Annotated in this window: 103 protein-coding genes (1 of these 103 running past the window's edge); 56 read left to right on the forward strand and 47 right to left on the reverse strand. The window is 57.6% G+C overall.

Annotated elements, in window-relative coordinates; translation table 11 throughout:
* Positions 1-741: 741 nt before the first annotated feature.
* The 3 genes from B5D52_RS10075 (at position 742) to B5D52_RS10085 (ending at position 4187) form a co-directional block, all read left to right on the forward strand.
* Positions 742-1530, forward strand: a complete 789-nt coding sequence (locus tag B5D52_RS10075; protein ID WP_016148700.1) for an alpha/beta fold hydrolase — start codon at positions 742-744, stop codon at positions 1528-1530.
* Between the two features lie 531 nt (positions 1531-2061).
* Entirely contained in the window at positions 2062-2871 is an 810-nt protein-coding gene (locus B5D52_RS10080; protein WP_016148698.1) for a tRNA 2-thiocytidine(32) synthetase TtcA, read from the forward strand.
* A 155-nt stretch (positions 2872-3026) separates the two neighbouring features.
* Positions 3027-4187, forward strand: a complete 1161-nt coding sequence (locus B5D52_RS10085) for a peptidylprolyl isomerase (protein WP_016148697.1) — start codon at positions 3027-3029, stop codon at positions 4185-4187.
* Positions 4188-4473: 286 nt separating this feature from the next.
* Here B5D52_RS10085 and B5D52_RS10090 read toward each other — a convergent pair whose 3' ends face one another.
* The 7 genes from B5D52_RS10090 to B5D52_RS10120 form a co-directional block, all read right to left on the reverse strand.
* Positions 4474-4821 (reverse strand): arsenate reductase family protein, encoded by a 348-nt coding sequence (locus B5D52_RS10090; RefSeq protein WP_016148696.1) that lies wholly within the window; start codon positions 4819-4821, stop codon positions 4474-4476.
* Between the two features lie 313 nt (positions 4822-5134).
* Positions 5135-8599, reverse strand: a complete 3465-nt coding sequence (gene mfd, locus B5D52_RS10095; RefSeq protein ID WP_016148695.1) for a transcription-repair coupling factor — start codon at positions 8597-8599, stop codon at positions 5135-5137.
* A gap of 272 nt (positions 8600-8871) precedes the next feature.
* On the reverse strand, positions 8872-9306 hold the full coding sequence (gene nifU / locus B5D52_RS10100; protein WP_016148694.1) for a Fe-S cluster assembly scaffold protein NifU: 435 nt from the start codon (positions 9304-9306) through the stop codon (positions 8872-8874).
* Between the two features lie 44 nt (positions 9307-9350).
* Positions 9351-10580 (reverse strand): cysteine desulfurase NifS, encoded by a 1230-nt coding sequence (gene nifS, locus B5D52_RS10105; RefSeq protein WP_016148693.1) that lies wholly within the window; start codon positions 10578-10580, stop codon positions 9351-9353.
* Between the two features lie 290 nt (positions 10581-10870).
* Complete coding sequence (locus B5D52_RS10110; RefSeq protein ID WP_016148692.1) at positions 10871-12175, reverse strand: copper amine oxidase N-terminal domain-containing protein; 1305 nt, start codon at positions 12173-12175, stop codon at positions 10871-10873.
* A gap of 27 nt (positions 12176-12202) precedes the next feature.
* On the reverse strand, positions 12203-13390 hold the full coding sequence (locus B5D52_RS10115) for an iron-containing alcohol dehydrogenase (protein WP_016148691.1): 1188 nt from the start codon (positions 13388-13390) through the stop codon (positions 12203-12205).
* Positions 13391-13745: 355 nt separating this feature from the next.
* Entirely contained in the window at positions 13746-14657 is a 912-nt protein-coding gene (locus B5D52_RS10120) for a hypothetical protein (RefSeq protein WP_016148690.1), read from the reverse strand.
* A gap of 288 nt (positions 14658-14945) precedes the next feature.
* Between B5D52_RS10120 and B5D52_RS10125 the strand changes: the two genes are divergently transcribed.
* Positions 14946-15809 (forward strand): putative ABC transporter permease, encoded by an 864-nt coding sequence (locus B5D52_RS10125; protein WP_016148689.1) that lies wholly within the window; start codon positions 14946-14948, stop codon positions 15807-15809.
* A 232-nt stretch (positions 15810-16041) separates the two neighbouring features.
* Here B5D52_RS10125 and B5D52_RS10130 read toward each other — a convergent pair whose 3' ends face one another.
* The 3 genes from B5D52_RS10130 to B5D52_RS10145 form a co-directional block, all read right to left on the reverse strand.
* Entirely contained in the window at positions 16042-16557 is a 516-nt protein-coding gene (locus tag B5D52_RS10130; RefSeq protein WP_016148688.1) for a hypothetical protein, read from the reverse strand.
* A 4-nt stretch (positions 16558-16561) separates the two neighbouring features.
* Entirely contained in the window at positions 16562-17956 is a 1395-nt protein-coding gene (locus tag B5D52_RS10135) for a D-alanyl-D-alanine carboxypeptidase family protein (RefSeq protein WP_016148687.1), read from the reverse strand.
* Positions 17957-18237: 281 nt separating this feature from the next.
* On the reverse strand, positions 18238-19335 hold the full coding sequence (locus tag B5D52_RS10145; RefSeq protein WP_016148686.1) for a nucleoside recognition domain-containing protein: 1098 nt from the start codon (positions 19333-19335) through the stop codon (positions 18238-18240).
* 78 nt (positions 19336-19413) lie between these two features.
* Between B5D52_RS10145 and B5D52_RS10150 the strand changes: the two genes are divergently transcribed.
* From B5D52_RS10150 to B5D52_RS10265, 24 genes are all read left to right on the forward strand, one after another.
* Positions 19414-19704: a YabP/YqfC family sporulation protein gene (locus tag B5D52_RS10150; protein ID WP_143149427.1), complete on the forward strand. Its 291-nt coding sequence runs from the start codon at positions 19414-19416 to the stop codon at positions 19702-19704.
* A 6-nt stretch (positions 19705-19710) separates the two neighbouring features.
* Entirely contained in the window at positions 19711-20934 is a 1224-nt protein-coding gene (locus B5D52_RS10155) for a sporulation protein YqfD (protein ID WP_016148684.1), read from the forward strand.
* A gap of 49 nt (positions 20935-20983) precedes the next feature.
* Positions 20984-22045, forward strand: a complete 1062-nt coding sequence (locus B5D52_RS10160; RefSeq protein WP_016148683.1) for a PhoH family protein — start codon at positions 20984-20986, stop codon at positions 22043-22045.
* Positions 22042-22533, forward strand: a complete 492-nt coding sequence (ybeY, locus tag B5D52_RS10165; protein ID WP_016148682.1) for an rRNA maturation RNase YbeY — start codon at positions 22042-22044, stop codon at positions 22531-22533. The genes B5D52_RS10160 and ybeY overlap by 4 nt, the downstream gene beginning before the upstream one ends.
* The gene (locus B5D52_RS10170) at positions 22530-22994 is read left to right on the forward strand and encodes a diacylglycerol kinase (RefSeq protein WP_016148681.1); all 465 of its coding nucleotides are present in this window, start codon (positions 22530-22532) and stop codon (positions 22992-22994) included. Before ybeY ends, B5D52_RS10170 begins: the two co-directional genes overlap by 4 nt.
* Positions 22995-23888, forward strand: a complete 894-nt coding sequence (gene era / locus B5D52_RS10175) for a GTPase Era (RefSeq protein WP_016148680.1) — start codon at positions 22995-22997, stop codon at positions 23886-23888.
* Positions 23889-24231: 343 nt separating this feature from the next.
* Positions 24232-25023: a DNA repair protein RecO gene (recO, locus tag B5D52_RS10180; protein ID WP_016148679.1), complete on the forward strand. Its 792-nt coding sequence runs from the start codon at positions 24232-24234 to the stop codon at positions 25021-25023.
* Positions 25020-27416 (forward strand): endonuclease MutS2, encoded by a 2397-nt coding sequence (locus B5D52_RS10185; RefSeq protein WP_016148678.1) that lies wholly within the window; start codon positions 25020-25022, stop codon positions 27414-27416. Before recO ends, B5D52_RS10185 begins: the two co-directional genes overlap by 4 nt.
* A gap of 242 nt (positions 27417-27658) precedes the next feature.
* A complete protein-coding gene (locus B5D52_RS10190) occupies positions 27659-27922 on the forward strand; it encodes an HPr family phosphocarrier protein (protein ID WP_016148677.1) in 264 nt (87 codons plus the stop codon).
* Between the two features lie 87 nt (positions 27923-28009).
* Positions 28010-29854: an excinuclease ABC subunit UvrC gene (gene uvrC, locus B5D52_RS10195; RefSeq protein WP_016148676.1), complete on the forward strand. Its 1845-nt coding sequence runs from the start codon at positions 28010-28012 to the stop codon at positions 29852-29854.
* Positions 29855-29870: 16 nt separating this feature from the next.
* A complete protein-coding gene (gene rsmD, locus B5D52_RS10200; RefSeq protein WP_016148675.1) occupies positions 29871-30428 on the forward strand; it encodes a 16S rRNA (guanine(966)-N(2))-methyltransferase RsmD in 558 nt (185 codons plus the stop codon).
* A complete protein-coding gene (coaD, locus tag B5D52_RS10205; RefSeq protein ID WP_016148674.1) occupies positions 30425-30910 on the forward strand; it encodes a pantetheine-phosphate adenylyltransferase in 486 nt (161 codons plus the stop codon). The genes rsmD and coaD overlap by 4 nt, the downstream gene beginning before the upstream one ends.
* A gap of 4 nt (positions 30911-30914) precedes the next feature.
* Positions 30915-31379, forward strand: a complete 465-nt coding sequence (locus B5D52_RS10210; RefSeq protein WP_016148673.1) for a hypothetical protein — start codon at positions 30915-30917, stop codon at positions 31377-31379.
* Between the two features lie 308 nt (positions 31380-31687).
* Positions 31688-32626 carry a 16S rRNA (cytosine(1402)-N(4))-methyltransferase RsmH gene (gene rsmH / locus B5D52_RS10215; protein WP_016148672.1) on the forward strand — a complete coding sequence of 313 codons (939 nt, stop codon included), beginning with the start codon at positions 31688-31690 and terminating at the stop codon, positions 32624-32626.
* A gap of 32 nt (positions 32627-32658) precedes the next feature.
* Entirely contained in the window at positions 32659-33243 is a 585-nt protein-coding gene (locus B5D52_RS10220; RefSeq protein WP_016148671.1) for a hypothetical protein, read from the forward strand.
* Between the two features lie 91 nt (positions 33244-33334).
* Positions 33335-35833, forward strand: a complete 2499-nt coding sequence (locus B5D52_RS10225) for a penicillin-binding transpeptidase domain-containing protein (protein WP_016148670.1) — start codon at positions 33335-33337, stop codon at positions 35831-35833.
* A gap of 21 nt (positions 35834-35854) precedes the next feature.
* Complete coding sequence (locus B5D52_RS10230; RefSeq protein ID WP_016148669.1) at positions 35855-37300, forward strand: UDP-N-acetylmuramoyl-L-alanyl-D-glutamate--2,6-diaminopimelate ligase; 1446 nt, start codon at positions 35855-35857, stop codon at positions 37298-37300.
* Positions 37301-37344: 44 nt separating this feature from the next.
* Positions 37345-38718, forward strand: coding sequence for a UDP-N-acetylmuramoyl-tripeptide--D-alanyl-D-alanine ligase (locus B5D52_RS10235; protein WP_016148668.1), 1374 nt, complete (start codon positions 37345-37347; stop codon positions 38716-38718).
* Positions 38715-39722, forward strand: a complete 1008-nt coding sequence (gene mraY, locus B5D52_RS10240) for a phospho-N-acetylmuramoyl-pentapeptide-transferase (RefSeq protein WP_016148667.1) — start codon at positions 38715-38717, stop codon at positions 39720-39722. Before B5D52_RS10235 ends, mraY begins: the two co-directional genes overlap by 4 nt.
* 27 nt (positions 39723-39749) lie before the next feature.
* A complete protein-coding gene (locus tag B5D52_RS10245) occupies positions 39750-40943 on the forward strand; it encodes an FtsW/RodA/SpoVE family cell cycle protein (protein WP_016148666.1) in 1194 nt (397 codons plus the stop codon).
* 16 nt (positions 40944-40959) lie between these two features.
* Positions 40960-42081: an undecaprenyldiphospho-muramoylpentapeptide beta-N-acetylglucosaminyltransferase gene (gene murG / locus B5D52_RS10250; RefSeq protein ID WP_016148665.1), complete on the forward strand. Its 1122-nt coding sequence runs from the start codon at positions 40960-40962 to the stop codon at positions 42079-42081.
* Between the two features lie 31 nt (positions 42082-42112).
* Positions 42113-43372: a cell division protein FtsQ/DivIB gene (locus B5D52_RS10255; protein WP_016148664.1), complete on the forward strand. Its 1260-nt coding sequence runs from the start codon at positions 42113-42115 to the stop codon at positions 43370-43372.
* A 184-nt stretch (positions 43373-43556) separates the two neighbouring features.
* Positions 43557-44729 (forward strand): cell division protein FtsZ, encoded by a 1173-nt coding sequence (gene ftsZ / locus B5D52_RS10260; RefSeq protein ID WP_016148663.1) that lies wholly within the window; start codon positions 43557-43559, stop codon positions 44727-44729.
* A 195-nt stretch (positions 44730-44924) separates the two neighbouring features.
* Positions 44925-45869 (forward strand): magnesium transporter CorA family protein, encoded by a 945-nt coding sequence (locus B5D52_RS10265; RefSeq protein ID WP_016148662.1) that lies wholly within the window; start codon positions 44925-44927, stop codon positions 45867-45869.
* 257 nt (positions 45870-46126) lie between these two features.
* On the opposite strand, the gene B5D52_RS10270 is transcribed toward B5D52_RS10265, so the two are convergent.
* From B5D52_RS10270 to B5D52_RS10285, 4 genes are all read right to left on the reverse strand, one after another.
* Positions 46127-47269 (reverse strand): DUF4179 domain-containing protein, encoded by a 1143-nt coding sequence (locus tag B5D52_RS10270; protein WP_016148661.1) that lies wholly within the window; start codon positions 47267-47269, stop codon positions 46127-46129.
* The gene (locus tag B5D52_RS10275; protein WP_016148660.1) at positions 47253-47753 is read right to left on the reverse strand and encodes an RNA polymerase sigma factor; all 501 of its coding nucleotides are present in this window, start codon (positions 47751-47753) and stop codon (positions 47253-47255) included. The genes B5D52_RS10270 and B5D52_RS10275 overlap by 17 nt, the downstream gene beginning before the upstream one ends.
* Positions 47754-48189: 436 nt before the next feature.
* Positions 48190-48984 carry an HAD-IIA family hydrolase gene (locus B5D52_RS10280; RefSeq protein WP_016148659.1) on the reverse strand — a complete coding sequence of 265 codons (795 nt, stop codon included), beginning with the start codon at positions 48982-48984 and terminating at the stop codon, positions 48190-48192.
* Between the two features lie 116 nt (positions 48985-49100).
* Entirely contained in the window at positions 49101-50363 is a 1263-nt protein-coding gene (locus tag B5D52_RS10285; RefSeq protein WP_016148658.1) for an MFS transporter, read from the reverse strand.
* 337 nt (positions 50364-50700) lie between these two features.
* Between B5D52_RS10285 and B5D52_RS10290 the strand changes: the two genes are divergently transcribed.
* From B5D52_RS10290 to B5D52_RS10325, 8 genes are all read left to right on the forward strand, one after another.
* Positions 50701-51435 carry a YaaA family protein gene (locus B5D52_RS10290; RefSeq protein WP_016148657.1) on the forward strand — a complete coding sequence of 245 codons (735 nt, stop codon included), beginning with the start codon at positions 50701-50703 and terminating at the stop codon, positions 51433-51435.
* Between the two features lie 18 nt (positions 51436-51453).
* Entirely contained in the window at positions 51454-51915 is a 462-nt protein-coding gene (locus B5D52_RS10295) for a peroxiredoxin (RefSeq protein WP_016148656.1), read from the forward strand.
* A gap of 85 nt (positions 51916-52000) precedes the next feature.
* A complete protein-coding gene (locus B5D52_RS10300; protein WP_016148655.1) occupies positions 52001-52432 on the forward strand; it encodes a MarR family winged helix-turn-helix transcriptional regulator in 432 nt (143 codons plus the stop codon).
* 99 nt (positions 52433-52531) lie between these two features.
* Positions 52532-53215 (forward strand): DUF554 domain-containing protein, encoded by a 684-nt coding sequence (locus B5D52_RS10305; protein WP_016148654.1) that lies wholly within the window; start codon positions 52532-52534, stop codon positions 53213-53215.
* Positions 53216-53581: 366 nt separating this feature from the next.
* Positions 53582-54259: a polyphosphate polymerase domain-containing protein gene (locus B5D52_RS10310; RefSeq protein ID WP_016148653.1), complete on the forward strand. Its 678-nt coding sequence runs from the start codon at positions 53582-53584 to the stop codon at positions 54257-54259.
* 27 nt (positions 54260-54286) lie between these two features.
* Positions 54287-54955 carry a DUF4956 domain-containing protein gene (locus B5D52_RS10315; protein WP_016148652.1) on the forward strand — a complete coding sequence of 223 codons (669 nt, stop codon included), beginning with the start codon at positions 54287-54289 and terminating at the stop codon, positions 54953-54955.
* Between the two features lie 15 nt (positions 54956-54970).
* On the forward strand, positions 54971-56959 hold the full coding sequence (locus B5D52_RS10320; protein WP_016148651.1) for a CotH kinase family protein: 1989 nt from the start codon (positions 54971-54973) through the stop codon (positions 56957-56959).
* 248 nt (positions 56960-57207) lie between these two features.
* A complete protein-coding gene (locus B5D52_RS10325) occupies positions 57208-57858 on the forward strand; it encodes a potassium channel family protein (protein ID WP_073993776.1) in 651 nt (216 codons plus the stop codon).
* 370 nt (positions 57859-58228) lie between these two features.
* Here the strand turns inward: B5D52_RS10325 and B5D52_RS10330 are convergent, their stop codons facing one another.
* The 5 genes from B5D52_RS10330 to B5D52_RS10350 form a co-directional block, all read right to left on the reverse strand.
* Positions 58229-59179, reverse strand: a complete 951-nt coding sequence (locus B5D52_RS10330) for a TIGR03943 family putative permease subunit (protein ID WP_016148649.1) — start codon at positions 59177-59179, stop codon at positions 58229-58231.
* A 3-nt stretch (positions 59180-59182) separates the two neighbouring features.
* A complete protein-coding gene (locus B5D52_RS10335) occupies positions 59183-60370 on the reverse strand; it encodes a CobW family GTP-binding protein (protein ID WP_016148648.1) in 1188 nt (395 codons plus the stop codon).
* Positions 60371-60536: 166 nt separating this feature from the next.
* Positions 60537-61898 (reverse strand): penicillin-binding transpeptidase domain-containing protein, encoded by a 1362-nt coding sequence (locus tag B5D52_RS10340; RefSeq protein WP_016148647.1) that lies wholly within the window; start codon positions 61896-61898, stop codon positions 60537-60539.
* Positions 61885-63681, reverse strand: a complete 1797-nt coding sequence (locus tag B5D52_RS10345; protein ID WP_016148646.1) for an FtsW/RodA/SpoVE family cell cycle protein — start codon at positions 63679-63681, stop codon at positions 61885-61887. Before B5D52_RS10345 ends, B5D52_RS10340 begins: the two co-directional genes overlap by 14 nt.
* Positions 63682-63811: 130 nt before the next feature.
* Positions 63812-64720 carry an AraC family transcriptional regulator gene (locus tag B5D52_RS10350; protein ID WP_016148645.1) on the reverse strand — a complete coding sequence of 303 codons (909 nt, stop codon included), beginning with the start codon at positions 64718-64720 and terminating at the stop codon, positions 63812-63814.
* A 168-nt stretch (positions 64721-64888) separates the two neighbouring features.
* On the opposite strand from B5D52_RS10350, the gene B5D52_RS10355 reads away from it, so the two are divergent.
* On the forward strand, positions 64889-66250 hold the full coding sequence (locus tag B5D52_RS10355) for an MATE family efflux transporter (RefSeq protein WP_016148644.1): 1362 nt from the start codon (positions 64889-64891) through the stop codon (positions 66248-66250).
* A gap of 415 nt (positions 66251-66665) precedes the next feature.
* Here B5D52_RS10355 and B5D52_RS10360 read toward each other — a convergent pair whose 3' ends face one another.
* On the reverse strand, positions 66666-67475 hold the full coding sequence (locus B5D52_RS10360; protein WP_016148643.1) for a nitrilase-related carbon-nitrogen hydrolase: 810 nt from the start codon (positions 67473-67475) through the stop codon (positions 66666-66668).
* A gap of 88 nt (positions 67476-67563) precedes the next feature.
* Here B5D52_RS10360 and B5D52_RS10365 point away from each other — a divergent pair, with 88 nt between their 5' ends.
* On the forward strand, positions 67564-68427 hold the full coding sequence (locus B5D52_RS10365) for an MBL fold metallo-hydrolase (RefSeq protein WP_016148642.1): 864 nt from the start codon (positions 67564-67566) through the stop codon (positions 68425-68427).
* Here B5D52_RS10365 and pfkB read toward each other — a convergent pair.
* Both pfkB and B5D52_RS10375 read right to left on the reverse strand, forming a co-directional pair.
* Positions 68417-69331, reverse strand: coding sequence for a 1-phosphofructokinase (gene pfkB / locus B5D52_RS10370; RefSeq protein WP_016148641.1), 915 nt, complete (start codon positions 69329-69331; stop codon positions 68417-68419). The two genes, B5D52_RS10365 and pfkB, sit on opposite strands and share 11 nt — an antisense overlap.
* Positions 69332-69521: 190 nt before the next feature.
* Positions 69522-70550: a YeiH family protein gene (locus tag B5D52_RS10375; protein ID WP_016148640.1), complete on the reverse strand. Its 1029-nt coding sequence runs from the start codon at positions 70548-70550 to the stop codon at positions 69522-69524.
* Between the two features lie 136 nt (positions 70551-70686).
* Here B5D52_RS10375 and B5D52_RS10380 point away from each other — a divergent pair, with 136 nt between their 5' ends.
* Both B5D52_RS10380 and B5D52_RS10385 read left to right on the forward strand, forming a co-directional pair.
* The gene (locus tag B5D52_RS10380) at positions 70687-71553 is read left to right on the forward strand and encodes a LysR family transcriptional regulator (RefSeq protein WP_016148639.1); all 867 of its coding nucleotides are present in this window, start codon (positions 70687-70689) and stop codon (positions 71551-71553) included.
* Positions 71554-71695: 142 nt separating this feature from the next.
* Complete coding sequence (locus B5D52_RS10385) at positions 71696-73642, forward strand: LTA synthase family protein (RefSeq protein WP_016148638.1); 1947 nt, start codon at positions 71696-71698, stop codon at positions 73640-73642.
* 447 nt (positions 73643-74089) lie between these two features.
* Here B5D52_RS10385 and B5D52_RS10390 read toward each other — a convergent pair whose 3' ends face one another.
* The 9 genes from B5D52_RS10390 to B5D52_RS10430 form a co-directional block, all read right to left on the reverse strand.
* On the reverse strand, positions 74090-75268 hold the full coding sequence (locus tag B5D52_RS10390; protein WP_016148637.1) for an LL-diaminopimelate aminotransferase: 1179 nt from the start codon (positions 75266-75268) through the stop codon (positions 74090-74092).
* Complete coding sequence (locus B5D52_RS10395; protein WP_016148636.1) at positions 75258-76871, reverse strand: CTP synthase; 1614 nt, start codon at positions 76869-76871, stop codon at positions 75258-75260. Before B5D52_RS10395 ends, B5D52_RS10390 begins: the two co-directional genes overlap by 11 nt.
* Before the next feature lie 20 nt (positions 76872-76891).
* Positions 76892-77464, reverse strand: coding sequence for an ANTAR domain-containing response regulator (locus B5D52_RS10400; RefSeq protein WP_016148635.1), 573 nt, complete (start codon positions 77462-77464; stop codon positions 76892-76894).
* Positions 77465-77495: 31 nt separating this feature from the next.
* The gene (locus B5D52_RS10405) at positions 77496-78818 is read right to left on the reverse strand and encodes a glutamine synthetase family protein (protein WP_016148634.1); all 1323 of its coding nucleotides are present in this window, start codon (positions 78816-78818) and stop codon (positions 77496-77498) included.
* Between the two features lie 317 nt (positions 78819-79135).
* Complete coding sequence (phoU, locus tag B5D52_RS10410) at positions 79136-79780, reverse strand: phosphate signaling complex protein PhoU (protein ID WP_016148633.1); 645 nt, start codon at positions 79778-79780, stop codon at positions 79136-79138.
* Positions 79781-79803: 23 nt separating this feature from the next.
* Entirely contained in the window at positions 79804-80577 is a 774-nt protein-coding gene (gene pstB, locus B5D52_RS10415; RefSeq protein ID WP_016148632.1) for a phosphate ABC transporter ATP-binding protein PstB, read from the reverse strand.
* Positions 80578-80615: 38 nt separating this feature from the next.
* Entirely contained in the window at positions 80616-81533 is a 918-nt protein-coding gene (gene pstA, locus B5D52_RS10420; protein ID WP_016148631.1) for a phosphate ABC transporter permease PstA, read from the reverse strand.
* Positions 81530-82405, reverse strand: a complete 876-nt coding sequence (gene pstC, locus B5D52_RS10425) for a phosphate ABC transporter permease subunit PstC (protein WP_016148630.1) — start codon at positions 82403-82405, stop codon at positions 81530-81532. The genes pstA and pstC overlap by 4 nt, the downstream gene beginning before the upstream one ends.
* A 126-nt stretch (positions 82406-82531) precedes the next feature.
* Positions 82532-83392, reverse strand: a complete 861-nt coding sequence (locus B5D52_RS10430; RefSeq protein WP_016148629.1) for a phosphate ABC transporter substrate-binding protein — start codon at positions 83390-83392, stop codon at positions 82532-82534.
* Positions 83393-83730: 338 nt separating this feature from the next.
* On the opposite strand from B5D52_RS10430, the gene B5D52_RS10435 reads away from it, so the two are divergent.
* From B5D52_RS10435 to B5D52_RS10485, 11 genes are all read left to right on the forward strand, one after another.
* On the forward strand, positions 83731-83964 hold the full coding sequence (locus B5D52_RS10435; RefSeq protein WP_016148628.1) for a helix-turn-helix transcriptional regulator: 234 nt from the start codon (positions 83731-83733) through the stop codon (positions 83962-83964).
* On the forward strand, positions 83948-84352 hold the full coding sequence (locus B5D52_RS10440; protein WP_016148627.1) for a DUF2178 domain-containing protein: 405 nt from the start codon (positions 83948-83950) through the stop codon (positions 84350-84352). The genes B5D52_RS10435 and B5D52_RS10440 overlap by 17 nt, the downstream gene beginning before the upstream one ends.
* Positions 84353-84366: 14 nt before the next feature.
* Positions 84367-84681 carry a DUF6442 family protein gene (locus B5D52_RS10445; protein ID WP_016148626.1) on the forward strand — a complete coding sequence of 105 codons (315 nt, stop codon included), beginning with the start codon at positions 84367-84369 and terminating at the stop codon, positions 84679-84681.
* Between the two features lie 19 nt (positions 84682-84700).
* A complete protein-coding gene (locus B5D52_RS10450; protein ID WP_016148625.1) occupies positions 84701-85630 on the forward strand; it encodes a helix-turn-helix transcriptional regulator in 930 nt (309 codons plus the stop codon).
* 75 nt (positions 85631-85705) lie between these two features.
* The gene (locus tag B5D52_RS16745) at positions 85706-86407 is read left to right on the forward strand and encodes a zinc ribbon domain-containing protein (protein WP_016148624.1); all 702 of its coding nucleotides are present in this window, start codon (positions 85706-85708) and stop codon (positions 86405-86407) included.
* Between the two features lie 136 nt (positions 86408-86543).
* Entirely contained in the window at positions 86544-88697 is a 2154-nt protein-coding gene (locus B5D52_RS10460; RefSeq protein ID WP_016148623.1) for an ATP-dependent helicase, read from the forward strand.
* Positions 88698-88957: 260 nt separating this feature from the next.
* Positions 88958-89959 carry an ABC transporter substrate-binding protein gene (locus B5D52_RS10465; RefSeq protein WP_016148622.1) on the forward strand — a complete coding sequence of 334 codons (1002 nt, stop codon included), beginning with the start codon at positions 88958-88960 and terminating at the stop codon, positions 89957-89959.
* Positions 89960-90061: 102 nt separating this feature from the next.
* Entirely contained in the window at positions 90062-90991 is a 930-nt protein-coding gene (locus B5D52_RS10470) for an ABC transporter permease (protein WP_016148621.1), read from the forward strand.
* Positions 90984-91763 (forward strand): ABC transporter ATP-binding protein, encoded by a 780-nt coding sequence (locus B5D52_RS10475; protein WP_016148620.1) that lies wholly within the window; start codon positions 90984-90986, stop codon positions 91761-91763. Before B5D52_RS10470 ends, B5D52_RS10475 begins: the two co-directional genes overlap by 8 nt.
* A 157-nt stretch (positions 91764-91920) precedes the next feature.
* A complete protein-coding gene (locus B5D52_RS10480; protein WP_016148619.1) occupies positions 91921-92424 on the forward strand; it encodes a sigma-70 family RNA polymerase sigma factor in 504 nt (167 codons plus the stop codon).
* Positions 92421-93281: a DUF4179 domain-containing protein gene (locus B5D52_RS10485; protein WP_016148618.1), complete on the forward strand. Its 861-nt coding sequence runs from the start codon at positions 92421-92423 to the stop codon at positions 93279-93281. Before B5D52_RS10480 ends, B5D52_RS10485 begins: the two co-directional genes overlap by 4 nt.
* Before the next feature lie 189 nt (positions 93282-93470).
* Here B5D52_RS10485 and B5D52_RS10490 read toward each other — a convergent pair whose 3' ends face one another.
* Together B5D52_RS10490 and B5D52_RS10495 are read right to left on the reverse strand one after the other, a co-directional pair.
* Positions 93471-95354, reverse strand: coding sequence for a heavy metal translocating P-type ATPase (locus B5D52_RS10490; RefSeq protein WP_016148617.1), 1884 nt, complete (start codon positions 95352-95354; stop codon positions 93471-93473).
* Between the two features lie 124 nt (positions 95355-95478).
* Complete coding sequence (locus B5D52_RS10495; RefSeq protein ID WP_016148616.1) at positions 95479-95697, reverse strand: cation transporter; 219 nt, start codon at positions 95695-95697, stop codon at positions 95479-95481.
* Between the two features lie 193 nt (positions 95698-95890).
* Here B5D52_RS10495 and B5D52_RS10500 point away from each other — a divergent pair, with 193 nt between their 5' ends.
* Positions 95891-96268, forward strand: a complete 378-nt coding sequence (locus B5D52_RS10500) for an ArsR/SmtB family transcription factor (RefSeq protein ID WP_016148615.1) — start codon at positions 95891-95893, stop codon at positions 96266-96268.
* 379 nt (positions 96269-96647) lie between these two features.
* Here the strand turns inward: B5D52_RS10500 and B5D52_RS10505 are convergent, their stop codons facing one another.
* The 6 genes from B5D52_RS10505 to spoVAC all read right to left on the reverse strand — a co-directional run bounded on the left by B5D52_RS10505 (position 96648) and on the right by spoVAC (position 102197).
* Positions 96648-97010, reverse strand: a complete 363-nt coding sequence (locus B5D52_RS10505; RefSeq protein WP_016148614.1) for a hypothetical protein — start codon at positions 97008-97010, stop codon at positions 96648-96650.
* The gene (locus tag B5D52_RS10510; protein WP_016148613.1) at positions 97007-97363 is read right to left on the reverse strand and encodes a PqqD family protein; all 357 of its coding nucleotides are present in this window, start codon (positions 97361-97363) and stop codon (positions 97007-97009) included. Before B5D52_RS10510 ends, B5D52_RS10505 begins: the two co-directional genes overlap by 4 nt.
* Before the next feature lie 94 nt (positions 97364-97457).
* Entirely contained in the window at positions 97458-99350 is a 1893-nt protein-coding gene (locus B5D52_RS10515; RefSeq protein ID WP_016148612.1) for an OPT family oligopeptide transporter, read from the reverse strand.
* Between the two features lie 188 nt (positions 99351-99538).
* Positions 99539-100993 (reverse strand): aminoacyl-histidine dipeptidase, encoded by a 1455-nt coding sequence (locus tag B5D52_RS10520; protein ID WP_016148611.1) that lies wholly within the window; start codon positions 100991-100993, stop codon positions 99539-99541.
* Positions 100994-101327: 334 nt separating this feature from the next.
* On the reverse strand, positions 101328-101651 hold the full coding sequence (locus tag B5D52_RS10525; RefSeq protein WP_016148610.1) for a rhodanese-like domain-containing protein: 324 nt from the start codon (positions 101649-101651) through the stop codon (positions 101328-101330).
* 108 nt (positions 101652-101759) lie between these two features.
* Positions 101760-102197, reverse strand: coding sequence for a stage V sporulation protein AC (gene spoVAC / locus B5D52_RS10530; RefSeq protein ID WP_016148609.1), 438 nt, complete (start codon positions 102195-102197; stop codon positions 101760-101762).
* A 176-nt stretch (positions 102198-102373) separates the two neighbouring features.
* On the opposite strand from spoVAC, the gene B5D52_RS10535 reads away from it, so the two are divergent.
* The gene (locus B5D52_RS10535) at positions 102374-102961 is read left to right on the forward strand and encodes an ECF transporter S component (RefSeq protein WP_016148608.1); all 588 of its coding nucleotides are present in this window, start codon (positions 102374-102376) and stop codon (positions 102959-102961) included.
* A gap of 359 nt (positions 102962-103320) precedes the next feature.
* Here B5D52_RS10535 and B5D52_RS10540 read toward each other — a convergent pair whose 3' ends face one another.
* Entirely contained in the window at positions 103321-104520 is a 1200-nt protein-coding gene (locus B5D52_RS10540; protein ID WP_016148607.1) for a coenzyme F420-0:L-glutamate ligase, read from the reverse strand.
* A gap of 264 nt (positions 104521-104784) precedes the next feature.
* Between B5D52_RS10540 and B5D52_RS10545 the strand changes: the two genes are divergently transcribed.
* Positions 104785-105897 carry a DUF362 domain-containing protein gene (locus tag B5D52_RS10545; RefSeq protein WP_016148606.1) on the forward strand — a complete coding sequence of 371 codons (1113 nt, stop codon included), beginning with the start codon at positions 104785-104787 and terminating at the stop codon, positions 105895-105897.
* A gap of 372 nt (positions 105898-106269) precedes the next feature.
* On the opposite strand, the gene B5D52_RS10550 is transcribed toward B5D52_RS10545, so the two are convergent.
* The 7 genes from B5D52_RS10550 to B5D52_RS10580 form a co-directional block, all read right to left on the reverse strand.
* Positions 106270-107619, reverse strand: a complete 1350-nt coding sequence (locus tag B5D52_RS10550; protein WP_016148605.1) for a DUF1576 domain-containing protein — start codon at positions 107617-107619, stop codon at positions 106270-106272.
* 132 nt (positions 107620-107751) lie between these two features.
* On the reverse strand, positions 107752-109905 hold the full coding sequence (locus B5D52_RS10555) for a stage V sporulation T C-terminal domain-containing protein (protein ID WP_016148604.1): 2154 nt from the start codon (positions 109903-109905) through the stop codon (positions 107752-107754).
* Complete coding sequence (locus B5D52_RS10560; RefSeq protein ID WP_016148603.1) at positions 109902-110927, reverse strand: virulence RhuM family protein; 1026 nt, start codon at positions 110925-110927, stop codon at positions 109902-109904. The genes B5D52_RS10555 and B5D52_RS10560 overlap by 4 nt, the downstream gene beginning before the upstream one ends.
* Positions 110928-111057: 130 nt before the next feature.
* Entirely contained in the window at positions 111058-111396 is a 339-nt protein-coding gene (locus tag B5D52_RS10565) for a hypothetical protein (protein ID WP_143149428.1), read from the reverse strand.
* 38 nt (positions 111397-111434) lie between these two features.
* Positions 111435-113102, reverse strand: a complete 1668-nt coding sequence (locus B5D52_RS10570; protein ID WP_016148601.1) for a hypothetical protein — start codon at positions 113100-113102, stop codon at positions 111435-111437.
* Positions 113095-113343 carry a hypothetical protein gene (locus tag B5D52_RS10575; RefSeq protein WP_016148600.1) on the reverse strand — a complete coding sequence of 83 codons (249 nt, stop codon included), beginning with the start codon at positions 113341-113343 and terminating at the stop codon, positions 113095-113097. The genes B5D52_RS10570 and B5D52_RS10575 overlap by 8 nt, the downstream gene beginning before the upstream one ends.
* A gap of 370 nt (positions 113344-113713) precedes the next feature.
* Positions 113714-114148: a substrate-binding domain-containing protein gene (locus tag B5D52_RS10580; protein ID WP_078689200.1), complete on the reverse strand. Its 435-nt coding sequence runs from the start codon at positions 114146-114148 to the stop codon at positions 113714-113716.
* On the opposite strand from B5D52_RS10580, the gene B5D52_RS10585 reads away from it, so the two are divergent.
* Positions 114056-114565: an ABC transporter permease gene (locus B5D52_RS10585; protein WP_016148598.1), complete on the forward strand. Its 510-nt coding sequence runs from the start codon at positions 114056-114058 to the stop codon at positions 114563-114565. The genes B5D52_RS10580 and B5D52_RS10585 overlap by 93 nt on opposite strands.
* Before the next feature lie 129 nt (positions 114566-114694).
* A protein-coding gene (locus B5D52_RS10590) for a hypothetical protein (RefSeq protein WP_016148597.1) crosses the window boundary here: on the forward strand, positions 114695-115343 show its 5' portion. 1334 nt of this gene lie beyond the right edge of the window; 649 of the gene's 1983 nt are visible here — the first part of the coding sequence; its start codon is at positions 114695-114697; its stop codon lies off the right edge, out of view.

Raw genomic sequence — 115343 nt, forward strand, 5'->3', positions numbered from 1 at the left:
ACTGCCGCGCTGAGCGCCCTGACTGCACAAAACCTTTACTTGGTTCGCAGTCGTCCCATAAAGTTCGCATTCACAACGTAGTACCAGCACAAACGGGAGCGCCGGACAGCACGCTCCCGCCGTGCGGAGTTCGTACATTCCCACCCTGTCGGCGGCTGAAATGTACATCTGACGGAAAGGGAAAACGGGGTCACAAAGGGACGAGAGCGCGCCTTAAAATACGCCGTAGGCGTGCGTGCTCGAGGTGAGCGGCGGTACGCGATTTTCGAGCGTACCGTAAAAAATATTCCGGTGGAATATTTTTTAGCGATGGAGGCAAACCGTAGGTTGTCCATCCCTTGCTTTCCGTTCCCCTTTTAAGGGGAACCTCCAGTCCTCCCGCCTGATTGGGAAATGAAACAACGAGAGGTGCGGCGCCAGTCGCAAAATTGAAAACCAATCCGCAGGTTGGTTTTCATGAGCGGCCAATGGCCGCAGGGAATTGCGCGTCTGCGGACGCGCTGAAAACGAGAGTTCAGTTGATTTTCCCTTGCGGGGGACGGGAAAATCAAAAGAGGATTTCGGACTCTGCGGAGTCCGACTCAGGGCTCTGCCCTAAGAACCCGCAGCCTTTCGAGAAAGGCTGGCGAAAGCTTTAGTTCGCCTGCGGGCGGGCCACCCGAAAACCTATTTGCTATTTTCTGCGAAACGGTGTACAATAGAACCCAAATGGTTCTGTTTTTACGGTGAGGAGATTTAAAAATGCAGAATTCGATCCAATTCGACACACATTACATAGATTGCGGTGACGCATGCATCGCATATTACACCTTTGGCGAGGGTGAACCGCTTGTTTTGCTGCATGGCAATGGCGAGGGCAGTGAATATTTCGCGAAGTGCATTCCCTACCTGTCCCGTTTTTATCGTGTGATCGCGGTAGACAGCCGTGGACACGGCAAATCCGAGCGCGGCGAAGGCAAATTAAACTTTGACCGCATGGCGGAAGACCTGCGCATGGTATTTGACGGTCTGGGACTGGAAAAAGCGCATGTGCTGGGCTTTAGTGACGGCGGAAATCTGGCGATCAAGTTTACGCTGCTTTATCCACAGCGTGTGGATAAGTTGATTCTGAACGGTGCGAATGTATCCATGCTGCGCGGCGTGGTACCGTGGGTGCAGCTGCCGGTCTATCCGGCGGTCGGACTGCTCTCGGCTTTGTCGCCGCTCGGTCAGGAATGGAAGAACAAGCGCGATGTGCTGGCGCTGATGGCGCATGGATACGGCGTCCGCCTGCGTGATTTACAGCTGATCGACCAGCAGACGCTGGTGATCGTAGGCGATCACGACATGATTTTGGAGTCGCACACACATGCGATGGTACGCCAGCTGCCGCGTGCGCAAATGGCAGTCTTGCAGGGCAGTCATTTCATTGCGGCCGAGTCTCCTGCACGATTCAGCCTCAACTGCCTGCGTTTTCTGCGCGGCGAGCCGATGCCGGATGAGGTTGCGGCAGAGTGGTTCGTGGAGGATGAAAAAGCAAATCATCGATAAGAAAAAAGAGGGCGAACAGCCCTCTTTTATGTTGCGGTATATTTTTTTGACATAAGAAAAACACACCCGAAGGTGTGCTTTTCTTTGAAAAAGAGAAAGAGAAGGTAGAGAAAAGGGATAATAGCTATTTTAGGATGCTTCTCTGAGGGAAGCATCGTCCGCCGCGCGGGCGGTAGGAAAACGGCCCATGAGGCCGGGAAAGAATTACTTGGTACGCGGACGATAACGGTCGTAGATCGACACGCCAGGTGCGTAGCAAGTCAGCTGAGCCTGTGCAAGGCTGTTCAAAAATCTTGCAAATTTCATGATTTACGCATCCTTTCAATTGGTTTTCTTACTGTCCAATATGATACACCCAATGTCGAAAAAATGCAACGAGTGACTTATACCAAATACATAAAAACAATAGCAAAATTTTATGCACATTTTACAAAGACCTAATTTGCGCAAAAAGACAGCAAAAGAGAGAAAAAGGTTTTGACAAACTCTTTACAATCGTGCATGATAGGAGAGAAAAGGAGGAAGGCGAAGATGGAACGAGAGCAGATTGAGACGCTGCTGCATACGCAGTTTGCCAAGAAGATACGAAATCCATTCCGCAAAGCGGTGGAAGAGTACCGCATGATTGCACCGGGCGACCGCATTGCGGTTTGCATTTCGGGTGGCAAGGATTCTGCATTATTGGCGGTTTTGCTGCGGGATTATCAGAAGTACGGGAATGTGCCGTTTGAGCTGATTTGCCTTGCGATGGACCCGGGGTATGAACCGGAGAACCGACGGCAGATCGAAGAGAATATGGACCGGCTGGGACTGCCGCTCGAGGTGTTTGAGACCAACGTCTTGCGTGTAGCAGGCAACCACGCGGCGGAAAACCCCTGTTTTCTGTGTGCCAAGATGCGGCGCGGATACCTGTATGCCGAGGCCAAGGCGCGCGGATGCAATAAGATTGCGCTGGGACATCACTACGACGACGCGATCGAGACCGTGCTGATGGGCTTGATCTACGGCGGACAGGTGCAGGCCATGCTGCCGCGGCTGAAGAGTGCCAATTACGAGGGCATGGAGCTCATCCGGCCGCTGTACCGCGTGCGTGAGCGCGACGTGAGCGCATGGGTGGAAGCCGCAGGGCTCACCTTCTTGCCTTGTGCGTGCCCGGCGCACGTCAAGGAAGGCGATACCAAGCGGGGCGAGATCAAAAAGCTCATCGCGTCGCTGGCAGCCGACAATCCGCAGATTGAAGCCAATATCTTAAACGCGGTCAAGAACGTCAACACAGCCAAGGTACTGGGCTGGCGGGATGCGAACGGTGCGCATAGCTTTCTCGATCGCCTGGATTCGTAGCGTTTTGTGACGATTTTGTGTACGCCGTTGTTTTTTACGGTTAGAAATGGTATAATAAAAAACAGCCGACCGCGGCGGGAAGATTCCGCACGGCGATCAAAAACAGGCCGGTCTGCGTCTGGTACAAACCGGCAGTACAAGGGAGTTTACAAGGAATGATCAAGACATTTGGCAAACGAATTCTGGCCATGGTCGTAGCCTCGGCAGTCGTTGCAGGCGTTACCATGACTTACGGAATTCCGAACATCAAGTACAAAGAGATCAAGTCGTCCGAGCCGGTCGTTATGACGGTCAACGGCGATCCGGTACACGCGGACGAGCTGCGTGCATACCTCAAGTATAATAAGATGTCGATGGAAAACATGCTCAGTTATTACGGCATGGACGATTCCATCTGGTCGGACCCGTCCATGGGCTCGATGATGGTTCAGCAGCTGTTTCAGGCAGCCAGCCAGCAGGCAATCGAGGTGCGCGTGGTAGACCAGGAGTTTAAGAACCTGGGCCTCAAGCTGACCCGTGCCGAGAGCGAGGAAGCAGAGCAGCGCAAGGAAGACGATGTTGCACTGCTTGGCGATCCGGAAGCGTTCCAGTCTTGGCTGGACAGCATCGGCTACACCAAGGACATTTATAACAACACCATTGCAATTTCGGCGTATGCGAGCGCAATTCAGGACGCATACTACGGCGATAACGGCACCAAGACCAATACCCAGGCGATCATGGATCAGTTCAATGAGACTTATCTGTGCGCAAAGCACATTCTGGTCAAGTCCATTGACGATTCGTACAATCCGCTGACCGGTGATACCCTGACCGCAGCGCAGAACAAGGCGAATGAGGCTCTGGAGAAGGCTAACGCGGGTGAAGATTTTGATACGCTGATCGCACAGTATAACGAAGACCCGGGCATGGAGATGTACCCCGAAGGCTACGTATTTACCGAGGGCGACATGGTTGACGAGTTCTATCAGGGCGCAAAGGCACTGGAACCCGGCCAGACCTCGACTTCTCTGGTTGAGAGCAGCTACGGCTGGCATATCATCCAGCGCGAGCCGCTGACCGAAGATCAGCTGACCGATGACATCAAGGAAGTCCTGATTCAGCAGATCACCGGTAAGACCTTCATGGATGAGATCACCGAGCTGATGGACGCAGCTGATGTTGAGTACACCGAGGATTACGGTGAGGCAACGTATGATAACCTTATGAAGCTGCTGGGCGAGGAGACCACTGAGTCGACCGAGACCACCACGACCGAAGATGGCGCGGCAGCACAGGAGACAGCTCCGACTGAGGAACAGACCATCGCGGAATAAGGAAATAAGAGAGAGGCTTGCAAACGCAGGCCTCTTTTTTGCGGCAAAAAACCACCGCCCCCCTTACTGAAAGTTTCGCCAGCCTTTTCAAAGGCTGCGGGTTCTCAGGGCAGAGCCCTGAGTCGCCCGTCGCAACGGGCGAAACCCTCTTTTTGATTTTCGCATCTGCGAAAATCAACTAAAAAATAACAAAAAAAGCGCCGTCCGCAGACGGCGCAATTTCCCCGCGGCCAAAGGCCGCTCATAAGACCCGACCAACCGGATCGGGTCTTTTTTTATGACGTACTTATAGCTTTTCCGCCCAGTCAGCTTCCTTAAAGCCAACCAGAACGGTGTCACCGTCCACAACGATCGGACGCTTGACCAGCATACCGTCGCTTGCCAGCAGTGCGAACTGCTCGTCCTCGCTCATCTCGGGCAGACGGTCTTTGAGGTGCAGTTCCTTGTACAGGTTGCCGCTGGTGTTGAAGAACTTCTTGAGCGGCAGGCCGCTTTTGCTGTGCCACAGGCGCAGCTCGTCCTCAGTGGGGTTTTCCAGCTTGATATCGCGGACGGTTACGTCCTTGTTCTGCGCGTCCAGCCATTTTTTTGCCTTCTGGCAGGTGGAGCACTTGGGGTAACATACGAAGAGCATGGGAAAGGTCTCCTTTTTGTTGATTTTGGGGTGGGATTTTAAGGAAAAACGCTGATAAGCGTTTTTCATGAACGCGCTGAGCGCGCAGGGGAATTGCGCGTCTGCGGACGCGCTTTCATTTTTGTTTTGGTTGATTTTCGCACGGCGAAAATCAAAAAGGGGATTCCGGACTCTAGCACTCATTTTATCCGCGCACAGCGCGGGAATAAGGATAGTGGCCTACGGGCTGCGGGACACGGCTCAGGGCTCTGCCCTGAGAACCCGCAAGCCTTTCGAGAAAGGCTTGAGCGAAAGCTTCATTAGGGGTGCGGTGCTATTTCGTTTCTGCGTATTTTTTCACCAAAGTCTGCGCCATCTGCATGGGCGTCTCACCGGGTTTGAGTCTAAGCGACAAGTACGGCTGACTGCCCGCATTGAGCAGCAAACGACCAGAGAAATCCGGGTCACCGCACAGTTGAGACAGTCTGCGGAAGTCGGTCTGGGCGAAGGTGATATACAATCTGCCAGCGTCCTGTTTGATCTCGGTCACGCCCTGATCGCCAGCCTGTGCACGCAGCAGAGCGATATCCAGCAGAGCGACGGCTTCTGCCGGCGGTTCACCATAGCGGTCGATCAGCTCATCCAGCAAGTCGCTTCGACCTTCGTCCGAGCGAATGAGGGCAATACGGCGGTACAGATCGACGCGTTGGCCGGGGTCGGGGACATAATCGGCGGGCAGGTTGGCCGACAGGGTAAGTTCTGCGGCGCATTCGACGCGCTGGGGTGGGGTCTCGCCCTTTTCCTCGAGCACGGCTTCCTCGAGCAGTTTGAGGTAGAGGTCGTAACCGACGCTCATCATGTGACCGGACTGTTCCGGGCCGAGCACGTTGCCCGCGCCGCGGATTTCCAGGTCACGCATGGCGATTTTGAAGCCCGAGCCGAACTCGGCAAACTCGCGGATAGCCGACAGACGCTTTTGAGAAATTTCCGACAGCACCTTGCCGCGTCGGAAGGTGAGGTAAGCGAAGGCGCGGCGGCTGGAACGACCGACACGACCGCGAATCTGATGCAGCTGGGCAAGACCCATGTGGTCGGCGTCCTCGATGATGAGGGTATTGGCGTTGGGAATGTCGATACCGGTCTCGATGATGGTGGTGCACACCAGAATGTCCAGTGCGCCGTCGCTCATCTCGTTCATGACGTTTGCAAGTTCACGCATGTGCATCTTGCCGTGCGCTACGCCGATGCGTGCGTCGGGGAAGTCCTTTTGCAGCCGCAGTGCGGTGCGCTCGATGGACTCAACGTAGTTGTGCAGGTAGTAGATTTGACCACCGCGCGCGAGCTCGCGCCGGATGGCATCGTTTACAATCGCGTCGTTGTACTCCATGACGTAGGTCTGCACCGGCCAGCGGTCGTGGGGTGGTTCCTCAATGGCCGACATGTCGCGAATACCGGACAGTGCCATGTTGAGGGTACGCGGAATGGGCGTTGCCGACAGGGTGAGCACGTCGACCTGCTTGGACATCTCCTTGAGCGTCTCCTTGTGGCTGACGCCGAAGCGCTGTTCCTCGTCGATGATGAGCAGGCCGAGGTCGTGGAACTTGATCTTCTTATTAAACAGCTTGTGCGTGCCGATAATCAGGTCGATCATGCCGCTTTGCAGCTGGTCGAAGATCTTTTTCTGTTCGGACGCGGTCTTATAGCGGGAAATCAGCTCAATCTTGACCGGATAGCCCGCGAAGCGCTGTACTGCGGTCAGGTAGTGCTGACGGGCGAGCACGGTAGTGGGTACCAGAATGGCGGCCTGTTTGCCTGCAAGCACGCATTTCATGACTGCACGCAGGGCAACCTCGGTCTTGCCGAAGCCAACGTCGCCGCACAGCAGACGATCCATCGGGCGCGAGGATTCCATATCGCGCTTGATCTCTTCAATGCAGCGCAGCTGATCGTCAGTCTCGTCGTAGGGGAAGGCCTGCTCGAACTCGCGCTGCCAGATATCGTCGTGCGGGAAAGCGAAGCCCTTGAGGCGAGCACGCTCAGCATAGAGCTGGATGAGTCCGGCAGCCAGTTCTTTGGCGGCTGCCTTGGCGCGCGAGCGAGCACGCTGCCAGTCTGCACCGCCCAGCTTGTTGAGCCGTACTTTTTCCGGCTCGCCGCCGCCGATGTACTTGGAAATGAGGTCGAGCGAGGTGGCGGGAACATACAGGAAATCGGTGCCCGCAAAGGCGATCTTGATGAAGTCGCGCGCTGCGCCGTCGACCACCATGCGTTCCATACCGATGTACCGGCCAATGCCGTGATGCTCATGCACCACGAGGTCGCCGGGGGTCAGGTCGGTGTAGCTCTTGACGCGGTCGCGGTTGGATTTTTTGGTACGGCTGGCCTTTTTGCGTGCCGGGGCGTGGCCTTCGGTCAGGATGGTCAGACCCAGACCGGGATATTCCAGACCGGCGGACAGCGTACCCTCGAGGATGTGCACCCGGCCGGGTGCGGGCAGGCGGTTAGAAATCGGCGCATCAATGCCGTGGGCTTCGAGCGCTTCACGCATATTCTTGCAGCGCAAATCCGAGCTGCACAGCACGCAGACTGCGCGCTTGAGCTGTAAAAATCCGGCGATATCGGCTGCCGCCATGTCAAACGAGCCGCCGAAGGCGTTCATCTGGTTGACCGAGAAGCTGACCAGCGTTTTTGGGGTCAGCTCGTTCACCGACGACAGGAAGGTATCCAGTCGGACGAGCGGACGGCCGAGCAGGCTGCGGCACAGAGCGACAAAGTCGAGTGCGAAGGCTTCGGGCTGCTGGGGCAGCTCACCGCGTTCAGCCAGCGCTTCGAGGTCACCCGCAAGGCGCAGGATGTAGCCGCCGACCGCCTCGCGCAGACGCGGTGCGTCGTCGATGAGGAAGATGGTGTCCTCGGGCAGATAGTCGAGCGGGGTTGCGGCCTCGGGGTAGATGAGGGGCAGGTACTTGTCTGCCGCAGGCAGAGACTGGGTCTCGGTCAGACGCTCGATGTCGCGCTCCAGATTGCGCACCAAATCGGGGTGCTTTTTGCGCTTTGCGCGGGTGGCCTGATCGAGTGCCTTGCACAGACCGCGAATGCCGCCGGGTGCGCAGGCAGGCAGGGCCTCCATGCAGGGCAGACAGGTGAGTGCGTTGAGGCTGGCACCACGCCTTTGAGAGCCGACGTCGAACGCAGAGATCGAGTCGATCTCATCGCCCCAGAACTCAATGCGCACGGGCGCATCGGCGCGGGGCGGGAAGACATCCAGAATGCCGCCGCGCACCGAGAACTGACCGGGACCTTCGACCTGTGCACAGCGCTGGTAGCCTGCCGTGACCAGTTTTGCCGTCAGGTCGGCGAGCGGGGTCAGATCACCGACCCGGATGGTCAGCGACGCATTATGCAGTACCGCAGGCGGCAGAGTTTTCTGCACGAGCGCGGCAGCCGATATGGTGACGAGCGGTGCGTCGGACAGCTGTGCCAGCGCCGCGATGCGTGCCTGCTCGTACTGACGGGACATGCCTTCCATGCCCGCCATGGTCAGTTCGCGTGCGGGGACGTGCAGGACGGGCAGCTCGGAGAAGGACTCCAGATCGGAAGCCAGACGTAACGCAGCGTTGTCCTCGTCGGTCAGGATGCAGACCGGGCGGGAAGTCTCCAGACGGAGCGCAGCGGCGAGCTGTGCCTTGGCGGCAGGCGGCAGACCGACGGCGAGCGCCGGAGTCTGACCTGACCGGATAGCGTTAAATAGCTCTTTGTATTCTTTTGAATCTGTAATACTTAAAGTAATATTTTGCATAGCAGACTCCTGTCGAAAAATGGGACAAAATAGACAGACGGCAAAAGGGCAGATTTTGCAACCTGCCCTAATGGTCTAGGAGAACCCAGTCCCCCTAGATACAAAAAGGTTCCTGCGAGCGCTCGAAACCTTTTTGATACTCCCGGAATCATCCGCGTACCCCAGGGCACCTTCTCGAAAATTTCTTGGAAATTTTCTCACCTTGCCGGACTGCGGCGCGGGGTCGGGGTAAAAACCCGAGGCGCAGCCCCGGGTTTTTGAAATTCAAGTTTTTATTCGTGGCTGTGGCAAGCCGCGCAGTCGCCCGAGCAGCCCATAATCGCCTCGGGGTCCTTGCCCTGCTTGCGGTAGTAGTCCGCGATTGCCGAGCGCAGCGCCTCCTCAGCCAGCACCGAACAGTGCATCTTGACCGGGGGCAGACCGTCCAGCGCCTCTGCGACTGCCTGGTTGGTCAGCTTGAGCGCCTCCTCGATGCTCTTGCCCTTGACCATCTCGGTGGCCATGGACGAAGTCGCAATCGCTGCGCCGCAGCCAAAGGTCTTGAACTTAACGTCCTCAATGATGCCGTCGTCCGAGATCTTGAGGTAGATCTTCATGATATCGCCGCACTTTGCGTTGCCGACCTCGCCGACACCGCTTGCGTCCGCGATCTCACCGACGTTGCGCGGGTTTGTGAAATGGTCGAATACCTTGTCGCTGTATTCCATAAGAGTTAGGCTCCTTTGTCTCTATAATTTATGAATGGATGTGCTTAATGATGATGATGGTGATCGTCGTGCAGATCGGATGCTGCGGTCAGGTCGGGCTTGCCGTCCACCCAAACCGGGCTCATGGCACGCAGCGTTTCGACGACCTTGGTGACGTTCTCGATGAGGTAATCAACGTCCTCCTCGGTGTTCTGCTCACCCAGGGTCAGACGCAGCGAACCGTGCGCGATCTCGTGGGGCAGGCCGATGGCCATGAGCACGTGCGAGGGGTCGAGCGAGCCGGTCGAGCAAGCCGAACCGGTCGAGCCGCAGATGCCGGCCAGATCCAGACGCAGGATCAGACCCTCGCCCTCGATGGCCTCAAAGACGAAGGAGGCCGTGCCGGGCAGACGGTTGACCGGGTCACCGGTGTAGTGGGTGTAGGGGATGGCATCCATGATGCCGCGGACCAGACGATCGGTCAGCTTCTTGACGTAGCCCATCTTCTCGGCCAGATGCTCACCAGTCGCGTCCTCAATGGCCTGTCCCAGACCGACCATACCGGCTACGTTCTCGGTGCCCGATGCAAGGCCGCGCTCCTGACCGCCGCCGTAGACCAGCGGCTCGAGTGCGATGCCACGGCGGACGTACAGCGCGCCGATGCCCTTGGGGCCGCGGAACTTGTGCGCGGACAGGGACAGCATGTCAATGCCCATCTCCTGCACGTCGAGCGGCATGTGGCCGACAGCCTGTACCGCATCGGTGTGGAAGACCGCACCGTGTGCGTGTGCGATCTCAGAGATTGCCTTGAGGTTCTGGATGGTGCCGATCTCGTTGTTTGCCGCCATGATGGTGACGAGAGCGGTCTGGTCGGTGATGACCGACTTGAGCTGCTCGAGATCGACGTGACCCTGTGCGTCAACGTCCAGATAGGTGACCGGATAGCCTTCCTTTTCGAGTGCCTCACAGGTGTAGAGGACTGCATGATGCTCGATCTTGGAAGTGATGATGTGCTTCTTGCCGCGTGCCGAGCGACCCTTGACATAGCCGCGGATGGCGAGGTTATCGGCCTGCGAACCGCCGCCGGTGAAGATGATCTCGGACGGGTCCTTTGCGTTCAGTGCACGCGCAACCTTCATGCGCGCTTCGGTGACCGCACGGCGTGCCTCGCGGCCAATGCGGTAGAGCGAGGACGGGTTGCCGTAAAACTCGGTCAGAAAGGGCTTCATTGCCTCAAATACAGATTCGGACATGGGCGTGGTCGCCGCGTTGTCCGCGTAGACAAAACGATTCATATGGTGATCTCCTCCTTGTGGAGTCTGTGTTCTACACTTAATATACACCAAACTAGTATGCATTATCAAGCATGAATTTGACCAATTCGGGACCGGGAAAAACCGGTATTTTTGCGCCGAATGGTCGATTGGGAAACTTTGCCTGCCGGACAGACAGAGCCCTAAAGATAAGTTTACTATGATTATGCCCGAAATGCAATCAATTTTGCAATTTTTTCCGTCAAAACAGGGAGAGAGGGGCAAAAAAAAGCCCCTGCCGGAGGGCAGAGGCTTTGGAAACGGTCAGATGCTTAGCTGGCCGGACGAACGGCGGGCGCGGTGGTGGCTGCACCGTTTGTCAGGTCGATGCGCACAGCGGCATTGTAGGCCGATGCATTGCGCTCGTAGGAGATGGACGCACCGGACTTGGTCTGTACGGTGGTCAGGGTGGTCATGGGCGCGGCCTCAGCACCGTAGGGAGACGCCGTGCGGATGATGGTGAGCGACTGGTTGGGGATGAGCTTCATGTCGACCGAGGTGTAAGCGTCGGCGGTGAAGTGCAGGCTGTAATTGCCCGAACCGTCGATCGGCGTGGTGGCCGACTGGTCGGACAGACGGCGTACAACCTCGCGCACCTGCGCGGAGCTACTGCCCGGGGTCAGGGTGAGCTTCTGTACTTCGGCGCAGACAAAGTCGATTGCGTCACCGTTCTTGACAGCGGTCAGGCTGGCGGTGTTATCGAGCGGCTTCATCGCCCACTTGCCCTGTGCAATGCCGACCTCGGTCAGGAAATCGGACTTGAGGTACAGCTTGCCGTCGACACGGCTGACAATGCCGTCGACGGTCAGGTTCTGCAGCTTTTTGAGCAGCGCGTCGACGTTTTCATCGATCACGTTCGCGCCCTCGTTGGCTGTAATGGCCTGTTCAATGGCCGAGCGGTCGGTCTGGAGCTTGGCGGTAAACTGCGCAGCGTCCAGGCTCTCTGCACCGGTGATGGTGCCGTTGATGACGACCGGAATGTCACCCATTGCGGTGTGATAGGTCAGGGTTGCGCCGATTGCACCGGACAGCGCACGGGCGGTCTTGGGTGCGACACTGTTCTGGAACTGGGTCATGGCGGTGATGGCCTGGAATTGGTTCGGGAACTCGGTCTGCATCATCTTTTCGGTGTCCACGATCAGAACGGTCTGGGTGTTGTTGTCCCAGCCGACCGCAGCGCCGAGCGCCTGCGCGGCAAAGCGAACAGGGACATAAGTACGACCGCCTTCAATGAAGGGGGCAGCATCGGTGGAGAACGAACGGTCGGAGCCTGCCCGATCAACCGTACATGCCTTGCGGCCGATGGTCAGCTTGACCGTGCGGTCACCGCGCTTGGCGGTTACCGTGCGCGAAGGGTCATCCCAGGAGACCGTCGCACCCATCGATTCAAAGATGGCACGGAAGGGGACAAAGGTGCGGTTGTCGCGCATGAGGGGCTGGGCATCCGAGAAGGCGACCGGCTGGTCGTTCAGGGTGACCTGAATACCGGCGGCGCGAGCGCCGGATACCGGGAGTGCGGATACCAGGAGCGCGGCGGCCAGTGCCATACCGCACAGACGGGAAAATAAACGCTTCATAAAAAACGCCTCACTTTTTTCTTTGGATTATTCCGCGAGCGCATAGATGGCGCGGATTTCGTCGGGGCCGAGATCGATGTAGCTCTTGACCGGACGGGTGCCGCCCTTGGTGGTCAGATCGATGATGGCATCGTACTCGTCAGGAGTCAGACCGAGTTCGCTCATGTGGGTGGGCATGCCGATCTCGGTGAAGTAACGCTTCATGGCCTCGATACCGGCCAGCGCGGTGCGCTCGGGGTGGTCGAAGTCCATCGGGCAGTCCCAGACACGGTTTGCCAGCTGGGCAAACTTGGGAATGTCATATTTCATCACAAACTGCGCCCAAGCGGGGAAGAGGACGGACAGACCTGCACCGTGCGAGATCGAGTCATGCAGGGCAGAAACCGGATGCTCGAGCTTGTGCACCGGGAACTTGCGGATTTTGCCGCAGCCGGTCAGATCATTGTGCGACAGCGAGGACGCCCACATCAGCGTCGCACGTGCTTCGTAGTTGTCGGGGTGTGCGATGGCAACACGGCCAGCCTCGCGCACCGATACGAGCAAAGCTTCGGCAATGCGCTCGCTCAGATCGCACTCGTCCTGACCGGTCACGTAGCGCTCGAGCGTATGCATCATAATATCAACGATACCGCAGCCGGTCTGGAACTTGGATACGGTAAAGGTGTTTTCCGGGTTCAGGAACGCAACCAGCGGGCGAACGGTCTCGGACGTGATGCCCTGCTTGACCCAGGGAGTGATGAGATCGTTGGTGATGACGTCAGAGTTGGACATCTCACTGCCAGCTGCCGAGATGGTCAGAACGACACCAACCGGGAAAACCTCATTGCGCTCGGGATGGGTGCCGGTGGACGCATACTGCCACGGGTCGTTGCCGGTCACAAGTCCAACACCGATGGCCTTGGCCGAGTCAATGACACTGCCGCCGCCGACAGCCAGAATAAAGTCGACCTTTTCCGCACGGCCAAGCTCGATGCCCTTGTGAATAAAGGATAACTTGGGGTTGGGCTCAACACCGCCAAACTCGACATAAGACAGACCGGCCTCGGTCAGAGACGCGATGACCTTGTCCAAAAGACCGGTTTTCTTGACCGAACCTCCGCCAAAGTGAACAAGAACACGGGTTGCACCCAGCTCGCGCAGCTCGGTACCGATCTGGGATTCCACACCACGACCGAAAATGACCTTGGTGGGGGCACAGTATGTAAAATTCTGCATAGAAAACAATCCTCCTTAAAAGATCATGGACATAGGGCCTGTCCATGGATAGATTCATTATAGCATATTTGCCCGCGAAATAGGATACATTTTGGGAACAGTTAAACCACCGCACCCCTATTGAAGCTTTCGCCAGCCTTTCTCGAAAGGCTGCGGGTTCTCAGGGCAGAGCCCTGAGTCGCGTCCCGCAGGACGCGAAATCCCCTTTTGAAACCCGGTGTCCGACCCGGGTTTCAATTAAAACAAAAAAACAATCGCGCTCCGCAGAGCGCGAAATTCCCCGCGCGCCAGGCGCGCTCATCAAAAAAGACGACCCGAAGGTCGTCTTTTTTTCTCATTTCCCTATCCCATAGTATCAGATAATGTCCACCACCAGACTTTCCAGCCGCATGTCCGTGAATTTGCCCCATACATCCAGTCGCGTAAACGTACCGACCAGATTCAAAGGAAGTGTTGCAACCGGGTCAACGTCAGTCGGAAGAATCGCGTGCACATATGCGCCCTGAATGCACGTTTGCCGGAAATCCCGACTGCTGAACTTGACGGTGATAGAACCGCAGACCGGATGATAACCGACACGACCGGACACTTCCTGCATGGACAGATTGATTCCAGCCGCACGACCGTTTCCAGAGGTGATTTTTTTCACATCCGGATGCACGACCAACCGCTCGGTGCCGACATCTGCGGCGTAATATATGGTGCTCGACCCCGAGCCTTCCGCATAGAAAAACCGGTCGGATGACAACGCGATGAGGTCGGTTTGTCGTATGGAAGGCATACCGTTCCAGGAGAATATGTACTTTGCCTCTAATGTGCGCGTGTCATCGGGGTATTTGTCGTGGTTTAGAATCAGAAGATGGGTTGAGAGCGACGCACAAGCCTGATAAATGGCTTCTTCGCTGCCGTCAAACGCTATAATCGCCTGAATTTGATAAGCAGGATAGCCCAGCGCGGCAAGTTCCTCTTCTCCTTTGGCCTGAAGACCATAAAAATGCTTTACCGGGTCAATTGCAAGGATTTCGCGTGCCTGTCTGATCTCTGCCTGCGTCGAAGATGGCTTGTCCAGAACTGTGCAGGCGTACCATTGCTGCATTTTCAGCGCATCATATTCATTTGTCGTGTAAGTCGAAGGGGAAAAATCGAGATTGTAGGTCTCGGTCTGGGTTTCCGAGTCTGCAAGATGCGAGCGCGTGGACGCGATAAAGATGCCGACGCACAGCAGGCAGACAATCAAGAGAGCGCCCCAAAAAGACTTTGTTTTCATATCAAATACCTCGCGTACCGTGGCAAATTATTGAATATTTGCAGAATCCAGATTTTATGTAAGTAAATATAACATAGCTTAATATAGATAACAATTTGCTTTTTCTACAAATATGCCGAAAAAACTTTGTACACAGAGGAAACAAACAGCGCGTGCCGTCCCTTGCACTTCACTCCCTTTCATGACAATCCGGGGACAAAACCGCCAAACCCCTTGCCAGACCGCACAAAAAGGAATATAGTGAGAGAAAAGGCGGCACGGGCCGCCGGATCTGAGAGGAAACATTTTATGTACGATTACACCCCGTTCCAGTGGCTGCTGGTGTTCTATGTCTATTGCGTCCTGGGATGGATGTTTGAATCGACCGTCGTGTCGGTTCAGCAGCGCAGACCGGTCAACCGCGGCTTCCTGCGCGGTCCTATGCTGCCCATTTACGGCTTCGGCGCTGTCCTGCTGCTGCATGTGGCTTTACCGCTTGACGGTCACCCGGTCGCAATGTTTTTCGCCGGTATGATTGTCGCAACTGCATTTGAATATGTGGTTGGTGTCATCATGGAATCGCTGTTTAAGGTACGGTATTGGGACTATTCCGAGCATCGCTTCCAGTTCCAGGGACGTATCTGCCTGCAATCCTCGCTTGCGTGGGGTGCACTGTCGGTGATTCTGCCGTACTTCATCCATAAACCGGTAGAAGATCTGTTAGAGCACTTGTCGCCCTTTATGACAGCCCTGATCGGCTGTGTGGTATCGGTATACTTTGTCACCGATGTTGTCAGCTCGGTCAAGACCGCACTGGGCATTGCCAAGCTGCTCGAGGAAGTGGACAAGATGCGTGCCGAGGCCGACGCGCTGCGCGAGCAGCTGACCGCGCAGGCCGAGAAGACGCGCCAGCAGCTGACGCAGGCCGCGCAGGAGATGCGTGCGCAGAGTGCGGCAGCGGTCGAGGAGCGCAGACAGCGCATTATGGCGGCATCGGAAGAGCGTCGTTTGCAGCTGCATCTCGCGCTGCGTGAGGCGGACAGCCGCATCACCGAGCGTGTCGAGCGTATGCGCTGCACGTCCAAGTGGATGCTGCGCGGCAACCCGAGCTTGCGTTCGGGACGGTATCAGGAGGCGGTCGAGGAACTGCGCCGTCGTCTGAAGAGAGGATAAGAGATTTGTGTATAAGAAAAGCACCGTTCGAGAGAACGGTGCTTTTGTTTTGGGGGAATTCCGCGACCTGCGGGTCGCGGTTTGGTTTTTGTTTTAGTTGATTCCCGGGCCGGACACCGGGAATCAAAAGGGGAGTTCCGCGCTCTGCGAAGCGCGTCTCAGGGCGCTGCCCTGAGAACCCGCAGCCTTTGAAAAGGCTGGCGAAACTTTCATTACGCCTGCGGGCGGGGGGTTAGTTCTCCGTTAAAGCTGGGGTGACGTTACCAGCGACGCGGAACTGTTTGAGCACGATGCCGTTTTTATCCGGGGAGATCGTCTCCTGATGATCGCCGGCGGTAACGGTCACGTCGTGGTCACTCTGACCGAACACGACCACCAATGTTTTGGGTTCGTCCTCCGTGCCGACCCGGGTATGATAGACGGCGACATCGTCCTCGCTCTGCATGGCATCCAGATAACACCAGCGATCGGGGAACAGCCAATCGGGGACGAACAGAACCAGATCGTTTTTCTGGTCTCCGGCGTCGAACAGAACAGCCAGACAGCGATCGGTCAGGTCGGTTTTATAGACCTCGGGCGCCTGTTCGCTCATGACAGCCTGCTGCAAGGCGGCGGTCAGGTCTTCGCTCGTGCTCAGTTTGACCGAGCCGGTCAGATGACTGGTCACGAAGAATCCACCGACAAAGAGGATGAGGACAATGACGATGACGAGGATATTTTTCGCACTCAGTCCTTTGCGTTCGTCCATGGTCTTACCTCTTGGGATCGTCGTCTCTGTGCTGCTGACGCTCGTACTGCTCCATGCGTGCGTACTTGGAGCGCATCATCTGGCGGCGCTTCTGACGCTTGCGGCGGACGCGGATGATGTAGAAGGTGATATAGAGGATGAACAGCAGGATGATGACGAGCAGGATGAGCTTAAACAGCGGAGTGCTGAAGAAGTTTTCGAGCAGGTATGCGTAGTAGAGCACCTCGGACATAGACACATCATTGAGTGCGACCAGATCGATCGAACCGTAGGTGACGCCGTTCAAGGACAGCGACAGCGTGCCGAGCTTGTCCCCCTTGGTGACCGGTGCGACCAGATCTTCCTTGACTGTGATGGACTGTTCAAAGTCGGCAGCGGTCAGATCCTTGGGCACGGTTGCGGTCAGGTCACCGCCTGCGACCAGCATGAGCTTGTTGGCCTCGGTGGACAGACGGATGGGCACTTCCTGAATCTCGGTGCCCTGACTGATGAGGGTCTTGGACTGATAGTTTTCGTACGCCCAGTCAAACAGCTTCTTAGTCTCGTCGTAGGTGAGCGGCTGAGCCGAGCCCTGCGGCTTTTCGCAGCCGAGCATGACCGAAATCAGTTCCGAACCCTTCTTTTCCGCCGATGCGACCAGACAGTAACCGGCCTGACTGGTGTGACCGGTCTTAACGCCGGTCGCGTAGGCGTAGTAGTACGGGCTGTTGCGCGACAGAATGAGCTGGTTGGTGGTCAGTAAGTACAGATTCTTGCCGTTCGGATGCTCGGCAGCCTTGTTGGACGGCGCGAGGTTTTTCTGTGCCGTGCTGACGATATCGCAGAAGGTCTCGTTTTTCATGGCCTCCTGCGTGATGCGGAACAGGTCGTGCGCGGTGGTGTAGTGGTTGTCATCGTGCAGACCGTTGGGGTTTGCAAAGTGAGTGCCGGTGCAGCCCAGATCGGTGGCGCGGGCGTTCATCTTGTCGACGAAGGTCGGGACATCGCCCGAAACCACACGTGCGAGGGTGTTGGCCGCCTCATTACCCGAGGGCAGCAGCAGGCCATAGAGCAAATCCATAATGGAAACTTCCTCCCCCACGACAAAACCGGCCTTGGACGAGTCAGCTTCCACGCCGCTAAAGTCCTCCTGGGTGACCGTGACCTTCTGTTCGAGGTCGTCCACGTTTTCCAGAACGATGAGCGCGGTCATGATTTTGGTGGTCGAAGCCGGGTAGCGTTTTTCCTCGGCGTTCTTTTCGTACAGCGGCAGACCGGTTTCCGGGTCACCTAAGTAGACGGCAGTGGCCTGAATGTCCGGGGTGGAGATGGCCTGCGCCGCACCGGGGCACACGGTCAAAAGGCATAAGAGCACAACAAAAAAGGCGGCAACGCGCCGCCGGAGAGCAGGGAAAGTCATTCTTCGGGTTCCTCCAGCGTAAAGTCTTCATCGGAAAAGTGACCGCGGATGACCGCCGGTTTGGGCGGGATGCGGCGCAGGGGATCATAGCGGAACGCGCGGCAGGCGTGTTCTTTGGGTACAACACCTCGCTTGCGGCAGGCGACGTGTTCGTCGTCGAGCGGGACGGCGCGGGCACAGTACAGGCAGCGCGGTTCGATGTCCCGGCGGAAAAGGAAACGGTTGGGGCGCAGCGTTTCGCATCACCTCCTAATCAAAGGGAATTTGGGATAGTATTCTCATTATAGCCGATTTCGGTGCTTTTTTCCAGAGGAAGTTACACACAGGATAGAAATGGAAACAAAGAGCAGACCGGCAGCCGGATGGGCAGGCAGACTGGCGAGCGCGGCAGAGAAAACCGGCGTGGGATGGGGGAGAATGGCCTGGACGATCATGGTCAGGGCAGCCGCGATCAGTCCGTGCAGTACCTTCCCATAAAAGAGCCGCCGCAGGGACAATCCGTTCACGGCTGCAGCCGTCTGACACAGGACGGACAGACCACCGAAGCCGACCACAAAGCTCATCGCGGGCAAAAGCGCACGTCCAGCGCCCTCGGGCAGCAAGACCAGACCGCTCGTCATCTCCAAAATGCCCACGAGCAGCGGCTGCGCCGCGTCAGCAGGTGCACCGAGGAACCACAAAAGCGGGGTGCACAGCACGGCAGCGTGCTCCAGAATGCCGGCGGCTTCCAGCACCCGGCGCAGCATGGAAAAGAGCATGATGAAGGCGGTGATAGACAGGCAGGCGCGTCCGGCCTGCTGCACCGACTGGGTCAGACAGGTGGAAAAGGGAAGCGGTTCGGGCGCGCGGCTGGCGTGCCGCATGGCCTGCGACGACTCCCGGGCGGTCATGGCAAGACCGGTCAGCAGCGCGGCGGCGATGTGGATGCCGTAGAGCAGCACACCGGTGCGCACCGACCCGCACAGACCGGCACCGCACACGCCGATGAGAAAGGCCGGGCCGGTGTTGTTGCAGAATCCGAGCAGACGCTCGGCTTCCTCCCGCGACAGCGTCCCCGCGTCGTATAGCTCGCGCGCAGCCTGTGCGCCGATGGGGTAGCCGCCGGTCAGACCCAGCACGAGCGGCCCTGCCGCCTCACCGGGCAGACCGTAGACCCGCCGGATGAGCGGTGCGCACCATTTTCCCACCACCGACACCGCGCCCGAGCGGATGAGCAGACCGCTCGCGACAAAGAAGGGAAAGAGTGCGGGAATGGCGGTTGCAAGCGCCACGTCCAGACCTTCCTGTGCACCGCGCGCCGCGGCGGCCGCGTGCGGTACGACCAGACAGAATAAAATTGCCGCGAGAAAGGCGGCGGAATACGGCAGCAAACGGCGCATGGCTGTGACCCTCCTGACAGACCCTGAAAAAATGGGTTTTGTCCATCGTATGCCGTGCGGTCTAGGTTCATACCGGCTTTGCATAGAGTAAGGGGAGAAAGGAGGCGAGCGCAGATGGGGCTGCGGGAGATGTATGCCGCACTCGGGCGAGCCGTTCAGGGCGCGCCGCGTGTGGAAGTCGAGGGCGGACGCCTGGTCATCGAGCGGCACCGGGGCGTGCGGGCATATAGCCAGACTTGTATCCGGGTGGACTGCCCGGACGGAGAGGTCTGCATCGAGGGCGAGGGCTTGACGCTCGAAGCGCTCTCGCGTGCCGAGGTCGCGGTGCGCGGCCAGGTGCAGCAAGTGAGGCTGGAACACAGGAGGTGATCGCGTATGATCGGACGTTTGGTATCGGGCGCGGCGGGTGAGGTGCGCATCCGGGTGTGCGGCGCATCCATCGAACGGTTTCTGAACGTCGCCTTGCAGGGCGAGATCGGCCTGTGGAACACCGTGCGTGTGGATGCCCGGACGATCGAGACCACGCTGTCGCTGTCCGATTTTTACGCGCTGCGGCGGCTGATGGGACGCACGGGCTGTCGGGTGCGGGTGATTGGACGGCGCGGTCTGCCGTTTTTTGTCGCACGGCTGCGCCGGCGCTGGATTTTGACCGGCGGCGTGTGCGCACTGGCGCTGGTCGTCGTGCTGCTGACCCAATTTGTGTGGGTGCTTGAGATCGTCGCCGCCGACGGCATTCCGGTGAGCGCGCTGCGCGACGTGCTGCGCGAGACCGGTATTTATGAAGGCGCATGGCTCGGACAGATCGACACCGACGACACGCGCCGCGCCATCCAGAGCGAGATTCCGGAAGTCGGAGTCATCGCGATTACGCGCATCGGCAACGCGGTGCGCGTGGAGGTCGATGCCGCCGTGCCCACACCCGACCGTATCGACCGTGCCGCACCGACCGGTCTGGTCGCTACGCGGGACGGGGTTGTCAGCCGCACGGCGGTGACCGGCGGTCAGCTGCTCGTCCAGCCCGGCGAGGCCGTCGAGCAGGGGCAGCTGCTGGTCTCGTCAGCCGTGCCCAATACGACCGAATGGGGCGAGGCGCACCGCGCACACGGCATGGGGCGGGTCATGGCCTACACCAGCCGCACGGCAACCCTGCTGTGTCCGCTGACGTGGACGGAATCCCGCGCCACCGACCGCATGACTACCCGATATGCGCTCACCCTGGGCGACCGGCGGATAAATTTGTATTTAGGGAGTGGTATTCATACCGATACTTGTGATAAAATAACCATAGAAAAGACAAGGCTTTCCATCGGAAGCCGCCTGATGCTGCCCATTTCCCTCGTGCGCGAGACCTGCCGGGCGTGTGATGCCCTCCCGGTTTCCGGCACCGCGCAGGAGGTTGGAGACGCGGCGGCGCAGACCTGGCTTGACCGGCTGGCGCAGACACTGGACGGAACGATTTTGGACAGCCGCTGGACGATCGAGGAGGAGGCAGGTGCGGTGCGCGTGCGCGTGACGGCGTCGTGCGAGGAGCAGATTGCCTGCGAGATGATCGACCGCACACCCTTGCCCGAAAAGGAGCAGGAGGAGCCGGCAGAGTAAGCACCCTGACCGTCCGGTGATTTTTTGGAAAGACAGAAAGGCAGCGAATATGATAGAAACAACCATGCAGATGGAGCAGGCCGACCTGATGATCGCCATTTTCGGCGCGTTCGACGAGAATATCAAGCTCATCGAGCGCGAACTGGGCGTATCGGTGGTCAGTCGGGCGACCGAGCTCAAGATTTCGGGTGACCCCGAGGCCGTCGGGGTCGCCGAGCGCGTTTTTGCCGCGCTGCTCGAGATGGCGCGCCGCGGCGAGGCGGTCAGCACCCAGACCGTGCAGTACGTTATCGGTCTGGCACGCGAGGGCCGCGAGAGCGAAGTGCACACCATGGGTCGTGACGTGCTGGTCATCACCGCCAAGGGCAAGCCCATCAAGGCCAAGACCCTCGGACAGAAAAAGTACATGGAGGCCATCCGCACGCACACCATCACCATGGGCATCGGCCCGGCCGGTACGGGTAAAACCTATCTGGCCGTCGCCGCGGCCGTGGCCGCATTCCGCGACAAGCAGGTCTCGCGCATCATTCTGACCCGACCGGCGGTCGAGGCGGGTGAAAAGCTGGGCTTCCTGCCCGGTGACCTGCAAAGCAAGGTCGACCCCTACCTCAGACCGCTCTATGACGGCCTGTTCGACATGATGGGCGCGGAGAATTTCCAGAAGCACATGGAAAAGGGCTCGATCGAGGTTGCACCGCTCGCTTACATGCGCGGACGTACGCTCGATGACTCGTTTATCATCCTGGACGAGGCGCAGAACACCACGCCCGAGCAGATGAAGATGTTTTTGACCCGTATCGGCTTTGGCTCCAAGGCGGTCATCACGGGCGACGTGACCCAGATCGACCTGCCCGACGGCAAGACCTCGGGACTCAAGGAAGCGTCCCGCGTGCTCATGGACGTGCCCGACATCGCCCAGTGCTACCTGACCGATAAGGACGTCGTGCGTCACGAGCTGGTACAGCGCATCGTCAAGGCGTACGCCGATTATGAGAGCCGCAAGATGAGCCATGTGCGCGAGGATCGCCCGGCGCGTGCGGTACGCGCTGCACGGTCGGACAAGCCCGACGCGCCGCGTAAATTCCAACGCCGTCTGGAGGGGAGAAGATGAACCATCTCATTCGCGTGACCACCGAAGTAGAGCTTGCGCACGAGGACGAAGTGCGCGACCTCATCACTCGCTGTGCGCAGCAGGTGCTTGCGAGCGAGGGCATCGACTTTGATGCCTTTATCGACGTGACCATCGTTGATGGCGAGACCATCCGGCAGATGAACGCCGAGTACCGCGACAAGGACGCGGTGACCGACGTGCTGTCCTTCCCGATGTACGATTTTTACAACGGAGAAGCACAGGAAGAGCTGGAATACGACCCGGAGATCGACAAGGTCATGCTGGGCGATATGATTTTGAACTACGACCGCGCGGTCGAACAGGCCGCCGATTTCGGTCACTCGCCCGAGCGCGAGTGCGGATTTTTGACCGTGCATTCGGTGCTGCACCTGCTCGGCTATGACCACGAGCGGGAGGAGGACGACCGGAAGCTCATGCGCGGCAAGGAAGAAGAGAACCTCACCGCATTGGGTCTGGTACGCGCATGATGGGCGGCGAGATCCGCAAGCTGCGTCAGAGTTTTCAGTACGCCGTGCGCGGCGCCCGGCTGTGCATGCACACCGAGCGCAACTTCCGCATTCACCTGACAGCAGCCTGCTATGTGACCCTGCTCGCCGTGCTCTGCCGCCTGTCGGCGACCAAATGCGCCGTGCTCGCGCTGTGTTTCGGCGTGATGATGGGCGCGGAGCTGATGAACACCGCCATCGAGTGCCTGTGCGACTGGAAAGCGTCGGGCTACGACCGCGCCGTGCGCGATGCCAAGGACATTGCCGCCGCAGGCGTGTTCGTGTGCGCGGTGGCGTGCGCCGTCATTGGTCTGCTCTTCTTTATCCCCGAGCTTGACACCATTCTGGACGCGCTGCAAACCCATCCCACCCTGATTTTTGTTCTGATTTTTTCAGCGCCCTGTGCGCTCTGGTTTATTTTTCGATTTGGAAGGAAAAGATAAATGGAAATTACAAAAACCGCGATTGTCTCCATGGTTGGACGACCCAACGTAGGCAAATCCACCCTGACCAATAAGCTGGTTGGCCGCAAGGTGGCCATCGTGTCCAACAAGCCCCAGACCACCCGTACCCGCATCACCGGCCTGCTCAACAAGGACGGCTGCCAGTACGTATTCCTGGACACCCCCGGCCTGCACAAGCCGCGCTCGCGCCTGGGCGACTACATGGTAAAGGTCGTCGAGGATACCGTTACCGAAGTCGACGTGGCCGCACTCATCGTCGAGCCCATCCCGAACATCGGCGCACCCGAGGAAAAGCTCATTGCGCAGATCGAGGAGGCCGGCATCCCGTCCATTCTGGTCATCAATAAGACCGACACGGTCAAGCACGAAGACCTGCTTGCCGTTATTGCGGCCTACGCGGCACGCCACGAGTTTGACGCAGTCATACCGGTGTCCGCACGCACGGGTAAGAATCTGGATATCCTGATGGAGGAGATCAACAAGTTTGCGCTCGAAGGCCCGCAGCTGTTCCCCGAGGACATGGTATCCGACCAGCCCGAGCGCCAGATGGCAGCCGAGATCATCCGCGAAAAAATGCTGCTTCTGCTTGACCGCGAGGTACCGCACGGCGTTGCGGTCGGCATCGAGAAGATGGAGACCCGCGAGAGCGGTACGGTGTCCATCTACGCGACCATCTACTGCGAGAAGGCCAGCCATAAGGGCATTATCATCGGCAAGGGCGGCGCGATGCTCAAGAAGATCGGCGAGCTGGCACGCCGCGATCTGGAGCGCGACCTGGGCGCAAAGGTTTACCTTGACCTGTGGATCAAGATTAAGGAAGACTGGAGAAACAACCAGTATCAGATGAGAAACTTTGGTTATCAGGACGAATGAGTCTAGGGGAATCCAATCCCCCTAGATACGCAGGAGGTTCCGGTAGAAACCTCCTGCGATACCCCCGGAATATCCGCGCCGGACTGCGGCGCGGGGTCGGGGTAAAACTTCGAGGCATAGCCCCGAAGTTTTGAAAATTAAAAATCTATGCTTCGTTTTGTCTACGCGAAAATGAGCGAGATATTTCCTCTTATACTTTGCCCCAAAGCTGGCTATGCTATGGGACGAAAGGGGAGAGCGTACATGGATTTACAGGAATTTTGGAATCGATTTATTCATACAGGCGAACCGGCGGCTTACCTTTTGTACCGGGGACTGCATGAAGAACACGACAAGGAGCGATATGGAGCATCTCACGCACAAAGGTCTGGTCATCCGGGAGACCGATTTCGGGGACAATGACCGCTATATCAGTGTGCTGACCGAGGAGGGACGGCGCATTGAGGTGCTGTGCAAGGGCGTGCGGCGGCGCGGCGGACGGATGATGAACGCGGTGCGGCTGTTCTGTTACAGTGAGCTGACGCTGTATCAGGGGCGGGGCGGCAAGTATACGCTCCAGCAGGCCGATCTGATCGCGTCCTTTTGGGGCGTGACCGAGAGCATGGAGACGTACGCTCTGTGCTGCTATCTGGCCGAGCTGACCGGTCACATGACCGACACCGAGGAGGACAGCCCGGCGGCAGCCCGTCTGCTGCTCTACGCCCTGCACGCGCTGGCCGAGCAAAAGCGCGACCGCCTGACCGTCAAGGCCGCCTTTGAGCTGCGGCTGATGGCCGAGAGCGGATACGAGCCGGAGGTTTCGCGGTGCTCGGTGTGCGGTGAGCCGCTGGGGAACAGTCCCTGGTTTTCTCCGCGTGACGGCGTGTGCCGCTGCGCGTCCTGCGCCGAGCGTCTGGGCGCACCGGGCTATGTCCGGCTCATCCCGGCAACCTTTTCGGCCATCCGGCATATCCTGACACAGGAGCTGCCCCGGGTGTACGCCTTCGCGCTGAGCGGGCCTGCCCGTGTGCAGCTCGCCCAGGTGTGCGAGGCGTACGCGCTGTGCCGCGCCGAGCGCGGCTTTGACAGCCTTACATTTTACCGCTCTCTGGAACCGGAGGGCGCGATTTCACCTACATTTGGAGCAAAGACATGAACCGATTGGGAGAAAAATCACTTAGAACACTGGAATATTTTACCGTCCTCGACCTGCTGGCGGCGCAGACCGTATCGGCACGCGGACGGGAGATGGCGCTGGCGCTGCGACCGGTCACCGACCACGAGGACGCGGCGCTCTATCTGCGTCAGACCACCGATGCAAAGAACATGATGGTCAAAAACGGCAGCCCGACCTTGGGCGGCATCCGCGACGTGACCGCAGCGCTCAGACGGTGCGAGGTCGGCGGCGCGCTCAACATGCGCGAGCTGCTGGGTGTGGCATCGCTCCTGCAGGCGGCACGCCTGATGCAGGCATATTTTGCCGAGCAGGAGGAAAAGACCACCTTAACCCCGATTTATCACCGCATTTCGGGCAATCGGAGCTTGGAAGAGTCGATTACGACCTCGATCGTCTCCGAGGAGGAGATGGCAGACGGCGCATCGCCCGAGCTGTCGTCCATCCGCCGCGAGATGCGCCGCATCGGCGGACGTGTGCGCGAGACGCTGGGACGCATGATCTCGGGCGAACGCGCCAAATACTTACAGGAAGCTATCATCACCCAGCGAAACGGACGTTTCGTCGTGCCGGTCAAGGCCGAGCACCGCGGTGACGTGCCCGGTCTGGTGCACGACACCTCGGGTTCGGGCGCGACGCTGTTCGTTGAGCCGGCACAGGTCGTCGAGATCAACAACCAGCTCAAGGTACTCGAGGGACGCGAGCAGCAGGAGATCGAGCGCATTCTCGCCGAGCTGTCGGCGGGTGTGGCACAGTGCTCAGCTTCCATCCGCGAGGACTACGAGGCGCTGTGCACCTTCGACTTCATCTTCGCACGCGCTAAGCTGTCGTTCCAGCTGAATGCTTGCGAGCCGCACCTGACCGAGGACTACGCGGTCAACCTGCACCGCGCCCGCCATCCGCTGCTCGATCAAAAGACCGCTGTACCCATCGACATCGCCATTGGACGCGACTATGACACCCTTGTCATCACCGGCCCGAACACCGGCGGTAAGACGGTATCGCTCAAAACGCTCGGTCTTTTGTGCCTGATGGCGCAGTCCGGCCTGCACATTCCGGCGAACGAGACATCTGAGGTGTGCATTTTTGAGAATGTCTACGCCGATATCGGTGATGAGCAGTCCATCGAGCAGAGCCTGTCCACCTTCTCGTCGCACATGAAGACCATCGTCGGCATCATGGAGAAGTGCGCCAAGGGCGATCTGGTGCTGTTCGACGAGCTGGGCGCGGGTACCGACCCGATCGAGGGCGCAGCCCTTGCGGTTTCGGTCATCGGCTACGCCCGTCAGATGGGCGCGCGCGTTGCTGCGACTACCCACTATTCCGAGCTGAAAACCTTCGCACTGACTACCGACGGTGTCGAGAACGCATCGTGCGAGTTTGACGTGGGCACACTGCGCCCGACCTACCGTTTGCTGACCGGTATTCCGGGCAAGTCCAACGCCTTCGCCATCGCCGCACGCCTGGGACTCCAGCCCACCATTTTGGAGCGGGCAAAGGAACAGATCTCGACCGAGAACACCCGATTCGAGGACGTTCTGGCCGAACTGGAAAAGGAACGCCGTCAGCTGGAGAAGTATAAGGCCGAGGCCGAGCGCCTGAGAGCGGCGGCGCAGAGCGAGCGTGACAAGGCCGAGAACCTCAGAGACAAGACCCAGGACGAGACCGACCGCATTCTGGAGAACGCCCGCCTCAAGGCCGACCGTATCCTGAAAGATGCGCGTATGGCAGCCGAGACCGTGTTTGACGAGCTCGAGGACATGAAGAAGCAGGCGCAGAAAAAGGCAGCCGATCAGAACCTGGCGGCAGCCAAGACCACCCTGCGCGGCATCATCACCCAGACCGAGACCGAACTGCGCGGCAAGGCGCGCGAAAAGCGCACGGTTGACCCGAATGAAGTCAAGAACTTGAAACCGGGCGATGAAGTACAGCTTTTGAACGTGTCCGGAGTCACCGCAACCGTACTCAAAGCACCGGATGCGGACGGAAACGTACAGGTACAGGCGGGCATCATGAAGATGAATGTCCGTGTGACAGAAGTGCGTCCGCTCAAGAAACAGAAGCAGGAGAAGAAGCCGTCCGGCCGTCCGGCAGGCGGCAAGGGCGGTGTCAGAGAGCTGCGCGTGCAGGCAGCGCCGAGCGAAATCGACGTGCGCGGCCTGTGTGCTGAGGAGGCCATTTTGGAGGTCGACCAGTTCATCTCGTCCGCTCTCATGAGCAAACTTCCTACTGTGCGCATCATCCACGGCAAGGGCACCGGCACCCTGCGTGCCGCCATCCAGAGTCACTTAAAGCGCAACAAGTTCTGTAAGACCGTGCGCAACGGTGTCTTCGGAGAGGGCGAAATGGGCGTGACGGTTGTCGAGTTTAAGTAAATCCCGCGATGGGACAGAAAAAACCAAAACACACCATTTATGCCCGTTTAAGGGCGTGAAATTGTTGAAATAGTTCAATAAAGCCTGCGGAAAACCGGGATTTTCTACAAATCAGTAAAGGCTTTCTTTGAAAATAGGATTGACGAAAAGCCAAAAAAAAGTATCCTATTATTATCTTATCAGTGGTTTAAAAACGAATTAAGAGAGCTTAATTAAACTTTGAATTAGGGAGCGATGAGGAAATGTATTCGAAAGAAGTACAGGTTACCAATCAGGTAGGTCTTTATGCAAGACCGGCAACTTTTTTCATTCAGAAGGCCAATGAGTTCAAGAGCACCATCCTCGTTGAGAAGGAAGAGCGTCGCGTAAACGCTAAGAGCCTGCTCGGTATTCTCTCTCTTGGCATCACCAAGGGCACTACGATCAATCTGATCGCTGACGGCCCGGACGAGGAAGAAGCAGTCAACGCACTCGTTGAGCTGATTACCTCTAATTTCTCCGACTAAGCGCCTATCCGCAAAGGCACCAAAAGCACCGCGTCAGCGGTGCTTTTCTTGTCTTCCCCCCGCCCATTTTCTTTGGTATCGATTTCTATGAGCGAACGTTTTGAAGAACTGAAAGCAAAGGTCCTGTCCCTGCCCTTCGAGCCTGGCGTCTACATTATGAAGAACCGGGACGGACAGGTCATCTACGTCGGCAAGGCCAAGGCACTCAAGAACCGTGTTTCCCAGTATTTCCAGTCCGATTCCCGGCACTCACCCAAGACCATCCGCATGGTTTCAAACATATGGGATTTTGACATTATTGTCACCGAGACCGAGTTCGAGGCGCTGGTGCTGGAAAACCAGATGATTAAGAAGTATCAGCCCAAGTACAACATCCTGCTCAAGGACGACAAGGGCTACCCGTTCATCAAGGTCACGACCTCCAAGCCGTACCCGTCTTTTTCCATCGTGCCCAAACCCGGACACGATGCCGACCGCTACTTCGGTCCCTACACCAGCCGCCGTGCGGCCTATCACGCCATCGACACGATCAACGAGACCCTAAAGCTCAAGACCTGCCGCCGCGTGTTCCCGCGTGACATCGGCAAAGACCGACCGTGTCTCAACCTGCACCTTGGTCGGTGTATCGCACCGTGTACCGGTCAGGTGAGCGCCGAGGAGTACGCGGCACGTGTGCAGGAGGGCATTTCGCTGCTGGAAGGCAACGACAAAGCCCTGCTTGCCGACCTGACCGCCCGCATGGAGCAGGCGGCAGAGGACTTGCGGTTTGAGCAGGCGGCCACGCTGCGCGACCGCATCCGCGCCGTGCGTGCACTGGGCGAAAAGCAGAAGGTGGTCGCGGGTGCATTCGCCGAGCTGGACGCGGTCGCGTACGTGCAGGGACAGACCCGCGGCTGCGTGGTCGTGCTGCACTATCTGGCAGGCGACCTGCACGACAAGGAGTTCACCCTGCTCGACGGCGTGACGGCTGCCGACGCAGGCGAGGCGCTGGGCGCATTTTTGAAGCAATATTACGCGCTGCGCGGCGCGGTGCCGCGCACCGTGCTGCTGTCCAGTCCGATCGACGAGTCCGAGGCGGTGGGTGAGTTCCTGTCGTCCATCGCAGAGCGCAAGGTCGAGCTGGCCGTGCCCCAGCGCGGACGGCGGCATGACATCATCCGTCTGGCCGAGAAGAACGCACGCGAGGAGATCTTGCGCGTGGAGACCAGTCAGGAACGACGGGTCAAGTCGCTCGAGCTGCTCGGACAGATGACCGGCATGGACGAACTGCCGCACATTCTGGAAGCCTACGACATCTCGAACTTTGCCGGACAGGATACGGTCGGGTCGATGGTGGTCTTTGAGGACGCCAAGCCCGCGCGGTCGAGGTACCGCAAGTTCCGCATCGAGACCGCAGCGCAGGGACAGGACGACTACGCGTCCATGACCGAGATGCTCACGCGCAGATTGCAGCGCTGGAAGGACGGGGACGAGAAGTTCACGCCCCTGCCGTCGGCCTTTCTGATCGACGGCGGACTGGGACACGTGCGCACCGCGCAGCGGGTGCTCGACCAGTTCGGCGTCACGACGCCGTGCTTCGGCATGGTCAAGGACGACCACCACCGCACGCGCGGATTGGTTGCACCCGACGGCCGGGAGTTCGGCATTTCCACCGTCCCGGCGGTTTTCGCCCTCATCGGACGCATTCAGGAGGAAGTGCACCGCTTCGCCATCACCTACAACCGGGCACTGGGCGCGAAGAAGGTGCGCGGCTCGTCGCTCGACCAGATCGAGGGCGTGGGCGAAAAGCGCAGAAACGACCTGCTGAAGCACTTCAGCACCATCGAGAACATTCGCGCAGCCTCGGTGGACGAGCTTGCGCGTGTCGTCCCGCGGACGGTGGCCGAAAACGTGCATGATTACTACGAAAAACGCGCAAAGAAAGAGAAATAACACGGAGGAACCCCTTATGCGAGTCATTTCCGGTACAGCCCGGGGCAAGAAGCTGACCCCGGTACCCGGTATGGACACCCGACCCACGACCGACCGGGTCAAGGAGTCCATTTTTAACATCATCCAGAACCATGTGCGCGGCGCACGCGTGCTCGACCTGTTTGCCGGTACCGGCCAGATGGGCATTGAAGCGCTGTCGCGCGGCGCGGCGTCCTGCGACTTTGTCGACCACGACAAGACCGCCCAGTCGGTCGCACGCAAGAATATCGACGCCTGCCGCGTTTCCGACCGCGCCCGCCTCACAGGCGGCGACTTCGGCGCGTTCGTATCCCGCTGCGCCAAAGGACAGTATGATCTCATCTTTCTCGACCCGCCCTACGGCGGCAAGATCCTGAAGGAAGCCCTTTCCGCGATAGAAAGGTTTGACATTTTGTCGGAAACTGGTATAATAGTATGCGAAAGTGCCGCAGAAGATACGGTCGAGACCGGCCTCAGGAAAGGCCGCGAATACCGCTACGGCGCCATTAAGATCACGATCGTTTCACACGATCAGGAAGACGGGACAGATAAATGAAGATTGCAATCTATCCCGGCAGCTTTGATCCGGTGACCCTCGGCCATCTGGACGTCATCGAGCGCGCAGCCGCGCTCTTTGATCGCCTTATCGTCGTGGTCATGCACAACCAGACGAAGAAGCCGATGTTTACCCCCGAGGAACGCCAGGCGTTCCTGCGCCGCGTGACCAGTCACCTCGATAACGTTGAGGTGGACATGTTCGGCGGCCTGCTGGCGGAATACGCCCGTCAGCGCGGCGCGTGCACCATCGTAAAGGGTTTGCGCGCGGTCTCTGATTTTGAATCTGAGTTTCAGATGGCTCTGGCCAACCGAAAGCTCAATCCCGACCTTGACACTGCGTTCCTCATGACGAGCGCCGAGTATATGTATCTCTCGTCGTCCATCGTCAAGGACATTGCCGCACACGGCGGCGATATCTCGGGCTTTGTCTCGCCCGAGCTTGTGGACGAGGTACTCAAACGCATGAGAAAGGAAGACTGACTTTATGGCAGCAGCACTGGAAGAACTGATTAACAACATCCAGGAGATGGTTCAGGAAGCCTGGACGCTCCCGCTGTCGAGCGATAAGTGCGTCATCGAGCGCGAGCGCATGCTCGACCTGATCGATGAACTGCGCAGCACCCTCCCGGCCGACATCAAGATGGCCGCCGAGATCGTACAGCAGAAAAACCAGATGATGAGCGAAGGCCGCCGCGAGCTTGACACCATGCGCAAGCGCCTGGAGGAAGAGGCGCGCAAGATGCTCAACAAGACCGAGATCATGCAGGAAGCGCGCAAGCGTGCCAAGGAGATCATCGGCAATGCCGAGATCCAGGCGCGAGAGCTGCGCCGCGCTGCGGGCGAGTACTGCGACGAGTCGCTCAAGCGCACCGAGGAAGCGCTGGCGCTGTCGGCAGAAGAGGTCAAGAAGGCGCGTGCAAAGTTCCGCGCAGCCGGAAAGAACGGCTAAAAGACAGATTTTTTCGGGGGAGGACGAGATTTTTCGTCCTCCCTTTTCTGTGTTTTGCAGCAGCAGACAGGGACAGGGGAAAAGGGACGATTGCGAACATATGTGCGAAAATTCGAAAAATCGTGAAAATAGACGAAAAACAGGCACATTCCGCGCTTAAAAATCACCGGAAAGCCGCGCACAGGGGTTGCAATTCGGTAACAAAACGACTATAATAAAACGAGAATGGACGCAGGACTTCTTCTGCCTCTGTTCTGCCACACGCCCGGCGCATCCCGCCGGCGTATCACTTCAATTTGGATTTTGACATGAACGAATTTTTTCATATCAGCATTTTACTTGAGCCCTGCTTGGATGTGCTGAACATCCGGCCGGACGGCGTGTACATCGACGCGACGCTCGGCGGTGCAGGGCATTCCTATCACATCGCAAGCCGTCTGTCCGACGCGGGTACGCTTTTGTGCATCGACCGCGACGACGAGGCGCTGCAAAACGCCGAGACCCGGCTCGCACCCGTGCGCCAGCGCGTGCGGCTGTGCAAGAGCGATTTCCGCAAACTCGACGAGGTGCTCGCACGCGAGGGCTTCGACAAGGCCGACGGCATCCTGTTTGACCTCGGCGTGTCCTCGCCCCAGCTCGACCACGGCGAGCGCGGATTCTCCTACATGCAGGACGCACCGCTCGACATGCGCATGGATCGTCAGCAGGCGCTGACCGCCTATGACGTGGTCAATACCTGGAGCCGCGAGGACATTCGCCGCATTCTCTTTGAGTACGGCGAGGAGCGCTACGCACCGCTCATCGCGGCCGCCATCGAGCGCCGCCGTGCAGAAAAGCCGATCGAAACCACCCTGGAACTGGTGGACATCATCAAGAGCGCCATGCCGGCCAAGGCCAAGCGCGAAAAGCAGCATCCGGCAAAGCGCAGCTTCCAGGCCATCCGCATCGCGGTCAATGACGAACTGGGCGCGGTCGCAGAGGCGATGGACAAGGCCATCGACGTGCTCGCCCCGGGCGGCCGTCTGGCAGTCATCACCTTCCACTCGCTGGAAGACCGCATTGTAAAGACCGCCTTCCAGAAGGCGGCGCAGGGCTGTATCTGCCCGAAGGATTTCCCGGTCTGCGTATGCGGCCGGAAACCGCGCGTCAAGATCATTACGCGCAAACCGATCGTTCCGGACAGCGGGGAACTGGCCGAGAACGCCCGCGCACGAAGCGCAAAGCTGCGTGTGTGTGAAAAGATTTGAAGGGGTTCAACAAACCGAGAGGAGTCCATGTTATGAAAGCAAGCCGCGAAAGCGTTGCCTATCGGCTGGACGCCGCATCATCGCCAAACCAGCTGGATACCAGCCGTTTTGAAGCGCCGGAACGCAAGAAGCCGACGCAGACTGAGAGACGGGAGCCGGTGGGCAGACAGCCGGCATCCAAGCAAGGGACACAGAATGCCCGCAAGGCGAAGAAAACCAAAAAGGGGGCCCGTATCCGGCAGCATATCCGACTGGTAACGCCGGCGCGCCTGTTCTGCGCCATTTTCGTTGCGGCGGTATGTGTTTGCCTGATCTATTCGCAAATGCTGCTGACGGTCGAGACCCACAAGCTTTCGTCCTGTGAGGCCGACCTGAAGACGCTCGAGAGCGAACACGTATCGCTCATGAGTAAGTACGAACAGCAGTACAGCGCGGAGTACATTGCGGATTACGCAGAAAATACCCTGGGTATGGTGAAGCTCAACAGCAGCCAGATCGAGTACATCGAGCTGGCGGGCGAGGGCGGCATTGAGGTCTCGGCCTCTGCGCCCGTGACCGGCGGCGTGGTCGGTTCGCTCGTGCGCGGTTTCACCGCTCTTTTGGAATATCTGCGCTGAGCCCCGCAATAAGATAGATACTACGGGAGTGAGAGGTGTCAAACACTTCTGACTCCTTCTTTTTTCTGATTTTGACGGAGGAATCACGCTTATGCCCATCAAAGGACCGGGAAAGGAAATGCAGCGGCGCATGGCTGCGCTGGCTGCCGTCGCCTGTACCATCGGTTTTTCCGCGGTTGTCGTGCGTCTGCTGTGGATGCAGGTGTATCAGTACGATTACTATAACACCAAGGCGAACTCGCTCCAGACCCGCGACACGATCTTACAGCCCAAACGCGGCACCATTTACGACAGCAACATGACCGAACTTGCGGTCTCGGCCAGCACTGAGCGCGTCGAGATCTATCCCAATATGTTCCTCAGCAGCGACAATACCAACACCAAGGTACTGAAAATCCCGGTAGAGGAGCAGCAGGAGCGCGTCGCACAGCTGTTGTCCGACGTGCTGGGCGTGGACTACAATACCGCGCTGCAAAAGGCACAGATGACCGATAAGCATGGTTTGAGTATCGCCTTTGGCGTGGAAAAAGAGGTCGCAGACCAGCTGCGCGCCAAGATGACCGAGGCAAAGAAAGCCTATGACGAGGACACCAAGCGCATCCGGGCTAACGACGGACAGGGTACATACTCGGACGAGGCGTTTATTTACAGCGGTATACTCGGTTTTGTTGACGACTATCGCCGGTATTATCCCATGGGTTCGTTTGCCTCTCAGGTCATCGGCTTTATGAACGAGAGTGAGAATCCGACCGGTCAGTCGGGTATCGAGCTGCAGTACGAGAGCGAGCTTGCCGGCTCGTCCGGTCGTGTTGTACGCGCGGCAAACTCGGCGGGCGGCAACCTGCCGGTCGAGGCCGAGCAGTATGTCCCGGCACAGGACGGCAATTCCATCGTGCTGACCATCGACTCGACCATCCAGGAAATGCTGGAAAAGCAGCTGGAAACCGCACTGGCCGACAACCCGCAGGCACGCGGCGGCGTATCGGGCATCGTTATGGACGTCAAGACCGGCGACATTCTGGCGCTGGCCGAGCTGCCCGACTTCGACCCCAATACTCCACGTATCATCAACAACGAACAGCAGATTGCGACCATGAAGTCCGATCTGGTGGAGACACTGACCGAAAAGGGCATGGACACGAACAACCTGCCCTCGGACGAGTGGTTCAAGTCGGGTGGTGTCAACAACCTGAGCGAGAGCATCGCAAATAATGAAGAATATATCAGCATTCTGGACGATCTGCGCGTCACCGCGCTGAATGACATGTGGAAGATCAAGCCGGTTACCGATATGTATGAGCCCGGTTCGGTCTTTAAGCTGCTCACCGTCGCCTCGGCCTACGAGGAACAGGCGGTGGGCTCCAACAGCACATTCTTCTGCGGCGGTTCGCTGCGCGTCGACTCCGAGACCGTCATCAACTGCCATAAACGCGGAGGCCACGGCCAGCAGACCCTGACCCAAGCACTCATGAACTCATGCAACGTCGCCATGATGCAGATTGTGTCTCAGCTGGGCGCGGATTCGTTCTATGAGTACTTTGACGCATTCGGCCTGCTCAATCGTACCGGCATCGACCTGCCGGGTGAACGTGACTCCATCGAGGGCATCGATATGCACACCCTGGAGTCCCTGCAAAAGACCAAAAGTACCCTGATGACCGCGTCTTTTGGTCAGCGTTTTAAGGTTTCTCCCATTCAGATGCTGTCCACCGTCTGCGCCATTGTCGACGACGGCAAGCTCAAGACCCCGCACGTGGTCAAGGAGATTCTGAACGCCGACGGCACGGTCAAACAGTCCATCGAGACCGAGGTTAAGCGTCAGGTCATCTCGGCTGACACCTCGGCATATATGCGTGAGGCCATGGAAAAGGTCGTCTCCGAAGGTACCGGCCAGAACGCTTACGTTGCAGGCTACCGCATCGGCGGTAAGACCGCAACGTCCGAGCTGTCCCTGCCGGGTACCCCGACCGAGGATCAGCGCTTTACCGCATCCTTTATCGGTGTCGCACCCATGGACGACCCGCAGATCGCCGTTCTGGTCATCATCTCCGACCTGCCCTATGAGGCGACTCACGGCGGCGGTGCGATTGCCGCACCGGTTGTCGGCCGTGTCATGAATGACGTTCTGCCGTACATCGGTGTCGAGCCGGTATACGACGAGACCGAGGCCGATCGCCGCGAGGTCAGCACGCCGCGCATCATCGACATGACCAAGGATGAGGCAGCTGCGGCAGCCGAGAGCGCCGGTCTGACCTATCGATTCCTCGGCGAGGGCGATACGGTCAGCGATCAGGTGCCGAGTGCCGGCCAGAAGGTACCGGTCGACAGCCAGATGATCATTTATCTGGGCGACCGCACCAAGACCACCGAACCGGTCACCGTGCCCAACCTGGTTGGCCGCGCACCTGAGGAAGTCGAGGCCGTTCTCAAGAACAATAACCTGTACCTGCGCCGCACGGGCGTAGCGTCGAGCAAATACAACTGGCAGACGACTGCCATCAAGCAGAATCCTGCCGCGGGCACCAAGGTGTCGGTCGGCACGGTCATCGAGGTCGAGTTCTCCAACACCGAGGGCGTAAACGACCGCTAAGTATAAGAAATGAGGTTCTCTATGAAACTGAGAGATTTACTGAAGGATATCCCGTTCACCTACACCGCGGTCGATCTGGATATCGACATCCGCGAGGTGCGCTATGACTCGCGCGCCGTCCAGCCGGGTGACCTGTTCGTCGCCGTGCGCGGCTTCGCCACCGACGGCCATGCCTATATCGGCATGGCCCTCAAGAAGGGCGCGGTTGCAGTCGTGTGCGAGCAGGCCGGTAAGGGCATCCCGGCGGTCATCGTCCCCGATGCCAGAGCCGCACTGGCCGACATCGCGGGCAACCGCTTTGACCATCCCTCGCGCAAGCTCACCATGGTTGGCGTGACCGGCACCAACGGCAAGACCACGACCACCACGCTCGTAAAGCACATTCTGGAAGCTGAGGGTCATAAGGTTGGCCTCATCGGCACCAATCAGAACATGATCGGTGACGAGGTCATCCCGACCGAGCGCACCACGCCCGAATCCTATGAATTGCAGGCACTGTTTGCACGCATGGCCGAGGCTGGCTGCACGCACTGCGTCATGGAAGTCTCGTCGCACTCGCTGGTTCTCGACCGCGTGCGCGGCGTGCGCTTCGCCGTCGGCGCGTTCACCAACCTGACTCAGGATCATCTGGACTTCCATAAGACCATGGAAGCTTACCGTGAGGCCAAGGCCAAGCTGTTCACGATCTCCGACAAGGGTGTCGTCAATCTCGACGACCCGGTTGCAGACAAGATGCTCGCGGACGCGACCTGCCCCTGCCTGACCTTCTCGGCAGACAAGGACGCTGCCGACCTGTCGGCTAAGAATATCGAGCTGGGCGCGTCGGGCGTGTCCTTCGTCGCAGCCACCCGCGACGCGATTGCCCGCGTATCGCTGGGCATTCCCGGTCACTTCTCGGTCGAGAACGCGCTGGCAGCGCTGGGCGTGTGCGTCGCTCTGGGCGTACCGCTCGAGCACGCGGCCCGCGCACTGGGCACCGCGCATGGCGTTAAGGGTCGTGCCGAGGTCGTACCGACCGACACCGACTACACCGTACTCATTGACTACGCCCACGCACCCGACGGCGTGTCCAACATCCTGCGCACCGTGCGCGGCTTTGCCAAGGGCAGAGTGATTGCACTGTTCGGCTGCGGCGGCGACCGCGACCGCACCAAGCGCCCGATCATGGGTCATCTGGCAGCCGAGCTGTCCGACTACTGCATCGTCACCTCGGATAACCCGCGTACTGAGCAGCCCGAGGCCATCATCGAGGATATCGTAGCCGGTATGAAGGCTGCCAAGGTGCCGGTGGACGTGATCTGTGACCGCCGTGCGGCCATCTATCACGCGCTGGACATCGCCCAGAAGGACGACGTCATCGTGCTCATGGGCAAGGGTCACGAGACCTATCAGGAGATCGACCACGTCAAGCACCATATGGACGAGCGCGAGATCGTGGCAGATTATTTCAAGGAAAAGAACGTATAAAACGGTTTTGCCGATAAAAAGAACAAAAAGGGGCATAGAAAGAGATGCAGCAATTTACCCTGTCAGAGGCTGCGGCCTGGACGGGCGGCACATGCACGGCCGACCCGGTCATCACAAGCGTCGTGCGTGACGCGCGCGAGGCAGGCCCGGGGAGCCTGTTCGTGGCGATCAAGGGCGAGCGGTTCGACGGACATGACTTTATTGGTCAGGCCATCGAGCGCGGCGCCGCCGCAGTTCTGACCCACCGCAAGGACGAAACCTATTCGATTCCCGCACTCTACGTCGAGGATACCCGCCAAGGCCTGCTCGACCTCGCGGGCGGATACCGGGCGCAGTTTGACTGCCCGGTTGTCGCGGTCACCGGTTCGGTGGGCAAGACGACCACCAAGGAGATGATCGCGTCGGTGCTGTCCGAGCGATACGACACGCTCAAGACCCAGGGCAACCTGAATAACACCATCGGTATGCCGCTGACCGCGCTTGAGATGGACGAAAACACCGAGGCTGCGGTCTTTGAGATGGGCATGTCGGCTTTTGGCGAGATCGCGGCGATGGCGGCCTGCGGCCAGCCCAATATCGCGGTCATCACCATGATCGGCACCTCTCACATCGAGTTTTTGGGCTCGCGTGAGGGCATTTGCCGTGCAAAGATGGAAATTCTCGAGGGATTGGCCGCACGCGGCGGCATCGCGGTGTTAAACGGCGACGAGCCGCTCTTGTGGGAGCAGAAAGACCGCCTGTTCGGCCGCATCGTGTGGTTTGGACAGAACAACCCGGGCTGTGAGTTCCGCGCCGAGGATATCTCGTGCACCGACGGCACGCTGCGCTTCACGCTCATCTGGCCGGAGGGCAGAAAGACAGTCGAGGTCGCGTCTCAGGGCACCCACAACGTGGGCAACGCACTGGCGGCGGCTGCCTGCGGCTGGCTGCTCGGCCTGGACGGCGACGACATGGCGGCAGGCCTTGCCGCTTATCGCCCGGTCGGCATGCGCGAGCAGCGCTATGAGAAGAACGGCTTTGCTATCTATCAGGACTGCTACAACGCAAGCCCGGACTCGATGGAAGCCGCGCTGCGCGTGCTCGGTGAGATGGCGGGGGGGCGCCGCTTTGCCGTGCTCGGCTGCATGGGCGAGCTGGGCGACTACGCGCCCGACGGCCATCGCAGAGCCGGACGGGCAGCGGCACAGTACGCCGACTACCTGTTCGCCTACGGCCCGGACACCGCGTACCTCAAGGAGGGCGCAGTCGAGGCCGGTATGGACGCGGCACGCATCGCGTGCTTTGACACGCACGAAGCGCTGGCTGAGGCGCTGCGCGCGGCGGCACAGCCGGGGGATGCACTGCTGTTCAAGGGCAGCCGTGCGATGAAAATGGAAAATGCTTTGAAACTGTTCCTGGGGGAGGAAGTTGAATCATGAAAACCATCCTGCTCGCGGCGATTGTCGCCTTTGTGGTGACCGCCGTCATCGGCAAGCCGGTCATTCGCTGGCTGCAAAAGCAGAAATTCGGCCAGAAGATTCTGGAAATCGGCCCGAAGTGGCACATGAATAAGCAGTACACCCCGACCATGGGCGGCTTTATGTTCATGATCGGTATTACGGTCGCCATGCTCGTGACCGCCATTGCGCTCGGTGTGTTCACCGGCGGCAGCGTGGGCGTGGGCAGCTTTTTCTCGGTCTGGCTGCTGGCTGTGGCTTACGGCTGTGTCGGCTTTGTCGATGACTGGGCCAAGATCAAGAAGAAGGAGAACGCCGGCCTGACCCCCAAGCAGAAGCTGCTTTTGCAGATCGTGGTCGCAGCGGTCTTCGTGTCGCTGCTGCATCTGGCGGGCGATCTGCCGATGGCCGAGAACGGCGGCGTGTACCTGCCCATTCCGGGCACCGGCATCACGCTGACCCTGCCATGGATTGTCTATCTGATCTTCGCGATCTTCGCCATCGTGGCAGAGAACAACGCGGTCAACCTGACCGACGGCATCGACGGCCTGGCAGCAGGCGTCACCCTGCCGGTTGCGGTGTTCTTTACGGCACTCAACTACGCCGTGGGCAACCTGGGCGCGACCGTGTTCGCGGGTGCGCTGATCGGTGCCCTGTGCGCCTTCCTCATTTATAACTTTAACCCGGCCAAGGTCTTTATGGGTGACACCGGCTCGCTGTTTTTGGGCGGTGCGGTCGCTGGTCTGGCGTTTGCAGCCGGTCAGCCGCTGCTGCTCATCCCGGTCGGCCTCATCTACCTCATCGAGACCGTCTCTGTGGTCTTGCAGGTGACCTACTTTAAGGCCACCCATGGCAAGCGCCTGTTCAAGATGGCGCCCATCCATCATCACTTTGAGATGTGCGGCTGGGGTGAGAAAAAGATTGTATTCGTGTTTGCGGGTATTACGGTTGTTATGTGTATCCTGTCCTGGATGCTGGTAGCGTAACGGCCACCCGCTGGAAAGGAGCCCTGGATGAACGCAAATCCAACATCAGGCGGCATGCCCATGCGGATGCGGCGCGAAAAGCAGGCCGCACCCAAGCACGCCGCGCCCAAGGCGCACCGCCTGGACACGCGTGCGCTGATCGGTATTATACTGCTGCTGGTGGTCGGTCTGATCGCGCTGTTTTCGGCCAGCTATCCGGCAGCCATCAGCAAGTTTAACGACGGTACGTTCTTTGTCAGACGACAGGGACTGTATGTTCTGGTCGGCTTTGTCGCCATGCTGGTCATCTCGGGGATCGACTATCATGTCTATCTGCGCTTTCAAAAACCGCTGTTTATCTTCTGTATCGCGCTTTTGATCTTGGTACCGCTGGTCGGTGTCGATCACAACGGCGCGAAGCGCTGGATTGAGCTGCCCGTTCTGGGTGAATTCCAGCCGTCCGAGCTGATGAAGGACGCGGTCATCATTTCGTTCTCGTACTACGCCGTGCGCTACGGTGACCGTGTGCGCAAGATCCGCGGCGACCTGCCGTTTTTCGGTGCGCTGGCGCTGATCGCCGGACTGCTGTACCTCGAGCCGCATCTGTCTGCGACCATCATTATTTTTGGTATCGGTCTGGCCATCCTGATCGTGTCGGGCATGAAAGTCTGGTACTTTCTTCCGCTCGGCATCGTCGTGGGCGCAGCCGGTACCTGGTATATCACGACACAGGGCTACGCAAACGCGCGTATCAAGGCCTGGCTCGACCCCTTTGCCACCTATGAACTGTTCCGCGGAGACGGTTGGCAGGGCGGCAACAGCCAGATCGCCATTGGTTCGGGCGGATTCTGGGGACTGGGTCTCGGACAGGGCAGACAGAAGCACCTCTACTTGCCCGAGCCGCAGAACGACTTTATTTTCTCGGCTTGGTGCGAGGAGATGGGCTTTATTGGCGCACTTCTGGTGCTTGTGCTGTTCGCCTTTCTGATCTATCGGTGCTACTATATCGCCTTCCACGCGCCCGACAAGATGGGCTGCCTGATCGCGACCGGTATCGCCACCAAGCTTGCCATTCAGACGCTGGTCAACCTCTGGGTTGTCACCGGCCTGTTCCCGGTTACCGGCGCATCGCTGCCGTTTTTCAGCTACGGCGGCACCGCACTGCTCATGCAGATGGGCGAAATGGGCATTATCCTGAATATTTCACGCTATATGCGCCCCAGTGAAAAGCGAAGGGGCTAGGGGGAGAGGAAATTCTATGAAGCTGTACATTACCGGCGGCGGCACGGGCGGACATGTAACACCGGGTCTGGCCATCGCACGTTATTTTGAGAGCAAGCGCCCGGATGCCGAGGTGCGCTTTGCGGGTACGAGCAAGGGCATCGAGTCTCGTCTGGTGCCGCGTGAGGGCTATCCGCTCGACACCATCGAGATCACCGGCCTGCGCCGCTCGTTCAGCCCGTCGGCCATCGGCCACAATGTAAACGCGCTGCGTCAGGCGATGGCATCGGTCGGCACGGCAAAGAAGCTGCTCCGCAAGGCACAGCCCGACGTGGTCATCGGCTGTGGCGGCTATGCTTCGTTCCCGGTCGTCTCGGCGGCGCAAAAGCTGGGCATTCCGACCGTCCTGCTCGAGGTCAACGCCTATCCGGGTATCACCACCAAGATGCTGGCCAAGAAGGCCGACAAGGTGCTCATCTGCTTTGAGGAGGCACGTGAGCTTGTGGGCGGCGGCGACAAGGTCGAGCTGACCGGCTCGCCCGTGCGCGGTGAGATCGTGTTTGCCGACCGTGCGAAAGCCCGTCAGAAGTTGGGACTTTCGGACAGTGACCGCCTGGTCGTGTCGTTCTGGGGCTCGATGGGTGCCAAGTACATGAACGAGCACATGGCAGGCATGCTGGCGCTGGAGACCCGTCAGGGCAGCAGCTTCCGTCACATTCACGCGACCGGTTCGGCGGCTTTCCAGTGGCTGCCCAAGATGGCGTGCGAACAGGGCGCAAAGCTGTCCGGCGGCAACATTGAAGTGACCGAATATATTTACGATATGGCATCGTACATGGCAGCGGCCGATCTGGTCATCTGCCGTGCCGGTGCCGCCACCATCGGCGAGCTGTGCGCACTGGGCAAACCGTCCATCATGGTGCCCTCGCCCTACGTGGCCGAGAACCATCAGGAGAAGAATGCGCGTGCGCTCGAGCATGCAGGCGCGTGCGAGGTGCTGCTGGAGAAGGACGCGACCCCGCAGACGCTGCTCGAGATGGCCGAGCGCCTGCTCGCGGACGATGCCCGTCGGGCAGAGATGAGCCGCGCAGCGGCAGGCCTTGCGCAGCTGGACGCAGGCGAAAAGATCTACCAGCAGATTCTGTCGGTCCTGCGCTGACCCGCGCGGACGGACAGGGAGAGGGTTCGGTATGGCGAAGAGAGAGAACGAGCGCGCGCAGTCGGGAGAAAAGCGGGAGCAGCTGACCGGTCTTGACCGGTTTGCTGTGCCCGAGCGCACCCCGACGCAGACCGGGGGCAACCGCCGAACGGGCGAAAACCGGGCGAAACGCGCTTCCAAACAGAAGAAACAGACGGCGAGCCGGTCAGGGAGTGCGCCCGCAAAGACGCAGACGGCGCAGCCGTCCGGAAAGAGAACACAAGCAACGCAGGGGACACAGCCGTCTAAGCGCCCGAGCGGTCAGAGTGGCATGACTGCAAGGGTGCAGGGCACGCAGAAGCTGACCCCGCAGAAACAGGGCGTGACCCAGAGACCGCTGGGCGGCGGACGCACCGGGCGCGACCGCGTGCAGCATTTGCGCAAGATCGTGCGGCGCAAGGAGCGCCGTGCACGGCTGACCAAGATCATTGCGGTTTTGCTCAGTCTGGTGTGCGGCGTGCTGGCGCTGACCGCCTTTTTCCGCGTCGAGCAGTTGGAGATCGTGGGATTGACCCGCTACGAAACGCAGGACGTGCTGAACACGTTCGGCATCAAGCAAGGGGACAACCTGTTCTTCTGCGACAGCCTGCGCGGTCAGAAACGGCTGCTTGCACAGTATCCGTACTTTGAGAGCGTGTCGGTCGAGCGCGACCTGCCCAGCCGTATGGTCGTGACCGTCAAGGAGGCACAGCCGATCGCGGCGGTCAACAGTACGCAGGGCGGCTGGTTCGTGCTGGACAAGGACTGCCGTGTGCTGGAGCGCACCGATCAGGAAGGCGCAAAGGACGCAGCCGAGGTGCTCGGCCTGCGCACACCGGGTGCAGAGCCCGGTCAGACGCTGCCAGCCGAAGATCCCGACGTGCTCGAAGCGCTCAAGACACTGGCGAACGGTCTGGATAAGGTCGGGCTGGGCGGAAAGGCAACGCTCTATAACTTGCAGGATTTGGACAGCATCTGGTTTTTGTACGAGGAACGCTTTGCCGTGTGCGTGGGCGATACCAAGAATCTCGACCACAAGCTCGCCATCTTGCAGGCGCTTGTGACCGGCGATCAGTTCAGCCCGTCGGACAAGGGTTCGATCAATCTGGCGCTCGGTGACCGTGCGATCACAAACACCAGTTTGTCAGCCGGAGAGGTGGAAAAAACCGCACGCGGACAGGCCACCATCCAGCATATTGAAAACACGTCTGATGACACCGAGGGAGAAAGCGATCAGGACACCTCGGACAGCGATTCTTCGGAGGAAGAATAATCCGGAGGGGCAGACAGAAAAATAAGTTTTTTTCGCAAAATGACCGGCAACATCTTGCCAAATTGCGCAAAAAGCTGTAAAATGAAAAGAAATGGGGGATGTGCGCCCATTTCAGGAAAACAGCCTATCAAAAAGGATTTTAAGATATCGAAAATTTGCGAATTTACATACGGAGGACGGCATAATGGGTTTTCAGTTTGAAACAGGACTTGACAATGTAGTCAATATCAAGGTCGTGGGTATCGGCGGCGGCGGCAACAACGCAGTCAACCGCATGATCTCGAGCGGCATCCAGGGCGTAGAGTTTATCGCCATCAACACCGACAAGCAGGCGCTGCAGTATTCGGGCGCACCGACCAAGATCCAGATCGGTGAGAAGATCACCAAGGGTCAGGGTGCAGGCTCCGATCCGATGCGCGGTCAGAAGGCTGCCGAGGAGAGCAAGGACGAGATCGCTTCCGCACTCGAAGGCGCTCACATGGTCTTCATCACCGCAGGCATGGGCGGCGGCACCGGCACGGGCGCAGCTCCGGTCGTTGCAGAGATCGCACGCTCTATGGGTATGCTGACCATTGGTGTCGTCACCCGTCCGTTCGCATTCGAGGGCAAGAAGCGTCTCGATCAGGCACTCTACGGCATCGAGAACATGCGCGAGAACGTAGACTCCCTCGTCATCATCCCGAACGAGCGCCTCAAGTTCGTTTCTGAGCAGAAGATCACCTTCAAGAACGCATTCGCCATCGCAGACGACGTACTGCGTCAGGCAGTTGCAAATATCTCCGAGCTCATCACCGTTCCGGGCTTCATCAACCTGGACTTCGCAGACGTTACCTCGGTCATGAAGGACGCAGGCTTCGCACACATCGGTACGGGCGCTGCAACCGGCAAGGACAAGGCAACCGAGGCAGCGCAGATGGCGATCTCCAGCCCGCTGCTTGAGACCTCGATCGACAACGCACGCGGTATCATCCTGTCCATCAGCGGTTCGTCCGACATCGGCCTCGAGGAGATCGAGACCGCAGCAGGCATGGTACAGGCAGCTGCACATCCGGACGCACACATCATCTTCGGTGCATCCATCGACGAGGAACTGGACGACGAGCTGCGCGTTGTTGTTATCGCAACCGGCTTTGACACCGTTCCCGAGTCTGCTAAGGGTGTAGACGGCAGCATCGTTCCCCCCATCCGTGAGGGTGCAACCCCGGCACCGAACAGCGGTGCACAGCAGCAGACTGCATTCCAGTCTCCCTTCCGTGCGCAGCAGCCGACTGCACAGCAGCCTCAGCAGCCCACCCAGTCGGATATCGAGGATGACGCATTCAAGGCAATCATCGATATCTTCAATCACAATAACTAAGGACACTTTTCGCAGTGCATATAAAAAACAGCCCCCCTACAAAGAGGGCTGTTTTTGCCGCACGAGACCAGAGAAATGAAAGGATGTGATGGGTCCGTGAGCCCTGAACCGAGTCGAAAACGGAATCAGAATATGGTTTGCGGTGGGTCACATCCGAAGCACATGGAGTGACCACCGCGGAAAGGCGGTTACTCTATGATCGAATACTTTAAGTCGGACGCACGCTTGCTGAGTCCGCTGTACGAATTTGAGCCGGGGTGTTGGGTGAATCTGGTGCGCCCGACGAGCGAGGAGATCACTCACGTCCTGGCGACAACCGGCGTCGAGGAAGATTTCCTGCGCGCTGCGCTTGACCCGGAAGAGAGCTCCCGTGTCGAGCTCGAGGAAGATCAGACCCTGCTCATCGTTGACATTCCGACCCTGGAAGAGAGCAACGTGGAGCAGGACGAGTCTAAGATCTTCGGCACCCTGCCTATGGGCATCATTGTCCTGCCCAATACGGTCATCACCGTGTGCTTGCAGGACACCACCGTTCTGCGCGGTATCGCACAGAATAAGGTACGCGACATCCACACGGCCATGCGCACCCGATTTGTCTTGCAGATTCTGCTGCGCGTCGCCGGTTTATTCCTGCGCAACCTGCGTATGATCGAGCGCGACTTTACCAAGATCGAGCGCAGACTGTACGACTCGCTCAAGAATGAGGAGCTCATCCAGTTGCTCGGCCTGTCTAAATCGCTCGTTTACTTCTCCGCATCCCTGAAAGGCAACGAAGTGACGATGGAGAAGATGCTGCGCGGACGCATTCTGAAGCTCTATGAGGACGACCGCGACCTGCTCGAGGACGCGCTCATTGAGATTCGTCAGGCAATCGAGATGGCGGGCATCTACTCGAGCATTTTGGCCGGTACCATGGATGCTTACGCCTCGGTCGTGTCCAATAACCTGAATATTATCATGAAGGTTCTGACCGTTATCACCATTATCATGACCATTCCGAATATTATCTTCGGTTTCTATGGCATGAATATTACCGGAAATGATTTGCCGTTTGCTTATTGGTGGTGGGTACCGGTCGTGATCTCGATCGGCGGCTGTATCGGCGCATGGATTTACATGAAGCGTAAAGACCTCCTGTAAGAGAGGAAGCAATCCCGCCTGTAGGCCGAAATGAAGCTTTCGCTCAAGCCTTTCTCGAAAGGCTTGCGGGTTCTCAGGGCAGAGCCCTGAGTCGGACTCCGCAGAGTCCGAAATTCCCCTCTTGAAACCCGGTGTTCGACCCGGGTTTCAATTAAACAAAACAAATCAAAAGACCGTCCTTTTGGACGGTCTTTTTTTTGCCCTACGCGCTCAGCGCGTTCATGAAAACCAACCTGCCGGATTGGTTTTCCCAAAATTTAACGTAACTTGTACTCCTTCCCGCAGACGATCACCGACTCAATCTGGTCTAAATCCTGCGGCACTGCAAAACGTATACTGGTCGAAACATACGGCTCCTTGCCATCTGGCTGCCGGGTTTTAGAGTCAACCCCATCTTCACACGACGTGCCCGCACGCCAGCTGGAAACGATGGACTTATCCGGCTGATACTCGTCATTGTAGCTCGGCCCAATAAATACCACACGACCATCCTTGTACTTCAAATGCAGGTCAAAATCGCAGTCACAAGTCGTATTTTCCAGCGTACCTTGCGCAATCAGCGGACGCGCAGCGGGTAACAGATATTCCGGGTGCGTCGGAACCACCCAGCCGTGATTGTAGCACGAACCGCCTTCCACCCGGACGGTCACCGCCAAGGGAGAAATGGAAAGATCGGTCAGCGTTGCCGTTCTGCCATAAATATCCACAGCCGAACCATCTGCCAGCGCAATCGTGGACGTAATTTCGATGGGAATGCCGGTGATCTGTACCGGTTCATAGGTTTCAGTTGCCCAGTTATTTGCACGGAACAGCGATTTTTCGGAAGTTTCAATGTCCCAGATGGTCAGATCGAAGGTCATGCCGTCTTTCAGATTTCCCATCGTTGCCGTGATGACAAAGGGCAAATGGTTGCCGCCCTGGTATTGTTCGGGCACAAATTCGGCCTTGTAGCTGCTGAACGTGTTGTGCGGCGTGTGGTCGGAGGTGAAAAACTCCCAGTCGAAATTCAGCTCGGGTACATCCTCCGGGTTGACGACCGTGCCCTCGGGTGCTTGGACATCGAGCGCGACATAGAGCGTCACCGAATCGGCCAGACAGTCGGTGACGGTGAACGTCCAGCCCTGCTGGGTGACCGACTTCCCGACGGGGTAGGACTGAACCGGCATCCCAAAGAACGCCCGCAGCGTATCTCCAAAAGCCGGAACGGCAGCAGCGGTGAGCATGGTGACGGCGAGTGCTGCCGCGAGCGCACCGCAGACCGCTCTGCGCACGCGGTGTCGTTTGGATTTATGTGCATGCTGGGGCGCAGACTGCGCGGCTTGCCGCAGTCTGGCAGACAGTTCCTGCTTTTCCTCCGGGGTGAAGCGCACCTCATTTATGGCGTCAGTATAGCGTTTCATATCCGTATCCCTCCAATTCGTGTTTGAGTTTATCCCGTGCGCGGCTCAGGCGTTTGCGCACCGCAGCGGGAGAGATACCGAGCAGGTCGGCAATCTCGTTTGTGTCGTAGCCCTCGTAGTAATACAGGTGGATGACTTCCCGATCTCGCAGCGGCAGCGCCTGCACGGTGCGCAGCAGGGTATCGTCCGGGTCGGGAGACGCGGGTGCGGCGATGTGGGAAGCGTGGTCGAGGGCGGTGTGCTTGCGCCGCCATGCGCTTTTGAGCAGGTCTTTGCAGGCGTTGATTGTGGTACGCAGGACGTAAGCGCGTTCGGCGGCGGGTGAGTCGAAGTTGAGGTCGGATTGCAGCAGGCGGCAGAAGACATCCTGACAGATATCCTGTGCATCGGCGCGGGACAGGGAATAGGTCATTGCAAGGCGCAGGATGGTATCGGCGTAGCGTGCGACAAAGGCGTCGGCCTCATCGGGTGATTTCCAGAGCATAAAGGTCTCCCTCCTTTCTGTAATAGAGACGAGGCAGGTGGGGGAAGTGTGACGGGGAGGAATGGGGGAAAGTAAGAGAAAAAAACAGACTGTCAAAGCAGACAGTCTGTTTTTATGAGCGCACTAAGTGCGAGGGGGAGTCTTGCCGCCCACTCGTTTATCCGCGCACAGCGCGGGTATAAGGATAGTGACCTACGGGCTTTGGGCGGCGCTTTTAATTATTTTTGGTTGAAACCCGGGGCGGACACCGGGTTTCAAAAGGGGGATTTCGTGTCCTGCGGGACACGACTCAGGGCGACGGTGCCTACGTGTTAGGGACTTGGCCGAACAAGTCGGCCACAGCCTTGCGGGAAAACGCCCCACAGGGGCCTTTTCGGATTCCGCAAGGTTCGAGAAAGGCTTGAGCGAAAGCTTCAATATGGGTGCGGTGCAGGGGTTAGCCGGGGATTTCACCGACGCCGCTGAGGATATGACGCGGGCGGTAAGCGTAATTTTCGACTTCCTCGCGGGTGGTGCAGCCGGACAGGACCAGAACAGTATCCAGACCGGTTTCCACGCCTGCGACGATATCGGTATCCATGCGGTCACCGATCATAGCAGCCTCATTGGAGTGCACGCCGAGCAGGCGCAGGCCGGTGCGCATCATGAGGGGATTGGGTTTACCGACGTAGTAAGCCTGCTTACCGGTTGCCAGCTCAATGGGAGCGACCAGCGCACGGCAAGCGGGGATGATACCGCGTTCCGAGGGGCCGGTGAGGTCGGAGTTGGTTGCGATCAGGCGTGCGCCGCGCTGGATATAGCCGACGGCCTTGAGGATGGTCTCGTAGTTGTAGCCGGTGGTCTCGCCTGCGATGACGTAGTCGGGGTCAACGTCGTTCATGGTGATACCGGCGTCGTAGAGTGCATTGAGCAGGCCGGGTGCACCGATGACGTAAGCCGTACAGCCGGGGGACTGGTTTTTGAGAAAGGCAGCGGTTGCCAGAGCGCTGGTGTAGAAGTGGTCTTCGCTGACGTCCAGACCCATGCGTGCAAGTTTCTGCTGCAATTCACGGGGCGAGCGCTCGCTGGAGTTTGTCAGGAACAGGAAGCTTTTGCCTTCGCGGTTGAGCCAGTCCACAAATTCCTTGACACCGGGCAGCAGACGGTTGCCGTGATAGATCACGCCGTCCATGTCGCAGATGAAGCCTTTTTTCTGTCGCAGCTCTTCGAGCGATTCAAACGGTTCGGTCATGGGTAGGTACTCCTTATCTTATATCTTAATCTTTTTGAGATACATGTCTCCAGATTCTATTATGCAGGGAAGGCGCATAGAAATCAAGCAAATCTGGGTAAAATTTACGGGACAGATCAGATATTGCGGCGATATTTTCCCCAGCGGCGGATGCCGGAGAGCGAGGTCAGCAGGGTGATGACGGCGAACACCAGCAAGAAGGTCATGGCAGCCGTCCAGCCCCAGCGCTCGGAGAAGAAGCCGATGCCGTAGGAGGACAGCGCCGAGCCGAGGTAGCAGGCACTGTTGAAGATGCCGGTGACCGAGGAGGCGCGGCCAATTGCGCCGAAGTGGATGGGCATGAGGTTGATAATCATGAGATTTGCGCCGACCAGAGCAGTGGAGGACAGTGTCATCAGGACGAGCGAGACCACGGCGTTGTCCATACCGGTCAGGCACAGGACGGCCAGCGCACCACCGGCGACCGCCATGAAGCAGGCCGTACCGGCGAGCTCGTTGCGGATGAAACGACCGGCGATCCATTTGGACAGATAGACGCCGATGAGGTTAAAGACGGGCAGCACGATGGACAGTGCGACCGACAGCGACGCGCCGAGCGAGAAGCACTCGTCAAGGTAGGTGGGCATCCAGCTCTGGATACCGTCGCGCAGCAGGCCGAGCGAGACCGCACCCAGCACGGTCAGCAGCGTACCGGACACGATCAGCGTGCGAATCAGGCTGCCCTGTGCGGCGTTTTCCACCTGCGTCAGGGTGATTTCCTCGATTTCACCGCGCTGTTCGGTCTCGCGCTCATAGAACGACATGCGTACCCAGAAGAACGCAGCCGAAATGAGCATGATGAGGCTGGACAGCAGGAAGTCGGCGCGCCAGCCGGTAAAGTGCAGCAGGGCGGAGGCGAAGAGGTAGGTGAGAATGGTTGCGATCGGGTAGGTTGCCGCACCGTTTGCGCAGGCGCGTTTGCGGTGGGTCGGCGGAATCATTTCGGAAAAGACGCGGGCAGCGGGTGACCAGAGCATAGACTGGAACACGCCGTTGAGCGTCCACAGGGTGAGCATGACCGGGTAGGACGCGCCGGACAGACCCATGCCGAGGTTGAGCACAGCCGAGCCGATGATACCGGTGAAGATGAGCTTTTTGGGTGAAATGCGGTCGCCGAGGAAGCCGGAGAGCAGCTGACAGACGCCGTAGACGACGAAAAACATCGTACCGATCAGACCGGCCTGAGACTTGCCCAGACCTTCCTGTGCGATCAGATCGGCCATGACCGCGGCATAGCTCATGCGGCCGAACAGACCGGCGATGTAAGCACCGGCCGTCAGGCAGAACAGACGGTTGGCGTAGCGCGGCGGACACACGCGCCGCGTGCGAGTTGGTGACATAACGGAACAATCCCCCTTGTTTTTTTGCGCTTATTTGCAATTGTATCACTGTGACCGGGGACTGTCCACAAGGGAACGCAGGAAAGCCGGAAAAAACCGGAAGAATGCCGGAAAAAATGAAGCAGATCGGCGGCTGAAAGAACGGCAGTTGAAAAATACAACCGATTTGTATACTTTTCGCAAGAGGGAAGAAATCAACAATACCTATATAATATGCCGTGAATGAAGGGGGGTGGGCTACTTGAAATTTTGTGGTAAAACGGATACAATAAAAAATGTGTACGGAAGTATACGGCAATGGGAAGCATTGTCAAATTCAAAGAAAGGAAGCGGAAGTATGATCGCAATCTTATCCCCGGCAAAAAATATGCGTTCGGCGCCGGAGCGCGCGCTTCCGACGACCAGACCCCAGCGCGGACAGGAGGCCGAAGAACTGGCAGACGTTCTGTGCGCCATGCCCGCCTATGAACTGGAAAGCACCATGCAGATCAGTCCCGCGCTTGCGCTCCGTGCAGCGGCCGATTTTGCGGCCTGGACGCCGGAGGGCGGAGACCCGGCCATTCTGGCCTATGATGGACTGGCTTATAAATATCTGGACGCGGACAGCCTGACCGACGACGATCTGTGCTTTGCGCAGAACCATCTGCGCCACATGTCGGCGCTCTACGGTGCGCTCAGACCGCTTGATGTCATCCATCCCTATCGTCTGGAGATGTCACGCCGTCCGCGCGGCATGAATCTGTATAAATTCTGGGGCAGCAAGCTCCGGGATGACCTGTATGCCGAGACCGATCTCGTAATCAATCTGGCCTCGAGCGAGTACAGCCGTGCGGTATCCAAGCAGCTCAAGCCGGGCGACCGGTTTCTGACCTGTGAGTTTTTGTCCGAGCGCGGCGGCAAGCTGCGCTGTCTGGCGGCCAATGCCAAGATGGCACGCGGCGCGATGGCACGGTATATCATCCAGAACCGCATCGACCGGCAGGAAGACCTGACCGGATTTGACGAACTGGGCTTTGCGTTTGCGCCCAGCCTGTCCAACGATGCGGTGTACACCTATGTACAACAGCTTTGACCGTAGGAGGGAACTAAGATGCTGCAGGTAGGCACAAAAGCACCGGCCTTTACGCTGCCGGATGCACAGGGGAATCTGATTTCGTCGGAGACATTCGCAGGCAAGCGATGGGTGCTCTATTTTTATCCCAAGGATTCTACGCCCGGATGCACCAAGCAGGCGTGCGCGTTCGCGGCGGCACATGGAGCGTATGAAGCACTGGGCGTGCCGGTCGTCGGCGTGTCCAAGGACTCGCAGAAGAGCCACCAGCGCTTTGCTGAGAAGAACGAACTGCCGTTTTTGCTGCTGTCCGACCCTGAACTGACCGCTATTCAGGCGTATGACGTGTGGAAGGAAAAGAAGCTCTACGGCAAGACCTCGATGGGCGTTGTGCGCACGACTTACGTGATCGGCCCGGACGGTGTGATCGAGTGGGCAGGCGAAAAGGTCAAGCCCGACCAGAACGCACAGCAGATTTTGGACTTTTTAACCGGAAAATAAGCGTTCAGCCCTTGCGAAACGCGGTTCGGATGGGTTAAAATAGAGGAAAGAACCGTTGGGAGAAACAACAGAGGGGGACTTCCGAATGATTCATCCGATTGGTGTCATCCGCCGCGGCGAGCAGAGCTTTGTACGCGAGCGGCTGAAAGAATATGATCTGGTTCCGGTTGAGGCGTTCGCGCTGCGCATGATCGCGTCGCTGGACGGCTGCAATCAGGATACGCTGTGCACACGTCTGGAGATCGACAAAGGCCGCGTGGCCAAGCTGCTGGCCGGTCTGGAAAACGCCGGACAGATTACGCGCACAGTCAACGAGAACAATAAGCGCGAAAAACTGGTGCGGCTGACCGAACGCGGTCAGGAGGCATTGCAGTACGTCAATGAAACGCTGGACGAGTGGAATCATATGTGTATGCAGGGCTTCACTGAGGAGGAATGGACGCAGTTCTTCACCTTTCTCCATCGTATCGCGGACAACGTCGCACACAGCCGCAAAGAGGGCTGGCCCAAATTATAAGCATAAAGACCGATGCGTATCCGTATGATTTTCGGCCGCATCGGTTTTCTTCATACCCGATACTTTATCACACTACAAAACGAAAGGAAAACGCAGTACATGATCGGCACGCTTGTCAACACAGGAACGATTTTGGTGGGTTCGATCGCGGGCAGCTGCCTGCGGCACGGCATCAAGGAACAATATCGAGGGGCACTGTTTCAAGCAATGGGACTGGCAGCCTGCGCACTCGGCGTCAACGCAGTCGCACAGAATATGCCGAATAGTACCTTTCCCGTGCTGTTTATCCTGAGCCTTGCCGTCGGTACGCTGACCGGTACCATGCTGGATATCGATGGCCGGTTTCAGCGCCTGGTCGGCCGGTTTTCCAAGGACGGCGGACTGGGACAGGGGCTGTCTACTGCAATTTTGCTCTTCTGCATCGGTACGCTGTCCATTTTGGGCCCGATCAATAGCGCCCTCTACGGCGACCATACTTATCTTTTTACCAACGCAACCCTCGACCTCGTCACCTCCATGACCCTGGCCTCGACCTACGGCATCGGCATCGCCTGCGCTGCCGGCGTGCTGTTCTGTTGGCAGGGTGCAATCCATTTGTGCGCCGGTGCATTGTCTGGATTTTTGACCGATGCCCTGATGACCGAAGTGTCTATCATCGGCGGTATCCTCATCGCCGCATCTGGTTTGTCCATGCTGAACATTCGTGACTGTAAAACACTCAATATGCTGCCGTCGCTGGCGGTTCCAGTCATCTGGTTCGCAATCAAAGCCCTGTTAGGATGAACTCCCGCACCTAGGCGAAATAAAGCTTTCGCCAGCCTTTCTCGAAAGGCTGCGGGTTCTCAGGGCAGAGCCTTGAGCCGGACTCCGCAGAGTCCGGAATTCCCCTTTGATTCCCGGTGTCCGATCCGGGAATCAACCAAAAATAAAAAACCATCGCTCGCCGCAGCGAGCGAAATTCCCCGCGCGTCAAACGCGCTCATCAAAACCGTTCCCCGTGGGAACGGTTTTTTTACTTGTCCCAAAACGTCGAATCGTATGCAGGCGAACATTTTACACACAATTTACACAGTTCGTTCATCCAGCTGTCACACCGCGCGGCTACACTAAATACAGTCTTAAATCAACTCTAAAAGGAGGCAGCAAACCATGGATCAACAGCCGCGGCATGAACTCAAACATGAAATCACCTACGGCGATTACCTCGCCCTGCGCCGCCGCTTGCTCCCGGTCATGCAGCATGACCCACACGTCGGCCAGGATGGCCTGTATCGCGTACACAGCCTGTACTTCGATAACCACAACGATAAAATCCTGCGCGAAAAGCTGGACGGTAAGGCCGAACGCGAAAAATTCCGCATTCGCTATTACAATAACGACCTCGACCATATCCAGCTGGAAAAGAAGTACAAAAACCACGGCCTCGGCGTCAAGTATAACGCACCTATGACCGCAGATCAGGTGCGCGCCCTGCTGCGCGGAGATACCGCATGGATGGCAGAGAGCCCGCACGGTTTGATTCGCGAACTGTACGTCAAGATGAAAACTGAGACCCTTCGCCCGCGCACAACGGTCGATTACGTCCGCGAACCCTTTCTGTACAGCCCCGGAAACGTCCGCGTGACCTTCGACAGCCAGATTGAGTCGGCGGGCGCAGACGAGAACTTCCTCGAACCCCATGCCGCCATCCCGGCTGCACGGGGCAAGATCGTGCTCGAGATCAAATACGACCGCTATCTGCCCGCACTGGTCGCCGGACTGCTCGATCTGGGCAATTTCCGCGCTGCCGCCTTTTCCAAGTACGCGATCTGCCGCATGGTATACTAAAAAATCCACATAAAGGAGTCCATTCCAATGTCCTTTCAAGATATCTTTAAGTCTAACTTTTTGGACAGCGTACAGTCGTTTTCGCTGCTCGACACCGCGCTTGCGCTGGTGATCTCGCTCGCACTCGGCCTGTTCGTCTTTTTCGTCTATAAGAAAACCTTCCATGGCGTGCTCTATTCGTCCACCTTCGGCGTGTCGCTCATCGGCATGTCCATGGTGACCACGCTCGTCATCTTAGCCGTCACGTCAAACGTCGTCCTGTCGCTCGGCATGGTCGGTGCACTGTCCATCGTCCGTTTCCGCGCAGCCATCAAGGACCCGCTTGATATCGTTTACCTGTTCTGGGCGCTGGCCTGCGGCATCGTGACCGGTGCCGGTCAGTTCCTCATGGCAATCGTCGGCTCTCTCGTGGCCGGCATCGTCCTTCTGGTTTTCGTCAACCGCAAGGAGAACGATCACCCCTATCTGCTGGTCGTCTCGTGTGACGATGACCGCGCCGAGCACGTCGCCTTTGCCGCACTTTCTCACCAGAAATTCGTCATCAAGTCCAAGACGGTTACGACCGACGGCGTGGAAGTGACCGCCGAAGTCCGCCTGCCCGACGACGGTACGACCAATTTCGTCAATCAGGTTGCGGCATCGAACGGTGTGCGCAGCGCGGTGCTCGTCAGCTACAACGGCGAGTACATGTCGTAAAAAGGAGCGTGTGCGATGATCCGTCGGAAATCAACCGAAGTGCTGGCCATCGTGCTCGTTCTGGTCATGCTCGTCGTGTCCTGCCTGATGCCGTGCTTTGCCGAGGCTGTGGGTGGGATTGAGCAGCAGTATGAATCGACGCTGTTCGGTACCAACCTCATCACCGTGGACATCCAGATGGACGCGGATGACTGGCAGGATATGCTCGACAACGCACTGAGTGAAACCTATTACGCGGCCGATGTGACCATCAACGGCCAGACTTTTGAAAATGTCGGCATCCGACCCAAGGGCAATACCAGCTTGACGCAGGTCGCGTCCTCGGATTCCGACCGTTACAGCTTCAAGATCGAGTTCGACCACTATCAGGACGGTCAGACCTGTTGGGGACTGGATAAACTGGTACTCAACAACCTGATGTCGGACGCAACCTATCTCAAGGAATACTTTGTCTATGATATGTTCGCCTTTTTGGACATGCCGGCTTCCGATTACGCCATGGCCGAGATCACGGTCAACGGCGAGCCGTGGGGCATCTACCTTGCGCTTGAGGGCGTAGAGGAAAGCTTCCTGACGCGCAATTTCGGCGCATCGCCGGGCGAGCTGTATAAGCCCGAGAACATGGGCGGCGGTGGCCCAGGCGGCATGATGGATAAGGACGAGGACGAAATCCGCGAGATGATGGGACTGGGCGAGGACGAGGAACTGCTCGAGATGCCGGAAATGGGTGAAATGCCGCAGATGGGTGAGATGCCCGAGCCGCCGGACGGCGCACAGATGCCCGGACAGCCGCCCATGGCATCGACCGATGATACACAGGACACCGGTGACACCCAGCCTACCGACACCCAGAACGATCAAACTGCCACCGACTCCCAGCCGACCGCCCCGTCGGACAACACCCAGACCGCACCCGCTGACGATCAGACCCGCGAGGGCTTCCAACGTGGCGGCGGCCGCGGCGGTATGGGCGGCGGCATGTCGAGCGGCGGTTCCGACCTCAACTATATCGACGATGACCTCGACAGCTACGAGACCATCTGGGAAGGCGAGGTCACCGATACCGATGACGCAGACCACCAGCGCGTCGTCGAGGCACTCAAGAAAATCAGCGAGGGCGACCTGTCGGGCGTAGACGTCGACCTGCTGTGTAAATATATGGCTGTGCAGACCTTTGTCGTCAATCTGGACTCGCTTTCGGGCAATATGGCGCATAACTATTGCCTGTACGAGAAGGACGGACAGCTCGCGCTCCTGCCGTGGGATTATAACCTGGCCTTCGGCGGCTTTATGAGCGGAGACGCGTCGAATACGATCAATTTCCCCATCGATACCCCGGTATCCAGCGTCAGCATGGAAGATCGCCAGATTTTCGCCGTGATTCTGAACGATGAGGACGCCTGTGCGCTCTATCATTCGTATCTGGAAAAGCTGTGCACCGAGTACGTGCAGGGCGGTCAGTTTGAGCTGACCTATACCATGCTGCGCGGTCTGCTGGACAGCCGCGTCGCGACCGAGGAACACGACCCGACCGCGTTCTACACCACAGACGAGTACACCGAAGCGGTGGAAATGCTTAAGACGGTCATTGAGCGCCGCGCAGAGAGCATTCTGGGTCAGCTGGATGGTACCATCCCGTCGACCACCGACGGCCAGCAGGCGGACAGCAGTACACTCGTGGACGCTTCCGACCTTGATCTGTCGGTCATGGGTTCGCAGTTCGGCGGCGGCGGTCACGGCGGAAATGGCGCAGAGGGCGGCATGATGGGTCGCGGCGGCAAGATGATGCCGGGCGCAGCCGGTCAGCAGACCGAAGATACCGCTGCCGCACCGGATGACGCTTCCCAGCCATCCACCGAAGCCACGACCGATACGACCCAAACCACAGCGGCGCAATCGGCACAGCCGCCGGAAGTAAGCGGTGAAAAGCCGTCAGGCACGCCGCCAGACGGTCAGACACCACCGGGCATGGCTTCCGAATCCAATTTGTCAACCACCTCATAAGGATCCCTTGTAAACATGGCCTGCGGTCAGCGCGGCGCAGGCTGACATCCCTGAAATTCCCTTGATCCTCCTTCCCGCGCTGCGGGCTGGCTCCCTTACGGAGTCAGCCTGTTTTTCGTTGTTATCACAAATTTTACAAAAAGGGGATATGCTTTTGCGAGCGGGAATGCTATAATGGAAGGCACGATACAAAATTGTAATGCCTAAAAGCACAGCGGCCTTTTGCCGCAGATGGGGAGGATATGGCAATGAAATCGGTATTGCTGATTGGTCTCGGCCGTTTTGGCCGTCACATGGCGGGCAAACTCAATGAGATGAATCACGAGGTACTTGCAATCGATATCAACGAGCAGCGCGTCAACGATGTACTGCCCGTTGTAACCAGTGCGCAGATTGGCGACAGCACCAATGAAAATTTCATCGCGTCGCTGGGTGTGCGCAACTTTGACCTGTGCGTTGTCGCGATCGGTGACAATTTCCAGAGCTCTCTGGAGACCGTCGCACTGCTCAAGGATTACGGCGCACCGTTTGTCGTCGCGCGTGCCAACCGCGATGTCCATGCCAAGTTCCTGCTGCGCAACGGCGCGGATCAGGTTGTTTATCCCGAAAAGGAAATGGCAATCCGCGCAGCGGTTAAGTATAGCTCGGACAACGTGTTCGACTATATCGAGCTGACCGGTGATTATTCGATCTATGAAGTGCCCATTCCGCGTGCATGGGTCGGCAAGACGCTGGTAGAGCTGAGTGTACGAACCAAGTATCACATCAGCGTCATGGCATTGCGTCACGGTTCTCACCTTGACCCGCTGCCGAGACCGGATCATGTGTTCCAAGAAGATGAAACCATGCTGATTCTGGGCGCGAATAAGGATTTGACCAAGTTTATTCTGCGGAAGTAAGTCCCGCCCGCTGGCGAAATAAAGCTTTCGCCAGCCTTTCTCGAAAGGCTGCGGGTTCTCAGGGCAGAGCCCTGAGTCGCGCTCCGCAGAGCGCGAAACGCTCTTTTTGATTTTCGCCTCTGCGAAAATCAACTGAACAAAAATAAAAAAACGCCGTCCGCAGACGGCGCAATACTCCGCGCACAAAGTGCGCTCATGAGAAAGACCGTCCGACAGGACGGTCTTTCTTTTTTGTTTGTTTGGGTTGAAACCCGGGTCGGACACCGGGTTTCAAAAGGGGGATTCCGCTCGCTGCGGCGAGCGGCCAGCCTGCGCGGCTGGATCGCGCCAGGGAACTCGTCCCCTGGACCCCGATTGATTGGTGCGGTGCTTAATTGAAATATACGAGTTCTTCCTTGGGCGCTTCGGCCTTCTCGATCTTCTTACAATACAGCACCGCGCCCTCGCCGCGGTACTGGGGAACATACTCCACACGTACCTCTGCCGTAACCGTCACCCAGCTCTTATGCGCAATACCGGTCGTGTCGGCATCCTTACACAGGAAGCCGACAAACTGCACGTCATCCGCGCAGCAGACCATCGCAAAGCGTCCAGGAACAAAGACGTGCTCCTGCTCCATCTTTTTGGTCTTGTACACCATGCCCTTGAACTTGACCGTCTTGCCGATATACGGTTCGGGATCACCGGTCGCGTCGACGTACCACAGGCCAAAATTCTCGTCCGAGATGTCGATGATAGGCGCGTCCAGATCGAAGGGGCGGGGCATGTTATCGCGGTAGTCCTCTGAACCGCCGTTCACATCGTCGAGGAAGATGGTGGCACGGGGGTTCATGGCGCGGATGTTCTTCTTGTAGAGCATCTGCTTGAGCTCGTCGGTGCAGCGGTTAAAGACGATCAGATCGGCCATGGAAATCTGCTCGAACATACGCGGGCCGATGTTGTTGGAATACAGCTCGAAGGTCTGGGCGTTGACCGTGGTGACGATCTGGTAGAGCGGCCACTCGGGCGGCAGCTTGCCCTCGAGGAAGTCGCCGATTTCCCACATGCCGTTGAGCTCAATCAGGACGCGGTCAGGATTGAACTTCTTGCCCAGATCGCGGAAGAAACGCAGCGTCAGCTCGGACGCATCCTCGACCATGACGATCTCGGTGCGTGCGTCGTGCAGCAGCTGGGGATCGTATTCCTCGATGCCCTCCTCGCACACGATCAGCAGCGAGCGCTCGTCCTCGGTGAAGTTGGGGTCGCGGAGGATGTCCTGGATGAACATGGTTTTGCCGCTCTCCAGAAAGCCGGTAAACAGATAGACAGGAATTTCCTTCATGGTTTACACCCCAAACAGCTCAGCGATGCGGTCTTCGTCCAGCTCTGCACCGATGACGCACAGGCGGCCGGTGTAGTCAGCCGGGCCGCGGCGGACTTCGGGCTGACCGGGTACGAAGTCGAAGTGAATCCACTCGCCCTCGGTTGCAGCAACGATGCCCTTGGCGCGCAGGATGGTGCCCAGCGAGATATCACCGAGCGCGTTCAGGATGGACGCAATCTGCTCCTCGGTGTACTTGTGCGTGGTCTCACGGCCCCAGCTCTGGAAGACCTCGTCGGCATGGTGGTGACCATGATGATCGTGGTCGTGGCAGCCGCAGGTGCAGCCCTCGCCGTGCTCGTGGTGGTGTTCATGCTCATGGTCGTGGTGATGGTGCTCATGTTCGTGCTCGTGGCAGCCGCAGGTGCAGTCCTCACCGTGCTCATGGTGGTGCTCGTGTTCATGCTCATGGTGATGATGCTCGTGCTCATGGTCGTGGCAGCCGCACTCTTCACCGTGTTCATGGTGATGTTCGTGGTCGTGATCGTGATGATGGTGGTGCTCGTGCTCCTCAGCTGCGTGTACGATCTCAGCCAGTACCTCAGCCGACAGCGAGTGGCTGTCCTCCATGACCGACAGCAGCTGCGCACCGGTCAGCTGATCCCAAGGAGTCGTTACGATACGAGCATCCTTGTTGTGCTCGCGCAGCAGGGAAACGACCTGTTCCAGACGGTCTTCCTTGACAAACTGGGTACGGGAGAGCAGGATTGCGCCCGCGTGCTCGATCTGATTGAGGAAGAACTCGCCGAAGTTCTTGGCGTACATCTTGGCCTTCTGGGCATCGACAACCGTGACAAAGCTGTTGAGGACGACCGGCTCGTGCTCTGCAACGCGCTGAACGGCAGCGATGACGTCGGACAGCTTGCCGACACCCGAGGGCTCGATCAGGATGCGTGCCGGGTGGTAGGTCTCAATGACTTCCTGCAGTGCCTTGCCGAAGTCACCGACCAGCGTGCAGCAGATGCAGCCCGAGTTCATTTCGGTGATCTGGACACCGGCATCCTTGAGGAAGCCGCCGTCAATGCCGATCTCGCCGAACTCGTTCTCGATCAGCACGACCTGTTCACCCTTGAGCGGTTCGGACAGCAGGCGGCCGATCAGGGTCGTCTTGCCCGCGCCCAGGAAACCGGAAATAATATCAATCTTGGTCATAAAAAAAGACCCCTTTCCAAGCGGTTAAAAAATTCATCTGCACCTATCATACCGCGATTGCGGCAAAAAATAAAGGGTGTATTTGTAAACAGAGTGGAAAAATTAGTTAAGGGAAACAATGGAGCAGAAAACATGCCCGGGGCGTGTGTGCCTCGGGCATGGGGATTTAGAACTTGTCGACGCAGGCCTGCAGGACGGTTGCTGCGATCTCGCCTGCGACCGATGCACCGCCGCCGCCGTTCTCAACCAGAACGATGAAGGCGTAGGGGTGTTCGGGATCGTCGAGGAAACCGGCAAACCATGCGTTGGGGCGCTTGTCGCCGCCGACTTCTGCCGTACCGCTCTTCGCGCCGATGTCCAGACCGCGGAAACGATCGGTGCCGTAGGTCTGGGCAACGTTGTTTTTCATCATTTCCTTGACCTGCGACGCCGTACTTGCCTGTACCAGCGTGTCGGTCTCTTCGGTGCGCTGCCAGGACGTCGGGATACCGCTCGGGGTGGTGATGTCCAGGATCAGACGCGGAACGGCAGCCGTGCCGCCGTTTGCGATGGCACCCATGTAGGTCATCATGTTGCAGGGATTGACCGTGTCGGTGTACTGACCGACACCCGACCAGCCGATCTGTCCCTTGTCAGCCTCGGACACGTCGTAGTGACCGGCTGCGGTCATGATGCCGTCGACCGACATGCGGCGGGTCAGACCGGCCTGCTCGACGTACTTGGTCATGGTGTCGCCGCCGAGTTCGGCTGCGAGTGCGCCAAAGACACCGTTGCACGAGTTTGCGAAGGCCGATGCAATGTCCATCTTGCCGTGCGGCTTGGGACAGGTGATGACCGTACCGCCGACCGTGGTCTCACCGGTGCAGGTGAAGGTGCGATCCTTGAGGTCGGGCAGGTTTTCCAGCGCGGCGGTCAGGGTCACCGTCTTGAAGATGGAGCCCGGCACCTGTGCAGAGGACAGGAAGCGGTTCAAGTAGATGCCGTCCTGTGCTTCCGAGGCCGCAGGCGGGTTTTCCGGGTCAAAGGACGGGGTGGAGACCATGCACAGGATGTCGCCGGTCTTGTAGTTGTACACACCGACCGTGCCCTGTCGGCCGTCCATGGCGTTGTACGCCGTGACGTTCAGGTAAGCGTCCAAGGTGAGGGTCAGGTTGCGTCCCGAACCCAGCGGAGAATAGCCGCCGGTAATCAGGTTGTAGCCGGACAGACGATCGGCAAAGGCGGTCAGGGCGCCCGTGCCGATGTAGCCCGAGCCGTCGCCGACTGCGTGTACGGTCGCACGGCGCACGGTGGCGTCGGGGTAGTAGACGCGCTCGCCGTCCTTGACCTCGGTCAGGACATCGCCGTCACGGTCTAAGATGGTGCCGCTCAATAGCTGACCGCTGTTTGAGTACATGTGCCGGTTGTAGGGGTAGGCTGCCCAGTCGGCGGCATTGGTCACGAACCGGAAGCAGAACAGACCCAGACCGGCAATCAGTGCCAGCGCGATGATCAGGCACAAAACCGCGCGTTTCTCAATCTTCCGCATATTCGTCAAATTCCTCCTGTTCGTGTCTCAGTTCACGCCGCGAGGGCAGGCGGATGGCAAAGCTTGCGTTCTGTCTGGTGTCGGATGCCTTCAGGAAGGCCAGCATGCCCCAGGAAGCCAACATGGAGGTACCGCCGTTGGACAGGAAGGGGAAGGTGACACCGGTCAGGGGCAGGATGTCGACCGCGCCGAAGACGTTCAGACAGGTCTGGAAGACCATGAGCGAGGTCGCAGCGCATGCGGCGATGGTGTAGAAGCTGGAGCGTCCGGCGCGGCAGGCACGCACGGCAAAGACTGCCAGCGTGACGATACAGAGTACAGCCAGCACCGCGATGATCAGACCCCATTCCTCGCAGACCTTACAGAATACCATATCGGTGTCGGCCGCGGTGACGCCCAGCCAGCCGTTGCCCGCACCGACACCGACCAGACCGCCCGATGCGGCAGCGGTCAGCGAGTGGGTCTGCTGGAAACCAGCGCCGTAAACGTCCTCCCAGATGTGACCCCAGCTTGCAAAGCGTTTGAGTACGTGGGGCTTGACCGATAACAGTACCAGACCGCCCGCGCCGCAGCCGCCGCAGATGAGGGCGAGGGTCGCCCAGTCACCCGAGCGCAGGAAGGCGATGACGATGAAGGTCACGAAGAAGATGGCCGCTGCACCGAAGTCGTTCATCAGCGCCAGACAGCCCAGACAGATGAGGGTGAGCGCCATGAACAGACCGAGGTTTTTCTTGCGGAACAGACGGTCGAGGGTTGCCGAACCGGCAAAGATGTAGCAGACCTTGGCGATCTCAGACGGCTGGAGCGACATGCCGCCCAGCTTAATCCAGTTTTTCGCACCGCCGCTCGACGAACCCAGAACCAAGGTTGCAGCGAGCAGGAGCACAGCCAGCACGGCCATGAACTTGCGCAGCGCGTTTGCACGGCTGAGGTCACGCAGGAACCAGCCGAGCACAAGGAAGCCGACCATGCCGAGCAGGATGGCAAAGAACTGCTTGGGCACCGAGGCCGGGGCAAAGGATGCCGTGACCGCAAGGCTGATGGTACACAGGAAAAAGGCGATCATTTCCATCTCGAAGCCCACCCGCCGGAAGGCGCGCAGGGTCAGACAGTAGATCCACATGACGGCGGTCATGCCGAGGAAGATGAGCGGCAGCGTCGGATCGGCCTTTTCGCCGGTCGAGATGATGAGCTGGATGCAGGTCAGAATCTGGAAAAAGCTCATCAAAATGAGCAGTCCCCAGGGTGAGACCGGCTTGTCCAGACCGGCACGACGCTTGCGCCGCGCCTGCTTTTCCTCGGGCGACACCGGTTCCAGCCATGCCGGAATGTCGGCAAAGGAGATTTCGTCTCCAAATTCGACCGGCAGCGGCTCCTCGGCGGGCGCGGTGCGTCCGCGCACATAGGTGCCCGAGGTCGAACCCAAATCGTATAGATTCCAAGTGTCGTCGGGCTGCCGGATGAGGGCGGCATGGGTGCGGGAAACGGCCGGATCGTCGATGACCACGTCGGCGGTCTTCTGGCGGCCGATGATGTTCTCCCAGTGGGTCAGCGGGATGCGCTGTTCGCCGAAGTTCAGGTAAGCCCAGACCTCAGCGGTGTGCTTGACCGATAAAAGCGAGCGGATGGCGGTGAGCAGGATGAGCAGACCGAGCACGGGAAGCACAAAACGGATGACCGTCGTGTACCATGCGCTGATTTCAGGAAACTGCTGGGACAGGCTGTACAGACTGTCCATACCGGCCTGTAAGGCACCGCTCACACCGGTAAAAGTTTCAGTCAAACTAAGATTCCTCCCTTCGGGTGGGGTTTAAGTGGTTGTTTCCGTACAACGTACCATTATAGCACAGTGCCCGGAGTGCGTAAACCGACAAAATGGTATAATTCGATGGGTTTGCAGGGGTTCAGACGGGTCAAATCGGCATCCGGCGGAAGACTGCCGGGGACATGCCGGTCTTTGCGGTGAACGAGGAAATGAAGTTGACCTCGCTGTGATAGCCGACGCGGAAGGCGATCTGCTTGACCGAGAGCGAGGTGGTGTGCAGCAGGGATTTGGCCTCATCGATGCGGCGCAGGACGATGTACTCGTGGGGTGAGTAGCCGGTGCGCGCCTTGAACAGACGGGAGAAGTGCGACGCGCTCAGACTGACCGCGGATGCGACATCTTCGACTGATAGCGGCTCAAAGAGATGGTCGAGAATGTAGCGGATGGCCTGCGCGATGAGATCCTGATCGGGAGTCAGCGACGCATCACGCGGCGGGACGAGCAGTTCGCACAGAATGCGGTAGATGGTCTGGGATAACTCGGACTCGCTCGGCGTGTGCGGCTGAAAGTCGGCAGCTCGCGCCTGCGCGTCAAAGATGTGCAGCAGATCGGCGCGAATGTGGCTGCCTGCGGGCACGGACAGCACCCACTTGCCGCTGTGTACCGAGATAATCTGATCGAAAAAGGCGGCGGTGTTGGCACCGTCGAAGTGCAGGAAAATCATGCGCGTGTCGCGCAGCGCACGGTAGTGGTGCGGCTTGCGGCAGTTGATGAGCGCGATCTGACCGGGCGCGGCCAGCGCACGACGGCCATCGTTAAAGATTTCCATGCCGCCCGAGTCGATGTAGATCAGCATAAAATTTTTGTGACTTTCGCGCTCGGCACCCGGCGAGGTGTCGAGGAAATGATAGCGCGTGTCCAGCGTGTATCGTCCGATTTCGGTGGGATAGTAGAATAATTGCCGCGCAATGGCCGAAGGCGTGTTGTAATATTGCCGGGATTCGGGCAAAACACCGCGCTCGGTGTTGGTTCGGCAGGATTTGAGAACAGCGTTCATGCAGAATGCTCCTTTCGCGGGCTCGCGCACAGATGGGCGGGCTGGATGGGTACATTATAGCATAAAATATAAATAGATTGCGGCTTTTTTTTATTGCGCACCGAAAGAGATGTGGTATGCTGTTCTCAGTGGATTGTGAGAAAGACGCAAAAGAGAGGATATCGAATCATGAGCCGCATGCTGCACGATAAGACATTTTATAGGACGTTCGCCATTTTGACGCTGTCGCTGGCGCTGCAAAACCTGCTGACCTATTCGGTCAACCTGGCCGATAACATCATGCTCGGCCGATTTTCACAGGACGCGCTGTCGGGCGCATCGCTGTGCAACCAGCTGCAATTCTTTTTGCAGATGCTGGTACAGGGCGTCGGTGAGGGCGTTGTCGTGCTGGGCGCACGGTACTGGGGCAAGAAGGACTTAAAGCCCATCCCGGATATCATCGGCGCAGGACTGCGCTTCGGTGTGAGCATCGCGGCAGTACTGTTCGTGCTCGCGCTGCTGTTTCCCACCCAGATCATTCGCCTGATGACAAATGACCCGGTGATTATGGAGCAGGCCGTCCAGTACTTGCAGATCATCTGCTTTACCTACGTGATTTTTGCCCTGACCAATATGCTGACCGCCTCGCTTCGCAGTATCGGTATCGTCAAGATCGGATACATTATTTCGGCGTCCACGTTGTGTATCAATATCTGCCTCAACTATGTCCTGATTTACGGCCACTTCGGCGCACCGGCACTGGGCGTGCGCGGTGCAGCGATTGCCACCCTGGTTTCGCGCACGGTTGAGCTGCTGATCGTCATTTGGTTCCTCAAATTCCGTGAACATACCCTGCGTCTCAATTGGCGTAAACTGCTCTTTATCGACACCAGCTATATTAAAGACTATATCCATGTCTCGCTGCCCATGCTGGTCACACAGACCATGTGGGGCGCATCCTCCATCATCCAGACGGCGATTCTGGGCAATATGGAGAACGCAGCAATGGTCGTCCCGGCGAATTCCATCTCGGTTCTGGTGTTCCAGATCTTGTCGGTCGTGGGATACGGCGCAGCCAGCGCTGCGGCAATCATGACCGGCCGCACGCTGGGTGAGGGACACAAGGAGCGCATCGACCAGACCGCCTTCACCTTCCAGATCATGTTCTGTATCATCGGCGTGTTCACTGGACTCATCATCTTGCTGTCACGCGGGCCGGTCTTGCAGATTTATAACACGCTCTCACCCGAGGCTGCTGAACTTACCCGCCAGTTTATCACCGTCCTTGCCATCACTTCGGTTGGTACATGCTATCAAATGGCCGCCGATTGCGGCATCCTCCGCGCGGGCGGCGATACCAGATTTGCAATGTGGAATAATATCGTTTTCGTGTGGCTGATTTGTCTGCCGTGTGCAGCATTGTCCGCGTTTGTGTTCCACTTTTCGCCGGTGGTCGTGTTCTTCTGTTTGAAGATGGAACAGCTTGGTAAGTGCCCGGTCATTTTCCTGCGCGTCCGGTCGAAGAAATGGATTAAACAGATCACACGTTGAAAAGCGTAATTAAAGCTTTCGCTCAAGCCTTTCTCGAACCTTGTGGAATTAGGAAAGGCCCCTGTGGGGCTTTTTCCCGCAAGGCTGTGGCCGACTTGTTCGGCCAAGGCCCTAACACGGGGGCACTGTTGCCCTGAGACGCTGTCCGCAGACAGCGGAATCTCTTTTTGATTTTCGCCTCTGCGAAAATCAACTAAAATGAAAAATAAAAGCGCGTCCGCAGACGCGCAATTCTCTGGAAAGACCGCCCCTTCGGACGGTCTTTCCTTTTTGTTTGTTTCAGTTGAAACCCGGGTCGGACACCGGGTTTCAAAAGGGGAGTTTCGGACTCTGCGGAGTCCGCCTCAGGGCTCTGCCCTGAGAACCTGCAAACCTTTGAAAAGGTTTGATCCAAACTTCAGTAGGGCTGCGGTGCTTATTTGAGGGAGTACAAATCCTCTCGTCTCTGCCGCAATACCGGGCAACTCTCCCGCACCATGCCGATTTGCGACCGATCACAGGTCACAACCATAAGCTCAGGTGTATCGCCGCACTCCATGATCGTCTGACCATCGGGCGCATACGCCGCGCTCTCACCTAAAAATACCTTTGGTTTGACATGATTGCACCCCAGCACAAAACACCCATTTTCCACCGCACGGGCGGCGAGCAGAGTATGCCACTGCTGCGCCTTCTGCTTGCCGCAGACAAACGCCGCCGTGACCAGCAAAAACTCCGCACCCTCGATGGCCTGCAAGCGTGCAAGCTCAGGATAGCGCAATTCATAGCACACGATCAGCCCCAGCGTACCGAACGGGGTCTGGATGGGCGTAAAACGGGACATACCCGGGCGAAAATGGTCGGATTCGCGGTAGGAAAACGCATCATAGAGCTGGCACTTACGGTGGGACGCGACCAATTCGCCCTGATCGGAGATCACGACCGTTGTGTTATACGGTCTGGGATCGTCCGGGGTCTGCTCGATCACGCCGCAGGTAATCCACAGCCTGTGTGTGGCGGCAAGTTCGCGCAGACCGCTGACAAACGGGCCGTCCAGCGGCTGACCGCCGGGGAAGGGAACGCCGTCCGGCAGGCGGTGGTCGGGGTAGGTCATGGTATATTCGGGCAGCATGAGCAGATGCGCCTGTTTCTGTGCAGCTTCGGCTGCCATGCGGGCAGCGGTGCGTAGATTTTGCTGCGGGTCAGACGAAGCATTGATCTGAGCGATAGCGATACGGGTATCCATAAAAATTCCTCCTGAGATTTGGCGGGTCTGCCGCTTGTAAAGGGGTAAAAAACGTGATATGCTGAGCCCGAAAGAGAGGGGAGAGCACATGCAGATTACATTTTTGGGAACCGGTGCAGCGACCGCAGTTCCGCTGCCGTTTTGCAGTTGTCCGACCTGCCGGGCAGCCCGCGTGCAGGTCGGAAAGGACTTGCGCACCCGTTCGGCGCTGCTCATCAATGACGATTTGCTCATCGACTGCGGCGCGGACGCGGTCTCTTCGGCGCACCGGCTGGGCAGGGACTTGACCCGCGTGCGCACCTTATTGGTCACCCATGCGCACGGGGACCACTTCGACTCCGGTCATCTGGTCACGCGCATGCCCGAATACGGCTGCGCCGATACGCCGCCCCTGCTGATTGCAGCTTCCGGGGCATCTCTGATCCGGCTGGGACAGTGGCTCGAGGGCGAGGAGTCGGGCACCGACCTGACCACACCGTCCGGCCGGGAAAAGCTCAACCTGACCGTGCACGAAGTGCAGGTCGGCACGCCTTTTTCTGCCGGAAAGTACACGGTCACCGGTATTTACTCCCACCATGCGCCTGATTGCGACAGCCGCATGTATCTCATTTCAGACGGCCAGACCGCGATTTTCTACGGGGTAGACAGTCCGGCGTTCGGGGAAGACGTGTGGCAGGCGCTGGAGCAGACTGGGACGCAGTTTGCGTGCGTGATTTTAGACCACACCTACGGCCTGATGCCCGAGACCGGCTATCCAACCGACCACATGAACGCCCGGGACGTGGCCGAGGCCGCGGCGCGTCTGCGTGCGCAGGGCTTGCTCACGCCGCGCGGACATGTCTTTGCGACCCACTTGTCGCACGAAAACATGCTGCCGCACGAGGAAATGTCCGCGTTTGCGCGTGCGCACGGCTATGAAATCGCGTTTGACGGGCTGACGCTCACGCTGTGACGTGAGTCTCGGACAGCAGACGGTCGATGTCGCCGCGCTCGGCCAGACCGTCGCGGAACGCGGTCGCGCTGCCGGCGGACAGTCCCAGCCGCAAAGCGGCCTCGTAGGAACCACCGCCCAGCCAGCCCGCGAGAAATCCTGCGACCATGGAATCACCCGCGCCCACCGTGCTGCGCACCGCGCCTTGCGGTGCCTGACCGGTCAGAATGTCGCCGCCCTCGGTGACCAGCACGGCACCCTCGGCACCGCAGGACACCAGCACGTTGCGCGCGCCCAGCGCTTGCAACTGCCGCGCCTGTGCGGCACGTTCTGCGACCGTGTCCGCCGTCTGACCGCTGACCTCGGACAATTCGAGCGCATTGGGTTTGATGAGGAAGGGACGGCAGGGCAGCAGATCGGTGAGCCGTTGGCCGGTCGTGTCGGCAACGATGTGCGCACCGCGCGCCTGCGCCCGCTGCGCTAGCTGATTGTACGCATCGGCGGGCAGCGAGGCCGGTGCCGAGCCGGACAAGACCAGAATGTCGTCCGGTTCCAGTCCGTCCATCTTGCGCAGCAGCGTCTCAAAGGCATCGGACGGGATGTCCGGCCCTGCGCCGTTGAGCTCGGTTTCGCTCTCGGTGGAAACTTTGACATTCAGTCGGGTCATACCGTCCGGGACGGTCACAAAATCGGTGTCCAGACCGATTTCGCGCAGCAGGGTGGTGAGCAGCGCACCGGTGTGACCGGCCGCAAAGCCCAGCGCACGCACCGGGACACCCAGACGGGACAGCACGATCGCGACATTGACACCCTTTCCACCGGGCAGCAGCTGGGCGTCCTGCACGCGGTGCAGGGTACCCGGATGCAGGGCGGGCAGGGAGAGGTAATAGTCGAGGGATGGATTGAGGGTAACCGTGTAGATCAAGGAAAAACGACCTTCTTTCACACAAGACAAAACTGATAGGTTTATTATACCGTTTGCACAGGACGACTGTCAAAAGCGGGCATGAAAAAAGCGCCGTGCGGTACGGCGCAATTTTTATATGGTGGAATTCAGACGGGAAAAAGAGCCTGAGGGAGCCGAAGCTCCCTCAGTACGACAGGAATGGAGACTTTTACATCAATCCCAGCACATGCTGCATGCCCAGGCTGACACAGGTAATACCGATCCAGCAGCACAGACCCATGAGGATGGGCTTGCCGCCGGTCTTGACCAGTTTTACCAAATCAGTGCCCAGACCAATGGCGAGCATGGCCATGATGATGAAGAACTTGGATAACTCTTTGAAGGGGTGGAACACGACAGCCGGAATGCCCGACATGGTGCACACCGTGGTGATGATGGAGGCGAGCAGGAAGAAGAGGATGAAGAACGGGAAGATTTTGGAGAAGTGGAAGGTGTTTCCGCTTGCCTTGTGCTGCTTTTTGGCCTGATGGGCACGGTAGAAGGCGAGCACGAGGGTGATGGGCAGGATGGACAGCGTGCGGGTGAGCTTGACGATGGTTGCGATGTCCAGCGCATTGTGTCCGGGGTGCATGCCGTCCCAGGCCGAGGCTGCCGCGGTGACCGAGGACGTGTCGTTGACCGCCGTACCGGCAAACAGGCCGAAGCCGTGCTCGGACAGACCGAGCGCCTGACCGAACGAGGGGAAAATGAGAGCGGCGAGGATGTTAAAGAGGAAGATGACCGAGATGGCCTGCGCGATCTCCTCGTCGTCGGCCTCGATGACCGGCGCAGTGGCTGCGATGGCCGAACCGCCGCAGATGGACGAACCGACACCGACCAGCGTGGAGATGTTGCCGGGGATGTGCAGGACGCGGCACAGGATAAAGGCGATGATGAGCGAAATCGAGATGGTGGAGACGATAATGGGCAGGGACTCGGCGCCGACACGGGCGATATCGGACAGGTTCAGTCCGAATCCGAGCAGGATGACCGCGTATTGCAGAATTTTTTTGGAGGTAAAGCCGATACCGTCGGCTGCGCGCCCCTTATCATGCCAGAACAGAGAGATGACCATGCCGAGCAGGATGGCAAAGACCGGTCCGCCGATGACCGGGAAGGCCTGACCGGCCAGCCAGCAGGGAACAGAGAGGAGCAGGCAGAGCGCCAGACCGGGTAAATGCTGTTTGATGCGTTCCATGTAAATGTATCCCCCTTTGGGTAGGTTTTCTTGATCTGGTCTTGATGATAGCACAGATTATTGATAAAATAAAATGATAAGTTATTATAGATTGATAAGAAAAATAAATAGATCATCGTAAAGAGAGGAAACCCGCATGCTAGACTATCGTTTGCAGACTTTTTTGACCTTATGCGAGACCATGCACTACACTCGCGCGGCCGAGCGGCTGTGCATCACCCAGCCCGCCGTCACCCAGCACATCCACTTTTTGGAGCAGCATTACGGCTGCCGCCTGTTTATCTATCAGGGCAAGACGCTGCGCCTGACCGAGGAGGGCGAGCGCCTCCGGCGCATGGCGGCTTCGCTGGCCTATAACAGCCGCAAGATGGACGAGGCGATGAACGAGCCTGCGCCCGTGCGCCTGTGCGTCGGTGCGACCAAGAGCATCGGCGAGTACGTCATCGCACCGCTCATCAGCCAGTTTGTGCGCCAGCACCCGACGACCGCACTGTCGCTCGCGGTGGACAATACGCAGGTGCTGCTGCGCGCACTCGATCAGGGCGAGCTGGACTTTGCACTGGTCGAGGGATTTTTCGACAAGGATAAGTATGGACACCGTCTGCTGCGGCAGGAGCGGTTTTTCGGCGTGTGTGCGCCCGATCATCCGTTTGCTGGTCGGGAAGTGACCTTTGAGGAGCTGTTTTCCCAGACCATTCTGGTGCGCGAGCAGGGTTCGGGTACGCGCGCGATTCTGGAGGACGTGCTGCACGAGCGCAATCACACGCTGGACAGCTTTGTGCGCGTGCTGGAGATCAGCGACTTTACCGTGCTCAAATCGCTGGCCATGCAGGGCATCGGCGTGACCTTCGTGTACGCACCAGTCGCACAGGCTGAGCTGGACGCAGGCAGTCTGGCATCGTTTACGCTGCAAGGGCTGGACATTCGCCGGGAGTTCAACTTTGTCTATCTGCACGACGACCTGTTTCTGGATATCTGGCAGGACTGCCTGAACGCGCTTTGAGTCGTAATTTGACCGGTAAACCAATTCCGGGGCGTGGAAAAGCCCTGTTTTTCGTCGCTTCTGTCCATAAATTTTGTCTCGTTTCTATGATATAATAGTAAAAACTATGTAAAGCCCCGTGTATTCTGAGGAGACAAAATTCATGGAAACCATAGCAAAATCAAAGGTGGGCACCCGTTCGTCCGCACACGAACGGGTGTCTGTGCGCAGACCGATGCTGCCCAGCTGGTGCCATTGGCTGTTTGGCCCGCTGGCGGCGGCGATCATCACGCTGTGCGCCACCTGGATTCAGATTGAAGACCAGATCTTTCAGTATCAGTTTTTCTGGGTAGAAAGCCTGTGGTGGCACCGTGCAGCCTGGTTTGTGGGCTGGGTGTTCCTGACGCTGGTCTATTTCTTTTTTCTGGGACTGACCAACCGTGCACCGGTCGCAACCGTGTGTACGTCGATCTTCCTGTGCGTCCCGGCAGTCATCTGCTATTATAAATTGCAGCTGCGCGGCGAACCCTTCCTGCCGTGGGACTTCGCACAGGCGAGCGAGGCCTTTGACGTGGCGGGTAAGGTCAACTTGTGGGTGACCAAATCCATGTGCGGCGCCGCGGTTGTCCTGCTTCTTTTGACCCTGATCTCCTGCTTCCTGCCGCGCCTGCGCTTCGGCTGGGTGCGCTGGATTGTGCGCAGCGTGGTACCGCTCGTGGGTGCCATCGCCATGGTGTTCGGCGTGTTCTTACAGCAGCACGTTACACAGGACATTCTGTACATCTCGCCCGATGCCTGGATGCAGGACCGTTATTATCGAAATTACAGCTTGGTGACCGCGTTTTTCACCAATATGCAGGTCATGCAGGTGGACGCACCTGAGGGATATAACGCCGAGCATGTGCAGCAGGTGGTAAACGGTACGGGAGATTCCGAGCCGTACTTTGCAGCGAGCTATGCGGCCAAGGGCGATGGCACGGTCAAAAAGCCGACCGTCATCTACATTCAAGCCGAGGCATTCTGGGACCCGTCCGAAGTCCCCGGCGTGACCTACGATCAGGAGCTGACCCCCAACATCCAGCGCACCAAGAGCGAAATGGCATACGGTAAGTGCTATTCGCCGCGCTTTGGCGGCGGCACCTGCGACGTAGAGTGCGAAGCACTGACCGGTTTTTCGATGGAATACCTGCCCAGCTCGTGCAAACCCTACGTCGAGTACATCCACGGCCCGACGGCTTCCATTGCGTCTTTCCGCAAGACAGAAGGCTATGACACGCTGGCCATCCACGGCTATTACGGCAAGTACTGGAACCGTGAGGAAGCGTATGCAGACCTTGGCTTCGATGACTTCATCAGCCTGGAGGACATGACCGACCCCGAGCGCAAACGTCCGTGCGACTGGGAAGGCGGTCTGGTGACCGAGGCCGAGACCGGCCGACAGATCATCAGCGCGTTTGAGAACAAGGACGCGGATACCCCGCTGTTCATGCACGCGGTGACCATCCAGAACCACCTCGCCTATACTCCGGAGAACTACCCGGACAGCGAGCGCGTGCATGTGACCAGCGCACCCGAGGGCGTGACCGACTACACCATCGGCTGCCTGGAGGACTTCGCGACCGGCGTGCGTGAGACCGACGCCATGTGGGGTATGCTGACCGATTACTTTGACACGGTAGATGAGCCGGTCATTCTGGTTATGTGGGGCGACCACTATAACCCCATCGGCAACGGCATGAACATTTACAGCGCGACCGGCTACGGCTCGGAGGACGCAAACGACCCGCGCGTCCATCAGACTCCGCTGCTCATCTGGAGCAATTACTGGAAGGAACCGGTTGATCTGGGCACGGTTGCAGCATATCAGATCACGACGGTGACGGACGACCTGTACGGTCTGGACCAGCCTGCATACTTTGACCTGCTGCGCGAGGAACTTGATTTGTACCGCGCGAGAACCTTGGGTACGACGGTGGAACCGGATGGAACGTATACCCGAGACGCGGCAATGACCCCGGAACAGCAGGAAATGTATGAAAAACAGTGGCTGCTGCAATATGATTTGCTGTTTGGTAAGAACTATCAGGACGCGCCGACGGTCGCAGATTAAGTACCGCACCCATAATTGAAGTTTGGATCAAACCTTTTCAAAGGTTTGCGGGTTCTCAGGGCAGAGCCCTGAGTCGCGCTCCGCAGAGCGCGAAATCCCCTTTTTGATTTTCGCTTTTGCGAAAATCAACCAAAATAAAAAATAAAAGCGCATCCCGCAGGATGCGCAATTCTCTGGAAAGACCAACCGAAGGGTTGGTCTTTCCTTTTTTGTATGTTTAAATTGATTCCCGGGGCGGACACCGGGAATCAAAGGAGATTCCGCTGTCTGCGGACAGCGGCTCAGGGCGCTGCCCTGAGAACCTGCGGCCTTTCGAGAAAGGCCGGCGAAAGCTTTATTTCGCCTGCGGGCGGGAATTGGTGCGCTGCTATTCCTAAAAAGAAAACCGCGACCCCATCAAAGACAGGATCGCGGTAATCAAAAAGAGGAATGTAAAGGAAAGCGAATTTATTTGCGCAGCAGGCAGCGCAGGCGCTCAGCGGCTTCGCGGGTGCGTTCCTGATCGCCAAACGCGGTCAGACGGAAGAAATCCTTGCCGTTTGCGCCGAAGCCCTCGCCCGGCGTACCTACGACGTGCGCTTCCTCGAGCAGATAGTCGAAGAAGGTCCAGGAATCCATGCCGTTCGGGCACTTGAGCCACAGATAGGGGCTGTTTTTGCCGCCGGTGTACCAGATACCCAGCTCGTCCAGCGTCTCAGACAGCACGCGGGCGTTCTCGCGGTAGTAGTCCAGCGTGTGCTGAATTTCTGCCATGCCTTCGGGCGTAAAGACGGCAGCGGCAGCCTTCTGTACGATGTAGGGCACGCCGTTGAACTTGGTGGTCTGGCGGCGCAGCCACATGGCGTGCAGCTTGCCCTCGGCCAGTGCCTTGGGCACGATGGTCCAGCCGCAGCGCGTGCCGGTGAAGCCTGCCATCTTGGAGAACGAGCAGAACTCGATCGAGCAGGTCTTGGCACCCTCGATCTCGAAGATGGAGCGCGGCAGGTCGGGCTCGCTGATGAAGCACTCGTAAGCCGCGTCGAAGAGGATGACAGCGCCCTGCTCGTTTGCGTAGTTGACCCACGCGGTCAGGCCAGCGCGGTCATAGACCGCACCAGTCGGGTTGTTGGGCGAGCACATATAAATAATATCGGCATGCTGTCTCACGTCGGGCAGGGGAAGGAAACCGTTGTCCTCGGTCGCGCTGACATAGACGATCTTGCGGCCAGCCATGAGGTTGGTGTCGACATAGACCGGATAGACCGGGTCGGGAACGAGTACGGTGTTATCGGACGAGAACAGGTCGAGGATGTTGCCCAGATCGCTCTTTGCACCGTCCGAGATAAAGATTTCGTCGGCTTCCAGCTCAATCTTGCGATCCCCGTAATACTTCTGTACCGCCTGCTTGAGGAAGTCATAACCCTGCTCGGGGCCGTAGCCGTGCAGCGTTTCCTGACGGCCCTGATCGTCTACGGCATCGTGCAGCGCACGGATGACCGCGGGTGCATGGGGGCGGGTCACGTCGCCGATGCCCAGACGGATGATGTCAGCCTCGGGGTGTGCCTGCTGGAACGCCGATACCTTATGTGCGATGGTGGAAAACAGGTAGCTCTCGGTCAGGTCTTCATAGTGTCGGTTAATCTGCATGGTTTTGATTTCTCCTCTCAGCGGCTGCGATAAACGCCCGGAACAGCGGATGCGCATGGTTGGGGCGGGACTTGAATTCGGGGTGGAACTGTACACCGACGTAGAACGGGTGGTCGGGGATCTCGACGGCCTCGACCAGCTTGCCGCTGGGCGAAACGCCGGTCACGCGCAGACCGGCCTGCTCGAGCGTGTCACGGAAGGTGCTGTTGAACTCGTAGCGGTGGCGGTGACGTTCCTGTATTTCCTCTGCCGCATAGGCGTGCGACAGGATGGAATCGGGTAAAACGCGGCAGGGATAAGCGCCGAGGCGCATGGTGCCGCCCTTCTGGGTGACTTCCTGCTGCTCGTTCATCAGGGCGATGACCGGATGGGCGGTGTCGGGGTCGAACTCGGTCGAGTGCGCGTCCTGCCAGCCCAGCACAGAACGGGCGTAGGACATGACGGCGATCTGCATGCCCAGACAGATGCCGAAATAGGGGATGCCATGCTTGCGGGCATAGTTTGCCGCGCACAGCATGCCCTCGATGCCGCGCGAGCCAAAGCCGCCGGGCAGGATGATGCCGTCGGCACCGGCGAGCAGCTGGCCTGCCGTGTCGTCGGTGATGGCTTCGGAGTCCACCCAGTCGATATCGACAAAGCAGCCGACCTCATAGCCTGCGTGATGCAGCGCCTCGGCAACCGACAGATAAGCGTCGTGCAGCTTGACATACTTGCCGACCAGTGCAATCTTGACCCGTCCGTCTCGTGCGTCCATACGGGCGAGCATTTCGGTCCACTCACCAAGGTCGGGCGCGGGAACGGTAAGACCTAACTCACGGCACACGATATCGGACAGATGGCTGCGCTCGAGCATGAGCGGTGCGCGGTACAGCTCGGGTACCGTGCGGTTTTCGATCACGCAGTCGGGTGCGACGTTGCAGAACAGCGAAATTTTGGCCTTGATATCCTCATCCAGCGGACGGTCGACGCGGCAGATGATGAGGTCGGGCTGGATGCCCATGCCGCGCAGCTCCTTGACCGAGTGCTGGGTGGGTTTGGACTTGGGCTCATCCGAACCCGAGATGAAGGGCACGAGGGTGACGTGCAAAAACAGGCAGTTGCGCCGTCCAACCTCGGCTGCCACCTGACGGATGGCCTCGAGGAAGGGCTGGGACTCGATATCACCGGTCGTGCCGCCGATCTCGGTGATGACTACATCCGCGCCGGTCTTCTGACCGACGCCGTAGATGAAGGACTTGATCTCGCCGGTGATGTGCGGGATGACCTGCACGGTCTCGCCCAGATATTCGCCTGCGCGCTCCTTGCCCAGCACATTCCAGTACACCTTACCGGTGGTCAGGTTGGAAAACTGGTTGAGGTCTTCGTCGATAAAGCGTTCGTAATGTCCGAGATCCAGATCGGTTTCCGCGCCGTCCTCGGTGACGAACACTTCACCGTGCTGGAACGGGCTCATGGTACCCGGATCAACGTTGATATAGGGGTCGAGCTTCTGGGCTGCGACCTTGAGCCCGCGGCTTTTGAGCAGACGGCCGAGCGAAGCGGCGGTGATGCCCTTGCCCAGACCGGAGACCACGCCGCCGGTTACGAAAATATATTTGGTCATGTGAAACGTCCCTTTCTCTGTTAGTCGGTATCCGCCTGTAAAATGTCGCAGGCGACCGCCCGTTTGGGTCTGCGCTCGTCCATCGCGCGGCGCTCGATGTAGGCGTGCGCTTCGGGTTCGGTCATGCCGCAGCATTCGATCAGGATGCACTTGGCGCGGCTGATCAGGCGCTGATCTTCCAGCTTTTGACGCAGACGGCGGTTTTCGTCGATGAGTTTGCCCAGACGGCGATGAGAGGCCTGCGCCAGACGGATGCACTGCTGCAAGAGCAGACGGCTGACCGGCTTGGGCAGGATGAGCACGCCGGTATCGGTGACCTTGGACGCGACCGCGTCGGCCTCATCGGCGGCGACGAGCAGCAAAACCCCGGCTACGGTATATTGTGCCATGTCCTGCGCCAGCTCATGCCCGAATTCATCGGACAGGGGCGCGTTGATGATGACCAGGTCGAAGTCCTGGTCTGCCAGCCTGCGCCGCGCATCCACGCTGCTCAGAGAGACCAGAAATTCAGCCTGCACGCCACATTCGCGCAGGAAATTTTCCAGCGCCGCAGCGCTGCGCTTGGTGTGTGCGACGAGCAATACGCGATCCAAGCCCGCCCCCTCCTTTCCTCATGGGTGTCTGTTACCAGCGTGCGAAATACAGGTCGTCCTCGGCGGCCTTGCAGTCGGATGCACGTGAAACCGTCTCCCACTCCCGTGCCTTGACGGCCAGATAGCTGCTCAGCAGCGGCTCGGGGATGATGGACGAGATGAACGCGCTGCGCTGTGCATGTGCAAGCGCCTCGTGCAGCGTACCGGGCAGCAGCTCGTACTGTGCGAGCACGTCGGCGGGTGCAGTGAATAGATCGTGGTTGCAGGCCGGGGGCAGGGTCAGACGGTCGGCGATGCCCTCCAGACCGGCGTGGATGAGCAGGGTGAAGGCCAGATAGGGATTGGCCGTCGGGTCGGGTGCACGCAGCTCCATGCGGCGGAAATCGCCGTGCGCCGCCGGGATGCGGACGAGCTGCGAGCGGTTCTGGTGCGACCAGGACACAAAGCGCGGCGCTTCGAACTCACCGAAGCGGGCATAGGAGTTGGTCAGCGGATTGAGGAAGGCGGCAAGCTCATGCGCACGGCGCAGGATGCCCGCGATGAACTGCTCGGAGATCTCCGAGTGCACGCCCTTTTCGGTCTCGATGATGTTGCGTCCGCCCTGGAACAGCGAAATATTGATGTGCAGGCCGCTGCCCGGCTGACCGGGGATGGGCTTGGGCAGGAAGGAGGCAAACAGGCCGTTGAGGCTGGCCACGGTCTTGACAACCGACTTAAAGGTGGTCAGATTGTCGGCGGCTGCGAGCGGGGAGGCATACTGGAAGTCAATTTCATTTTGCCCAGGTCCCTGCTCATGATGCGAGCGCTCGGGCTGGATGTCCATTTCCTCGAGCGTCAGGCAGACCTGACGGCGCACGTTCTCGGCGCGGTCGAGGGGCGCGATGTCGCAGTAACCGGCGCGATCGTGCGGGATATGGGTCGGATAGCCGGCCTCGTCGCGCTGGAACAGGTAAAATTCACATTCGGTGCCGAATTTGCAGGTCAGATCGCGTTCGCGTGCGCGGCGCACGGCCTGCCGGAGCAGGAAACGGCCGTCACCGGGGAAGGGCTGGCCGTCGGGCTGACGGATATCGCAGTAAAAGCGCACGACACGTCCCTGACTGGGCCGCCAGGGCAGGATCGAGAGCGTGGTGGGATCGGGGAAGAGCAGAAGATCGCTTCCGTCCGGGGAAGCGAAGCCCGGGAAGGCGGCAGCGTCAAAGCTGATGCCCTCGCGGAAGGCACGCGCCAGCTCGCCGGGCATGATCGAGATGTTCTTTTGTACGCCGAAGATATCGCAAAAGGCGAGACGGATGAACTTGACGTCATTTTCCTCGATGAACTCGATGGCCTCGCTCGTGGTGTAGTGCAGCATAGAAAAATCCTCCTGACCGTGCAGAAAAATAGAAAAAGCGTCCGCAAAAAGAGGCAGCGATGACAGCACTGCCGAACTTCTGCGGACGCCATTGTCCGTTCTTATTGTATCCCGGCGTGCACGCCGCGTCAAGGGAAAGGCGCGATTTGTTTTGCATTTCTGCACATTCTCCAGAAAAAACCGGGCGGCAGGGGCTTGGGACGCGCGGGTTGCACAAAAGCGCAGCGGGCAGATCAAAACCGGGGAAAAGGGAAGAAAAAAAGAACCGGTCCGGCCACGAACGTGACCTATTCCGGTCCTTTTGCGAGATTTGCAGATTACTTGGTCAGCACGCCGTCGGTGATGTAGCTGATCCACTCGGCAAGGTTTGTCGTGTGGTCGCTCATGCGCTCGAGGTACTTGGCGATCATCAGATAATCGACGTACTGGGGGATGTGCTCGGGCTCCTGTTCCATGAGCGTGCACAGCGAGGTGACCATGTTTTCAAACGCCTCATCCTGATTGTCGTCCTGGTGGACAACAGCGCGGGCAGCGTCGACGTCAAGTTCGACGTAGGCCAGTACGGTGGCGCGCAGCATGTCCTTGACGCGGGTGAGCATGTCTGCAAGACCGTCGGGCTGCGAGACGCGCGGCAGGGCGGAGAGCTTTAAAACATACTCTGCGATGTCGCTGCAATGGTCAGCGATGCGTTCAAGGTCGGAGATCATGCGCATGATGGAGGCGATGCGGCGCCAGTCGCCTGCGACCGGTGCCTGCATGGCGACCAGATTGAGGCAGTGCTGTTCGATGCTGCGCTCCATCTGATCGAATACGTCGTCGCCGTCGATCAGGCGCTGTGCGCCCACGGCGTCCACGTCGGAGAGCACGCGGATGGTTTCGTTGATGGACTGCTCGAGCGTGGTGCCCATCTTGAGGACGCGATGGGTGATGGCTTCCAGCTCTGCGGTGTAGAGATTGCGCATAGTGTGTGGTTCCTCCTGAAAAATCAGCCGAAACGGCCGGTGATGTAATCCTCGGTCTTCTTCTCGTGAGGATTGGTAAAGATCTGCTTGGTGTCACCGAACTCGATCAGCTCGCCAACCAGGAAAAAGGCGGTTTTGTCGGAAATACGAGTCGCCTGCTGCATGTTATGGGTGACGATGACGACCGTGTAGTTCTTTTTGAGCTCGGCCATCAGATCCTCGATGCGCAGGGTGCTGCCGGGGTCGAGCGCCGAGGTGGGCTCGTCCATGAGCAGTACATCCGGCTGTACGGCCAGTGCGCGTGCGATGCACAGACGCTGCTGCTGACCGCCGGACAGGCCGAGCGCGCTCTTCTTGAGACGGTCCTTGACCTCGTCCCACAGCGCAGCGCCGCGCAGCGCGTTCTCGACGATCTCGTCGAGCTCATGTTTGCTGTGATTGCCGTGCAGGCGCGGGCCGTAAGCGATGTTGTCGTAGATGCTCATGGGGAAGGGATTGGGCTTCTGGAAGACCATGCCGACCTGACGGCGCAGGGCGGTGACATCCACGTCGGGAGAGAAGATATCCTTGCCCTGTAGGGTGACCTCGCCGGTGATGCGGACCGAGGGAATGAGGTCATTCATGCGGTTTAAGGTCTTGAGGAAGGTGGATTTGCCGCAGCCCGACGGGCCGATGAGCGCGGTGATCTCGTTTTTGCCGATCTTCATATCGATGCCCTTGAGGGCCTCGGTTTCACCATAGTAGAGGTGCAGATTTTTAGATTCCAGAATGGGTTGCGGCTTTGCGTTATCAAGCATGAGACAGACTCCTTTGCTGCGTTTGGATCAAACAGACGTTACTGATACTTGCGGGACAGACCCTTCTGCGCGAGCTTTGCGGCGCAGTTGAGGAGAAAGACCAGAATCAGCAGGATGGCGGCGATGGCGAAAGCGACTTCGAACTCAGCGCGCTCGCCCGCGTAGATGTAAAGTGCGACCGACAGCGTGCCGCCGCCGCGGGAGTACGCTTCGATGATGTTGCCCGCAATGATGGTCGCACTGCCTGCGGTGAACAGCAGCGCGGCGCTCTCACCGACGATACGGCCGATGGACAGGATGCAGCCGGTGACGATACCGGGCATGGAAGAGGGCAGGATGATGGTGCGGATCATGTGCCACTTGGTCGCGCCCAGACCGAGCGCACCCTCGCGGTAGCTCTGGGGAACGGTCTTGAGGCTTTCCTGGGTGGTACGGATGATGGTGGGCAGAATCATGATGACCAGGGTCAGGCTGCCCGACAGCAGGCTGGTGCCCAGACCGAGTACCTGCTTAAAGACCAGCATACCGACCAGACCGTAAATGATGGACGGGATACCGGCCAGGGTCTCGGTGGCGAACTCGATGACGCGAGAGAAGGTCTTGTTGGTTGCGTATTCGGTCAGATAGATGGCCGCGCCCACGCCCAAAGGCAGCGCGATGAGCAGGGTCAGCAGGATGATGTACAGGGTGTTGAGCAGGTTGGGCAGGATGCCGATGGTGCCCTTGAGGGTGCTGGGCTTGGTCGAGAGTAGCTCCCAGGTGACCTCAGGCAGGCCGCGCACGAAGATGTATCCGAGCAGACCGACGAGCAGCAGCACGGTGAAAGCCGCACAGGCGTACATGATGCCGGTCATCAGACCGCCCTTGACGCGGCGGACAGCGGCGTGATTCATTTTACCGACCGTACACGACTGGGTACGGGAACGGGTCGTTGTCGTAGATGCAGCTTGACTCATTTGGTTGCAGCTCCTTTCTTGAGGATGCGGCCGAGCAGGAGGTTAATGAGCATGATGAAGATGAAGAGGATGAGGCCGATGCTGAACAGCGCTTGCTTTTGCAGGCTGCCGTCTGCGGCGTAGCTCATTTCGCTTGCGACCGCGGTGGTCAGGAAGCGGACGCTCTTGAACAGACCGGGCATGTTGGCGACGTTGCCGGCGACCATCATGACCGCCATGGCCTCACCGATGGCGCGGCCGACGCCCAGGACAACGCCTGCGGCGATACCGCTCTTGGCAGCGGGCACGCTGACCTTGCACACGGTCTCGATCCAGGTTGCGCCCAGACCCAGGCTTGCTTCCTCGTACTCGGGCGGCACAGCGCGCAGAGCGGTCTCGCTGACCGAGATGATGCTGGGCAGAATCATGACAGCCAGAACCAGAATAGCGGTCAGCAGCGTGCTGCCGCTCTTGAGGTCGAAGAGGTTCATGACACCGGGAACCAGAACCATCATACCGATCAGACCGTAAACGACCGAAGGAATGCCCGCGAGCAGCTCAACTGCCGGATGAACGATGGCGGCGAGCTTGGGGGGTGCGAGCTTGGACAGGAAGATCGCGGTGCACAGGCCGATGGGCACACCGATGACGACTGCGCCCAGTGTACCCCAGACGCTGGTCATGATAAAGGGCAGGATACCGAACTTGGGATCGGCTGCGGTGGACTGCCAGACCTGACCGAGCAGGAAATCGATGGGGCCGATTTCCAGGATGGCGGGCAGACCGGCGATGACCATATAAATAGTGATGAGCAGAACGGCAGCGATGGAAACCATGCCGCAGATGAAAAACACGGTATTCATCACACGTTCGATGACATGTTTGACTTTCATAGGCACTCCTTGGCTGGACGGGGGAAGCCGCGGGCGTTTTGACCGCGGCTTCCGAAGGGATCAGAGAAAAGATTGGAAAAAGATTTTGGAAATTGAAGAGGTATCAAGTGTAAGGGAGCGAGAGGCTTACTTGAGCGGTACAGCGCCAGCCTGAGCGACCAGGTCGGAAACTTCCTCGCTGGTAGCGTACTCGATGAAGGCCTTGGTCTGCTCGGTCTGCTCAGCGCCGTCCTTGGTGACGAAGATGAAGGGACGCTGAATCTTGTAGGTACCGTCCTGAACGGTCTCCTCGGTAGCCTCAACACCGTCTACGGTGACAGCCTTGACGGTCTCATCAACAGCGGACAGGGAAGCGTAGCCGAAAGCGTTCGGGTTTGCAGCAACGCCTGCGATGACTGCGCCGGTGCTGGTCAGCTCCTGCTCGTACTTGCAGACATCCTCAACGCCTACGATGCTCTCGAAGCCGTCGCGGGTACCGGAACCTGCCTCACGGCCGATCAGAACAACCGGAGCGTCGTTGCCGCCGACATCCTTCCAGTTGGTGATGGTGCCGTCTGCCAGACCCTTGATCTGCTCGAGGGACAGGTCAGAAACCGGGTTCTCGGAGTTAACTACGATTGCGATACCGTCGAGTGCGAAGGTGGTAGCGGTCAGACCCTGCGCGGTCTCCTCTTCCTTCAGGTCACGGCTGGACAGGCCAAGATCCAGGGTGCCGTCAGCAGCACCGGTGATGCCTGCGCCCGAACCGGTGGGATCGTAGGTGATGTCAACGTCGGGGTTGAGCTCCATGAAGGACTCGCTCAGTGCGCCGATGACCTTCTCAACGCTGGTGGAACCGCCGGTTGCGATTGCACCGCTGAGAGTAGTGGACTCGGAAGTCTCGCCTGCATCGGCCTGAGATTCGGTGTCCTGAGAGCCGCCGCAAGCGGTCAGGCTTGCAGCCAGTGCACAAGCGGTAAAGATTGCGAAGATACGTCTGAGTTTCATAACAAATGTCTCCTTTTTGTCTGGACGGGCAGTTTCCACGCTCGCCTGAGCGCTGCCCCTATCGTTTGTCCTTTGATTTTCGGAACGGTTACCAGTATAGACGAGGCCTGCAAAATCCACTAGCATATCCCGGTGAATCCTTTGTAAAAGTACGAAAGTAGTCGGTCAAAAAATTTTTACACAAAAGTGTTTTGTAAAAATCGTGCAAATCTGATAAGAGTTTGGTCAAATCTGCGTGAAATGCTGATCGACACTTGACAAGGAAAAGGTTCGGCATATAATATGAAGTATCCTTCATGTGAAGGAAACTTCATGTGCAGAGAGGAGACCGGAAGGGATTGAAAAATAAGGTCAGAGAGCTGCGGCAGGCGGCCAATATGACCCAGCAGCAGCTGGCCGAGCTCGTCTATGTGTCGTCGCGCACGATCATCTCACTGGAAAAAGGACAGTACAATCCTTCTTTGCTGCTGGCGTACCGCATCGCGTGCGTATTTGGTACAACGGTGGAGAATCTGTACTGTTTGGCGGAAAATAAAGCGCTGGAGGATCAGCAATATGAAGATTTACAGTAAAAAGAGACTGTGGTCGGGCGTAGGACTGCTGGTTTTGGCGGTCTTGCTGCTTGTGACCATGTGTATCAAGGGATTTCGCGCCAAAAGCGTCGCGCTGGTCGTCGTGCTCGTGGCGATCGGTCTCGGCGAGCTGGGCAGCGCCATGTCCCGGCAGCAGGCCATCGAAGACCGGGAAGAGCGCACGGCGTTTATTGAGAGCAAGGCCAGAAGCCGCGCATTTTCCCTGACGCAACAGATTTGTCTGGTGTTGACCATTGCACTGGTTGTGGCCGGCGCGGTCAAGACTTATCTGCCGCTGCTCGCCATGGGCATAGCCACGGGTTTGATTCTCACCCTGTCCACGGTGTGCGAGATTGCAGCAACAATCTACTATGAAAAGCGATATTGAGGAGGTGTTTTCCGGTGAAATCGACGCAGGATATCAGCGCACAGCGGCGCGTGCGCTATGGAAAGGACGAACGTGACCGGCAGATCGATGTGCAGTCCAAAAGCTACGCGGCAGAAATCATGGTCACCGTGGCCGAGATTCTGATGATTGCCGCTCTCGTGAAGGGCAGTCCGCTCTGGCGCGGCTTTTTATCGGTCGCTCTGACCGGCTGTGCGGTCGGTTTGATTCATAAATACACCGTATATCGCGAAAAACCCTACCTCTATGTCGGTCTGGCACTGGGCCTTGCGGCGCTCGCGCTGCTCATCGCGTGTATTCGGGTGATGTGACGGACAGGGAGGTGAGCGCATGCAGAGCGGACGATTGTTTCAGCTGCTGTATCTGCTTTTGGAGGGAGAAAACTGGACGGTGCACAGGCTTTCCGAGCGTCTGGAGGCTTCCGAACGCACCATTCGGCGCGATTTGGACGCGCTGAGCGCGGCGGGTATCCCGGTCTATACCGTGCAGGGAAGAGGCGGCGGTGTGCGGCTGCTGCCCGGCTTTGTGCTCGACCGCTCGCTGCTGAGCGGACAGGAACAGGACACCATCCTGTACGGCTTGCAGACCTTGCACGCGACCGGCATGGACGCGACCGATGATCTGCTGCGCGAGCTTTCCCGGCTGTTCCGTCGAGAGACGGCAAAGCGCTGGATTGATGCCGATTTTTCGCCGTGGAACGGCGGCATAGACCGCGCCCTGTTCGACCTGCTGCGCGAGGCCATCCTGCACCATATCCCCATCAGTTTTGACTATTACAGCGCCGAGGGTGAGACGACTTCACGCACAATCGAACCCGTTCGGCTGAGTTTCAAGGGCATGGCGTGGTACATTCAGGGCTGGTGCCGCCTGCGGGAGGACTTCCGCACCTTCAAGCTCAACCGCATGGACGCTGTGAGCCTGTGCGAGGGCGAGCACTTTACACCGCGCGAGCTGCCGCCGCTGCCTGACCAGATCGCACTTGGAACCAATATGACGAGCGTGGTTGTCCGGTTTGCACCTGAGATCGCCTATCGGGTGTATGACGAGTTCGACCGCGCCCGGATTGCACCCCAGCCCGACGGTTCGCTGATCGTGCATACCGATTGGCCGCCCGGCCTGTGGGGCGTGAGTTATCTGCTGTCTTATGGCAGCACCGCCGAGGTCATCCAGCCCGAGGAACTGCGCCGCGCACTGGCACAGGAGGCGAAAAAGATTGCAGCGCAGTACGCACATGATGAAGAAAACGAAGATTTTCGGTGATGTTTAAAACCGGTCAGACCCTGACCGGTTTTTGCTGTTATCCTAGAGCCATCCCAAAAGAGAAAGGATGCAGCAATGATGAAAGAGATGAAGTACGAGGTTGTCAGCCTGCCCGCAAGACGCGTGACCGGCATTGCCGTGCGCACGTCCAATGAGGCGCCCGACTGTGGACAGAAGATCGGCAGTTTATGGCAGCGATACTGGAAAGACGGCGTGCGCGAAGCCCTGCACGCAGGCGAAAACGCGGTGTGCTACGGACTGTACACCCAGTACCACCGTGATGACCTGAGCTATCTGGCCGTTGTCGGCTGCGAGAGCGATACCTGCCCGGATGGCTGCGTGACGGTGGACATTCCGGCAGGGCAGTACGCAAAGTTTACCTATACCGGCCAGATGGCAGGCGTGGGCGCGATGTGGCAGCAAATCTGGAATACCCGCATGCCGCGCGCGTATACCGTGGACTTTGAGGAGTACACCGCCATGGACGCACAGGGCAACGGTACGGTTCACATCTATGTCGCGCTGGCCGATGTGTGCCAGTCGTGCGGCATGCCTATGACCCGGCCGGAGGACTACGGCACCGAGCGGGACGGCAAACCCAGCAAGGCATACTGCTGCTATTGCCGCAAGGACGGCGCGTTCGTGCAGGACTGCACGATGGAAGAGATGATCGAGGGCTGTCTGACCTATGCACCCGAAATGTATGGAGATCTCGACGCGGCACGCGCCCAGATGCAAGCCTATTTCCCGACGCTCGAACGCTGGAAACAGCATTAAGTCCATATTTTGATGCCCAAAACCGCCTGCTTGCCGGGCGGTTTTCTGCTTGTTCGATTGCACGGAAAGCGCAAACATGGTATACTGCTGATAACCGAACAAACAATCGGAATTTTGCAGACAGGAGGGCGGAGCGATGAGCGACCTGCTGGACGGTCTCAACCCGGCGCAGCGCGAGGCCGTGACCACGACCGAGGGCTATGTGCGGGTGATTGCGGGCGCAGGCTCGGGCAAGACCCGCGCACTGGCGCACCGTTTTGCGTATCTGGTGTGTGAGGCGGGCATTCTGCCCGAGAACATCCTGTGCGTGACCTTTACCAATAAATCGGCAGCCGAAATGCGCCAGCGCATTCACAAACTGACCGGTGACAATGACACCGGCTATATTTGCACCTTCCACAGCTTTTGCGTGTCGGTCTTGCAGGAGGACAGCCACGCCGTGCAGTATCCCAAGAACTTTTTGGTGCTGGATAACGCCGATATCGACGCGATGCTGGGCATTATCTACGAGGAACGCGGCTTGACGCTGCGCCACATGACGTACAGCAAGGCGCGCGACATGATCGAGATGCGCAAGCTGTTCCAGAACCCAGACTATTACCGTGACCTCATCGCCATGCCGCTCGGCGCACTCGAGGACAAGTACCGCGCGGCGCAGACCGTGTCCGATATCATCTTTTATGGCTATCTGTACCAGCAAAAGAAGTGCTTCGGGCTGGATTATAACGACCTCATCAAGGTCACGCTCTATCTGTTCGAGCGGGATGCCGATATTCGATTAAAATGGCAGCAGCGGCTGGAATATATCATGGTGGACGAGTTCCAAGATATCGACAAGCTGCAATATGAGCTGATGACCGTCCTGTGCGGCTATCACAAGAACCTGTTTGTAGTCGGCGACCCCGACCAGACCATCTACACTTGGCGCGGCGCTGATATCCGCTATCTGCTGGACTTTGACCGCGCTTTTCCGGGCACGCGCACCATCATGCTGCTGCAAAACTACCGTTCGACCCCGCAGATTCTGGCGGCTGCAAACGACCTCATTGACAAAAACCATAACCGCATGGACAAGATTTTGGAGCCTACCCGACCGGACGGCGTGCCCGTCCGCTGTCACCATGCGCGTACCGCCGAGGCCGAGGCTGCTTGGATTGCGGGCGAGATTGACGCCCTGCACAAACAGGGCGTGCCCTACCGCGCCATGACCGTGCTTTATCGCGCTCATTATGTCACGCGCACGATCGAGACCGTTTTCCTGCACGAGGAGATTCCGTACACCATTTACAGCGGCACACAGTTCTTCTGCCGGGCGGAAATCAAGGATACGCTGTCCTACTTGCGCATGATCGCCTACCGCGACGATCTTTCCTTCCTGCGCATTGTCAACCAGCCCCGGCGCAACATCGGAGAACGCCGTATCAAGTTCCTGCGCGAAGCCGCGCAGCAGACCGGTGCGTCGCTCTATGACACACTGTGCGCCCATCTGGACGACGAACTGTTCAAGGGCACCAAGGCGCGGCAGTTTGTGCAGTTCATCCAGTCGCTCGCGTCGGATTACGCCGACCGCCCGATCTCCGAGGTGCTGGCCGAGACGCTTGACCGCAGCGGATACGAGAAAATGCTGCGCACCGAGGGCAGTCAGGAACGTCTGGATAACCTAGCCGAGCTCAAACAGTCGGTCTACGAGTACGAGACGACCTGCGGTGAGGAGAGCACGCTCGAACACTATCTGGCGCGTGTGGCACTGCTGACCAACACCGACGCGGGCGGAACGCGCGATCAGGTGCGCTTGATGACCGTGCACACGGCAAAGGGTCTGGAATTTCCCTATGTTTTCCTGTGCGCCATGAACGACGGTATTTTCCCCTCCAAAAAGGTGCACACTTGGCCGGGCATGGAGGAAGAACGCCGCTTGGCCTTTGTCGCCCTGACCCGTGCACAGGACGGTCTGTACCTGTCCGAGGCCGAGGGACGCAACTTTGACGGTTCGTGCCGGTATCCCTCGCGCTTTTTGCTGGATATCGACCCCGATCTCTTGCAGTACACCGAACAGCCGCCCGAAGCCATGCTGGCCGAGGCGCGTGACTACATCAGCCTGCGCGAAAAATACCTGCTCGACGAGAATGCCGAGTTGCCGCTGGCCGCCGGCGACCGCATCGTGCACGGCGTGTTCGGCCCGGGCACCATAGAGGCGGTCGACCAGACCCGCGCGGTCTACCGCATCCAGTTCGACGACATGAAAACCCCGCGCGATATCACGTTTCGCGCCAAACTGGAACGCGAATGAGCCGCCATCCCCAAAAACCAAGCCCCGATCCATCCCGGACGGGGCTTTTGTGCGCGCGAAACCACTTAAAATCGCACCCCGGACTGGGGTTCGGTTTTGCGCATTCCCACAACTTCTACCCCGTAAAAAGCAAAAAAATTGCGGTGCGTCAAAAAATTTCAGATATTACTTGACCTTATCGCTTTTAACTGCTAAAATGACAAAGTAGACAGCATCCAAGACACTGTTTACAACCATCAATATAAAAGGGGTTTTTTGACATGCAAAAGAGAAGATTGCTCGCTGCCCTGCTCGCAGGTGCTATGGCGTTCTCGCTCACGGCCTGCGGAAGCTCGAATGGAGATACTGGAGACAGTGCTGCTGCCGGCGGTGACAGCTATACAGTCGGTGTCTGCCAGCTGATGCAGCACGCGGCACTGGACGCTGCAACCCAGGGCTTTCAGGATAAACTGACCGAACTGGTCGAAGCAGATGGCAAATCGGTCGAGTTCGACGTGCAGAACGCGTCGGGTGACTCGGCAACCTGTACGACCATCGTAAACGGCTTTGTGTCCTCGGGTGTTGACCTCATCATGGGCAACGGCACCGCAGCGCTGCAGGCGGCACAGTCGGGCACGGCGGACATCCCGATTCTGGGTACGTCCATCACCGACTACGCAACCGCACTGGATATGAGCGACTGGACGGGTACGACCGGCACCAACATTTCGGGTACGACCGACCTGGCACCGCTGGACGGTCAGGCTGAGATGCTCAAGGAGCTGTTCCCGGATGCCAAGAACGTCGGCCTGCTGTACTGCTCGGCAGAACCGAACTCTGCATACCAGATCAATACCATCAAGCCCATGCTCGAGGAAATGGGTTACACCTGCACCGAGTATGCGTTCACCGACTCGAACGATGTCGCATCCATCGCAACCAACGCGAGCGCATCGAGCGACGTCATCTATATCCCGACCGATAACACGGCGGCAACCTGCACCGAGACCATCCGCAACGTCGTTGTACCGGCAGGCGTACCGGTCATCGCAGGCGAGCAGGGCATCTGCTCGGGCTGCGGCGTGGCAACCCTGTCCATCGACTACTACGAACTCGGCGAGATGACCGGTCAGATGGCATACGACATTCTGGTTGGCGGTCAGAACCCGGGCGAGATGGAGATTCAGCCCGCACCGACCTTTACCAAGATGTATAACGAGAGCATCTGTCAGGAGCTGGGGTTAACCGTACCCGAGGGCTATGAGGCAATCGCAGCCGAATAAGTAAAATTACAGACCGACAGGCGGGAAAGAGCACTCTTTTCCGCCTGGTTTTGCTATCCAGGGGCGGTTGTCCCGGATTATTTCACATCATGGAGGGAAAGTATGGATTTCGTTTCAAACCTGCTGAACGCACTGCCGGGTGCGGTCGCACAGGGACTGATCTGGGGTCTGATGGCGATTGGCGTGTACATCACCTATAAGGTCTTAGACCTTGCCGATCTGACCGTCGACGGCACTATGAGTATGGGCGGCGCGGTGTGCGTCATGCTGATGATGAACGGGGCAAATGTGTGGGTCGCCATGCTGTGCGCGTTCATCGCCGGTATGCTCGCTGGCGCTGTGACTGGTATTTTACATACGGGCATGGGCATCCCGGCCATCTTAGCCGGTATCCTGACTCAGCTCGCGCTCTATTCGATCAACCTGCGCATTCTGGGCAATAAGGCAAACCAGGGCATCAACCCGGACAAGTACGACCTGCTGGTATCGCTGCGCAACGTCAAGGAAGTGTCGATTGCCAACCCGATTCTGGTCGCTGCCATCTTCACCGTTGTCCTCATCGCGCTGCTTTACTGGTTCTTTGGTACCTCGCTCGGCTGCGGCATCCGTGCCACCGGCGCAAACCCGGACATGAGCCGTGCACAGGGCATCAACGTTAACTTCAATAAGATTCTGGGTCTCATGCTGTCCAACGGTCTGGTCGCGCTGGCCAGCGCACTCTATGCCCAGTATCAGGGCTTTGCCGATGTCAACGCCGGCCGCGGTGCCATCGTCATCGGTCTGGCAGCCGTCATCATCGGTGAGGTTGTCTTCAGCCGTATTTTCCGCAATTTCGCACTCAAGCTGCTCGCAGTCGCACTGGGCGCGATCATCTACTACCTGGTCATCCAGATCGTCCTGACCTTGGGCATGAACAGCAACGACCTCAAGATGCTCTCGGCTATCGTCGTCGCCGTCTTCCTCGCTGTACCGTATTGGAAGGGCAAGTACTGGAACAAGTCCGGCAAGAAGGGAGAGGCAAAAAATGCTTAAACTCAAAGACGTTTACAAGACCTTCAACCGGGGTACGGTCAACGAGAAAAAGGCCATCGACGGCCTGAACCTGACGCTCGAGGACGGCGATTTCGTCACCGTCATCGGCGGCAACGGCGCGGGCAAGTCCACCACGCTCAACCTCATCGCGGGCGTGTTCCCGGTCGATTCGGGCAAGATCGTGCTCAACGGTCTGACCCTCAACAACCTGCCCGAGCACAAGCGCGCACGCTTCCTCGGCCGCGTCTTCCAGGACCCCATGCGCGGCACCGCGGCAACTATGGGCATCGAGGAAAACCTCGCACTGGCTTACCGCCGCGGCAAGATGCGCGGCCTAAGCTACGGCATCACCAATGAGGAGCGCAAGATCTACCGCGAGCGACTGGCAACCCTCGGTCTGGGTCTGGAAGACCGCATGACCAGTAAGGTCGGCCTGCTGTCGGGCGGCCAGCGTCAGGCGCTGACCCTGCTGATGGCAACGCTGCAAAAGCCCGACCTGCTGCTGCTCGACGAGCATACCGCAGCACTCGACCCCAAGACCGCAGACAAGGTCTTGCAGCTGACCGAGGAGATCGTGGCACGCGACAAGCTGACAACGCTCATGGTCACCCATAACATGAAGAATGCCATCCAGTACGGCAACCGTCTGATTATGATGGATGCGGGCAAGGTGGTCGTGGATATCCGCGGCGAGGAGAAAAAGAACCTGACCGTGCGTGACCTGCTGGAAAAGTTCAATATCGAAAACGACCGCATGCTGCTGTCCGAATAAGAAACAACAGCAAAGAGCTGTCCCCCTGTGGACAGCTCTTTTTTTATTCTGCAAAAATTTTTGAAACGATTGCACCTTGCCAAACGTCTAATAGGCAGAAAACACAGTGGGCGAGAAAAACAGCCCGCCATTCTAAAATAAAAAAGGAGGGAGCTTGATGCATACCTCAGTGATTGACTTTGACACCTGCGGACAGCTGATTCACGCGTCACAGGATCGACTGTACCGTTTGGCTTATTGCTACGTCAAAAACGAGCACGATGCGCTGGATATCGTCGGTGAGGCGACCTATAAAGCCTTGGTTTCGCTGCATACCTTGCAGCGCGCCGACCGGTTTGATGCCTGGATGACCAGTCTAGTCATTCATACCGCGCTGGACTGGCTGCGCAAGAACCGACGGCTAGTTCCGACCGAGCACGAAGTGCTGGATATCATCCCGGCACACGAGCCAGACCTCACCCCGGAAGAACAAATGGACCTGTACCACTTGCTGGACAGTCTGCCGACCGAGGAACGAACGTACCTGATCTTACACTATTTTGAAGAGCGCAGCTTTCCCGAGATGGCAGAAATCCTGTCCATGCCGGAAGCAAAGCTCAAATCCCGTTTTTACCGCATTTTGCACCGCCTGCGTGCACACTTGAAGGAGGAATCATTATGAAACGCCAACAGCCCGAACGCTATCAGGATATCCCGATCCCGGACGCACTGGGAGATGTCATCGACCGCGCAGCCGCACGCGCCAAGCACCAGCGCCGCCGTCGTCCGCTCGTGCGCACCGGCATCTGTGCCGCTGCCGCACTGTGCGTGCTGACCGTGACCGCAAATTCGCCTCTGGCTGCACAGGCAGTACACATCCCGGTATTGGGTACGGTCGTACAGATGCTGCACATCGGCAGCGGCGGCGTGCAGACCGACGGTCTGGCCGTCCATGCAGCAGGTGAGGGCAGCAAGGCCGACATCCTGTTCACCGAGACCGAGGGCAGCGCAGATTTCGCACCGTCCTACACGGCAAAGACCTATCGCGCACCGAACCGCGTGGTTCTGTCGCTCGGCGGCGTGCGCCTGGCCGACCGTCAGGCGGTCTGCGATACTCTGACCCAGACCGAAGGCGTGCGCGACGCATACTTTGCCATGGTGCTGGACGACTCGGCGATGCAGCTGGTTATCGAACTGGAACCCGGCTATACGTATGAGATCACCGAGCGCGCTGAACCGGCTGGTTTGACCTTTACGTTCACCAAGGACGATACCCAGACCGATTCCGCACCGGTCTATTACCTGCGCACAGAGGCGATGCCCTACGGCGAGAGCCTTGGCATTGCGGCAGAACGCTTCTGGGGTCAGGAGACAACGCAGGTTCGCACCGAGGAGGGCAATTATATCGTGACCGTGGGCGAGTACCAGAGCGAGAGCGAGGCACAGAGCGCACTTGATGCCCTGAATGCTGAACTCGGCGAGACAGGACTCACCATCGCCAGCAGCCTGCCCGATGAACGCCCGCACGACGCAGAGTAATCCCGCCCGTGGGCGAATTGAAGCTTTCGCTCAAGCCTTTCTCGAAAGGCTTGCGGGTTCGCAGGGCAGCGCCCTGCGTCGCCGTCCGCAGACGGCGAAATCCCCAATTGAAACCCGGTGTCCGTCCCGGGTTTCAATTTAAATAAACCCAACAAAAAGACCGTCCCTTCGGACGGTCTTTTCTTATTGTTATAGATTCTTCACAAACAGCGCACGAATCGCATTCAGCACCGCCAGAATCATCACACCAACATCGGCAAAAATCGCAAGCCACATGTTGGCCAGACCCAGCGCGCCGAGCACCAGACAGATCAGCTTAATGCCAATCGCAAACACAATGTTCTGATAGACAATGCGCAGACACTTGCGCGAAATCTTGACCGCCTTGACGATCTTGAGCGGGTCGTCGTCCATGAGTACCACGTCTGCTGCCTCGATGGCCGCATCCGAACCCATCGCACCCATCGCAATGCCGATGTCCGCACGGGACAGTACGGGCGCATCGTTGATGCCGTCACCGACAAAGGCCAGCTTGCCGCCGGATGGCTTGTTTTGCAGCAGGGACTCGACCTTTTCCACCTTGTCTGCGGGCAGAAGCTCGCTGTATACCTCGTCAATGCCCAGCTCGTCGGCGACCTGACGGGCAACCGGGTCGATATCGCCGGTGAGCATAATGGTCTTTTGGATGCCCGCACGGTGCAGGTCGTGGATGGCCTGCTTGGAATGAGGCTTGATGACGTCGGAAATGACGATATGACCGGCATAGGCACCATTTACCGCCATGTGAATGATGGTGCCGACGTGATGGCAGGGAATGAAGTCGATGCCGAGCCGCTTCATCAGCTTGTCATTGCCTGCGGCGACTTCCATACCGTCTACCTTGGCGATCACACCGTTGCCGCTGATCTCCTGAATGTCGGATACCCGGCTGCGGTCGACCGGCTTGCCGTAGGCACGCTGCAGGCTGCGGCTGATGGGGTGAGAGGACGCACTCTCTGCGAGCGCAGCCAATTCGAGCAGTTTTTCGTCCTCGAGCTTGTTGTGATGGATGCCGCTGACCTCGAATACGCCCTGGGTGAGCGTGCCGGTCTTGTCAAACACAATGGCTTTGACCTGAGACAGCGTTTCCAGATAGTTGGAACCCTTGATGAGCACACCGGCGTTGCTTGCACCGCCGATACCGGCAAAGAAGCTCAGCGGAATACTGATGACCAGCGCACAGGGGCAGCTGATGACCAGGAAGGTGAGCGCACGGTACAGCCAGTCGCCCCAATCGGCGGGCAGGTCAAGCAGGAACATGCGCACCAGCGGGGGCAGAATAAGCAGGGCAAGCGCACTGTAACAGACGGCGGGAGTGTAGACACGGGCGAAGCGGGAGATGAACGCCTCGGAACGCGACTTGCGCGAGCTGGCGTTCTCGACCAGATCGAGAATCTTGGATACGGTCGACTCACCGAACTCACGGGTCGTGCGAATCTTGAGCACGCCGCTGAGGTTGATGCAGCCGCTGATGATTTCATCCCCGGGTGCGGTCTCGCGGGGCAGGCTCTCGCCGGTCAGGGCGCTGGTGTCCAGCGTGGACGAGCCCTCGACGATCACGCCGTCGATCGGGACTTTCTCACCCGGCTGCACGACGATGATCGTGCCGACCTCGACCTCGTCCGGGTCGACCTGCTCGAGTGCACCGTCCTGCTCGATGTTGGCGTAGTCCGGGCGGATGTCCATGAGCTGGCTGATGTTGCGGCGGCTCTTGCCGACCGCGTAGCTCTGGAACCACTCACCGACCTGATAGAACAGCATAACGCCGATGGCCTCGGTGTAGTCGCCGCTCTGGGTCAGTCCGAGCACGATGGCGCCCACGGTGGCGACCGCCATCAGGAAGTTTTCGTCGAAGGGCTGACGGTTTTTGACGCCTTTTCCGGCTTTGATGAGGATATCATAGCCGATGATGGCGTAGGGAATCATGTACAGGACAAAGCGCAGAATGCCGCTTGCCGGGACAAAGTGCAGCACCACCATGAGCACGGCGGCGATGAGGATGCGTATAAGCATCTTTTTTTGTTTTTTGTTCATGGAAGATCGTCCTCCGCAACGTAGATTATATGTGAATGACTGCTCATATATTCATCTGAGAGAAAGCACTCCCGCAGCGGACAGACCGGTGAAAAGAGTGCTTTCGATCGGACAAAATGAGAGATCAGAGGAAGATTTCGCAGTCGTCCTCGACCTTTTTGCAGTTTTTGAGAACTTCCTGCATGACAGCCTTGGGGTCCTGACCGTCCTCGAACTCGACGATCATCTTGAGGGTCATAAAGTTGACGGTTGCAGCCTTGACACCGGGGGTATTGTTTGCGGCCTGCTCCATCTTGTTGGCACAGTTTGCGCAGTCGACGTCGATCTTGTATGTCTTTTTCATGAAGGTAGCTCCTCTCAAACACTTGAACGATTAAACATATATTTAATCTTTGTGCTTTCATTATACCTGCGCCCTCGGGGAAAGTCAACAGGGCAGACCGGATTTTTTTCACCGAATTGCAGGACAGCAAAAGACCGTTCCGTTTGACGGGAAAATGTGCTAAAATAGGGATAAAGCAGGAGGAATGCACCCTATGTCAAAGATTCAATTACCGCACGATCATGGTCAGAACGTAGAGGTCATGTTTGACCATATGCCGGGTTCGGATGCGTTTCAGATGGTGTCCGACGTGTTCAAGCAGCTCGGTGACAGCAGCCGCCTGCGTATCTTCTGGATTTTATGCCATTGCGAGGAATGCGTGATGAATTTGTCGGCGCTGGTGGATATGAGCAGCCCGGCGGTGTCCCATCACTTGAAACAGCTCAAAGCCGGGGGCTTGGTTGTCAGTCGGAGAGAGGGTAAAGAGGTCTATTATAAGGCGGCGGATACGCGCGAAGCCGAACTGCTGCATCGTATGATTGAGACCTTGATCGAGGTGACTTGTCCGAAGTTGTGTGCGCATGAACATTGACGGATGAACTAATCCCGCCCGCAGGCGACAAGCGGGTCCGGGCCTGCGGCCCGGCGCGGTCCAGCCGCGCAGGCTGGCCCGTCCAGGTGGAACCTGGTCGCGCTCCGCAGAGCGCGAAACTCCTTTTGATTCCCGGTGTCCGACCCGGGAATCAACCTAAACAAACAAAAGAAAAAGACCAACCGGAAGGTTGGTCTTTTTAAGAATTGCGCGACCTGCGGGTCGCGCTTTTTTGTTCTTTTTTAGTTGATTTTCGCAGGAGCGAAAATCAAAAAGGGGATTCCGGACTCTGCGGAGTCCGTCTCAGGGCTCTGCCCTGAGAACCCGCAAACCTTTGAAAAGGTTTGATCCAAACTTCAATAGGGGTGCGGTGCAAGGCTCACTTGCGATACACGTACACGACCTTTTTATCTTCCGTCCGTTCCTCGATCAGCTTCTGCTTTACCATATATGGCAGGAGCGAATCCAGAAACTTCTTCGGATCTTTAACCTCAATACCATTGCGCGAGAACGGCTGACGCGCAGACAGGCCGGAAACAACCTTTTCCAGCTCCTTCCGGGTCATCGCACCGTTTTTTTTCAGTGCCTTGCGGACGCGGCTCACGCCCTTGGCCGAAAGCATGCTGTTGAGGTCCCGCGCCTGATTGCGCGCACGCCACAAGCCCCAGGCGTAAATGAGCGCGGTCGCCAGTGCAAACAGCAGCACATAGGGCACATAGCTCAGATACTCAAAGTAGGTCATTGACCTTCCTCCTTCCAGGAGATGATCTTGTGATCGTGCATGATCTCAAGGAACTTGATCAGACGCGACAGCGCCTTGTCCATCTCACCGAAATGTGCTTCCAGTTCCTGCGAGAGGGTATATACGTTCTTTTCCCCATCAATCGCCTGCCAGACAAAACTGCCGTAAGCGTCGAGCTTGATGTCGCTGACGCGCGGACGGCGGAAAAAGCGCTGGGCGATGCGATGGTAGAAGCCCTGCCACTCGACCGCGATGGTGACGATGCCGTCATCGGCGACGGTGAAGTCGAACGAGGGGTTGCGCACCGGGACAAAGTCCAGATAATTCTTCCCGGCGTCTTTCTTTTTTGCCATAGTGAAACTCCTTTGTCGTAAGGGAAAAAGATGCAGCCGGCCCAAAAAGCGGGCGGGCTGCATCGGGGCAAATGCTGTATCTCAGAGTGAAAAATTACTTGCTCTTCTTGCCGCCGAGGCAAACGCGGACCAGAGAGAGGAGCAGCAGTACGAATACGACGAGCGCACCGATGTTTCCGATCGAGAAGGAGCCGGAAACGTCGACAACCTTATCGACACCGACGACAGCCAGAACTGCCAGAACGACACCCATCAGACCTTCGCCTGCGATCAGGCCGGAGGTGTACAGGATACCGCGGTCGATGCCTTCCTTCTTCTCCTGTTCCGGAGCCTTGCGGCGCTCCATGATGAAGCGGACGATACCGCCGCACATGATGCCAGCGTTCAGGCTGAAGGGCAGGTACATACCAACTGCGAAGGGCATTACCGGGATCTTCAGGATCTCGACAACGATTGCAACGAATACACCGATCAGGATCAGTGCCCACGGCAGCTGAGCGTTCATGATACCCTCAACGAGCATCTTCATCATAGTACCCTGCGGAGCGGGGATCTGGTCAGAGCCGTAGCCCCAAGCCTGATCGAGCAGGTACATAACGCCGCCGATTGCAACAGAGGAAGCGATAACACCGATCATCTCACCGATCTGCTGCTTCTTCGGGGTAGCACCGACGATGAAGCCGGTCTTGAGGTCCTGCGAGCAGTCGCCAGCGATTGCAGCGATAACACAGATGATACCGCCGATGCAGATTGCACCCATCATACCGGTGGTGCCGGTAACGCCGGTGGACTTCAGAATCAGAGTAGCGATGATCAGGGTAGCGATTGCCATACCGGAAACCGGGTTGTTGGACGAACCGACCAGACCGACCATACGCGAGGAAACGGTTGCAAAGAAGAAACCGAATACAACAACGATCAGAGCGCCGACCAGGTTAACCGGGAACGCCGGAACCAGCCAAACGACAACAGCCAGAACCAGAATCATAACCAGCAGAGCGGGCATCGGCAGATCCTGCTCGGTACGCAGGGTCTTGGAAGCGGTGTGGTTCTTGCTCATGCTCTGCATCGCCTGTGCGAAAGTACGGCCGATCAGAGGCAGGTTCTTAACCAGGCTGATGATACCGCCGGCAGCAACTGCGCCAGCGCCGATGTACTTGATGTAAGTACCCCACAGATCGCCGGGAGCCAGGGTGGAGATCGGAACGTCGCCGGGGAAGATGATGGCGTCGCCGCCGAACAGTGCGATCGCGGGCATCAGAACCAGCCAGCTCAGGGTAGAACCAGCGAGCATGTAGCTCGAGATCTTGGGACCGCAGATGTAGCCAACGCCAGCCAGTGCAGGCAGAACCTGTACGCCGACAGCTGCACCCTTGTAAGCGGTGATGTCGTAGTTAACTTCGCTGGGGAATACCTTCATGCCGTCTGCAATGAACTTGTAGAAGGCAGAAATACCCAGGCCAGCGAATACGGTGCTTGCCTTGGAGCCGCCCTGCTCGCCAGCGAGCAGAACCTCTGCACAAGCAGTACCCTCGGGGAAGGGCAGGGTGCCGTGCTCCTCAACGATGAGGGCTTGACGCAGCGGAACCATGAATGCAACACCGAGCAGACCGCCGACCAGAGCAACCAGAGAGATGGTTACCATGCTCGGGGGATCGATGACGCCTTCCTTTGCCCACAGGAAGAGTGCGGGCAGGGTGAAGATGGCACCGGCAGCAACGGACTCACCGGCAGAACCGATGGTCTGAACCAGGTTGTTTTCCAGAATGGAGTCCTTGCGCAGGATCATACGGATAATACCCATCGAGATGACCGCCGCGGGAATGGAAGCGGAAATGGTCATACCGACGCGCAGACCGAGGTATGCGTTGGCCGCACCGAAAACGATGGCCAGCAGGACGCCAATCAAGATCGAAGTCACCGTAAACTCGGGAACAACACGTTCGGCCGGGATATACGGCTTGAAATCATTCTTGTTGTTTGGCATGGAATCTTTTCCTTTCTAAAATTCCTCTTTATTTTGTGTTTTGCCGTAATTTGCCTCTGAGAAGCAGCAAATGTTTGACGAACTTGGTCATTATACCATTTTAGCTGTCAAAAGGAAAGTCCTTTTGGTGACAGAAATGGAAATTTATGCAGAGGTGCATAAGATTTAGTCAAAATGTGACCGGTTTTTTAGTGCTTTGCCAGACGAGAGAGCACGTCGGTCAGCAGGGAGTAGAAGCGCTCGAAAGAATCGAGGGGCAGATACTCGTCGGGGGTGTGGCATCCGCGGATGGTCGGGCCGACTGCAATCGCGTCCAGACCGGGCAGTGCATCCGAGAACAGACCGCACTCCAGACCGGCATGGATTGCCTCGATCTTGAGGTCTGCGTCGAACAGCTCGCGATAGCTTGCGATGAAGGTGTCACGGATGGGGGACTCTTCCGCAAAGCTCCAGCCCGGATATGCGCCTGCGATGTCGCAGTCAAAGCCGAAGGTCTCAGCCAGCAGATACAGGCAGTCGGTGGTGTAGTTCTGCAGCGACGCAACCGAAGAGCGGGGTGCAAAGACCAGAGACGCGGTGGTGTCGTCCATGCGGGCAACGCCCAGATTGAGCGAGGTTACGACGAAGCCGTCCTGCTTGAGGTTGCGGCGGCGTACGCCGTTGGGTGCCAGGCAGATTGCGCTGATGAATGCCTTGGCGTCAGCCTCGGACAGAACCTCAGCTGCACCGTCCTCAATCGAGATCGTGCACTTGAAGTCGGGCTCGAAGGGAACCAGCTCGGCAGCGAAGTCAGCAGCCATTGCCTCTGCAATCGACTGTGCCTTTTCGATGTCGGCATCCGAGCAAACCAGAACTGCGCAGACCTCACGCGGGATTGCATTGTCCTTGGAACCGCCTGCGAAGGAAGCCAGCTGTGCACCGGTCTCGTGCAGCACGCGGTTAATCAGACGCGCCAGCAGGATGATGCCGTTCTGACGCTCCTTGTTGATGTCGGTGCCCGAGTGACCGCCCAGCAGACCGGATACGTCGATGGTCAGCAGCTTGCCCGAAGCGGCGTGACGGGTGATGGGACGGGTCATGGTGAAGCGCATACCACCAGCGCAGCTGACGGTTGCGATGCCCTCTTCCTCGGAGTCCAGGTTAATCATGGTGCGCGCCGAGATCAGCGACTTGTCCAGACCGGCAGCACCGGTAAGACCGGTTTCCTCCTGGGTGGTGAAGACGCACTCGAGTGCCGGATGTGCCAGCGTATCGTCGTCCAGAACTGCCAGCATGAGCGCAACGGCTGCGCCGTTGTCGCCGCCCAGCGTGGTGCCGTTTGCGGTCAGCACGCCGTCCTTGACGATCAGGTCAATGCCATCCTTCTCGAAGTCGTGGTCAACACCGGTCAGCTTCTCACATACCATGTCCAGATGACCCTGGAGCATAACAGCCGGCTTGTCCTCAGCGCCTGCACTTGCGGGCTTCTTGATGATGACGTTGTGCAGCGCGTCCTGATGATACCACAGACCGCGCTCCTTGGCGAAGGCAACCAGATAGTCACTGACAGCCTTTTCGTTGGACGATCCGCGCGGGATTGCGCTGATGTCCTCAAAGAAGTGGAACAGCCGCTCGGGCTGATAACCGGTAATCTTATAAGTCATACGTAATACATCCCTTTGCTAGTAGATTGTGTCAAAGAAAATCGCTGGGAAGCGGTTTTTCCAAACATCACGATGTGACAATTTTAACACTTTCTTAGACTAAAATCAATGTCATTTTACGGAAATGTAGGAAAATACGCAACATTTTAACGCTTTTATCTGATACATTCATAAAACAACAACGGGCGAAATGTTGAGAAACACAACGAAAAGTCATCTTTTGATGGAGTAGAACACGGAGAAAAGACCGAGTTCTACAAAAGGAAACAAAAATTTTTTATTCACGACAGCAAAAAGACCGCACATGGCGGTCTTTTCGACAAATTATGTGGTTTTAGTCCTCGATTTCGTACGGCCAGAGTGCGATCCCGCCAAAGTCGTACACCGCAGTGTAGCCGAGTTCGGTCAAAATCGTGCATGCGGTCGCCGAACGCGCACCGGTCAGACAGTAGACCAGAATGGTTGCGTCCAGATCGGGCAGTTCGGCCTGCGCAGTGCGGCGGATGGAGCCGACCGGCAGATTGCGTGCACCCGGAATATGACCGGTCGCGTACTCGGACGGCTCGCGCACATCCAGAATGGTGACCGGCTTTCCATCCATCATCTTCTTGGCCTCTTCGGGCGAGATGGTGTGAAAGGTCTGCAGAAACATACCCATAGAGAAAACTTCCTTTCTGTCGAAAATGGGAATCTAGGGGTATGATACACCGCAGCGCGGCTGCCGTCAATGCTTTGTACACCAAAATGGTAAAAATATTTGCGGCCGTCAGGAGATGAAAAATAGAATGAGTCCATAGATGACGCTGGCCGAAATACCATAGACCAGAACCGGCCCGGCGATGGCGAACAGCTTGGCGCCCAGACCCAGGATAAAGCCCTCGGACTTAAATTCCATGGCAGGGGAGACGATGGCGTTGGAAAAACCGGTGATCGGCACCAGCGTACCCGCACCCGCTTTTTTGGCGATCTTATCATATAGATGCAGGGCGGTCAGCAGTCCGCCGAGGAATACCAGCGTGATTGCGGTCGCAGCCGAGACAGCGGTCTGATCCAGTCCACGGGACTTGTAAAACTCGGACACCGCCTGACCGATCGTGCAGATCAGACCACCGACCACAAACGCCCAGACCATGTCGAGCAGCAGGTTGGACGGCGGAGATTGACTGCCCAGCATTTCGGCGTACTCTTCTTTTGTCAGCTTCATGGAAGACACTTCCTCTCAGGTTTCAGTCATTTGGGAGTTCCGGTATAGTATGGAGCACCTGCCAGCAATTTATTCTGACCCTATAAAAATATATAAAATTGACTATTCAAAAGAGGTCAGTTCCCTGATAAACTTTAGTGCAATAAAAGATCACACAAAACAGGGAGGTAAACACCATGAACACGCAAAAAAAGGGAATCAGCACCTACGATATCGTAGCGATCGCGCTGATGGCGGCCTTTGTCTTCGTCGCAACCTATTTCTTCAAGATCGACCTGCCCACCATCGGCGGTAAGACCAGTATTAAACTCGGCAACGGCATCTGCATCCTCGCTGCCTTGCTGCTCGGCGGCTGGCGCGGTGCACTGTCGGCGGCAATCGGCTGTACACTGTTCGACCTGCTCGACCCCATCTATGCAAAGGAAGCTTGGATCACCTTCATTCGCTACTTTATTATGGCCGGCCTGTGCGGTACCATTGCACATTGGCATGGCGCTGCCGGTAAATCCTTCCCGCGCAATGTCGTCGCAGCCATCGTCGGCGCATATAGCTATTCGGCAATGTACATCGGCAGTAAGATCATTGGCCAGATGGCACTCGGCGCATCGTCCGTGACCAATGCTGTGCTGGCAGTTACGACCAATATCACCGCATCGCTCATTAACGCAACGGCAGGCGTGGTTGTCGCATTGGTTCTGGTGCCTGTTTTAAGACGTGCACTCGAACAAACGACCTTCGGCCAGCACGTCTACCACCATTCTTAAAGAGACGGAAGCTCGCCCGCAGGCGAGAACGGGATTCTCAAGGGACGAGTCCCTTGAGCCCGTCCAGGTGGAACCTGGTCGAGCCCGCAGGCTCGAAATACCCCTTTTGATTCCCGGTGTCCGACCCGGGAATCAACCCAAACAAACAAAAAAGGAAAGACCAACCGGATGGTTGGTCTTTCCAGAGATTGCGCACTCTGCGGAGTGCGCTTTTCTTTTTTATTTTGGTTGATTTTCGCTTTGCGAAAATCAAAAAGGGGGTTCCGCTCGCTGCGGCGAGCGGCTCAGGGCTCTGCCCTGAGAACCCGCAGCCTTTCGAGAAAGGCTGGCGAAAGCTTTCATTAGGGGTGCGGTGATAATTACTTGGTATAGTTATCGAAATAACCCTGGATGTAGATGATCGGGGTACCCTTATCGCCCGAACCAGAGGTCAGGTCAGCCAGCGAACCAATCAGATCGGTCAGACGGCGGGGAGTCGTACCCTGAGTCACCATGGTGCCCTTGAGGCTCTGCGCCTTCTCATCCTTCTCATGGATGTAGCCCTTGATTGCTTCCTTCAGTTCGTCACCCTTGAGGTCTGCAAAGTCGTTGTCAGCCAGATACTTGAGCTTGACTTCGTTCGGGGTGCCTTCCAGACCAGCGGTGTATGCCGGGGAGACGACCGGGTCAGCCAGCTCCCAGATCTTGCCAACCGGGTCCTTGAATGCGCCGTCGCCGTAGATCATAACTTCGACGTTCTTGCCGGTCTTCAGGGCCATCATCTGATGAATCTTGGAAACCATCTCGTCGCAGTGAATCGGGAACAGCTTAACGGTCTCCTCGGTTGCCTTGTTGGAGCCCAGCAGGCCGAAACGATCGTTGTAGCCCGAACCGTCGATGCTTGCGGTCATGATGTCGTCCAGGGTGCAGACAACCTCTGCGCCAGCCTTCTTGAGCAGACGCTTGGTGCGTGCGCGGGTGTGGATGTCGCAGGCCAGAACGTTCCCCGTGTACTCCAGAATGGCACGCGGGTCGTTTGCGAAGATGACCTCAGCCTCAGCGCCGGTCGACTCGATGAGCTTCTTGTAGTAGTCAACGTAGTCAACGCCGGTGAATACGTGGGTCTTGTAGCCGAACAGCTCGCGGTACTTCTCCTCGGTCAGCACGTCGGTCCAGGGGTTTACACCCTTTTCGTCCATCTCGTCCAGATCGATCAGGTGGTTGCCGACCTCGTCAGAGGGATAGCTCAGCATCAGCACGACCTTCTTGCAGCCCATTGCGATACCCTTGAGGCAGATCGCGAAACGGTTACGGCTCAGGATGGGGAAGATCACGCCGACCGTGCCGCCGCCCAGCTTGTTCTTGACATCAGCAGCGATGTTCTGTACGCTTGCGTAGTTGCCCTGTGCACGTGCAACAACTGCCTCAGTGACTGCGATCACGTCACGGTCTTCGATGGTGAACGGTGCGCTTTCGGCAGCGGCCAGCACCGAATCGACTACGATCTGTGCTAGGTCGTCGCCCTCACGGATGATAGGGGCGCGTACACCGCACGATACAGTACCGATCATTCTCTCCATAAATTTCAATCCTCTTTCATGATTCAGATTTTGACATCTTATGACGGCTATGCCGTCGGGTACTCTTTATTATACCGTTTTTTATGCGTCAGGACAACTATAAAACACAAGAAAATGGCATTTTTTGCGAGGTATTGCAATGCGGCGGAGAAATCCGGGAAAAGGAAGCGGGATGGCTTGACTTGGAGTAGACTCCATGGTGTATACTAAAACTGATTCGAGAGGTCTTTTGAAAAAGAGACAGAGAGAGGAGTTTTTTTGACTATGGAAGCTTCAAAGGTATATTTTGCCGATTTCCGCACGACCTTGACCGAGAACCTGCAGCAGAAGCTGTGGAGACTGCTGGACAAGGCGGGAATGGGAACGATTGACTTTGATAAAAAGTACGCCGCGATCAAGATGCACTTTGGTGAGCCAGGCAATCTGGCGTTTCTGCGTCCGAACTGGGCAAAGACGGTTGCAGATTACGTCAAGGCACACGGCGGCAAGCCCTTCCTGACCGACTGCAATACCCTGTACGTCGGCGGACGTAAGAACGCGCTCGATCATCTGGATTCGGCTTATCTCAACGGATTTTCGCCACTGTCCACCGGCTGCCATGTCATCATCGGTGACGGCCTGAAGGGTACGGATGAGGTTTACGTCCCGGTCGAGGGCGGTGAGTACATCAAGGAAGCTAAGATCGGCACGGCGGTGATGGATGCCGACGTATTTATCTCGCTGAGCCACTTCAAGGGTCACGAGAACACCGGTTTTGGCGGTGCGCTCAAGAATATCGGCATGGGCTGTGGCTCGCGTGCTGGTAAGATGGAGATGCACAACGCAGGCAAGCCGCGCGTGCATGAAAAGAGATGCGTTGGATGCAGCATGTGTACCCGCGTGTGTGCGCATGGTGCCATCACCATCGCAGACCGCAAGGCGAGCATTGACCATAATAAGTGCGTCGGCTGCGGCCGCTGCATCGGCATGTGCCCGCAGGATGCCATCGCGTGCGATTACGACGAGTCCAATATCGTACTCAACCGCAAGATTGCCGAGTACACCAAGGCGGTCGTTGATGGCCGTCCGTGCTTCCATATCTCGCTGGTTCTGGACGTTTCGCCCAACTGCGATTGCCATGCAGAAAATGATGTGCCGATCGTACCCAATGTCGGTATGTTCGCATCGTTCGACCCGGTTGCACTCGATCAGGCGTGCGCAGATGCGGTCAATGCAATGCCTGCAAACCCGCAGTCGGCACTGTTTGACGAGGGTGCAGAGCACGATCATCACGATCATTTCCATGCAGCACACCCGGAGACTAACTGGCAGAGTGCACTCGAGCACGCGGAAAAGCTGGGACTGGGTACCAGAACTTACGAACTGGTAAAGATCTAACAGAAAGCACCGCACCAAATATTGAAGCTTTCGCTCAAGCCTTTCTCGAAAGGCTTGCGGGTTCTCAGGGCAGAGCCCTGAGACGCGTCCCGCAGGACGCGGAATCCCCTTTTTGATTTTCGCTTCTGCGAAAATCAACCAAAATAAAAAAGAAAAGCGCACTCCGCAGAGTGCGCAATCTCTGAAAAGACCGTCCGAAGGGACGGTCTTTTCTTTTTTGTATGTTTCGATTGATTCCCGGGTCGGACACCGGGAATCAAAGGGGAGTTTCGCCCGTTGCGACGGGCGACTCAGGGCTCTGCCCTGAGAACCCGCAAGCCTTTCGAGAAAGGCTTGAGCGAAAGCTTCATTTCGCCTGCGGGCGGGTTGTCCTTACTCCTTCTTTTCCGTTACCTGATAAGCGGTGCGCGGCGTTGCGGGTTCATCGTGTGTGACGATATCGAAGTAATCCTCGTCCTGAATTTCCGGTCGACGGTGACGGATGACAGCGATAATGATTGCGTACAATACGATAGCGACCAGACCACCGGAAAATCCATTATTATATAGATTCATACCTGCGACCGGGGAACCGGTATAGAGTACAACCGACGCATGGATAAAACCAGCGAGCACGCCATACGGCCAGCCGAAATAGCCGCTGATGGGTGCGAGGGTGGTGCAGAACAGGCAGGCGAGCTGGACGGCGCTGTCCGCGAGCGACCAGTGCATGACTACGCTGCCAAGCAGGACACCGAACATAACCGGGAACATGTTTGCCGGGTGTTTACCGAAGGCGGAAAAGCCCATGATGGTGAGGATACCGCCGACGGTGGGACCGTTGAGGTCGCCGCCGATGGCGAGGATGAGTGCCAAACCGATCAGACCGTTGATACCGGCATTGACCAGCGTGGGTGCGGGACCAAACATGCGCAGATAATCGCTGGGAGCGCGTCCGCTGGTGCGCAGCAGACGGCGATAGGTCGAGAGCACAGCCGCCGGGCGCTGACCGCACAGCAGCAGGCCGGACAGGATGAGCACGGCGCACAGGACGACGAGCAGAACGGTGAAGGGCAGGGTGCAGCCGGTGGCCCAGCGGTACTGGGTGGTCGGGGTCGCACCGAGTGAGCTGATGAGCGGCACGACCAGGAAGGCGACCAGACCGCAGGCAAAGCCGACATTATAAAGGTTCATGCCGTTTTGTACTTTATAAGTATAGGCCGACAGGGCGGGCAGGATAAAGCCGATAATCATACCGGCGAGGATGCCGGTCGGCAGGGTACCCCAGCCGTTGTCGAGCACAAAGTAGCTGACGACTGGAGACAGCGCGGTTGCCATCAGACCGGTGGGTGCGTACTTGGAAAAGGGCTCGTGACGGCTCTTGGCGTACAGCCATGCGCCGAGCAGGATGGGCCAGATGTTGAGGAAATTTTTTCCGAACAGCGAAAAACCGGACATCAGACCGATGACAACCATCGTGATACCGTTGTAGGGTACGCGGGCAAAATGCAGAATGAGGATACTGATGGCCGTGACCAGCGCGGCATTGACCAGCGCGGGGCCGGGGCCTGCGACGAGCACATAGTCGGTGATGAGCGCGGTTTCAGTCAAAATGATCTTGGACAGACCGGCGGGCAGCTGAGAGAGCGGGCCGAGCAGCAGACCGGCAACCAGAAGCAGGGCGGTGTAGCCCCAGAGGAAGAACGGCATCCGCTCATAGCGTGCATGTGCGTGTGAATCCATGAAAGGGTCTCCTTTTGCGAAAAAATGCGGGGAAAATGCCCCGCTTTCTTGCATTATTGTAACAAATACGAAAAGGCACGTCAATAGCGGACGGAAAAAAGGACTGTCCCTGACAAGAGACAGTCCTGACGGTCACATGGTTACATGCCGCGCAAGGAAACTGGCGGCGGTCTGGCTGAGTTTGCTCTCGACCTCGGTGGCCACCATGTCGGTGCTGTCCGACAGGAGCGCGACGCAGCCGGTTACATCGCCCTCGGAGATGATGGGAGCGGCGACGACGACCTGATAGGGGTCGTTGTCAGATACGTGCAGGGTGTCATCCGAGCCGGTGTGCTCGTAGATGTGGCGCTGCTCCATGAGGGTTTCCAGGTCGTTCGAGATAGCCTTTTCAAAGATATCCTTTTTGGCACCGCCCGCGGCAGCGATGACCGCATCACGGTCACAGATGGCGCACGACAGACCAGCCGTTCGCGACAGTGCCTCGGCCAGCTCGCCCGCAAAGGTGCCCAGCTCGCCCATGGGCGAATATTTCTTGAAGATGACCTCGCCGTCGCGGTCGGTGTAGATCTCCAGCGGATCGCCGTCACTGATAACATTGGCATGAAACACCTTGTCCGGGCGCTTGTTCGACGACTGGACAATGGTGACGGGCGCGATATGCTCCATGCCGTTCTTAAAATTTACGGCATCCTCCAAAGTACCTGCCCGCAGGATAGCATCGACATCGGCCTGCAGCTCGATCTCCAGATGATCCTCAAAGACCTTGATCTGTCGGATAATAAGCTCCAGATCATTCCGCTCGAGCGGGTTCTTGTTCAGGATGTCGGAAAAGACATCCATCGCCGTGCGGGCGGCACGGTTGACCTGAATGATGGTGTTGCGCTTGTCCGATAGCATATCAATCTGGTGGCGAATGCCCTCAATCTTCTTTTGCAGCTCGGCCTCAAGTTCATCATAGGTTTCTTCCAGCAGCTCTTCCTGATCGGGGTGCTTCATCAGGTCGCGGATGCGCTGGCGCTTAGTTGCTTTTAACTCGTTCTGCAGATCGACCAGAACCTCTGCCAGATGATCGGCGCTCTGCTCGGTCTCGGTCACGTCCTCCTGCTCACGGGCGAGATCCTGATTGAGCCGCTCCAGCATGTCCGCGGAATGCTCCATCACCTGCCGGATGTAGCTTTTGAGCAGCTCGTCGAGCTTGTCCGTCCGGATGTGATGCGAGGTGCATCCCGCTCGCCCGCGACGGTGGTAGGAACCGCAGGTGTACGCACTCTTGAGATCCTTGCGGCTCATGGCAAACATGGGACTGCCGCAGTCGCCGCAGACCAGAAAACCGGAGTACACATTGTCGTACTTTTTGATGCCGCGATAGTGAGAGGTTGTGCGCTTTTCGCGCAGGGCGCGGGTGACCGCGAACGTGCGGTAATCAATGATTGCTTGATGATGGTTCTCGATCACGATCTGCTCATCCTCGGCCTGCCGGACATCCTTACCGTTGATCTTCTTGCGCGTGTACTTACCCTGACGCAGCGTGCCGATGTAAAAGTCGTTGTCCAGAATACCCTGTACGGTCACAATCGCCCAGGATGCCTTGACCGCACGCTTGTATTCCTCACCAGCCGCCTCTTTGCGGTCACGCTCGGCCATGCGCGGGGTCGGGATGCCTTGCTCAGTCAGATAATTTGCAATTTTTTTGTAACCCCAGCCTTCCTCGTTATACAGGCGGAAGATCGTGCGCACAATGTCGGCCTCGGTGGGGACGATCTCAAACTCCTGCCGCTTGTTGATGATGTATCCGTAGGGCGCGGCGCAGATCCACTTGCCGTCAGCCTGTCGGCGCTTGATGACATTTTTTACCTTTTTGCTGGTATCGGTGACCGGCATCTCGTTGATGAGGAACTGAAATTGGATTTTCAGCCAGTCATCGTCGTTAGGGAAGTCGATGCCGTCACCGATGGAAATGATGCGCACGCCGGCATCACGCAGATCTTCCAGCTCAACCAGACCACGGCTGTTGCGGCGCGAAAAACGGGAAAAATCCTTGACGATCAGGATTTCATACTTGTGTCCCATCAGCTTTTTGCGCAGTGCCTGATAGCCCTCGCGCTGTTCGAACGTGTAACCAGAACGGTCGCGATCCTCGTAGAAGGTGAGAGTACTGCCCGGGAATTTCTGTCTGACAAAGTCCTGAATGATCGCCTTCTGGTTTTCGATGGACACGTTGTCCCGATCCAGATCGTCATCGACCGAAATTCGGCAGTAGCCTGCAATGTCAAATTTTTCGATCATGTATGGTTGCCTCCCTTCAGGTATTGTTCCATCACACGGTCAAATTCCGAGACATATTCCTCGTCTTGCTTTTTGCGGAACTCGGCATAGATCTCGCTGACCTTTTTGACTGCCGCCTCCCGCGAGATATGTCCCTTGTGATCGAGAACATTGCGGCGATTGTTTGCAAGAAAGCGGTCGGTTTCGTGCAGCCAATCCTCCATGCTCATCAGCTGCTCGTCCTCTGCCATCAGTTCGGCGTAGTCGATGAACATAGTCACCAGTCGGTTGAGCTTGGACAGCTCTTTTTCGTTGAGGTAGTTCTTGGCCACCAGCGTATCGCTCTTGAGAATTTTGCCGTCGGGCGCACCCTTCCAGGTGGTCAGTCCCATGGTCGGACTGTCCAGTGTTGCCCGCTCAGCGATCAGCTCGGCAGCGGTCTTGCCGGTTACAGCAAAGTGCAGCTTGTTCTGCACAAAGGCATAAAAATCCTTGGTCGTCTGACTATTCTTGTCGTAGTCATAGCTGCACTGCTCAAACACATCGGCAATCTTCTGGTAGGCGCGGCGCTCGCTGGCGCGGATCTCACGGATGCGCTCGAGCAGTTCATCAAAGTAGTCCCGACCAAAGGGCTTACCGTTTTTGAGCATGTCATCGTTGAGTACAAAGCCTTTCTGGATGTACTCCTTGAGCGTCTTGGTTGCCCACTGGCGGAAGCGGGTGGCTTTCTTGGAGTTGACCCGATAGCCCACGGCGATAATGGCATCGAGATTATAGTGGTCCAGCGTACGGCGCACCTGTCGGGAGCCCTCCTGACGAACTACCGAAATTTTCTCGGTAGTTGCCTCGGGGGATAGCTCTTCCTCGGCATAGATGTTTTTGAGGTGTACAGAAATGTTGTCGGTCGAGCAGTCGAACAGCTCGGCCATACCACTCTGCGTCAGCCAGAAGGTCTCGTCCTGAAACACGACGTTGACGAACTCTTTCTCACTGCCATTGTTGTAGAGCAGGATCTGACCCTGCTGCATGGGAGATTGTTCCATGATGCCCTCCTCTTATCAACACAAAACAAAATTTGAATTTATATTACAGATAACATTGTAAAATAGATTACGGTAAATTGCAAGCACCGCGTGAAAAAACAGGGCAGCAGTTTTTGGCTGCTGCCCGATATCACATGAATATGGCTGACTGACGCTGCTTTTGTACTTCTTGTTCGGCGAGGCGCTTGCGGTTATAGATCAATAAATCGCGCGTTTGCTGGTACAAATCGCCATCGCCGGACAGGAACACCGCGACAAGATACTTCTGTGCCGTATACTGCTGATACAGCGGCTTGAGTGACGCACGAAAAGTCGGGTCGTTTTTCTCGGCACGGGTCAGCCAGAGTTCTATGGTTTTTGTCTTTTCGTTCACCTGCATCTGCAATGGGCGTTCACCTCCACACCAATATTTTCCACCGCTTTGAGCGGGTTTATACACCAAAACGGATTGGAAGGTCTGAGAATCCATGCGGTGTAGTCATCAAGCTGCACCGCATGGAATTGCGCTCAATAACGCTCTGCAGCTTGTTCCAGAACGTCAATTTTGATACAGTAGACCCGCAGAGCGTCCGAGTCATCGGACACCTTGATCTGATAGGTTCCCTGTTCTTGAATGCACAATGCACCGTAGGAAACAAGTTCCGCAACGATGCGATTGAGGGTCCAACCCCGGTATCCGGGACTCTGATTTACTAATTGCTGGAGCGCACATGTACGAAGGCAGAGCTTATTTTTGATCAGCAGACCGTCATATTTCAACAGTTTTCGGATCTTTTTACCTTCTGGCATCAGGCTGAATTGCTGCTTACGGTATGCGTTCAGCAAGACGTAGGCAATGTTGCCCTCAGGTGTCAGACTGCGCACACGGGCAAGTGCTGCATTTGTTTGCTCAACCGAGTCGGCGAGCGCATGTTGAAACTTCCGCATGAGATCGCGTGCCAAATCGTGGCGTTTGAAGTGCGTTTCAAGTATCGCTGCAAACTCCTGAAACGCCCACTGAAGTGCAGTTAGGTTGGTGCGAACACGCTGTTCGGGGCAGTTTTGCAGTGCAGGAATCTGCTCGTTGTTTTTCAGGAGATGCTGTAATCGGCACAGCGAATTTTCTGAATCGAGCAGATAATGTTGCAGAAATAGCTCGACCGCGCCTGCCATGACACTTGGAGTCAGTGCGTCCGGTAAGTCCAGCGGCTGTGTAATGGGAGCCATTACGCAGCGGGTCACATCCGAGGCATTCTCCAGCATGAACTCTGCGGTCATGATGACGCCAGCAACATTATGGAGCGTCATTGTCTGTCCACCGGGGGCTTTCTTGATGATTTCAGTCACATTGGCCGCTTCGCGTACGAGTTGCGCACCCAGATCTTTGCGCCGCTGCTGGGCGGCACGGCTGGCCGAGAGGCAGAGATCGTCCACAACGATCGGAAGGTCGCGTGCACTGGCCATGGCGTCCCGGGTGGCAGCGAGCGTACTGCCGGCATCAAATAGTAATGCCGGGCGGTCGGTGTCGGCGTTGTTTACGAAACCGGCAACACGCCGTGCAAGGGTGGTCTTGCCCAGACCCTGTGCACCGGTAATATACAGAACCGCCTGCAGGTCAATGCCGGACTCGATAACTGCCGAGCGAACGGTGGTCAGCAGCGTGTACGCCGTGGTCAGTAGCACCGCAGATGGCTGATCCATGAGGACTTTGGCCAGGATGATGCACGCGTCGGATGTACCGAACGGGACGTTCCATGAACACATGGGTTTAGCGATACACCGGTTACCCTTGTATCCGAGGACGCGATTGCCGAGTATGACGCAGGTCGCTCCATCACCGAGATGCACGATGCCGTTTTCGGCAAAATAGTATGCTTTAGAGGTGCAATTCTCGGGAGATTCGAGGAATTTCTGCATTTTTTCGAACAAATAAGTATCGAACATGGCACGGTGACGAGACGATGCGCACTGGAGCAGAGGAATGGCTCGGTGCAGCGCCCTGTACCCGAGATCGCCCACCGCGACATCGACACATTGGTCGACCAAGCTGCCAATGCGGATGCGGACGAGAAGATTCGACGGGGTAGAGTTACCCGGGCGATAGTATGCCTGTACAATCTCCGGGATACCGTTGCAAATCATGCGGCTGCCGATGTACAAACCGCGGCCTTCAACAACTGTTACTTCCTTAGCCATTCCCATTTTCCTCCTCGTTTTCGATCTCTTCAATGTCAGCCGGGTCGATTTCGACCGTGGGCTTGTTTTGCATCATTTCCAGCCGGGCTTCCAACCGACCCAGCTTCTCGGCCATTTCAAGATTGTCGTTGTACATCTGCCTCATCAACGGGGTCAGATCGACCTTGACGACCATGTCTTTGCGTGCCTTCTTACCCCCGGGAAAGTCGGGTACGAAGTCGCAAATTCCGTTTTTTTTCACTTATATTACCTCCATTGCTGGGGGTTCTGGGGTGATCTACCCACAACCCCCAGCGATTTTGATGTATACCGGCGTTTGTGCACGATCGCCGGATGTGAACGTCATCGATGAGCTGACTTTATTATGGCAGATGAAGTGCCTCAGAAATAGCGTTGATTTTTTTGATCTTTTTTGAAAAAAGATAGAAAAATTTGCTGTATTTGAGACAAGGATTCTATCACCATCGCGTTCAAATGGTTTATTCAGGGATTCTCAATATTGCTTGATTGGGGTAAGACGATTTTACACAGAAAATACCCCCGTCTGCACGCAATGCGCAAACGGGGGTATGAAAGAAGAGGTTGGTATCAATTTGGTGTGCAAACCAGCATCAAATCAGCTGTTTGGAACTGTCACGGATAACCAATGTTGGGTTAACCGATATCTTCAAAGAGATGTCATCCTTACCTTTGATCTTTTCAGACAGTCGGGTTACGGCACGTTGTCCGAATGCTTCTTTGGGAACTTGGATGGTAGTCAATTTGGGAGAGACCACATACGATAGAGGCATGTCATCGAAGCCCACGAAAGAGATATCGTCAGGCAAGCGGTAGCCGTGTTCTTTGAGTGCTCTCATACAGGATACCGCAATGATATCATTGTCCGCGAAAAAAGCGGTGGGCAATTGCGGTTTAGTATCCAAATAGGATGACATATCATAGTAAGCGCCCTCTTGCGTGGAGGCAACCCGGTTGGCCTGCTCATCCTGATTGTCATGGCAGTCTGCTTCGCAATTCTGCTCAAGCGTACCTCGTTTGGCTGGCATGTATTCTCGATCGGCGGCAATGAAAAGGCTGCAAAGCTGTCGGGTGTTAAGGTAGATCGAGTCAAGATTCTGGTTTATATCATCTCGGGTGTGTGCGCAGCTATGGTCGGTATTATCGCATCCTCTCAGCTGGCGGCTTCCCACCCGGCTACCGGTGAATCTTGGGAGATGAACGCGATCGCCGCAGCTGTTCTGGGCGGTACTTCCATGGCTGGTGGTATCGGCACCATCGGCGGCACGATTGTCGGTGCATTCGTCATTGGCGTCATCAATGATGGTATGGTTATGTGCGGTGTATCGGAATTCTGGCAGATGGTTATCAAGGGTCTGGTTATTGTTCTGGCTGTTATTATTGACCAGTTCCAGAGAAATCTGCAGGCAAAGATGGCCCTGCGTGCCCGTAATGAAAACAAATAAGACATCATCGTTTCCGCGCGCTCCTTATAAAAAAGATGCAGACCTTTTACAAGGTCTGCATCTTTTGTCGTTTGGAGTACCCATTTTATGATAAAATAAAAATATAAATGCATGAATGGAGGTATCCAGATGTTTGATTTCCTTCCACTGTATCAAAACCCGGCAAACGCATCCCCGGATGTTGCCGACGCACTTTATAATTTCTTTAAGCGAGTACGTTTGTACTCCACTCGATATAACGTCAACTGGAAGAATCGCTACTGTCTGCTTCTGGAGGTGTGCGATAAACTGGAGCATATTCTGACACAAGATGAGCCTCTGTGCGATGCTTCACTTGCAGAACCTCCCGAAGATTTTCAAACGCTTTTTCAGCTTTTGACCTATACGATCTGTGATGAAGATTTCCTCTTCGATGAAGTAGGTCTGCAAATGTCACCGCGTTGGAGCGAGATTTTTGGCAGCAAGGAAAAGCCATTTGATACGTTGGATCCCAATGAAACATTTCCTGTTTTCACACTGACTGGTTGTAAATCACGCGCCGCGGCTATAAATAGTTGGAAAATAACGCATGAAAACTGCCAAGCTTTTGGTTTTTCTATGATTGATTTGCGCAATGCGTACTTAACCATCCTCGATATTCGCAGAAAACTAAAGGAACATAAAACACAAGAACAGAATTTCCCTACAGAACCCTCATCCTGTGCGGAACCTTTTCTTTTTAAACCGTTGTTCGCTTCTATCACGATGTTTTGTAAAAAGTACGGTATTCCATCCGACC

The sequence above is a fragment of the Butyricicoccus pullicaecorum DSM 23266 genome (assembly GCF_900167005.1).
GTDB lineage: Bacteria > Bacillota > Clostridia > Oscillospirales > Butyricicoccaceae > Butyricicoccus > Butyricicoccus pullicaecorum.

Coding starts and splice junctions, on each gene's coding strand:
- B5D52_RS10515 (WP_016148612.1), bottom strand. CDS start 99,350: ATGCCAAACAACAAGAATGATTTCAAGCCGTATATCCCGGCCGAACGT.
- B5D52_RS10145 (WP_016148686.1), bottom strand. CDS start 19,335: ATGCGCCGTTTGCTGCCGTATTCCGCCGCCTTTCTCGCGGCAATTTTA.
- B5D52_RS10085 (WP_016148697.1), top strand. CDS start 3,027: ATGATCAAGACATTTGGCAAACGAATTCTGGCCATGGTCGTAGCCTCG.
- B5D52_RS10210 (WP_016148673.1), top strand. CDS start 30,915: ATGGCAGCAGCACTGGAAGAACTGATTAACAACATCCAGGAGATGGTT.
- B5D52_RS10395 (WP_016148636.1), bottom strand. CDS start 76,871: ATGACCAAATATATTTTCGTAACCGGCGGCGTGGTCTCCGGTCTGGGC.
- B5D52_RS10495 (WP_016148616.1), bottom strand. CDS start 95,697: ATGAAAAAGACATACAAGATCGACGTCGACTGCGCAAACTGTGCCAAC.
- B5D52_RS10520 (WP_016148611.1), bottom strand. CDS start 100,993: ATGACTTATAAGATTACCGGTTATCAGCCCGAGCGGCTGTTCCACTTC.
- B5D52_RS10380 (WP_016148639.1), top strand. CDS start 70,687: ATGCTAGACTATCGTTTGCAGACTTTTTTGACCTTATGCGAGACCATG.
- B5D52_RS10470 (WP_016148621.1), top strand. CDS start 90,062: ATGGATTTCGTTTCAAACCTGCTGAACGCACTGCCGGGTGCGGTCGCA.
- B5D52_RS10225 (WP_016148670.1), top strand. CDS start 33,335: ATGCCCATCAAAGGACCGGGAAAGGAAATGCAGCGGCGCATGGCTGCG.
- B5D52_RS10385 (WP_016148638.1), top strand. CDS start 71,696: ATGGAAACCATAGCAAAATCAAAGGTGGGCACCCGTTCGTCCGCACAC.
- B5D52_RS10335 (WP_016148648.1), bottom strand. CDS start 60,370: ATGACCAAGATTGATATTATTTCCGGTTTCCTGGGCGCGGGCAAGACG.
- B5D52_RS10325 (WP_073993776.1), top strand. CDS start 57,208: ATGAAATCGGTATTGCTGATTGGTCTCGGCCGTTTTGGCCGTCACATG.
- B5D52_RS10525 (WP_016148610.1), bottom strand. CDS start 101,651: ATGGGTATGTTTCTGCAGACCTTTCACACCATCTCGCCCGAAGAGGCC.
- mfd (WP_016148695.1), bottom strand. CDS start 8,599: ATGCAAAATATTACTTTAAGTATTACAGATTCAAAAGAATACAAAGAG.
- rsmD (WP_016148675.1), top strand. CDS start 29,871: ATGCGAGTCATTTCCGGTACAGCCCGGGGCAAGAAGCTGACCCCGGTA.
- B5D52_RS10290 (WP_016148657.1), top strand. CDS start 50,701: ATGATCGCAATCTTATCCCCGGCAAAAAATATGCGTTCGGCGCCGGAG.
- B5D52_RS10310 (WP_016148653.1), top strand. CDS start 53,582: ATGGATCAACAGCCGCGGCATGAACTCAAACATGAAATCACCTACGGC.
- B5D52_RS10075 (WP_016148700.1), top strand. CDS start 742: ATGCAGAATTCGATCCAATTCGACACACATTACATAGATTGCGGTGAC.
- B5D52_RS10550 (WP_016148605.1), bottom strand. CDS start 107,619: ATGGATTCACACGCACATGCACGCTATGAGCGGATGCCGTTCTTCCTC.
- uvrC (WP_016148676.1), top strand. CDS start 28,010: ATGAGCGAACGTTTTGAAGAACTGAAAGCAAAGGTCCTGTCCCTGCCC.
- B5D52_RS10135 (WP_016148687.1), bottom strand. CDS start 17,956: ATGACTTTCCCTGCTCTCCGGCGGCGCGTTGCCGCCTTTTTTGTTGTG.
- B5D52_RS10285 (WP_016148658.1), bottom strand. CDS start 50,363: ATGTCACCAACTCGCACGCGGCGCGTGTGTCCGCCGCGCTACGCCAAC.
- B5D52_RS10295 (WP_016148656.1), top strand. CDS start 51,454: ATGCTGCAGGTAGGCACAAAAGCACCGGCCTTTACGCTGCCGGATGCA.
- B5D52_RS10545 (WP_016148606.1), top strand. CDS start 104,785: ATGGAAGCTTCAAAGGTATATTTTGCCGATTTCCGCACGACCTTGACC.
- B5D52_RS10120 (WP_016148690.1), bottom strand. CDS start 14,657: ATGAAAACAAAGTCTTTTTGGGGCGCTCTCTTGATTGTCTGCCTGCTG.
- rsmH (WP_016148672.1), top strand. CDS start 31,688: ATGAACGAATTTTTTCATATCAGCATTTTACTTGAGCCCTGCTTGGAT.
- B5D52_RS10275 (WP_016148660.1), bottom strand. CDS start 47,753: ATGCTCTGGAAATCACCCGATGAGGCCGACGCCTTTGTCGCACGCTAC.
- B5D52_RS10155 (WP_016148684.1), top strand. CDS start 19,711: ATGATCGGACGTTTGGTATCGGGCGCGGCGGGTGAGGTGCGCATCCGG.
- recO (WP_016148679.1), top strand. CDS start 24,232: ATGGAGCATCTCACGCACAAAGGTCTGGTCATCCGGGAGACCGATTTC.
- B5D52_RS10570 (WP_016148601.1), bottom strand. CDS start 113,102: ATGGCTAAGGAAGTAACAGTTGTTGAAGGCCGCGGTTTGTACATCGGC.
- B5D52_RS10555 (WP_016148604.1), bottom strand. CDS start 109,905: ATGATCGAAAAATTTGACATTGCAGGCTACTGCCGAATTTCGGTCGAT.
- B5D52_RS10235 (WP_016148668.1), top strand. CDS start 37,345: ATGCAGCAATTTACCCTGTCAGAGGCTGCGGCCTGGACGGGCGGCACA.
- B5D52_RS10255 (WP_016148664.1), top strand. CDS start 42,113: ATGGCGAAGAGAGAGAACGAGCGCGCGCAGTCGGGAGAAAAGCGGGAG.
- B5D52_RS10115 (WP_016148691.1), bottom strand. CDS start 13,390: ATGCAGAATTTTACATACTGTGCCCCCACCAAGGTCATTTTCGGTCGT.
- B5D52_RS10305 (WP_016148654.1), top strand. CDS start 52,532: ATGATCGGCACGCTTGTCAACACAGGAACGATTTTGGTGGGTTCGATC.
- era (WP_016148680.1), top strand. CDS start 22,995: ATGGAAATTACAAAAACCGCGATTGTCTCCATGGTTGGACGACCCAAC.
- B5D52_RS10220 (WP_016148671.1), top strand. CDS start 32,659: ATGAAAGCAAGCCGCGAAAGCGTTGCCTATCGGCTGGACGCCGCATCA.
- B5D52_RS10090 (WP_016148696.1), bottom strand. CDS start 4,821: ATGCTCTTCGTATGTTACCCCAAGTGCTCCACCTGCCAGAAGGCAAAA.
- B5D52_RS10490 (WP_016148617.1), bottom strand. CDS start 95,354: ATGAACAAAAAACAAAAAAAGATGCTTATACGCATCCTCATCGCCGCC.
- B5D52_RS10500 (WP_016148615.1), top strand. CDS start 95,891: ATGTCAAAGATTCAATTACCGCACGATCATGGTCAGAACGTAGAGGTC.
- B5D52_RS10130 (WP_016148688.1), bottom strand. CDS start 16,557: ATGGACGAACGCAAAGGACTGAGTGCGAAAAATATCCTCGTCATCGTC.
- pstC (WP_016148630.1), bottom strand. CDS start 82,405: ATGAAAGTCAAACATGTCATCGAACGTGTGATGAATACCGTGTTTTTC.
- B5D52_RS10365 (WP_016148642.1), top strand. CDS start 67,564: ATGCAGATTACATTTTTGGGAACCGGTGCAGCGACCGCAGTTCCGCTG.
- B5D52_RS10535 (WP_016148608.1), top strand. CDS start 102,374: ATGAACACGCAAAAAAAGGGAATCAGCACCTACGATATCGTAGCGATC.
- B5D52_RS10110 (WP_016148692.1), bottom strand. CDS start 12,175: ATGAAGCGTTTATTTTCCCGTCTGTGCGGTATGGCACTGGCCGCCGCG.
- B5D52_RS10565 (WP_143149428.1), bottom strand. CDS start 111,396: ATGGATTCTCAGACCTTCCAATCCGTTTTGGTGTATAAACCCGCTCAA.
- B5D52_RS10265 (WP_016148662.1), top strand. CDS start 44,925: ATGATCGAATACTTTAAGTCGGACGCACGCTTGCTGAGTCCGCTGTAC.
- B5D52_RS10440 (WP_016148627.1), top strand. CDS start 83,948: ATGAAGATTTACAGTAAAAAGAGACTGTGGTCGGGCGTAGGACTGCTG.
- B5D52_RS10510 (WP_016148613.1), bottom strand. CDS start 97,363: ATGGCAAAAAAGAAAGACGCCGGGAAGAATTATCTGGACTTTGTCCCG.
- ybeY (WP_016148682.1), top strand. CDS start 22,042: ATGAACCATCTCATTCGCGTGACCACCGAAGTAGAGCTTGCGCACGAG.
- B5D52_RS10580 (WP_078689200.1), bottom strand. CDS start 114,148: ATGCCAGCCAAACGAGGTACGCTTGAGCAGAATTGCGAAGCAGACTGC.
- B5D52_RS10390 (WP_016148637.1), bottom strand. CDS start 75,268: ATGCAGATTAACCGACACTATGAAGACCTGACCGAGAGCTACCTGTTT.
- B5D52_RS10315 (WP_016148652.1), top strand. CDS start 54,287: ATGTCCTTTCAAGATATCTTTAAGTCTAACTTTTTGGACAGCGTACAG.
- B5D52_RS10485 (WP_016148618.1), top strand. CDS start 92,421: ATGAAACGCCAACAGCCCGAACGCTATCAGGATATCCCGATCCCGGAC.
- B5D52_RS10405 (WP_016148634.1), bottom strand. CDS start 78,818: ATGCTGCACTACACCACGAGCGAGGCCATCGAGTTCATCGAGGAAAAT.
- B5D52_RS10280 (WP_016148659.1), bottom strand. CDS start 48,984: ATGACCGAACCGTTTGAATCGCTCGAAGAGCTGCGACAGAAAAAAGGC.
- B5D52_RS10300 (WP_016148655.1), top strand. CDS start 52,001: ATGATTCATCCGATTGGTGTCATCCGCCGCGGCGAGCAGAGCTTTGTA.
- B5D52_RS10125 (WP_016148689.1), top strand. CDS start 14,946: ATGTACGATTACACCCCGTTCCAGTGGCTGCTGGTGTTCTATGTCTAT.
- phoU (WP_016148633.1), bottom strand. CDS start 79,780: ATGCGCAATCTCTACACCGCAGAGCTGGAAGCCATCACCCATCGCGTC.
- B5D52_RS10465 (WP_016148622.1), top strand. CDS start 88,958: ATGCAAAAGAGAAGATTGCTCGCTGCCCTGCTCGCAGGTGCTATGGCG.
- mraY (WP_016148667.1), top strand. CDS start 38,715: ATGAAAACCATCCTGCTCGCGGCGATTGTCGCCTTTGTGGTGACCGCC.
- pstA (WP_016148631.1), bottom strand. CDS start 81,533: ATGAGTCAAGCTGCATCTACGACAACGACCCGTTCCCGTACCCAGTCG.
- B5D52_RS10340 (WP_016148647.1), bottom strand. CDS start 61,898: ATGCGGAAGATTGAGAAACGCGCGGTTTTGTGCCTGATCATCGCGCTG.
- B5D52_RS10185 (WP_016148678.1), top strand. CDS start 25,020: ATGAACCGATTGGGAGAAAAATCACTTAGAACACTGGAATATTTTACC.
- B5D52_RS10350 (WP_016148645.1), bottom strand. CDS start 64,720: ATGAACGCTGTTCTCAAATCCTGCCGAACCAACACCGAGCGCGGTGTT.
- coaD (WP_016148674.1), top strand. CDS start 30,425: ATGAAGATTGCAATCTATCCCGGCAGCTTTGATCCGGTGACCCTCGGC.
- B5D52_RS10360 (WP_016148643.1), bottom strand. CDS start 67,475: ATGGATACCCGTATCGCTATCGCTCAGATCAATGCTTCGTCTGACCCG.
- B5D52_RS10330 (WP_016148649.1), bottom strand. CDS start 59,179: ATGAAGGAAATTCCTGTCTATCTGTTTACCGGCTTTCTGGAGAGCGGC.
- B5D52_RS10450 (WP_016148625.1), top strand. CDS start 84,701: ATGCAGAGCGGACGATTGTTTCAGCTGCTGTATCTGCTTTTGGAGGGA.
- B5D52_RS10480 (WP_016148619.1), top strand. CDS start 91,921: ATGCATACCTCAGTGATTGACTTTGACACCTGCGGACAGCTGATTCAC.
- B5D52_RS10460 (WP_016148623.1), top strand. CDS start 86,544: ATGAGCGACCTGCTGGACGGTCTCAACCCGGCGCAGCGCGAGGCCGTG.
- spoVAC (WP_016148609.1), bottom strand. CDS start 102,197: ATGAAGCTGACAAAAGAAGAGTACGCCGAAATGCTGGGCAGTCAATCT.
- B5D52_RS10270 (WP_016148661.1), bottom strand. CDS start 47,269: ATGAAACGCTATACTGACGCCATAAATGAGGTGCGCTTCACCCCGGAG.
- B5D52_RS10560 (WP_016148603.1), bottom strand. CDS start 110,927: ATGGAACAATCTCCCATGCAGCAGGGTCAGATCCTGCTCTACAACAAT.
- B5D52_RS10160 (WP_016148683.1), top strand. CDS start 20,984: ATGATAGAAACAACCATGCAGATGGAGCAGGCCGACCTGATGATCGCC.
- B5D52_RS10170 (WP_016148681.1), top strand. CDS start 22,530: ATGATGGGCGGCGAGATCCGCAAGCTGCGTCAGAGTTTTCAGTACGCC.
- B5D52_RS16745 (WP_016148624.1), top strand. CDS start 85,706: ATGATGAAAGAGATGAAGTACGAGGTTGTCAGCCTGCCCGCAAGACGC.
- ftsZ (WP_016148663.1), top strand. CDS start 43,557: ATGGGTTTTCAGTTTGAAACAGGACTTGACAATGTAGTCAATATCAAG.
- B5D52_RS10355 (WP_016148644.1), top strand. CDS start 64,889: ATGAGCCGCATGCTGCACGATAAGACATTTTATAGGACGTTCGCCATT.
- B5D52_RS10320 (WP_016148651.1), top strand. CDS start 54,971: ATGATCCGTCGGAAATCAACCGAAGTGCTGGCCATCGTGCTCGTTCTG.
- B5D52_RS10475 (WP_016148620.1), top strand. CDS start 90,984: ATGCTTAAACTCAAAGACGTTTACAAGACCTTCAACCGGGGTACGGTC.
- B5D52_RS10230 (WP_016148669.1), top strand. CDS start 35,855: ATGAAACTGAGAGATTTACTGAAGGATATCCCGTTCACCTACACCGCG.
- B5D52_RS10375 (WP_016148640.1), bottom strand. CDS start 70,550: ATGGAACGCATCAAACAGCATTTACCCGGTCTGGCGCTCTGCCTGCTC.
- nifS (WP_016148693.1), bottom strand. CDS start 10,580: ATGAATCGTTTTGTCTACGCGGACAACGCGGCGACCACGCCCATGTCC.
- B5D52_RS10505 (WP_016148614.1), bottom strand. CDS start 97,010: ATGACCTACTTTGAGTATCTGAGCTATGTGCCCTATGTGCTGCTGTTT.
- B5D52_RS10430 (WP_016148629.1), bottom strand. CDS start 83,392: ATGAAACTCAGACGTATCTTCGCAATCTTTACCGCTTGTGCACTGGCT.
- pstB (WP_016148632.1), bottom strand. CDS start 80,577: ATGCTTGATAACGCAAAGCCGCAACCCATTCTGGAATCTAAAAATCTG.
- B5D52_RS10245 (WP_016148666.1), top strand. CDS start 39,750: ATGAACGCAAATCCAACATCAGGCGGCATGCCCATGCGGATGCGGCGC.
- B5D52_RS10540 (WP_016148607.1), bottom strand. CDS start 104,520: ATGGAGAGAATGATCGGTACTGTATCGTGCGGTGTACGCGCCCCTATC.
- murG (WP_016148665.1), top strand. CDS start 40,960: ATGAAGCTGTACATTACCGGCGGCGGCACGGGCGGACATGTAACACCG.
- B5D52_RS10190 (WP_016148677.1), top strand. CDS start 27,659: ATGTATTCGAAAGAAGTACAGGTTACCAATCAGGTAGGTCTTTATGCA.
- nifU (WP_016148694.1), bottom strand. CDS start 9,306: ATGGAATACAGCGACAAGGTATTCGACCATTTCACAAACCCGCGCAAC.
- B5D52_RS10080 (WP_016148698.1), top strand. CDS start 2,062: ATGGAACGAGAGCAGATTGAGACGCTGCTGCATACGCAGTTTGCCAAG.